This window comes from Chryseobacterium sp. MHB01 (assembly GCF_034651565.1).
Classification (GTDB): domain Bacteria; phylum Bacteroidota; class Bacteroidia; order Flavobacteriales; family Weeksellaceae; genus Chryseobacterium; species Chryseobacterium nepalense.
The window spans coordinates 346,029-461,371 of record NZ_JAYEDA010000002.1; the positions used below are offsets into that span (position 1 = coordinate 346,029).

At 36.4% G+C, this 115,343-nt stretch carries 104 protein-coding genes, 1 tRNA gene and 3 pseudogenes (2 of these 108 cut by a window edge); 43 read left to right on the forward strand and 65 right to left on the reverse strand.

Annotated elements, in window-relative coordinates:
- Window positions 1-1,233: the 3' portion of a BspA family leucine-rich repeat surface protein gene (locus U9K52_RS05185; RefSeq protein WP_322925597.1), read on the forward strand. The gene continues 267 nt to the left of window position 1, outside the view; the window shows 1,233 of its 1,500 coding nt (coding positions 268-1,500); its start codon lies beyond the left edge, outside the window; it ends in the stop codon at window positions 1,231-1,233.
- 52 nt (window positions 1,234-1,285) lie between these two features.
- Here the strand turns inward: U9K52_RS05185 and purE are convergent, their stop codons facing one another.
- Complete coding sequence (gene purE, locus U9K52_RS05190) at window positions 1,286-1,789, reverse strand: 5-(carboxyamino)imidazole ribonucleotide mutase (protein WP_248394300.1); 504 nt, start codon at window positions 1,787-1,789, stop codon at window positions 1,286-1,288.
- A gap of 146 nt (window positions 1,790-1,935) precedes the next feature.
- Between purE and U9K52_RS05195 the strand changes: the two genes are divergently transcribed.
- From U9K52_RS05195 to U9K52_RS05205, 3 genes are all read left to right on the forward strand, one after another.
- On the forward strand, window positions 1,936-2,844 hold the full coding sequence (locus tag U9K52_RS05195) for a DMT family transporter (RefSeq protein ID WP_322925598.1): 909 nt from the start codon (window positions 1,936-1,938) through the stop codon (window positions 2,842-2,844).
- Between the two features lie 94 nt (window positions 2,845-2,938).
- Window positions 2,939-3,502 (forward strand): hypothetical protein, encoded by a 564-nt coding sequence (locus U9K52_RS05200; protein WP_248394302.1) that lies wholly within the window; start codon window positions 2,939-2,941, stop codon window positions 3,500-3,502.
- 6 nt (window positions 3,503-3,508) lie between these two features.
- Complete coding sequence (locus tag U9K52_RS05205; protein WP_322925599.1) at window positions 3,509-5,632, forward strand: cation:proton antiporter; 2,124 nt, start codon at window positions 3,509-3,511, stop codon at window positions 5,630-5,632.
- A gap of 53 nt (window positions 5,633-5,685) precedes the next feature.
- Here U9K52_RS05205 and U9K52_RS05210 read toward each other — a convergent pair whose 3' ends face one another.
- Entirely contained in the window at window positions 5,686-6,798 is a 1,113-nt protein-coding gene (locus U9K52_RS05210; protein WP_322925600.1) for a 5-(carboxyamino)imidazole ribonucleotide synthase, read from the reverse strand.
- 85 nt (window positions 6,799-6,883) lie between these two features.
- The gene (locus U9K52_RS05215) at window positions 6,884-7,435 is read right to left on the reverse strand and encodes a DUF1543 domain-containing protein (RefSeq protein ID WP_322925601.1); all 552 of its coding nucleotides are present in this window, start codon (window positions 7,433-7,435) and stop codon (window positions 6,884-6,886) included.
- Between the two features lie 87 nt (window positions 7,436-7,522).
- Between U9K52_RS05215 and U9K52_RS05220 the strand changes: the two genes are divergently transcribed.
- Together U9K52_RS05220 and U9K52_RS05225 are read left to right on the forward strand one after the other, a co-directional pair.
- Window positions 7,523-8,353, forward strand: coding sequence for a sulfite exporter TauE/SafE family protein (locus U9K52_RS05220; protein WP_248394309.1), 831 nt, complete (start codon window positions 7,523-7,525; stop codon window positions 8,351-8,353).
- Window positions 8,353-8,736 carry a DUF1634 domain-containing protein gene (locus U9K52_RS05225; RefSeq protein ID WP_248394311.1) on the forward strand — a complete coding sequence of 128 codons (384 nt, stop codon included), beginning with the start codon at window positions 8,353-8,355 and terminating at the stop codon, window positions 8,734-8,736. Before U9K52_RS05220 ends, U9K52_RS05225 begins: the two co-directional genes overlap by 1 nt.
- Here U9K52_RS05225 and bla read toward each other — a convergent pair.
- From bla to U9K52_RS05240, 3 genes are read right to left on the reverse strand one after another with little or no spacing between them, the layout of a single operon-like run.
- Window positions 8,717-9,595, reverse strand: coding sequence for a subclass B3 metallo-beta-lactamase (bla, locus tag U9K52_RS05230; RefSeq protein ID WP_322925602.1), 879 nt, complete (start codon window positions 9,593-9,595; stop codon window positions 8,717-8,719). The genes U9K52_RS05225 and bla overlap by 20 nt on opposite strands.
- A gap of 9 nt (window positions 9,596-9,604) precedes the next feature.
- On the reverse strand, window positions 9,605-9,982 hold the full coding sequence (locus tag U9K52_RS05235; protein ID WP_312172595.1) for a VOC family protein: 378 nt from the start codon (window positions 9,980-9,982) through the stop codon (window positions 9,605-9,607).
- Between the two features lie 8 nt (window positions 9,983-9,990).
- Window positions 9,991-10,428 carry a nuclear transport factor 2 family protein gene (locus U9K52_RS05240; protein WP_248394317.1) on the reverse strand — a complete coding sequence of 146 codons (438 nt, stop codon included), beginning with the start codon at window positions 10,426-10,428 and terminating at the stop codon, window positions 9,991-9,993.
- Between the two features lie 109 nt (window positions 10,429-10,537).
- On the opposite strand from U9K52_RS05240, the gene U9K52_RS05245 reads away from it, so the two are divergent.
- Window positions 10,538-11,626 carry an endonuclease/exonuclease/phosphatase family protein gene (locus U9K52_RS05245; RefSeq protein WP_263602552.1) on the forward strand — a complete coding sequence of 363 codons (1,089 nt, stop codon included), beginning with the start codon at window positions 10,538-10,540 and terminating at the stop codon, window positions 11,624-11,626.
- A gap of 22 nt (window positions 11,627-11,648) precedes the next feature.
- On the opposite strand, the gene mutY is transcribed toward U9K52_RS05245, so the two are convergent.
- The 7 genes from mutY to U9K52_RS05280 all read right to left on the reverse strand — a co-directional run bounded on the left by mutY (window position 11,649) and on the right by U9K52_RS05280 (window position 21,025).
- A complete protein-coding gene (mutY, locus tag U9K52_RS05250; protein WP_322925603.1) occupies window positions 11,649-12,692 on the reverse strand; it encodes an A/G-specific adenine glycosylase in 1,044 nt (347 codons plus the stop codon).
- A gap of 57 nt (window positions 12,693-12,749) precedes the next feature.
- Window positions 12,750-13,199 (reverse strand): hypothetical protein, encoded by a 450-nt coding sequence (locus U9K52_RS05255; RefSeq protein ID WP_322925604.1) that lies wholly within the window; start codon window positions 13,197-13,199, stop codon window positions 12,750-12,752.
- Between the two features lie 68 nt (window positions 13,200-13,267).
- Window positions 13,268-14,629 (reverse strand): DUF5458 family protein, encoded by a 1,362-nt coding sequence (locus tag U9K52_RS05260; RefSeq protein WP_248394325.1) that lies wholly within the window; start codon window positions 14,627-14,629, stop codon window positions 13,268-13,270.
- A 21-nt stretch (window positions 14,630-14,650) separates the two neighbouring features.
- Window positions 14,651-15,097, reverse strand: a complete 447-nt coding sequence (locus tag U9K52_RS05265) for a type VI secretion system contractile sheath small subunit (RefSeq protein ID WP_072884871.1) — start codon at window positions 15,095-15,097, stop codon at window positions 14,651-14,653.
- Between the two features lie 257 nt (window positions 15,098-15,354).
- The gene (locus U9K52_RS05270) at window positions 15,355-17,454 is read right to left on the reverse strand and encodes a M13 family metallopeptidase (RefSeq protein WP_322925605.1); all 2,100 of its coding nucleotides are present in this window, start codon (window positions 17,452-17,454) and stop codon (window positions 15,355-15,357) included.
- A gap of 195 nt (window positions 17,455-17,649) precedes the next feature.
- The gene (locus tag U9K52_RS05275; protein WP_322925606.1) at window positions 17,650-19,677 is read right to left on the reverse strand and encodes a M13 family metallopeptidase; all 2,028 of its coding nucleotides are present in this window, start codon (window positions 19,675-19,677) and stop codon (window positions 17,650-17,652) included.
- Between the two features lie 94 nt (window positions 19,678-19,771).
- Entirely contained in the window at window positions 19,772-21,025 is a 1,254-nt protein-coding gene (locus U9K52_RS05280) for a CinA family nicotinamide mononucleotide deamidase-related protein (RefSeq protein WP_322925607.1), read from the reverse strand.
- Window positions 21,026-21,139: 114 nt separating this feature from the next.
- On the opposite strand from U9K52_RS05280, the gene U9K52_RS05285 reads away from it, so the two are divergent.
- Window positions 21,140-21,616 carry a hypothetical protein gene (locus tag U9K52_RS05285; protein ID WP_263602547.1) on the forward strand — a complete coding sequence of 159 codons (477 nt, stop codon included), beginning with the start codon at window positions 21,140-21,142 and terminating at the stop codon, window positions 21,614-21,616.
- 55 nt (window positions 21,617-21,671) lie between these two features.
- Here U9K52_RS05285 and U9K52_RS05290 read toward each other — a convergent pair whose 3' ends face one another.
- The 3 genes from U9K52_RS05290 to U9K52_RS05300 form a co-directional block, all read right to left on the reverse strand.
- Complete coding sequence (locus U9K52_RS05290; RefSeq protein WP_322925608.1) at window positions 21,672-22,211, reverse strand: lipocalin family protein; 540 nt, start codon at window positions 22,209-22,211, stop codon at window positions 21,672-21,674.
- 169 nt (window positions 22,212-22,380) lie between these two features.
- Window positions 22,381-23,115, reverse strand: a complete 735-nt coding sequence (locus tag U9K52_RS05295; protein WP_322925609.1) for a LytTR family DNA-binding domain-containing protein — start codon at window positions 23,113-23,115, stop codon at window positions 22,381-22,383.
- A complete protein-coding gene (locus tag U9K52_RS05300; RefSeq protein ID WP_322925610.1) occupies window positions 23,112-24,893 on the reverse strand; it encodes a histidine kinase in 1,782 nt (593 codons plus the stop codon). Before U9K52_RS05300 ends, U9K52_RS05295 begins: the two co-directional genes overlap by 4 nt.
- A 130-nt stretch (window positions 24,894-25,023) precedes the next feature.
- Here U9K52_RS05300 and U9K52_RS05305 point away from each other — a divergent pair, with 130 nt between their 5' ends.
- The 5 genes from U9K52_RS05305 to U9K52_RS05325 all read left to right on the forward strand — a co-directional run bounded on the left by U9K52_RS05305 (window position 25,024) and on the right by U9K52_RS05325 (window position 29,693).
- Entirely contained in the window at window positions 25,024-26,409 is a 1,386-nt protein-coding gene (locus tag U9K52_RS05305) for a vWA domain-containing protein (protein WP_322925611.1), read from the forward strand.
- A gap of 123 nt (window positions 26,410-26,532) precedes the next feature.
- Window positions 26,533-26,886 (forward strand): hypothetical protein, encoded by a 354-nt coding sequence (locus U9K52_RS05310; RefSeq protein WP_322925612.1) that lies wholly within the window; start codon window positions 26,533-26,535, stop codon window positions 26,884-26,886.
- A 255-nt stretch (window positions 26,887-27,141) separates the two neighbouring features.
- A complete protein-coding gene (locus tag U9K52_RS05315; protein WP_322925613.1) occupies window positions 27,142-27,816 on the forward strand; it encodes an SIMPL domain-containing protein in 675 nt (224 codons plus the stop codon).
- Window positions 27,817-27,828: 12 nt separating this feature from the next.
- The gene (locus U9K52_RS05320; protein ID WP_322925614.1) at window positions 27,829-29,025 is read left to right on the forward strand and encodes a VWA domain-containing protein; all 1,197 of its coding nucleotides are present in this window, start codon (window positions 27,829-27,831) and stop codon (window positions 29,023-29,025) included.
- Between the two features lie 287 nt (window positions 29,026-29,312).
- Window positions 29,313-29,693 (forward strand): STAS/SEC14 domain-containing protein, encoded by a 381-nt coding sequence (locus U9K52_RS05325; RefSeq protein ID WP_029296622.1) that lies wholly within the window; start codon window positions 29,313-29,315, stop codon window positions 29,691-29,693.
- Between the two features lie 57 nt (window positions 29,694-29,750).
- Here the strand turns inward: U9K52_RS05325 and U9K52_RS05330 are convergent, their stop codons facing one another.
- Window positions 29,751-30,944, reverse strand: coding sequence for an MFS transporter (locus tag U9K52_RS05330; RefSeq protein ID WP_322925615.1), 1,194 nt, complete (start codon window positions 30,942-30,944; stop codon window positions 29,751-29,753).
- 287 nt (window positions 30,945-31,231) lie between these two features.
- Window positions 31,232-32,098: a lipoyl synthase gene (gene lipA, locus U9K52_RS05335; protein ID WP_248394344.1), complete on the reverse strand. Its 867-nt coding sequence runs from the start codon at window positions 32,096-32,098 to the stop codon at window positions 31,232-31,234.
- A gap of 109 nt (window positions 32,099-32,207) precedes the next feature.
- Between lipA and U9K52_RS05340 the strand changes: the two genes are divergently transcribed.
- Window positions 32,208-32,840: a hypothetical protein gene (locus U9K52_RS05340; RefSeq protein WP_322925616.1), complete on the forward strand. Its 633-nt coding sequence runs from the start codon at window positions 32,208-32,210 to the stop codon at window positions 32,838-32,840.
- An 84-nt stretch (window positions 32,841-32,924) separates the two neighbouring features.
- Here the strand turns inward: U9K52_RS05340 and U9K52_RS05345 are convergent, their stop codons facing one another.
- Window positions 32,925-33,485 carry an RNA polymerase sigma factor gene (locus U9K52_RS05345; RefSeq protein WP_263602538.1) on the reverse strand — a complete coding sequence of 187 codons (561 nt, stop codon included), beginning with the start codon at window positions 33,483-33,485 and terminating at the stop codon, window positions 32,925-32,927.
- Window positions 33,486-33,788: 303 nt separating this feature from the next.
- Here U9K52_RS05345 and tyrS point away from each other — a divergent pair, with 303 nt between their 5' ends.
- Window positions 33,789-35,069, forward strand: coding sequence for a tyrosine--tRNA ligase (gene tyrS, locus U9K52_RS05350; protein ID WP_322925617.1), 1,281 nt, complete (start codon window positions 33,789-33,791; stop codon window positions 35,067-35,069).
- 139 nt (window positions 35,070-35,208) lie between these two features.
- Here the strand turns inward: tyrS and U9K52_RS05355 are convergent, their stop codons facing one another.
- Window positions 35,209-35,661 carry a hypothetical protein gene (locus tag U9K52_RS05355; protein WP_248394352.1) on the reverse strand — a complete coding sequence of 151 codons (453 nt, stop codon included), beginning with the start codon at window positions 35,659-35,661 and terminating at the stop codon, window positions 35,209-35,211.
- A 210-nt stretch (window positions 35,662-35,871) separates the two neighbouring features.
- On the opposite strand from U9K52_RS05355, the gene U9K52_RS05360 reads away from it, so the two are divergent.
- From U9K52_RS05360 to U9K52_RS05370, 3 genes are all read left to right on the forward strand, one after another.
- The gene (locus U9K52_RS05360; RefSeq protein ID WP_248394354.1) at window positions 35,872-36,510 is read left to right on the forward strand and encodes an alpha/beta hydrolase; all 639 of its coding nucleotides are present in this window, start codon (window positions 35,872-35,874) and stop codon (window positions 36,508-36,510) included.
- A gap of 110 nt (window positions 36,511-36,620) precedes the next feature.
- Window positions 36,621-37,946, forward strand: a complete 1,326-nt coding sequence (locus U9K52_RS05365; RefSeq protein WP_322925618.1) for a PDZ domain-containing protein — start codon at window positions 36,621-36,623, stop codon at window positions 37,944-37,946.
- Window position 37,947: 1 nt separating this feature from the next.
- The gene (locus tag U9K52_RS05370; protein WP_263602535.1) at window positions 37,948-38,472 is read left to right on the forward strand and encodes a hypothetical protein; all 525 of its coding nucleotides are present in this window, start codon (window positions 37,948-37,950) and stop codon (window positions 38,470-38,472) included.
- Window positions 38,473-38,685: 213 nt separating this feature from the next.
- On the opposite strand, the gene U9K52_RS05375 is transcribed toward U9K52_RS05370, so the two are convergent.
- Window positions 38,686-39,711, reverse strand: a complete 1,026-nt coding sequence (locus tag U9K52_RS05375; RefSeq protein WP_322925619.1) for a L,D-transpeptidase — start codon at window positions 39,709-39,711, stop codon at window positions 38,686-38,688.
- Window positions 39,712-40,018: 307 nt separating this feature from the next.
- Window positions 40,019-40,092: transfer RNA gene (locus U9K52_RS05380), tRNA-Asp, on the reverse strand.
- 672 nt (window positions 40,093-40,764) lie between these two features.
- Here U9K52_RS05380 and U9K52_RS05385 point away from each other — a divergent pair.
- Genes U9K52_RS05385 through U9K52_RS05395 form a run of 3 tightly spaced genes read left to right on the forward strand, consistent with a single transcriptional unit; the run spans window position 40,765 to window position 43,633 of the window.
- The gene (locus tag U9K52_RS05385; RefSeq protein WP_072410600.1) at window positions 40,765-41,967 is read left to right on the forward strand and encodes a di-heme oxidoredictase family protein; all 1,203 of its coding nucleotides are present in this window, start codon (window positions 40,765-40,767) and stop codon (window positions 41,965-41,967) included.
- A gap of 2 nt (window positions 41,968-41,969) precedes the next feature.
- Window positions 41,970-42,416 (forward strand): ubiquinol-cytochrome c reductase iron-sulfur subunit, encoded by a 447-nt coding sequence (locus U9K52_RS05390; protein WP_051879933.1) that lies wholly within the window; start codon window positions 41,970-41,972, stop codon window positions 42,414-42,416.
- Complete coding sequence (locus U9K52_RS05395; protein WP_034975904.1) at window positions 42,413-43,633, forward strand: hypothetical protein; 1,221 nt, start codon at window positions 42,413-42,415, stop codon at window positions 43,631-43,633. Before U9K52_RS05390 ends, U9K52_RS05395 begins: the two co-directional genes overlap by 4 nt.
- A 285-nt stretch (window positions 43,634-43,918) precedes the next feature.
- Here the strand turns inward: U9K52_RS05395 and U9K52_RS05400 are convergent, their stop codons facing one another.
- The 40 genes and pseudogenes from U9K52_RS05400 to U9K52_RS21270 form a co-directional block, all read right to left on the reverse strand.
- Window positions 43,919-44,113 (reverse strand): hypothetical protein, encoded by a 195-nt coding sequence (locus U9K52_RS05400; RefSeq protein WP_034975906.1) that lies wholly within the window; start codon window positions 44,111-44,113, stop codon window positions 43,919-43,921.
- Between the two features lie 444 nt (window positions 44,114-44,557).
- The gene (locus tag U9K52_RS05405) at window positions 44,558-45,349 is read right to left on the reverse strand and encodes a phosphatase PAP2 family protein (RefSeq protein WP_034975909.1); all 792 of its coding nucleotides are present in this window, start codon (window positions 45,347-45,349) and stop codon (window positions 44,558-44,560) included.
- 210 nt (window positions 45,350-45,559) lie between these two features.
- Window positions 45,560-47,608 (reverse strand): heavy metal translocating P-type ATPase, encoded by a 2,049-nt coding sequence (locus U9K52_RS05410; protein ID WP_040995614.1) that lies wholly within the window; start codon window positions 47,606-47,608, stop codon window positions 45,560-45,562.
- A gap of 27 nt (window positions 47,609-47,635) precedes the next feature.
- Entirely contained in the window at window positions 47,636-48,097 is a 462-nt protein-coding gene (locus U9K52_RS05415) for an MgtC/SapB family protein (protein ID WP_034975913.1), read from the reverse strand.
- Window positions 48,098-48,108: 11 nt separating this feature from the next.
- The gene (locus tag U9K52_RS05420) at window positions 48,109-49,839 is read right to left on the reverse strand and encodes an LTA synthase family protein (RefSeq protein WP_228400877.1); all 1,731 of its coding nucleotides are present in this window, start codon (window positions 49,837-49,839) and stop codon (window positions 48,109-48,111) included.
- Window positions 49,840-50,213: 374 nt separating this feature from the next.
- Entirely contained in the window at window positions 50,214-51,110 is an 897-nt protein-coding gene (locus U9K52_RS05425) for a cation diffusion facilitator family transporter (protein ID WP_322925620.1), read from the reverse strand.
- Window positions 51,111-51,136: 26 nt separating this feature from the next.
- Window positions 51,137-52,015 carry a bestrophin family protein gene (locus U9K52_RS05430; RefSeq protein ID WP_322925621.1) on the reverse strand — a complete coding sequence of 293 codons (879 nt, stop codon included), beginning with the start codon at window positions 52,013-52,015 and terminating at the stop codon, window positions 51,137-51,139.
- A 125-nt stretch (window positions 52,016-52,140) separates the two neighbouring features.
- The gene (locus tag U9K52_RS05435) at window positions 52,141-53,415 is read right to left on the reverse strand and encodes an efflux RND transporter periplasmic adaptor subunit (protein WP_028123472.1); all 1,275 of its coding nucleotides are present in this window, start codon (window positions 53,413-53,415) and stop codon (window positions 52,141-52,143) included.
- Between the two features lies 1 nt (window position 53,416).
- Window positions 53,417-57,781: a CusA/CzcA family heavy metal efflux RND transporter gene (locus U9K52_RS05440; RefSeq protein WP_072410604.1), complete on the reverse strand. Its 4,365-nt coding sequence runs from the start codon at window positions 57,779-57,781 to the stop codon at window positions 53,417-53,419.
- A 159-nt stretch (window positions 57,782-57,940) separates the two neighbouring features.
- Window positions 57,941-58,270, reverse strand: a complete 330-nt coding sequence (locus tag U9K52_RS21265; protein WP_072410597.1) for a DUF6660 family protein — start codon at window positions 58,268-58,270, stop codon at window positions 57,941-57,943.
- Window positions 58,271-58,463: 193 nt separating this feature from the next.
- Window positions 58,464-63,623 (reverse strand): helicase-related protein, encoded by a 5,160-nt coding sequence (locus U9K52_RS05445; RefSeq protein ID WP_042279187.1) that lies wholly within the window; start codon window positions 63,621-63,623, stop codon window positions 58,464-58,466.
- Entirely contained in the window at window positions 63,620-64,300 is a 681-nt protein-coding gene (locus U9K52_RS05450; protein WP_034975921.1) for a hypothetical protein, read from the reverse strand. Before U9K52_RS05450 ends, U9K52_RS05445 begins: the two co-directional genes overlap by 4 nt.
- Window positions 64,301-64,379: 79 nt before the next feature.
- Window positions 64,380-66,362, reverse strand: coding sequence for a hypothetical protein (locus U9K52_RS05455; RefSeq protein ID WP_051879934.1), 1,983 nt, complete (start codon window positions 66,360-66,362; stop codon window positions 64,380-64,382).
- Between the two features lie 17 nt (window positions 66,363-66,379).
- Window positions 66,380-67,087 carry a hypothetical protein gene (locus U9K52_RS05460; RefSeq protein ID WP_034975922.1) on the reverse strand — a complete coding sequence of 236 codons (708 nt, stop codon included), beginning with the start codon at window positions 67,085-67,087 and terminating at the stop codon, window positions 66,380-66,382.
- Window positions 67,080-67,952, reverse strand: coding sequence for a M23 family metallopeptidase (locus U9K52_RS05465; RefSeq protein WP_051879935.1), 873 nt, complete (start codon window positions 67,950-67,952; stop codon window positions 67,080-67,082). The genes U9K52_RS05460 and U9K52_RS05465 overlap by 8 nt, the downstream gene beginning before the upstream one ends.
- 1 nt (window position 67,953) lies before the next feature.
- Window positions 67,954-69,945: a type IV secretory system conjugative DNA transfer family protein gene (locus U9K52_RS05470; RefSeq protein WP_034975924.1), complete on the reverse strand. Its 1,992-nt coding sequence runs from the start codon at window positions 69,943-69,945 to the stop codon at window positions 67,954-67,956.
- The gene (locus U9K52_RS05475) at window positions 69,945-70,301 is read right to left on the reverse strand and encodes a hypothetical protein (RefSeq protein WP_028123307.1); all 357 of its coding nucleotides are present in this window, start codon (window positions 70,299-70,301) and stop codon (window positions 69,945-69,947) included. Before U9K52_RS05475 ends, U9K52_RS05470 begins: the two co-directional genes overlap by 1 nt.
- 10 nt (window positions 70,302-70,311) lie before the next feature.
- Complete coding sequence (locus U9K52_RS05480) at window positions 70,312-71,181, reverse strand: DUF4138 domain-containing protein (RefSeq protein ID WP_028123306.1); 870 nt, start codon at window positions 71,179-71,181, stop codon at window positions 70,312-70,314.
- A 4-nt stretch (window positions 71,182-71,185) separates the two neighbouring features.
- Window positions 71,186-72,394 (reverse strand): conjugative transposon protein TraM, encoded by a 1,209-nt coding sequence (gene traM, locus U9K52_RS05485; RefSeq protein ID WP_028123305.1) that lies wholly within the window; start codon window positions 72,392-72,394, stop codon window positions 71,186-71,188.
- Window positions 72,390-72,743, reverse strand: a complete 354-nt coding sequence (locus U9K52_RS05490; protein WP_028123304.1) for a hypothetical protein — start codon at window positions 72,741-72,743, stop codon at window positions 72,390-72,392. Before U9K52_RS05490 ends, traM begins: the two co-directional genes overlap by 5 nt.
- A gap of 1 nt (window position 72,744) precedes the next feature.
- Window positions 72,745-73,359 (reverse strand): conjugative transposon protein TraK, encoded by a 615-nt coding sequence (traK, locus tag U9K52_RS05495; protein WP_034975926.1) that lies wholly within the window; start codon window positions 73,357-73,359, stop codon window positions 72,745-72,747.
- Window positions 73,360-73,413: 54 nt separating this feature from the next.
- Complete coding sequence (locus U9K52_RS05500) at window positions 73,414-74,649, reverse strand: membrane protein (RefSeq protein WP_034975928.1); 1,236 nt, start codon at window positions 74,647-74,649, stop codon at window positions 73,414-73,416.
- A 2-nt stretch (window positions 74,650-74,651) separates the two neighbouring features.
- On the reverse strand, window positions 74,652-75,482 hold the full coding sequence (locus tag U9K52_RS05505) for a hypothetical protein (RefSeq protein WP_322925623.1): 831 nt from the start codon (window positions 75,480-75,482) through the stop codon (window positions 74,652-74,654).
- A 6-nt stretch (window positions 75,483-75,488) separates the two neighbouring features.
- Window positions 75,489-76,154 (reverse strand): hypothetical protein, encoded by a 666-nt coding sequence (locus tag U9K52_RS05510; RefSeq protein ID WP_072410593.1) that lies wholly within the window; start codon window positions 76,152-76,154, stop codon window positions 75,489-75,491.
- A 1-nt stretch (window position 76,155) separates the two neighbouring features.
- On the reverse strand, window positions 76,156-76,842 hold the full coding sequence (locus U9K52_RS05515; RefSeq protein WP_322925624.1) for a hypothetical protein: 687 nt from the start codon (window positions 76,840-76,842) through the stop codon (window positions 76,156-76,158).
- Between the two features lie 11 nt (window positions 76,843-76,853).
- Window positions 76,854-77,579: a hypothetical protein gene (locus U9K52_RS05520; RefSeq protein ID WP_228374833.1), complete on the reverse strand. Its 726-nt coding sequence runs from the start codon at window positions 77,577-77,579 to the stop codon at window positions 76,854-76,856.
- On the reverse strand, window positions 77,566-80,640 hold the full coding sequence (locus U9K52_RS05525; RefSeq protein ID WP_322925625.1) for a TraG family conjugative transposon ATPase: 3,075 nt from the start codon (window positions 80,638-80,640) through the stop codon (window positions 77,566-77,568). Before U9K52_RS05525 ends, U9K52_RS05520 begins: the two co-directional genes overlap by 14 nt.
- Window positions 80,612-80,926, reverse strand: a complete 315-nt coding sequence (locus tag U9K52_RS05530; RefSeq protein ID WP_257621516.1) for a DUF4133 domain-containing protein — start codon at window positions 80,924-80,926, stop codon at window positions 80,612-80,614. The genes U9K52_RS05525 and U9K52_RS05530 overlap by 29 nt, the downstream gene beginning before the upstream one ends.
- A gap of 1 nt (window position 80,927) precedes the next feature.
- The gene (locus tag U9K52_RS05535) at window positions 80,928-81,248 is read right to left on the reverse strand and encodes a DUF4134 domain-containing protein (RefSeq protein WP_371462110.1); all 321 of its coding nucleotides are present in this window, start codon (window positions 81,246-81,248) and stop codon (window positions 80,928-80,930) included.
- 135 nt (window positions 81,249-81,383) lie between these two features.
- Window positions 81,384-81,977, reverse strand: coding sequence for a hypothetical protein (locus U9K52_RS05540; protein WP_123902439.1), 594 nt, complete (start codon window positions 81,975-81,977; stop codon window positions 81,384-81,386).
- A 34-nt stretch (window positions 81,978-82,011) separates the two neighbouring features.
- A complete protein-coding gene (locus tag U9K52_RS05545; protein WP_051259641.1) occupies window positions 82,012-82,707 on the reverse strand; it encodes a ParA family protein in 696 nt (231 codons plus the stop codon).
- 48 nt (window positions 82,708-82,755) lie between these two features.
- A complete protein-coding gene (locus U9K52_RS05550) occupies window positions 82,756-84,243 on the reverse strand; it encodes a relaxase/mobilization nuclease domain-containing protein (RefSeq protein WP_168638723.1) in 1,488 nt (495 codons plus the stop codon).
- Window positions 84,240-84,602, reverse strand: a complete 363-nt coding sequence (locus U9K52_RS05555) for a hypothetical protein (RefSeq protein WP_028122617.1) — start codon at window positions 84,600-84,602, stop codon at window positions 84,240-84,242. The genes U9K52_RS05550 and U9K52_RS05555 overlap by 4 nt, the downstream gene beginning before the upstream one ends.
- Window positions 84,603-84,639: 37 nt before the next feature.
- Complete coding sequence (locus U9K52_RS05560) at window positions 84,640-84,963, reverse strand: bacteriophage spanin2 family protein (RefSeq protein ID WP_322925626.1); 324 nt, start codon at window positions 84,961-84,963, stop codon at window positions 84,640-84,642.
- Between the two features lie 10 nt (window positions 84,964-84,973).
- Window positions 84,974-86,065, reverse strand: coding sequence for a hypothetical protein (locus tag U9K52_RS05565; RefSeq protein ID WP_322925627.1), 1,092 nt, complete (start codon window positions 86,063-86,065; stop codon window positions 84,974-84,976).
- A gap of 83 nt (window positions 86,066-86,148) precedes the next feature.
- Window positions 86,149-86,943 carry a hypothetical protein gene (locus U9K52_RS05570; RefSeq protein WP_185157123.1) on the reverse strand — a complete coding sequence of 265 codons (795 nt, stop codon included), beginning with the start codon at window positions 86,941-86,943 and terminating at the stop codon, window positions 86,149-86,151.
- Window positions 86,944-87,396: 453 nt separating this feature from the next.
- Window positions 87,397-89,442, reverse strand: a pseudogene (locus U9K52_RS05580) (heavy metal translocating P-type ATPase).
- Between the two features lie 18 nt (window positions 89,443-89,460).
- Complete coding sequence (locus tag U9K52_RS05585; RefSeq protein WP_027379089.1) at window positions 89,461-90,717, reverse strand: efflux RND transporter periplasmic adaptor subunit; 1,257 nt, start codon at window positions 90,715-90,717, stop codon at window positions 89,461-89,463.
- A 1-nt stretch (window position 90,718) separates the two neighbouring features.
- Entirely contained in the window at window positions 90,719-95,083 is a 4,365-nt protein-coding gene (locus U9K52_RS05590; RefSeq protein ID WP_322925630.1) for a CusA/CzcA family heavy metal efflux RND transporter, read from the reverse strand.
- 128 nt (window positions 95,084-95,211) lie between these two features.
- Entirely contained in the window at window positions 95,212-95,538 is a 327-nt protein-coding gene (locus tag U9K52_RS21270; protein ID WP_323673782.1) for a DUF6660 family protein, read from the reverse strand.
- 132 nt (window positions 95,539-95,670) lie between these two features.
- Here U9K52_RS21270 and U9K52_RS05600 point away from each other — a divergent pair, with 132 nt between their 5' ends.
- From U9K52_RS05600 to U9K52_RS05700, 22 genes and pseudogenes are all read left to right on the forward strand, one after another.
- Window positions 95,671-95,997 (forward strand): ArsR/SmtB family transcription factor, encoded by a 327-nt coding sequence (locus U9K52_RS05600; protein WP_168638729.1) that lies wholly within the window; start codon window positions 95,671-95,673, stop codon window positions 95,995-95,997.
- A gap of 55 nt (window positions 95,998-96,052) precedes the next feature.
- On the forward strand, window positions 96,053-96,526 hold the full coding sequence (locus U9K52_RS05605; protein ID WP_116035074.1) for a DUF6428 family protein: 474 nt from the start codon (window positions 96,053-96,055) through the stop codon (window positions 96,524-96,526).
- A gap of 28 nt (window positions 96,527-96,554) precedes the next feature.
- Entirely contained in the window at window positions 96,555-97,328 is a 774-nt protein-coding gene (locus U9K52_RS05610) for a metallophosphoesterase family protein (protein ID WP_116035075.1), read from the forward strand.
- Window positions 97,329-97,348: 20 nt separating this feature from the next.
- Window positions 97,349-97,726, forward strand: a pseudogene (gcvH, locus tag U9K52_RS05615) (glycine cleavage system protein GcvH).
- Window positions 97,727-97,729: 3 nt separating this feature from the next.
- Window positions 97,730-98,761, forward strand: a complete 1,032-nt coding sequence (arsB, locus tag U9K52_RS05620; RefSeq protein ID WP_116035077.1) for an ACR3 family arsenite efflux transporter — start codon at window positions 97,730-97,732, stop codon at window positions 98,759-98,761.
- 925 nt (window positions 98,762-99,686) lie between these two features.
- A complete protein-coding gene (locus U9K52_RS05625; RefSeq protein WP_028122609.1) occupies window positions 99,687-100,016 on the forward strand; it encodes an ArsR/SmtB family transcription factor in 330 nt (109 codons plus the stop codon).
- Window positions 100,017-100,075: 59 nt separating this feature from the next.
- On the forward strand, window positions 100,076-100,540 hold the full coding sequence (locus tag U9K52_RS05630; protein ID WP_028122608.1) for a DUF6428 family protein: 465 nt from the start codon (window positions 100,076-100,078) through the stop codon (window positions 100,538-100,540).
- Between the two features lie 19 nt (window positions 100,541-100,559).
- Entirely contained in the window at window positions 100,560-101,174 is a 615-nt protein-coding gene (locus U9K52_RS05635; RefSeq protein WP_034741354.1) for a low molecular weight phosphatase family protein, read from the forward strand.
- A gap of 3 nt (window positions 101,175-101,177) precedes the next feature.
- Window positions 101,178-102,221, forward strand: a complete 1,044-nt coding sequence (gene arsB, locus U9K52_RS05640) for an ACR3 family arsenite efflux transporter (protein WP_034741357.1) — start codon at window positions 101,178-101,180, stop codon at window positions 102,219-102,221.
- Window positions 102,222-102,436: 215 nt separating this feature from the next.
- Window positions 102,437-103,000, forward strand: coding sequence for a helix-turn-helix domain-containing protein (locus U9K52_RS05645; protein ID WP_028122606.1), 564 nt, complete (start codon window positions 102,437-102,439; stop codon window positions 102,998-103,000).
- Between the two features lie 83 nt (window positions 103,001-103,083).
- Window positions 103,084-105,624, forward strand: coding sequence for a heavy metal translocating P-type ATPase (locus tag U9K52_RS05650; protein WP_034741361.1), 2,541 nt, complete (start codon window positions 103,084-103,086; stop codon window positions 105,622-105,624).
- 21 nt (window positions 105,625-105,645) lie between these two features.
- A pseudogene (locus tag U9K52_RS21275) lies at window positions 105,646-105,908 on the forward strand (heavy-metal-associated domain-containing protein).
- A gap of 241 nt (window positions 105,909-106,149) precedes the next feature.
- Window positions 106,150-106,332 carry a hypothetical protein gene (locus U9K52_RS05655; protein ID WP_028122604.1) on the forward strand — a complete coding sequence of 61 codons (183 nt, stop codon included), beginning with the start codon at window positions 106,150-106,152 and terminating at the stop codon, window positions 106,330-106,332.
- A gap of 226 nt (window positions 106,333-106,558) precedes the next feature.
- Window positions 106,559-107,443, forward strand: coding sequence for a DUF3347 domain-containing protein (locus tag U9K52_RS05660; protein WP_034741366.1), 885 nt, complete (start codon window positions 106,559-106,561; stop codon window positions 107,441-107,443).
- A 12-nt stretch (window positions 107,444-107,455) separates the two neighbouring features.
- Window positions 107,456-107,977: a DUF305 domain-containing protein gene (locus U9K52_RS05665; RefSeq protein ID WP_034741369.1), complete on the forward strand. Its 522-nt coding sequence runs from the start codon at window positions 107,456-107,458 to the stop codon at window positions 107,975-107,977.
- A gap of 39 nt (window positions 107,978-108,016) precedes the next feature.
- Window positions 108,017-108,676: a DUF3347 domain-containing protein gene (locus tag U9K52_RS05670; RefSeq protein WP_034741371.1), complete on the forward strand. Its 660-nt coding sequence runs from the start codon at window positions 108,017-108,019 to the stop codon at window positions 108,674-108,676.
- A 2-nt stretch (window positions 108,677-108,678) separates the two neighbouring features.
- Complete coding sequence (locus tag U9K52_RS05675; RefSeq protein WP_034741374.1) at window positions 108,679-109,128, forward strand: heme-binding domain-containing protein; 450 nt, start codon at window positions 108,679-108,681, stop codon at window positions 109,126-109,128.
- A 23-nt stretch (window positions 109,129-109,151) separates the two neighbouring features.
- On the forward strand, window positions 109,152-111,422 hold the full coding sequence (locus U9K52_RS05680) for a multicopper oxidase family protein (RefSeq protein WP_034742681.1): 2,271 nt from the start codon (window positions 109,152-109,154) through the stop codon (window positions 111,420-111,422).
- Window positions 111,423-111,528: 106 nt separating this feature from the next.
- Window positions 111,529-111,942 (forward strand): bleomycin resistance protein, encoded by a 414-nt coding sequence (locus U9K52_RS05685; protein WP_198417452.1) that lies wholly within the window; start codon window positions 111,529-111,531, stop codon window positions 111,940-111,942.
- 59 nt (window positions 111,943-112,001) lie between these two features.
- Window positions 112,002-112,376, forward strand: coding sequence for an ArsR/SmtB family transcription factor (locus U9K52_RS05690; protein WP_027381139.1), 375 nt, complete (start codon window positions 112,002-112,004; stop codon window positions 112,374-112,376).
- Complete coding sequence (gene merTP, locus U9K52_RS05695) at window positions 112,373-112,975, forward strand: mercuric transport protein MerTP (RefSeq protein ID WP_028122596.1); 603 nt, start codon at window positions 112,373-112,375, stop codon at window positions 112,973-112,975. The genes U9K52_RS05690 and merTP overlap by 4 nt, the downstream gene beginning before the upstream one ends.
- Window positions 112,975-113,184, forward strand: coding sequence for a GDCCVxC domain-containing (seleno)protein (locus tag U9K52_RS05700; RefSeq protein ID WP_072410579.1), 210 nt, complete (start codon window positions 112,975-112,977; stop codon window positions 113,182-113,184). Before merTP ends, U9K52_RS05700 begins: the two co-directional genes overlap by 1 nt.
- Before the next feature lie 382 nt (window positions 113,185-113,566).
- Here the strand turns inward: U9K52_RS05700 and U9K52_RS05705 are convergent, their stop codons facing one another.
- The 3 genes in view from U9K52_RS05705 to U9K52_RS05715 are tightly spaced (at most 44 nt apart) and all read right to left on the reverse strand, a layout consistent with a single transcriptional unit that may run on beyond the window.
- Window positions 113,567-114,373, reverse strand: a complete 807-nt coding sequence (locus U9K52_RS05705; protein ID WP_028122595.1) for a PRTRC system ThiF family protein — start codon at window positions 114,371-114,373, stop codon at window positions 113,567-113,569.
- A 2-nt stretch (window positions 114,374-114,375) separates the two neighbouring features.
- Complete coding sequence (locus U9K52_RS05710; RefSeq protein ID WP_051259640.1) at window positions 114,376-115,122, reverse strand: PRTRC system protein B; 747 nt, start codon at window positions 115,120-115,122, stop codon at window positions 114,376-114,378.
- A 44-nt stretch (window positions 115,123-115,166) separates the two neighbouring features.
- Window positions 115,167-115,343: the 3' portion of a hypothetical protein gene (locus U9K52_RS05715; protein WP_034741379.1), read on the reverse strand. Its footprint extends 999 nt past the window's final position; the window shows 177 of its 1,176 coding nt (coding positions 1,000-1,176); its start codon lies beyond the right edge, outside the window; its stop codon occupies window positions 115,167-115,169.

Consider the following 115,343-nt stretch of genomic DNA (forward strand, 5'->3'; position numbering starts at 1 on the left):
CCATTAAATCCTAATCCGGCTAATGCAACCTACAGGTTAAAGGTAACAGGAAGCTACAGCAATATCAGATTTGCCGATACAGATTTATTTCCCCAGACACCTGCAGTTGTAGGCGACACTCAAAAAATCATTAGCGTAGAACAGTGGGGAAATAATCAATGGACAACAATGAAGGAAGCCTTCACTGTGTGTAGCAACCTGGATGTTCCGGCAACTGACATCCCGGATTTGTCGAATGTTAACAGTATGGCTAAAATGTTTTCTCAATGTTTTAATTTACTGTTAAATCCAACCATCAATAACTGGAATATATCTCATGTTACGGATATTTCAAATGCATTTTTCGCCTGTTATATATTCAACCGCTCCGTTGAAAACTGGGATACTTCCAATGTCACCAAAATGGAAGGTACTTTTGGGTTTTGCAATCTTTTCAATCAGCCTCTTGCAAACTGGGATACCTCTAAAGTAACAACCACATCAAGCATGTTTCAGCATGCAACAAACTTCAATCAGCCCATCGGAAACTGGGATATGTCAAAAAATACGGATATGGAATTTATGTTTTTTATGGCTGACTCCTTCAACCAGCCTATCGGAAACTGGGATACTTCCAATGTAATTACCTGTCATTTCATGTTCTTTAGTGCGATAAATTTTAATCAGGACATCGGAAACTGGGATATGGGCAAGATAATACGTACGGAATCGATGTTTCAAAATGCAACCAGCTTTAACCAGGATCTTGGAAACTGGAACCTTCAGGCTTTGGTGATGGCATCTTCCATGCTCAACAATTCCGGTTTAAACTGTGTCAATTACAGCAAGACATTAAAAGGCTGGGGAATGAACAACAACACGGCAAATAATGTAAATATAGGCTCTGTTGCACCTCTGTCCTACTCTTCAGATATAATTAGTTATAGAAGCGCTCTTATTGCCAAAGGATGGCAAATTACCGGAGATAATCTCGGAGAATGCAGAATTCTGGCAACTTCAGAAGCATCTCTTAACAATACTTTTTCTATTTATCCGAATCCGACAAAAGATATTATTTACCTTAAGAATATCAAAGGGATTAAGTGTATCATTTTCGATGCATCAGGAAGAATTGTTCTCCGGCAAGAGTTAAATGACAATAAAATTGATGTTAAATATTTAGCAACAGGAAATTACACAATACAAATTATCACTAAAGATAAAAGGCATCATTTCAAATTTATCAAGCAATAACCATTTGGGGCTCACGATAATCGTGAGCCCCAAATGATTTATCTACCGTATTTTACTGGTCAAAATGATTAGGATGCTTTGCTTTAATATCATCAACTGTTCCCAAAACTTTATCTTTAAGTGCGTCCTGATATTTCTGAAGATTTTCAGCCACCAGATGGTCTGAAGCCGCAATAATTTTTGCTGCTAAGATTCCTGCGTTCAAAGCACCATTCAAAGCAACAGTTGCCACAGGAATTCCTCCGGGCATCTGAAGAATTGACAAGACAGAATCCCATCCGTCGATAGAATTACTTGATAAAATAGGAACTCCAATCACGGGTAATGTTGTACAGCTTGCAACCATTCCCGGAAGATGTGCTGCACCGCCTGCTCCGGCTACAATTACTTTCAGGCCTCTTTCCCTGGCTGTTTTAGCATAATCGAACATCCTTTCCGGCGTTCTGTGTGCGGAAACTACCGTCAGCTCATACGGAATATCCAAAGATTTTAAAAAATTTGCAGCCTGTTCCATGATCGGCAAGTCGCTCTGACTTCCCATAATAATTCCTACCATTCTTCTGTTTATTAGATCCTCAAAGATAAAAAATTAATAAGCTCCATGCAAAAAGGCGCAAAAGTTGTTCCTATCAACGGCATGCGCTGTCTTTAGACGACATTCAATTTTAAATTAAGTATTTTTGCTAACCATACAACCACATTTTGAAAGATTATAAACTTACGCTCGCAATCCTGACTGTTGCTATTGTCTGGGGAACTACTTTTTTATCCATCCGGGTCGCTGTTGAAACTATCCCTGCCTGGTTTGTAGCGGGAATCCGTCAGTTTCTGGCTTCCATCATCATGCTTATGATTCTTTTATACAGAAGACAATTTCAGTGGATTGGCTGGAAAAACCTGGGCTATCAGCTTATTTTTTCATCATTGATGCTGATTGTTGCCAACGGATTAACAACGGTTGCAGAAGAAACACTTACCAGCAGCCTTACATCTTTAATCAGTGCAACATCACCCATTATCGTATTTCTTGGAAGCGTGGCATTAGGTTTACAGAAGTTTACTTTCAGAGCACTTATCGGCGTATCATTATGTTTCGGAGGAATAACATTTATTTTCTGGGACGGCATCCATGATCTTGCGATTCCGGAGTATAGATTCGGGATTTTCCTTCTGTTTTGTGGCATTCTGGGTTGGGCCTCCGGAACTATTTTCACAAAAAAGATGAATATTCAGAGTAAAAATATTTCATTAAACCTTTTTTACCAGTTTGCTTTTGCCGGAATTATTCAGATCATCTTCGCATTTTTATTCACCAAAGATTATAACTTCGGGAACTGGTCGCTGAAAAGTGTTTCGGCCATGTTATATTTATCCCTATTCGGTTCCGTAGCAGCTTTTTTTGCTTATCATTATGCCTTAACAAGAGTTTCACCGGTTCAGGTTTCCATCCTGGCGTATGTGAATACTATTATTTCCATATTCTTAAGCTGGTTGCTTCTTAAAGAAGACATTTCTGCTAAATTTATCATTGCTGCAGGTCTGATCATCCTTGGAGTGTTCGTCATCAATTACAACCGGGAAATGTTTAAAAGGCACAAATTGGTTAAATAAAGACTAATGATAAAGATCCCGACGAGTATTTTGAACCTTTAGAATTTCTTATTATCATCATTTTTTATTATATTGTTTAATCCAAAATTACAATATGCTTAAAAACGTACTATTTATTATCATTACGATTTCATTTCTTTTAGTTGCCTGTGACGATAAAAAAAAGGAAACTGATCTTATGATGAGAGAAAAACAGCTGCTGGAAAAAGAGAAGATATTTGCTCAAAAAGAATCTGAATATCAATCTCTTTTAAAGATGAGAGACAGTATTTTCTCAAAGAAAGATTCCATAAAAATTACAGTCTGGCCAAAAGAGGTTGCCGGTGCATGGACAGGAAAAGTAATCTGCACAGAATCCAACTGTAACGATTATGTGGTTGGAGACCAGCGTACCGATACTTGGGAATTCGACAGCGATTCTTTACAGCTTTCAACGAAAATTATCAATAATAACAATCTGGTGAGGGTATACTCCGGGAAATTTGAAAACAACGAGATCAAACTCAATTACAAAACAGATTCCACATCAAAAAAACGGGTGGAAATGAATGTCTTGCTGAATGAAATTTCACCAAACAAAATCAGAGGTACAAGAACAATAGCTGTAGATAACTGTATGGCAAAATTCTCTGTAGAACTTATCCGTTCAACCAAATAAACACTTATGAACTTACTGAGCATACATAATCTGAGTTTCCCCATCGAAGATCCGGTGCTGAAGTTTCTTCTTGTGCTGATTATCATTCTGGCAGCTCCCCTTCTTCTGAATAAAATAAAAGTTCCTCATCTTCTGGGCCTCATTATTGCCGGCGCCGTAATTGGCCCGAATGGTTTCAATATTCTGGCAAGAGACAGCAGCATTGTGGTTACCGGAACTACCGGACTTTTATACATTATGTTTCTGGCAGGCCTGGAAATTGATATGGGAGATTTCAAAAAAAACAAGTGGAAAAGCCTTACATTCGGCATTTATACCTTTACGGTTCCTTTTGTATTAGGATATTTAGGTGCTTTCTATATTCTTGGTTTTTCCATGCTCACCTCAATACTTTTTGCCAGCTTGTTTTCATCACATACACTTATTGCCTATCCTCTAGTGAGCAAACTGGGAATTGCAAAAAACCCTGCCGTAAACATTACCGTTGGCGGGACCATGATTACAGATATTCTTGCCTTATTGGTCCTTGCTGTTATCGTTGGCATGTCGCAGGGTGAGGTAGGAACTGAATTCTGGGTAAAACTTTCGGTTTCATTTATTATTTTCGGACTGATTGTATTGTTTGTTTTCCCAATAATCGGACGATGGTTTTTCAAAAAGGTTGATGATAAAATTTCACAGTATATTTTTGTACTGGTTATGATATATCTTGCAGCCTTACTTGCTGAATTAGCAGGTGTTGAAGCCATTATCGGTGCTTTTTTTGCAGGTCTAGCCTTAAACAGATTAATCCCGCACACTTCTTCTCTTATGAACCGAGTAGAATTTGTAGGAAATGCCATTTTTATTCCTTTCTTTTTGATAAGTGTAGGTATGCTGATTGATTTTAAAGTCTTTTTTAAAAGTTGGGAAACGCTGGAAGTTGCAGGAATTATGCTCGTTGCATCCATAGGTGGAAAATATCTTTCGGCAGTTGCTACCCAAAAAACTTTCAGACTTTCCGGTGAAGAAGGGAAACTCATTTTTGGTTTAAGCTCAGCCTCCGCAGCGGCAACATTAGCTTCTGTTATGGTGGGATATAATATTATTCTCTCCGAAACTGAAACCGGTGAACCTGTTCGTTTACTCAATGAACATGTTTTGAACGGAAGTATTCTGCTCATCCTTATTTCCTGTACGATTTCCTCCTTTATTTCAATGTCCAGTGCACAAAAAATTGCAGAGCAGGATAATGAAGATACTGTTTCCGGAAACAGTCATGAAGAAGAAAATATTCTTTTAGCTTTAAATTATGAAACTACTGTGGAAAGAATGGTGAATTTGGGAATTCTGATTAAAGCCCATTCCAATACAGAAGATTTATTTGCTTTAAATGTCATTAATGAAGATAAAAATGAATCTTCGGTAAAGAATGCAGAAAAGCTTCTTCACCAGGCGGCAGATACGGCAGCGGCTTCAGACGTGAAAATGCAGACACTAAAGAGATATGATAATGATGTGGTAAACGGAATCAATAATGTTATAAAGGAACAGAATATCACGGATCTTATTATCGGGTTGGAGGATGAAAAAGGCTTCTCCCCCGCTTTTGTGTATAACCTTTATAATGGCTATCTTCAAAACGACGATGTTAATGTGCTTGTTTACCACGCGGCACAACCTTTGTCAACCATTAAGAAATACGCCGTAATGATTCCAGAAAATGCTCACAAGGAAGCCGGATTTTTTCATGCGCTTTTAAGAGTCTGGAATATTGCCAGAAATTCAGGGGCAACTGTTGTTTTTTATGCTGCCGAAAATATTCTGAACATCCTTCAGAGAATTCTTAAAAAAGCCAATATTGAGGCCGAATTTATCATTATGAAAACCTGGAAAGACGGCGAAGAAACCGCTTCACAGCTGAAGGAAGATGAGGCATTAATACTTTTTATGGCAAAACGCGGAATGCATTCTTATATTCCGAGAATGAGATTAATTCCGGAGCTGCTGAACAAAAACCTGCCGGATAAAAATTATTTGCTGATTTTCCCTTATTGCGAATTTAATGAAAATAACTCTGAAAAAAGATCGGTAGGGAATCATGATGATTTTATGGAAATCGGGAATATTATTAAAAAGATTTTTAAGTAGATGCTGCAAAGCCCTGACAGAGTTTGGAACTCTGTCAGGGCTCTAGCATAGCATTATTCTGCAATCACCCTTACCATTCCTTTTACCATTACCAGCTTTTCCATCAGCTCTTCTCGGGACTCTGCCAGAACATTGATGTGCCCCATTTTTCTTCCGGGTTTGGTTTCGGTTTTTCCGTACAGGTGAACGTAGGTTTCAGGCAATCTCAAGACTTCTTCCATTCCTTCATAGATTACTTTTCCGGAATAACCTTCCGCACCAACAAGATTCAGCATTCCGCTGTAGATGATGGCGTCGGTATCTGCCAAAGGCAAATTTTTCACAACACGATACATCTGCTCAAACTGCGAATTGGCATTTCCTTCCTGGCTTTGATGACCCGAATTATGTAATCTGGGAGCCGTTTCATTTACCCATACTTTTCCTTCTTTATCCAAAAATAACTCAATAGCGAAAAGCCCCGGAGAATTGATGGCATTTAAAAATTTTTCTGTGATGGAATTGATCTGCTCTTCAATATCATCTGATAAAACAACAGGACAAATATTGAAATCAAGAAGATTCAGTTTGGGATCTGCCACCATTTCCGTTACAGGAAAAGTTTTGGTTTCGCCGTTTTCATTTCTGGCTACAATAACGGAAAGTTCTTTATCGATATCCACCAGCTTTTCAATTACTGAATCCTGTGTCCACAGATTTTTCATATCTTCTGCAGTGCGGATTACCTGTACTCCCTTCCCGTCGTAGCCGCCTGTATTCATTTTCTGTACGAAAGGCAGCGGCATTTTTATTTCGTCGGAACTTCCGTCCATCACTTCAAATTCCGGGCTCGGAATATCGTGGGCTTTATAGAATTGTTTCTGAAGAATTTTCTGCTGAATGGTTTTAATGATATTGGAATTCGGAACTACTTTTATTCCCTGGTTTTCCAGTTCGGACAGTGCATCTGCATTCACATGCTCGATTTCAATAGTCACCACGTCTTTATCCTTACCAAAATTCAGAACCGTTTCATAATCGTTGAAATTCCCTTGTGTAAAGTAAGAAATATTGTGGCATGGCGCATCGGGAGCCGGATCAAGTGTATAAAATTCATCGTCGTATTTTAACGCTTCCTGAATCAGCATTCTTCCAAGCTGTCCGCCACCTAAAATTCCTATTTTCATTTTTACCTTTTATTTTTTCTGTTAGATTTTATTTTATTGAATATTTTAAATAAAGCCCGAAAACTTTCATTTAAAAATATATTATTTACTGGATTTTATCGATCTTCAGATAGCCCAGACTTACGAAATTTTCCTGATTTTCAGCATCTGATCTTACCAGGGAAATTGCATATTTCTGCTTCATTTCCGAAGGAAGAATTTCTTTTACCGGGAAAATATCATCGATATCCACCCCGAGTTTTTCATCAATATGGCTGGTTGCTCCTTTGAAACCCATAGTTTTGTAAAACTCCGTTGCTTTTGCTCTTTTTACAGCTTCTGCCATTGACGTTCCCACTACAAGATGCTGCTCATGAAACTCTTCAAAAAATCCTCTTTTATATCCTCCGAGATTGATGAAATAGAGCTGCTCTTCGGAAGTTTCCTGCCCTCTTTCAACAATCTTCACTTCATATCCGTCTACAAATTTCACTTCCTGATAACAGTCGATATGAATTTTTCCTTTTGCTTCTTTCCAGAAAGCTTTCATATCTTCCACAAGATCTTTCAGGTTCTCTGCGATTCCGAAAAACACATCGTGCTGCTCAATATTTCTTCCGGGTGGTGTCGCTCCGAGAATGATATAAAAAAGTTTCATATTTCAATTTTTGTTTAGGCAAAAATACGTCAAATTTATCTTTTTTAAACGTTTGGCAGACTAACGCAATAGTTTTATATTTGTAGCATGTCAGAAATCATTATTCTCTTCCTTGGAGCAATTTCGGCAGGACTTCTTGGGTCACTGACCGGCTTGGGAGGAGGAGTTATTATTATTCCTTTGTTAACACTGGGTTTTGGTGTTCCTATGCATTATGCTATCGGTGCTTCTCTTATTTCTGTGATCGGAACTTCCTCCGGTGCTGCAGTTGCTTTTGTGAAAGAAGGTTTCACCAATATGCGGATCGGGATGTTTCTGGAAATTGCCACAACGGCGGGAGCAATCGTTGGAGCACTGGTTTCCGGAATGCTGAATCCCAATACCATCGGAATCATTTTCGCAAGCATCCTTCTTTTAACGGTTATTTTAAATTTAAAAGGCAAGCCTGACCATCAGGAACCCGTAATTAAGGGAAGCCTTGAAGAAAAACTGAAACTGTACGGAACGTTTCCTGATAAAGGTATTTTGAAAAGCTATTCTGCAAGAAATACGGTTCCGGGATTTTTTATGATGATGTTTGCCGGTGCCATGTCCGGACTTTTGGGAATAGGATCCGGAGCATTGAAAGTTCTGGCGATGGATAATATGATGAAACTGCCTTTTAAAGTTTCAACCACCACAAGTAATTTTATGATTGGTGTGACTGCGGTGGCAAGTGCACTGATCTATTTCCAGAGAGGAGAAATTGTTCCTGTGATTGTAGCTCCGGTTTTGATCGGGGTTGTGGTAGGCAGCTTTATCGGTTCTAAAACACTGATGGTTTCAAAAACAAAAAAGCTAAAGGTATTTTTTGCGATTGTGATTACAATCCTTTCTGTATATATGATGTATAACGGTATCAATAAAAGCTTCAGATAATGAAAAAGAACTTCACAGATGTTGATCTGAACCGTTCGGTGGGAAATTTGCTGAGATTAGGCGTTATTCTTTCTGTTATTACATCATTGATCGGTTTTGTAAAGCTTTTTACAGAGGGTTTTAAAATGCCTAAAAAATACACTTCACTCGATATGGGAAGTTCCTCGGAAAAAGTCTGGGGACATTTTTGGAATTCGCTTTGCAAAGGCGAAGGAATGGCCATCATTCAGCTGGGGATTTTGCTTCTGATCTTCACCCCTTTAATGAGGATTATTTTTGCACTGATCGGGTATTTAAAAGAAAAAGACTACGTCTATGTAGTCATTTCTTCCATCGTTCTAGCTATCATGGCGATCAGCTTCTTTACAGGTTATGCCCATTAAGCTCTTCTGATTTTTTTTCAAGATAATCTTTCTCCAGCTCATCAAGCTGATCAAAATATTCTTTTTTGTTCATAAATGCGCCCGGATTGTAAGGATCTTTCGGCTTACGTTTTTCATGAAGGTCAAACTGGCTTGCGTGGGAAGCTACCCAAATATCGAAATTCAGCTTTCTCATTTGCTGTAAAGTGTATTGATAATCTTTTTCAATAGAAGGATAAGCAGCAACTTCCGAGAATTTTTTATCAATAATAATGGTCGGCATATTGGCAATTAAAACCTTATAACTTCTTTTGTTATCTTTAGTTTCAAATATAAAACTGCAGGAACCTTTTGTATGTCCGGGATGATGAAGCATGGTGAGGGTGGTGTTTCCAAGCTTTACAATGTCTTTATTTTTTAAAATATAATCCGGGGTAACCGGTTTAAACGTTACGCCATATTTTCCCATTTCATAATCCGTTTTCCCTCCGCTTTTTAAGACTCCAGCATCTGCGGCATCAACATATAATCTTGCTCCTGTTTCTTTTTTAATAGCTGCCATTGCTCCTAAATGATCGTAATGCGCCTGTGTAAGCAGCAATACCTTGATATCATTATATGTAAAACCCAGCTTTTTAATATTGTTCTTAATTACCGGAAGTGAATCTGTCAATCCTGTGTTAATAAGGATATTTCCTTTATCCGTTACAATGAGATAAGAGGCTAAATCATACGTTCCTACATAATAAAGATTTCCGGCAATCCGGAAGGGCTCATAAGATTGCGACCATTCTTTAGGATGGTTTTTGGGTTCATGGACAATCTGTGCACTATACTGAACTATCATTAGCAGTCCTAAAATGATTACATGTTTTTTCATGGTAAATTTTTAAACTTCATAGAATTCAAGCGGCAATTGGTCCGGATCCTGGGTAAAGAAGAATGCTTTCTCCGTAAATTCATCAATCCTGATTTCTTCACAATGTAGTCCTTTTTGAATTAATTCTTCCCTTTTTTCATTAACATTTTCTACCGAAAAAGCCAAATGTCTCAGCCCACATGCTTCAGGTCTGGAAGGCCTTGCCGGAGGATCGGGAAATGAAAAAAGTTCAATCATATAATGGTCTCCTATGGCAAGATCCAGCTTGAAAGACTGTCTTTCTTCACGGTATACTTCACGGATGATATTTAATCCTAAAACTTCAGTATAGAATTTTTTTGAAATTTCATAATCTGAACAGATGATGGCGATATGGTGGATTTTCATTTAAAAGTTTATTTTATTTCCTTACAGTTGTCTTTTCTTCTTGTATCAATTAAATACTGGATTTTCCACTCCCCGCTCTGTTGTTTTACCAGTTGAAAGCTGTTTGCTCCGCAATGGGAAAATTTGCCTTTAAAATAAAAAGAATAGGGCGTAAAAACACTCGCCAGGTTTCCGTCGGTATGGATAGCTTCAATAATGATTCTTTCATCAAGATCATTTTTCTGCATCTTTGAAACGGAGGCTATAAAATCATTGATGTCTTCATTTTTCACACCGTCTTTGGTGATGGTCTGCAGAACAGCTGTTTCAGAAAAAACGGATTTCAGCAGCTCGGCATCTGCATTTTTCATCGCAGTAAATAAAGTCCTTACAGGCTGTTCAATTTCCTGACTTTGCCCGAAACATAAACTTCCTGAAAGAAAGAGGAATGCAAAAATTTTGTTCATGGTAAAATGTATTTCGAAAGCTTTAATTGTTGTTAAGAATATGCTTTAAAGATAATTTGATTTGAGCAATAATAAAAAATAAATTAAATTTATAGAATTATTTTAATATATGTGGACAGCTTATCTGATTCTGACTGTATTGTTGTTAATTGTAACCATACTGCCAAAAATTCAACATTCTCACTGGATATTCCGGGTTCCGGAATTTGGTAAAATACAGATCACGGTATTTATACTTTTGACTATTATTCTCGGTTTCGCCGCTCCCGGTAAATCTGAATATTTCTGGTATTATCAGGGACTTTTATTAGTCATGCTCATCCATCACAGCATCATTCTCATTAAATATACTCCGCTGTACCCTGTTAAAAAGTACACGCAAAAATATCAGTCTTCTAATAAACTGCATTTTATCTCTGCCAATGTTTATCAGTTTAATAAAGAATATGAACGCTTTATTCAATTGGTTAAAAAATATAAGCCTGATATGTTTCTTACGATGGAAAGTAACGGCGACTGGGAACAGGCGTTGAAACCTTTGGAAAAAGACTATCCGTACCATCATAAAGTAACGCTGGAAAACACCTACGGAATGCATTTTTATTCGAAAATTAAAATTGAAAGTTCCAGAACGCATTATTTTGTGGCAGATGATATTCCCAGCATTGAAGCGCATTTAAAAACCGAAGACGGATTTTCTTTTGTATTTTTCGGAGTTCATCCTCCACCTCCAAGTCCAACCGAAGAAGAAACCTCGAAAGAACGTGACGGCGACCTGCTAAGTACCGCAAAAAGAGTAAGGGAAATAAAAAAACCTCTTATTGTTGTCGGTGATTTTAATAATGTAGCATGGTCCAAATCCTCCATATTATTTAGAAAAACCAGTCACCTCATCGATCCCAGAATTGGACGCTCATTTGTCTCAACTTTTCACGCAAAATACCGTCTGCTGAGATTCCCGATTGACCTGATGTTCCACAGTGAAGAAATCTTTATTGAAGACCTGAAAACCCTTGAAAATTTTGGTTCCGACCATCTTCCGGTATACTGTGAATTTTTTATTGATCACGAGCAGGATAAAAAGCAGGAAGAACGCATCGACCATGCTACAAAAGAAGAAAAAGAAGAAGCCGAAGAAATGATTGAAGAAGGAAAAGAGGAAGACGGAAACAGAGATGCCATAGTTACGGAAGGGTAACGAATACAGGATTTAATTTTACTTATAAAATCCTGTAAGCTGTGTGATAATTTCCGATATAATTTTCCAGTGGTTTCGGGAAAGATTTTTGGTGAGAGCTTTCATAATCACTGATCATATAATCATTTTCGGCGATAAAATTATTCCAGGCCTCTTCCGAATCCACTTCGACATTGTAAATTTCAATGCTGAGGTTTTTATGCGTCAGTTTATGATGCACTGTTTTTACACTTTTAATAAAAGGTAATAGTTCATCGGAAATCTGAGGAGGAAATTCAAACAGTTTTTTCCATATAAAATCGTCTTTTCTCTGCTGAATTAAAAATTCTCCGTTCCGGTGTACGAAGTAATATTTCAACTCGAGACCTTCTGCTTTTACTTTTTTTGTTTTAACAGGAAAATTATAGATTTTATTGGTTAAAAAAGCGATACAATCCTGATTTAAAGGACATTGTCCGCAAAGAGGATTTTTAGGCTTACAGACTTCCGAACCCAAATCCATCATGGCTTGATTAAAATCTCCCACATTGTCAGGTAAGATTAAATGAGCCAGATCGGAGAAATAATTAAACGCCTTGGAACTGGAAACATCAAAATCATCCGCAAAAACACGGCTTAAAACCCGGTAAAAATTACCGTCAACTGCAGGAATCTTTCCATTGAAACAGATGCTTGAAACTGCCGCCGCCGTATATTTCCCCACTCCTTTCAGCTTTAGGATTTCTTCATATTCGTCAGGAAATATTCCATCATAATCATTCATGATCTGCTGTGCCGCCTTGTGAACGTTGATTGCTCTTGAATAATACCCCAATCCTTTCCAGTAAAGTAAAACTTCATTTTCATCGGCTTCTGCGAGTGTTTTTACGTCGGGAAACCGTTCAGTAAAATTGGTATAATGACCGAGCCCCTGACTGATTCGTGTCTGCTGAAAAACAATTTCGCAGATCCATATTTTATACGGATCTTTTGTCTGTCGGAAAGGAAGATCTCTGGCGTTTTTTCCATACCAGGTCAGAAGTTTGCGACCAATGTGTTTGAAGTCTGGAGTGACCGTATTTTTCAAACTTTTATTATTTATTTTAATTAAACCTTCAGAATTGTATATTTGGCAAAGGTAAAATTATTTATCCGCTTTTACAGAATAAACCGGCGCCGCTTTCAGCCATTGATATTTTAACTTCATATCCTTTGCGATAAAACGGTAACCTTCCAGTTTTTTAAGATAAATATATGACAAAGAATCTTTCTTAAATGCAAGCTGTTGGTCAGAAACAAACTGAAAAGGGAAATTCACTATTGAATCTCTTGTTGTCTTCAGCACTTCACCTGAAGTAACCCTGTAAATAAAAATAGATTTTCCGCGTCCTGACGACTGATCTATCAGTTTTACATTTCCGGAAGCAACTACCATATCACTTTCATCAAAACATTCCTGAGGATTCATGACATACGCTTTTCCTTCCTGTCTTTCATCTGCGAAAAGATCAACTGCCTGCTTACCCTTAATCTGTTTTTCTTCACAGCTTAAAACCAAAAAAATCAATGGCAAAAATAATAATCTGCCTTTCATAATAAATATTTTACTGATTTTGATAAAAAAAACCGATGAACAAGCACCGGTTTTATCTTAATATTTTTTTACTCCTGGGCGTATTCTGCATCCCACTCATTTCCGTCGTCTCCTTTATGACCGTCCAATTTGATTACAAAACTTTTCGTAGGGAAATACGGTGTTAGGCGGATGTCCAGCCAAACCCGGTCTTTATTAACCCTGTCCTGTTCAAAACGAACGATTTTAAATTTTTCAATCAACTTATCCGGGCCTTTAATATTATCCAGGAACTGAACAATTTGTCTTCTCAGATCATCTTCATTCTTGGCATTCCAGTTTTCAAAAGCTCTTCTGTTGAGGAAGTCCAATAAAACTTTGGTTACATAGTCGAATACACGAACTACAGAATACGTCTGTAATCCGATATTGTCTCCAGTGAAAAGGGTTTTTGCGGAGAATGCCATGATCTTTCCATATTCATTGACCATCGGAACAAGCCCCATTTTTTCAAGCTGTGAAATCTCGCTTTTCTTCAATTCAAATTTTACGGCATCCACTTCGTTGATATTTCCGTGTTTTTTTCCTGCTGCCACCTGAGACATGAGGGTTTTGTGGATCTTTCCTGCGAGTGAAGTGGACGGTGGAAGTTCTACATTTTCTTCCTCTCCCACTTCTTCAGCTTTGCCACGGCCAACCAACCAGTTACACGTCATAATGACATTACTTCTGTGCAGTTCTCCACCGGTAAGATTTGCGGAATGAAAAAGATCTACCACATCATCCGGTTTGTCGAGGTTGGCGAAATCGGTAACCATCATGACTTTGTTTTCATTACATATTTTCGCCCATTTTTCGATTACTTTATTGGATCCCAGATATCCTGGAATTGCCAAAATCGAGTAGTTGTCGCGAAGATCCAGACGGTCATAATAATTCTTGAACTCTTCTGCAATAGCATCGATGAATAAAGGATTATCAAGATCTGAAACCTGGTCTAAACTGGCATTAACAATACTTACATTGTCTACTTTATCAAGTTCCGTATTTTTATAAAACTGAGCGACTGTTCTGTAGTTCGTTTCCAGCTGGCGTACGGCATCCAGTGTATTTTTCAGGTTTGATTTTAAACTCTGATCCGCAGACTGCGCTTTTGATTTGCAGGTTTCAGCCATTTTATCAGCTGAATCGTTGCTTTCAAGAAGATTCACCCATAGGTTTATTTTCTGAAGAAGCTCTTTTCGTTCTTCTTCTTTGTTGCTGTCATTAAGGAATATTTCTTTCCTTGCTTTTCTTGTAGGGTTCATGTTGGCAATACCGTCTACAACGGATTCTACAAAACCGAAACCTCCTATTTTATTAAGTTCGGCAAGCGGATTACCTTTCGGCTGACCTGCATGTTGCTGCTGCCCCTGGTGTTGGTTTTCAGCTGGCTGTAATTTACTATCCATGATACGTGTAAAGTCTTTAGATTATTTTTCAAGTTCTTGTGCCACTTCCTTCAATACCTCGATAAACGCAGCTCTGGTCTGATCGTTTTCCAGCATATTGCGCAGAATTTTATTGGTTTTCAGCTGGCGTACAATTTTGTTGTATTGCTCCTGCTCCATGCTTAGTTGCTGGAGGTATGCTGATTTCTGGGTAAGGTTTTTGGGGGTAAAATCTGCAAGATTCTGAAAACGGAATTCTTCTTCTACTACAGTGCCATCTTCTGTCTCGTGCTGTACGTTTACAGAAGGCTGGAAATGCCTGAAGACGTCTTCCACCGTTTTTAATCCTGTTACAATTTCAGGAACATAAGACTCTTCTGAAGTAAGCTGGCTCACAATCAATGACTTATTCTCCTGTATGTTCTGGATAGCTTCATTGGCATCCACTTTCACTTCGTTTCCGCCAACGCCATAATTAAACATTGCCATATTATTGTTATTTTGAGATTTTTTATTTTGGTGTGAATCGTATTTATTAGCATCAAATAGCTGACCAATCCAATGTTTAAATTTAAAAAAAAACTGTAACATACAAAATTTTGTTAAGAATTTTCTTTAATATTTGACTTAAACAATTAAATATTAATCAAAAATCAACATTTTACGATATCACTAAGCTATGAAAAAATAAATAAAAAAACGCATCATTTCTGATGCGTTTCTCTTTTCTAACAATTTTTGGCTATTTACCAAATTTTTATTCTTTCTTCCGGAGCTTTATACATTTTGTCGCCCGGTTTGATATCAAAAGCTTTAATGAATGCATCCTGATTTACCAACGGACCAAAAGCCCTGAAAACACCCGGAGAATGCGGATCCGTTTTTACCTGATTGATCATATACTGATCAGTAGATTTTGTTCTCCATACTGTTGCCCAGCTCATAAAAAACCGCTGATCCTGTGTGAAACCGCTGATCAGTCCCGGATTTCCATGATCTTTAAGGTACATCTGAAGCGCATCATAAGCAACTGCCACGCCTCCAAGATCTCCGATATTTTCGCCGCTTGTAAATTTACCGTTTACAAAACTTCCTTTCACCGGTTCGTAGGCACTGTACTGTGCACCAAGCTGTGCCACTTTCGCATCAAAGTTTTTACGGTCTTCATCTGTCCACCAGTTATTAAGATTCCCGTCACCGTCAAATCTTGAACCGCTGTCATCGAATCCGTGGGAAATCTCATGACCGATTACGGCTCCGATTCCGCCGAAGTTTACTGCCGGATCGGCCTTCGGGTTATAGAAAGGAGGCTGAAGAATTGCTGCCGGGAAAACAATTTCGTTATTAGAACCGCTGTAATAGGCATTTACCGTTTGCGGAGTCATTCCCCATTCTGTTTTATCAACTGGTTTCCCGATTTTATCAAGACTTCTCTGATATTGCCATGCAGAAACATTCTGAAGATTAGAATATAGTGTAGCACCGGCTTTCGGAGATTCTACTTTCATTTGAGAATAATCTTTCCATTTATCCGGATAAGCAATTTTCACTGTGAATTTAGACAGTTTTTCCTGTGCTTTTACTTTTGTAGCCGGAGACATCCAGTCCATATCATTGATGTGTTGCTTAAAGGATTTCAGGATATAATCAATGTATGTTTCCATCTGAGCTTTGGATTCCGGGGTGAAATATTTTTCAACATACAATTTTCCAAAGGCTTCGCCTAAAACACCATTCACTAGGGAAAGGCCGCGCTTATTCATCGGGCGCTGTTCTTTTTGCCCCTGAAGATATTTTGAATAAAAATCAAATCTGATCTGTTCCAGATTTTCATCCAAATTGCTTGCATTTCCATTAATCAGATGATATTTCAGATAATCTTTTAACAGTGGAAGATTTTTCTGGGTAAGAAAAGAATCCATATTTTGATAATATTTCAGCTCTCCGATGATGACTCTGTCTGTGTTGACACCTGCATTCTTAAGATAAGTCTGAAGATTTACGTTTTTAACAAGAGCCGGAAGCTCGGAAACATTTTTCGGATTGTATCTTAGATTGGCATCTCTGTTCTGTTCCAGGGTTAATAAATAATTAGCCAGCTGTTTTTCAAAATCAACTACATTTTTTGCAGCTCCCTCAGAATTTTTATAACCTAAAACTCCGAACAATTTACCTACATAAGATTGATATTCTGCAAGTGTTTTGGTGTTGGCCTCATTTACTTTTTGATAATAATCTCTTCCCAGCCCAAGATCCGGACCGCCAAGATACACGGCATTCATTTTAGAATTTTTCAGATCTGCACCTACTCTCCAGCCATAAAATGAGTTATCACCCAACTTTGTGGCTTCAAGAAGATATTTCTGAAGGTCATTCAGGTTTTTAATGGCATCAATTTTAGCCAGATCCCCTTTTATGGGAGCCAGCCCTTCTGCATTTCTTTTATCCGTATCCATAAAAGAAGCATATAGATTCTGGATTTTTTCACCTTCAGAACCTGCAGAATATGATTCTGATAAGATTTTATTTAAAATATCTAAAGAAGCATCATCTACATTTTCTCTCAGTGCATTGAAAGATCCCCAGCTCGCTTTATCTGAAGGAATCTGAGTGGTTTTCACCCAGTTTCCGTTTACGTAGCTAAAAAAATCATCCTGCGGACGCACCGATTTATCCATGTATGCTAAATTGATTCCTTCTTCTTTCATCTCCTCTTTTTTCACCGGTTCTGCAGCAACCTCTCTCACTGTTTCGGGTTTCTGAGTATCTGCTGTTTTAGCCGTACCACACGAATTTAAAAATACAAACCCAGAAAAGGCAAGTATTCCGATATTTAGCTTTTTCATTAAAAATATTTTTTGATTGTACACAAACTTACCAAATATACATAATTTATTCATAAATGTTTATGGTTTGAAATGCAAAGTTGGTGAGAAGTAAAAATGTAAGAAGTGAGAAGTGAGAAGTAAGAGGTGAGAAGAGAGATCTTTAATAAAAAAACCGCTCATTGCTGAGCGGTTTCTATTTGAATAAAATATTTATTACCAGATTTTGATTCTTTCTTCCGGCCTTTTGTAAAGCTTGTCGCCTTCTTTCACGTCGAATGCTTTGTAGAATGCATCAACATTGGTAAGAGGTCCGAAACTTCTGAAATATCCAGGAGAGTGCGGGTCTGTTTTCACCTGATTGATCATGTATTTCTCGCTTGATAATGTTCTCCAAACGGTTGCCCAGCTCAGGAAGAATCTCTGATCCTGTGTGTAACCACTGATAGATCCAGGATTTCCTTTGTCTTTCAGATACATTTGTAATGCATCATAAGCAATATTTACCCCACCTAAGTCGGCGATGTTTTCACCATTGGTAAAGGTTCCGTTTACGAACGTTCCTTTTACCGGCTCATATTTATCGTATTGTGCAGCAAGAGCTTTTGTTGCTTTTTCAAAATTAGCTTTATCCTCCGGAGTCCACCAGTCTACAAGATTTCCGTCTGCATCGAACTGTGCTCCCGAGTCATCAAATCCGTGGCTCATTTCGTGACCGATCACAGCTCCGATTCCACCAAAATTAACAGCTGCATCTGCATTAGGATTAAAGAAAGGTGGCTGAAGAATGGCTGCCGGGAATACAATCTCGTTGTTTACAGGGTTGTAATAAGCATTCACCGTCTGCGGAGTCATTCCCCATTCTGATTTGTCAACAGGTTTTCCGATTTTAGCTAAATCTTTATTGTACTGCCATTCTGTAATATTCTGAAGGTTTGAATATAGATTTCCTCCTTTAGATTCCGGAATGATTGTTAACTTAGAATAATCTTTCCATTTATCCGGATAAGCAACTTTTACCGTGAATTTGTTTAATTTCTGCATTGCCTTTTCCTTTGTAGTAGAAGACATCCATGCTAAATTATTGATGTGTACGGCAAAACTTTTCTTCAGATAATCGATCAGTTCCACCATCTGGGCTTTAGCTTCTGCAGGGAAATATTTCTCAACATATAATTTCCCGAAAGCTTCTCCTAAAGTTCCGTTAATCAACTCATATCCTCTTTTGTTTAAAGCTCTCTGCTCCTGCTGACCTCTTAAGTATTTACCATAGAAAGCAAACCTCATGTCTCCCAGTTTTTCACTTAAATAAGAAGCGCTTCCGTTGATCATGTGGAATTTAAGATAATCTTTTATTACAGGAAGATTTTTCTCATTTACCAATTTATCGAAATCTTTACAATAACCGATTTCTCCGATGATTACTTTATCCGTATTTACGCCCACCGCTTTAAGATAAGCAGGAAGATCAACCCCTTTTACCAATGTCTTCAATTCAGCCATTGTTCTTGGGTTGTACTGTAGCGTATTGTCACGGCTCTGCTCATTGGTAAGATAGGTTTTAGCAATGCTTTTTTCGTATTCTACAATACTTTTTGCAGCTGCATCAGCATTTTTATATCCTAATTCTTTCAACATAGAAGCTACATATTTTGTGTATTCTGTAATAGCTTCCGTGTTTTTGTCATTCACTTTCTGATAGTAGTCTCTACCTAATCCAAGTGATGCATTTCCTAAATAAACGGCATTCATTTTAGAATCTTTCAGATCTGCATCCACTCCCCAACCGTACATAGTATTTTCACCTTCTTTCGTTACGGAAGTTAAATAATTTTGAAGATCTTTAAGATTTTTAATCGCGTCGATTTTGTTAATATTAGCCTGGATTGGCTTGATTCCGTCTGCATTTCTTTTCTGGATATTCATATAAGTTGCATACAGATCCTGGATTTTTCTACCTTCTGTTCCATCTGCAAATTTATCTTTCAAAAGAGAATTCAGAATAGTCATTGAATTATTGTCGGTATCTTCCGCCAGCTTGTTGAAACTTCCCCAAGTCGGCTTATCGGAAGGAATTTTAGCGGTTTTCATCCATGTTCCGCTCACATAGCTGTAAAAATCGTCCTGAGGACGTACTGATTTATCCATCAGGCTAAGGTCTAAGCCTTTATCTGTCGCCTGAGCGTTCACCATCTGTGAACATATTCCTCCTAATAAAAGCAGAGAAAGCGTTAATTTTTTCATTATAATTACAATTTATACAATAGGTATATTTTATTTACAATTTGTTACTTAAAAATTTACTATTTTTTAATAGTCCCGATTTATTTTTTAGAGCTTATTTTTCTGAAATTAAGATTGCTACCACATCCTGAATAACTTTCTGTGAAACGAAATGCATAAAATCAAATCTTTCCAGATGCGGCATGTATAATTTTGAAGTAACCGCCTGATTTCCTACTCTAATGGTGTAAAAAACTGTTCCCACTTCTTTTCCGTCCTCGCCTTTTCCAGGCCCGGCCACACCGGTTGTTGATAAAGCAATATCCGTATTAAATAATTTCTGACAACCTGCCGCCATTTCACCGGCAACCTGCTCGCTTACCACTGTAAATTCTTCTACCGTTTCTGATTTAACTTTCAAAATATCAATCTTTTTCTCCGTTGCATAAGAAACAATTCCACCCGGAAAATACGCTGAACTTCCCGAAACAGAAGTAATCATTTTGGCCAATTCTCCACCGGTGCAGCTTTCTGCTGTTGAAATTGTCAGTTTTCGTTCCGTTAAAATTTCCGCAAGAATTTTTTCAATTTTATCTTCGGAAGTTGCAATAACATGATCTTTAATCAAAGGCAACAATTTCTGTATTTCATCTTCCAACTGCTGCTGAAGGAATGTCTCATTTTCTCCGGTTGCAGTCAGCCTCAACTTTACCCTAGTCCCGACAGGGAGATAAGATAATGCTAAATTTCCAGGTAAAGCCAGTTCCCAGTCTTCTATCATATCTGCTAAGATACTTTCGGGAATTCCAACTACAGAAACAATTCTTGTGGTGATATAATTCAGGCTGAATTTTTCATGCAGATACGGTACAATCTGGTCTTTGATCAATGGTTTTACTTCATAAGGAACTCCGGGAAGACTGAAAAGCAGTTTGCCGTTTTCTTCCATCATCATACAGGGCGCAGTTCCGTAATGGTTCTGAAAAACTTTTGATTTGGTGGGAACAAATGCCTGCTCTCGATTTCTTTCAAGAATTTCCAGCCGGCCCCGCCTTTCCATATATGCTTTCAGATGATTAAATGTCACCTCATCCAGCGCAATTTCGTCATTAAAAAATTCTGCAATAGCCTTTTTGGTTTTATCATCCCGGGTTGGTCCCAAACCTCCTGTGGTAATGATAAGATCCCCGATTTGAAAAGCAGAATCAATGGCCTTTTTAATGGTTTCAATCTCATCTGAAATGGTAAGAATCTGAGAGGCTTTAATCCCTATATTTTTAAGTTCGGTTGCTATGAAATTAGAATTGGTGTCTACGGTGTTTCCGGATAGGATTTCGTCACCAATGGTAATCAGAACGGCATTTTTCATAAAATAATTGTCGAAAAAATTTCTACGCAAATGACGGAAAATTCTCTCTTCCGGGCAATATAAATTGATTTTTTCTATTTTTGACTGAAATTGTTTAAAACTATAATTATAAATATGTCTAAATACGACGATGCTTCATGGCATTACGGCAGCGATTTCCCTGAAGGGCTTCCTGAGAAAAACGGAGCCACCCACACCGGAATGTTCCTGAACTGGTGTATTCACAAGGATGTTATTTCTGATGAACTGAAAGAAGGCGCTGCTGAAGAAATTAAAAAATTGAAACGCCGAGAAATTACGGGAGCAGAATTTCTTATGGAGGTAATGGATGGAAAATTCTCAGAATATGACCTGAATGCTATGGGAAATGCTTTTGCACAGGACTATTATAAAGATGAAACTGATTTTGGCAACCGTTTCAGCTCATTTGCTGATGATTATGTTAATCTTTTTGACACCAAAGCAGAAGAAAATGATTATGAATATGAAACATTCTATCATATTGAAGATACTTACGAAAACTATGATCTGATGAAACAGATTGTTGATTACCGCTTTGATGAATGGAAGGAATATAAAAATCTGAATTAATAAAAACCTCGCAGGTTTGAAACCTGTGAGGTTTATATTTTAAAATTTATCATAATTAATTGTGCTTAACCCAGATTAATTCATCGGTCTTATAGCCTACTCTTTTTGCTTTTTCCAGGAATCGCTGTCTTATACTTTCCGGAAGTTCTTTGGTGCGGGAAAGAATCCAGAGATATTTTAAATTGTTCCCCATGACTAAGGCATACTGGTAATTATCATCAATATCTACCACGTTGTAACCTGCCCAAATGGGTTTAAAGAAAGAAACTTTTAAACGGGCTTCCGTTTCTTTATTCACGAATCGGGCTTCTCCTACAGACTGTTTCCATTCTTTTTTCACGTAATTGTAGCCTTTATTGTCTACTTTAATCGTTCCGTCCTGATTTTTGGAATAGGTTGCGGTAACATTATCCATATCTTTTTCAAATTTATAATCGAAACGTGCAATTTCGTACCAGGTTCCAAGATATCTGTCGGCGTTGAAATTCTGAACTGCTGTGGCGCCTTTCGGAATTCCCACAGAGCATGAACTTAAAACAAGAAGTCCTAAAACACCTAAAGAAAAGGGGATTGCAATTTTCTGAAAAGTCTTCATAATAGATTTTTTTGTGGTATCCTAAATTCTTCAAAAATGATGCCTGAACGAGATTAATTTCCTCCCGGAAATTGTACTTATGCCATAGATTGTTGCAGCCCGACTTGAGCGGAGCTCTTTTTGTGAAACAAAAAAGCGGGAGCGGAAGGCGGAAAAAGCTGCCCAAAAATTAAGAAAAAACTTTCAGGAAATTATCTTTAAAACTTCCGGAAATTTCAATTTCGGTATTGTCGGAAAGTGTTGCTGTACCGCTTTTGTGATAAGATTTCACAAAATTAATATTGATAATATGGGAACGGTGAACCCTTACAAAAGGATGTTCCAGCAGATCATCGAAATGCTTCAGAAACCGGCACACCATTTTTTTGGAGCCATCCGTAAGAAACACCTGCGTAAAATTTCCATCTGCCTGAAGCCTTAGAATATCCTCCGTTTTCACCACATCAAATCCCTGCAATGTCGGGAGAATCAGCTGTTGCTTTTCGGGTTTTAACTTTAAGTTTTCAAGGAGAATTTTATTCCGGTTGAAATCTTCTTTCTTCTCAATGCTTTCTGCCACTTTGTTGACTGCCAGAATTAACTCCTGAATATCGATCGGTTTTAAAATATAATAACTCGCCGATTTATTAAGTGCCTGCAGCGAGTATTGTGAAAAAGCTGTGATGAAAATTGTCTCGTAGGAAAAATCTTTCGTTGCTTCCAACACATCAAAAGCATTTCCGAAAGGCATTTCCACATCCAGAAAAACCAGTTGTGGCTGCTTTTCGGCAATGAGCGGAACCGCTTGCTTAATATTTTCCGCTTCACCCAAAATCTCTACCTGCGGACAATATTTGTTGAGGTAATTCCTCAAAACTTCTCTTGCGATCACTTCATCGTCTACGATGACGGCTTTTATTTTCATTTGTTCACCAATTTATATCTGATTTCCACAAGAACGCCCTGTGTATTTTGTTTATCTGTAATATTGCACTGAATTTCCTGATGATAGAGATCATTCAGCAGAGCAATTCTTTCCAGAGTATTTTTCATTCCGCGGCCTTTTCTTGCTTTCTGATGTTCTGTTTTTTGTTTTTTGCTTTCTTCAATCCCGATGCCATTGTCTTCAACAGTAATTTTTAAATATTGATTGTCTTTTTCAAAATTCAGCTTTAAAAATCCTTTTGTGGTTCTGTAACGAAGTCCGTGCCAGATGGCGTTCTCAAGAAACGGCTGCACCAGCATTCCGGGAACTTTCAGGCTTTGGGTATTGAGGCTTTCATCCACTTCAATTTCATAATCGAATTTATCTGAAAAACGTGTTTTTTCTAACGCAAGATAGTTCTGAAGCAGATCCAGTTCCTGCTGAAACGGGATAAAATCTTCGGTGGAATTTTCCATCACGCCGCGCATCAGCTTCGAGAATTTGGTTAAATATTGATTGGCTTCCAGTTCATTGTTCGTGGCAATGAAATGATTAACCGAATTTAAGCTGTTAAAGATAAAATGCGGATTCATCTCACGGCGCAGCGACTGCAATGCAATTTTCTTATTTTTTATCTGAACTTTTTTTAGGGTCCTGAAAATAAAGATGATGAGTGCGGATAAAACCAGTAAAACTCCGATTAAACTGTAATTGAATACATTTTTCTTGCGAATAAGTTCATCTTTCAGCTGTTTTTCTTTTTCCAGCTGGGCAATCCGCTGTTCTGTGTCTTCCAGGATTTTCTCATCAGCAAGGCTTTTATCTTTTGACACCAGATCCGGCAGTTTTCCTAAAAAATCTCTGTAGAGCCGTACAGAAGCATCGGTATTTTCAGACATATTGTAGAGGCTGTCGAGTTTTTTCACACTTTTCTGTGCTTCAAGCGTATGCCCTTTTTCCAAAGCGATTCCGTACGATTTTTTTAACAGATTGATGGCTTCCCCGATATCATCTTTTTTAATATAAATATCTGCCAGCTCCTGAATCTGCTCTACTTCCTTTTTAGAATTATCTTTAACAAAATCCTCTTTTAAAACGGTTTTTTTGGCTTCGATGGCTTTGTCGTAGTTTTTATTTTCAACATAAAAGTCCGTTAATTTCTGATTAATTTCCAATGCCTGTTGCGGCGCTTCCTTTTTAGAAATTTTATAAGCATTCTTGAGGTTTGCTTCCGCTTTAGGAATATCATTCTGTTGAATATTCACATCTGCCATCTGGCTGTAACTTGCAGCCAGATCTCCTTTATCATTATCTTTTTCATTAAGCTGAATATTGTTCTGAATCGCCTCTTCCTTCGCTTCGGGAGAATTGACGGAAAGCCTGGTAACATCATTGGTATTAAGTGCCCGGTTTTTTTGAGGAGCAACTTCTGCAGCGCGGCTGTAATTGCTGATTGCCGGTGTTATTTTATTCTGCTTTTCCTGGGACTGGGCCAGTTTCCGGCTGGCTTTTTCAATATTCGGTTTATCATTCAGTTTTTCGTAGATGTTTTTTGCTTTGGTGTAATATTCTTCGCTTTTCCTGAAGTTTCCGTCATTAAAAAAAGTCTCACCGATATTGTAATAAGAATCTGCCTGCGCGGATTCATCTTTTGTATCCACCGCTTTTTTTAGCCTTTTGCTCTGCACCTGAACATCTTCCACAACCCTGCTCTGGGAATATGCCGTATTCCCGAAAGCCATTACAAAAAAAAGTACAAAAAGCTTTATCATTTTCATAAAACAAAGATATACATATATATAGTCCGGCAAAAACTATTCACCAAGTGAAATTCGCTATTCACCAAGTTTAGTATTTTCTGCAGAATTTACAGGATTAAGTTTGCAGTATAATTCAAATATAAACATCATGAAAAATTTATCCATCTTCAACAAAAGCACCCTAATTTGCCTTTTCTCTTCGATATTTATCTTTAATATCTCAAAAGCGCAGTTCGGAGTTTCGTCAGGTTCTGTTTCACATACCGTAAGCAACGGACTTTCGAGTGCAAATGAGCGTGGATTTCTTAATGAAAACACGATAATCGTGGAAGATTTTATGAACTACCACAAACATCAGATTAAAATTCCAAAGAAAAATGAAGTGGCATTGAGCATTGATTATGACAATACCATTCTTAACTCAGACGACAGTTTTTTACTTCAAATCGGTCTTGCAACACAAAATGTTTCAGACAGGCAACATTCAAACAAAGTAAATGTTTCTCTGGTTATCGACAATAGCGGCTCTATGGGTGGCGGTAAACTTGATAAAGTAAAAAATGCACTTAAAGTTTTTGTAAAAGGATTAAAACCTGAAGATATCATTTCAATTATAAAATTTGATGATACGGCCAATCTGGTTTTAAAATCATCAAAAATAAAAGATGTTGCCGGAAATCTGGATCCGATTATCGAAAGTATTTATCCGGCAGGCTCCACCAATATTCATTCGGGGATGATGATGGGATATTCGGAAGCACAAAAACACAATACTAAAGACTACAACAGTAAAGTAATTCTTCTTACCGACGGAATGACGAATTCAGGAATCACAGATCCTGAGACGATTTTAAGACAATCAAAAGAATTCAACGATAAAGGCATTGACATCAGCACCATCGGAGTCGGACAGCAGCTGGATTTTGATTTATTACGGAGAATTGCAACGTACGGAAGAGGTTCCAATTATTTTATAGGAGATGCTGAAAAAGATATTCAAAAAACATTTAAGGACGAATTAGAAAGCCTTTTATATAATATTGGGAAAAAGCCGAAACTAACGATCAACCTTCCTGAAGGCATGAGAATCAATAAATTTTACGGATATCAGCCTACTTATATTTCCAATCATCAGATTGAAGTAGAACTTGAAAATCTGGATTGCGGACAAACCCAAATTTTCCTGATGGAAGTTGAAAAAAATGACTTGGAAAGCTCTTTAATTTCAGCTTCATTGGTTTATGAAAAGAATGATAAAATAAAAAATATTTCGTCAAAAAAAGAATATGATGCAATGACGGAAACAACGCAACAGGAGTTAAAGAAAAATTTTCAGATTGCTAAAATGGCTACGGAACTCAAAAAAGCAGCGAAGGATTTTTCACAGACGAATATCGGAAATACCAGAAAATCCATGCAGGGCATCATCAATTATTATCAGTCGTTCTGCGATAAAAAAGACGAAGACCTGAGGAGAATTTATGATATTGCATTAAAATATTCACCTAGACAAAATACAAGGTCTTATGAGTAAACCTTTCAGGCTATATCAATTCTTTATCACATTTTATATGAAAAAATGGTAACATGAAAATTGAAATTCCGTTAACAGTCAACCATTTAGCATTTATTACATTTGTTAAAACCAAACATAACTATGAAAAAACAGCTTTACATTTTTCTTTTGCCTGTATTATTCCTGCAGAGTTGTTCGTTTCTTGAACAAAACAACTTCATTGAAACCAAGATCATTTCCAGCGATCTCAATGAAAAAATTGTTTACAAGTTTTATCAGACCGGGCTTCATGATTACAAAGTAGATTTTTACTCGGTGGATAAGTCCGGTTCTACCAAACTTTTTGAACATGATCTCGACGATGCGTTTACAACTTTCGAAACGTATACTATTTCAGAAAATGACGATGAACTCATTATCCGCACCAAACTTTTTTGTGAAGTAAAAAAACTCGTCACCCGAAACGGAAAATCAATTGTTCTTACCAACAGATAAACAGTTCTTCTCAGGACTGTTTTTTTATTTGAAGCTAATCCCGCTTTTCACTGTATCTTTTTGGTTACGGCTTCCGCTTCGCTCCAGCCGCAACCAAAAAGGATGTCGTTGCAATCGGGGCTAGAGTTACAGTCATTCATTTTAAACAATTCCCCAACTCACCAAGTCAAACCTTCATTTCACCAAGTCTCGCGATTTTCAGTTTTAAATCTGGGTAATTTTACTTCAGAAGTTTAAAATTAAAAAAAAGAAATTATGAAACTGAGACATTTTTTACTGATCGGATTATTCTTTATAACAGGACTGATCAACGCACAGGAAACAAAGAAAAATTTCATTGAAGTAACCGGAATTGCAGAAATGGAAGTGGAGCCGGATGAAATTATTTTCAATGTAGGAATTAAAGGTGATAACAAAAACCAGCTTGCCGACAATGAAAAACAGTTGTTTGAAATTCTTAAAAGCAACGGGGTAAAAAACGAAGACATCAAATTCAAATCGATGTACCAGAATATCTATTCCAAAACGAAAATTTTCACCAAAAATCTTCAGTTTAAAGTAACCAAGAAAACCGATATGGCAAATCTTTTTGAAAACCTCAACCAAAAATGGATTACCAGCATCAATATCGATGAGATCAGGAATACAAAAATTGCAGATTACAGAAAAACCGTTAAAATAAACGCTTTAAAAGCTGCGAAAGAAAAAGCAGACTACCTGTTGGAGAGCATGGCAAAAAAAACAGGAAATCCTCTTGAGATCGTGGAAATCGAAGACTATACCAGCGATACGGTATTGCCGATGAATTTCAGAGCGAAAACGGCAAATATCCAGCTGGAAGCTGCCGATGCCAATGTTGATTATTCATTCGACAATATTGATAATATCAAGCTGAAATACAGCATTAAAACAAAATACGAAATTCTTTAAAAACAGAAAATCATGACAACTTTCAAAATTTTAACACTGACGATAGGAACTTTAGCTCTTTTGAGTGCACAGAATTCCGGGGAATACTTAATGTGCAGCAAAGGCAGACGGGTTGCTCCTACTGAAAAAAGATTGGCTGTAATTAAGCCTTCAAAAATTGCAGCTAAGGAAAATAAAATTCAGGTAGCTCTTCTTCTGGACACTTCCAACAGTATGGACGGACTGATTGACCAGGCAAAATCAAGGCTCTGGAATATCGTGAATACATTAACGACTTTAAAGTACAATGGAAAAGCGCCGGAAGTGGAAATCGCATTGTACGAATACGGAAATGACGGAATTACTGATGAAAATTACATCCGTCAGGTCACTCCTCTCACCCAGGACCTGGATCTGGTTTCTGAAAAGCTTTTTGCCTTGAGAACCAACGGCGGAAATGAATTTTGCGGAGCGGTAATCCGGGATGCTTCGATGAACCTGAGATGGGACAGCAATGAAAAAAGCATGAAGCTGATCTATATCGCCGGAAACGAACCGTTCGATCAGGGAAAAGTCAGCTATAAAAATGTAATTCCGGATGCAAAAAGGAAAAATATTTACACCAACACTATTTTTTGTGGAAACCGGGATGAAGGAATCCGTACTTTCTGGCAAAACGGAGCATCACTGGGAGATGGCAGATATTTCAATATCGACAGCAATCAGAAGGTCATTTATATTGAAACTCCTTATGACGTAAGAATTTCTGAGTGTAATGCAAAACTGAATGATACCTATATCTATTACGGAAGCCACGGTTCAGAATTCAAGAGCAAACAGATGCTTCAGGATAAAAATGCGGAAATACAGTCCGCTTCAAATGCAGTAGAAAGAACAGTTGCCAAGTCTAAGAAAAACGCTTACAAAAATGATCATTGGGATTTGGTAGACCGCGTGGAAAAAGACAAAGATTTTATATCAGAAGTAAAAGAATCTGAGCTCCCGGCAGAACTGAAAGGAAAAAGTAAGGAAGAAGTTAAAAAAGCAGTTGTTCAAAAGTCCGCTGAACGGGAAAAAATTCAGAAAGAGATTGAAGAACTTTCAAAAAAACGTCAGGAATATATTGACAAAGAAATGAAAAAACGTGGAAATGCTGATGCCGACGATTTAGGGAAAGCAATTGAAAGTTCCGTTATAGCACTGGCAAAGAAAAACGGATATCGCATTTAATGAATTTTATTTTCCTGTAAAAATTCCAAAGATCTTAATATCCAAAGTGATAATCAACAATATGAATCATAGTTCGTAAGATGTGACGAATGAAAGTCGCTGTATATTTTGTGTTAGGCCGCGGCTGATAGCCGCGGCCTTTTGTTTTTCCGGCGGCTTCGCCGCCGGAAAAACATCTTAAGATGTAAATTAAACTTTAAACAATTAAATGCTTTATTAACCCAATATTAAATATTGGTTTACTTTTTGTTATCAACCTAAAACTAAACCACAATAAATATTACAATATGATAACGATTATTCCAGAAGCTCCGGAGAATGTTGCGGCTTTCAATGCAACGGGAGAAGTAACAAAAGAAGATTTTGAAAACCTGGTAATCCCAAGAGTAAAGCAAAAGGTCGATCAATTTAATGAACTGAATTACCTATTGTACCTGGATACAGATCTGGATAATTTTACCATGGGGGCCTGGCTGCAGGATGCGCTTTTAGGATTAAAAAACTTAACAAAGTGGAACAGAACCGCTATTGTTACGGACAAAGAAGGAGTGCAGAATTTCACGGACATTTTCAGTGTATTGATGCCGGGAGAGTTTAAATCTTTCCCTAAAGGAAACCTTTACAATGCCCTTTACTGGTGTAAAAACGGTAATGAAGTCGAAGCGTAATAAGCTTATTATAAAAACAACAGAAAGACCATCTTTTTAAGATGGTCTTTTTATTTATTATTTTTCACATGAAACACAATCCGCTATTGTTTGCTGATTTTCTGATGCATAAAGATATTTGTACCGTACACTAATGATAAGCCCTATCAGCGTCATCCCAACTCCCACCAGTGAAGGATAATTGAAGGCATAGCCTTTTTCCAAAGGAATCCCTCCAAGAAATGCTCCCATGGCATTGGCAATATTGAAGGCCGCCTGCATAAATGCAGCTGCCATCATTTCACTTTTCGGTGCGGCTTTCATCATCATGATATTAATCGGTGCGGCTACAGACATAGACAATGCTCCGCATATAAAAGTAAGAGTAAGCGAAACGTTACGGTATTCCGATAAGAAAAATACACCGGCCAAAGAAATCATCATTAAAAACAACAGCAAAGAACATGTTTTTTCGGGACTTAGCCTATCGGATAAATATCCTCCGGCCAGATTTCCGACCACCATCCCGGCTCCGGCCAAAATCATTACGTAAGCCATATAACCTTCCGGTATTCCTGAAACAATCGTCATAAGCGGCGTAATATAGCTGAACCAGGTAAACAGTCCGCCAAAACCAATCGCCGTAATCATTAAAACCAGCCAGGCTTGTCTTTTTTTAAGGAACTTTAATTCTTCCATAAAATGGGTCTCCTTATCAGACTTTACGTCCGGAAGCCATAGTTTCAGAAACAAAAGAGCCAGCAAACCAATTACCGACACAATGGCAAAATACCATCTCCAGTGAAAGCTATGGCCAATATAGGTTACAAAGGGCACCATAGCAAGATTGGCAATGGTGAGTCCTGTAAACATCAATGAAATATTGAATGCCTCTTTTCCTTTGGCAGCCATTCTTGCCGCAACTACGGTTCCCACTCCGAAAAACGCACCATGGGGAAGCCCCGAAAGAAAACGGATCATCATCATGGTAGTATAGTCTGGTGCTATAGCTGAGAGTGCATTAAATAATGTGAAAATTACCATTAATGCCATCAGTACTTTTTTAGGAGAAAATTTAACCGAATATCCAATGAGAATTGGTGCTCCCACCACTACTCCAAATGCATAAGCAGAAATGAGATGCCCTGCTTCAGGAATACTGATCTGTAAGCTTTTTGCCATATCCGGAAGCAGTCCCATAATCGTAAACTCCGTTGTCCCGATTCCCAATCCTCCAATGGCGAGAGGTATTATTTTTTTATCTAATTTCATTATCTTTTCTTTAAACGTGCAAAATTCGGCACAAATAATCATTTATGCATTAACCAAAATGACATAAAGTTCTTCTATATTAACCTATTGATATCAAATACTAAATATGATTTTTTTATAAGAATAAAGTTGATTCCGAATTAATTTTAATTATGCCGGGGAATCCTTTTTAATTGTACACCGTTTAAGCTTAGTTATTGAAGATATATGTATTGCTGAAGAATTGAATTATAAGCAGGAATAATAAATGGTCAAAAAAATCGCTTCAAAACTGAAGCGATATATGTTTAATGAATGTGTTTTTCTGCGTGATAAGAACTTCTCACCAACGGTGAACTTTCCACATGCCTGAATCCCAAGCTTCTTGCAAAATCTCCAAATTCATCAAACTCTTCAGGAGTAATGAATTTTTTTACAGGAAGATGTTTCTTGGTCGGCTGCAGATATTGTCCTAATGTAATGACATCTACATTTGCATTTCTGATGTCTTCAATGGTCTGAAAAACCTCATCTTTAGTCTCTCCTAAGCCGAGCATTACCCCGGTTTTGGTTCTTCGCTGGCCGGCTTCTTTCAGATATCTCAGGACATCAAGACTTCTTTCATATTTTGCCTGAATTCTTACTTCTCTGGTAAGACGCTTTACCGTTTCCATATTATGGGAAATTACTTCAGGAGCAACATCAACCAGGCGGTCAATATGTTTTGTGATCCCCTGAAAATCCGGAATCAGTGTTTCCATAGTAGTTCCCGGAGAAATTCTTCTTACGGCATTTACGGTTTCCGCCCAAAGAATGGACCCCATATCTTTCAGATCATCACGGTCTACCGAAGTAAGTACAGCATGTTTGATCTTCATTAATTTGATGGAGCGGGCAACTTTTTCAGGTTCGTCCCAATTTACATCAAGCGGTTTTCCGGTTTTCACTCCGCAAAATCCGCAGCTTCTCGTACAGATATTCCCGAGGATCATGAAGGTTGCCGTACCTTCGCCCCAACATTCACCCATATTCGGGCAGCTTCCGCTCTGACAAATTGTATTTAATTTATATTTATCAACCAAAGTTCTCAGCTCTCTGTAATTCTTACCGGTAGGAAGTTTTACACGGATCCATTTTGGTTTCTGAACGGTTGTATTTTGAATTAAATCCTCCATGTATATCTCAAATTGAAGGTTCAAAGTTAGTGATTTTTTTATCGAAACAATCAAAGACAGAGATTGATGAAACATATAATTTTGTAATTTTAAATATAATTATCATCTCATGAAATCTATCTTATGCTTTTTAACGGTAACATTAAATATATTGTGTTTTGCTCAAAAAGAATTTCAGCCGCAAGGTGCTACAGTTATTGAAACGGTTAACGGAGACCTTGATGGTGACCATATTCCTGAAAAAGTGATTGTTTACAATACAAAAGATACCACTGATTTTGGCAACTTCCGTGAAATCCAGATATTAAAGAGAGTAAATCAAAAATGGACAATCCTAGAAAAGTCAAGGAATGCTATTCTAAAAAGTAAGGATGGCGGTATGATGGGCGATCCCTATCAGAGCACCGAAATTAAAAATGGAATTTTAATGATTACCCAGGCCGGAGGAAGCAGCTGGAAATGGGGCTATACGGACAAGTATCGATTCCAGAACGGGCACTTTGAGCTGATCGGATATTCATCCGACAGTGGAAAGCCTGAAGAATACTGGATCGACGTTGACTTTAACCTGTCCACAGGACAACTTATTTTTGAAAAAGAAGTTGAAAATACTGAAGAATATGGAAATTCAAAAAGTGAAATTTTCATTAAAAAAGGGATGAAAATTAATCTGCAAAACAGGAATCAGGAAAAACGAAGAGAAATTTTACTTCCAAAGACAAAAGAGAAAGTTTATTTGTGATTATGAAAAGGGAATTATTCGATTTTGAGATTAAGCATTATTTAGATTCTACAGATGACAGTCTGAACGAATAATTTTATACCGTTAATTATCTTCAAATTCATTGTTTTTTAACAATTCGGCCAATACTTTTTTCGCGCGCATTACCCGGACCTTGGTATTGGCAACAGATATACCGAGTTCCTCTGCTATTTCTTTAATGCTTTTTTCCTCAAAAAACCGTAGCTTGATGATATCCTGGTAATTGGCATCCAGCGATTCAATAGTCTTAATGATTTTTTTCTGTTCTTCTTCAGAGATCATCAACTCTTCCGGAGATTTTGCATATTGATTTTTTACTTCTTCAAGATTTTCGGTAGGATCCTGATTTTCCCTGCTTTTTCTTCTCCAGAAATCGATGATGGTATTCTGAGCAATGGTAAGCACCCATGTTTTAAACTGAAAGTGAGGATCATACATATCAAGCTTTGACAATACTTTTGAAAAAACATTGACTGTTATTTCGTCTGCATCGTTTTCATCATGAACTTTTTTCATTATAAAAGAAAAAACATCAACCCAGAAAATGTTGATGAGCCTGGTCTGCGCCTTCTGGTCTTTTTCCTTTGCTTTTGTAATAAGCTGGAATAATTGTTCTTCGTTCATTATAAACAAATATACCGATTTTGGCTAAAAATACAAAGCACGGCATCCATGAATTTCGTTCCAGTAATTGTATTTCCGACTGGAGTCTAGCCCTGATCGCAGCAATTGTCTGAGCTCATTTTTTTCTTTCGGCGCGGCAGCTTCGCTGCCGCGCCGAAAGAAAAAAATAGCGAGTGCGGAGAGCAGGAAAAAGCTCCTAAAAAAGAAATTAAAAGTTTAGATAATTATAAATGACAAATTCTTCCCTTCGCCTTATTTCCCTGAAATGATTATCTTTGCACCTAAATTTTAAAGTTAAAAATAATGAACTCTTTTATTGAAGAATTGAAATGGCGCGGTCTTTTTGCAGACATGATGCCCGGAACGGATGAACAACTGAATAAGGAAATGACAACAGCCTATATCGGTTTTGATCCTACTGCGGATTCTTTACATATTGGAAGTCTTATTCAGATAAAAATTCTTGCCCACTTTCAACAGCACGGTCATAAGCCCATTGCTTTGGTAGGAGGTGCTACAGGAATGATTGGAGATCCTTCGGGAAAATCTTCAGAAAGAAATCTTTTGGATGAGGAAACACTTCTTCATTATGTAGACTGCCTGAAAAATCAGCTGTCAAGATTTCTTGACTTCTCAGGAAGTGAGCCTAATAAAGCTGAGCTTGTCAATAATTATGACTGGATGAAGAATATTTCTTTCCTTGATTTTGCAAAAAATGTGGGAAAAAATATTACCGTCAATTATATGATGGCCAAAGATTCCGTGAAAAAAAGATTTTCGGGGGAAGCCGGAGCAGAAGGAATGAGTTTTACGGAATTTACGTACCAGCTGATCCAGGGGTATGATTTTCTGCATTTGTACCAGAATAACAATGTGAAACTTCAGATGGGAGGTTCCGACCAGTGGGGAAATATCACTACCGGAACGGAACTGATCCGCAGAAAAGCACAGGGCGAAGCGTTTGCATTAACGGTTCCTTTGATCACCAAAGCCGACGGTTCCAAATTCGGTAAATCCGAAAGCGGAGAAAACTACTGGCTGGATAAAAAGAAAACTTCTCCTTACAAATTCTACCAGTTCTGGCTGAATGCGACGGATGATGATGCTGAACGATTCATTAAATTCTATACATTCCTGGGACAAGAGGAAATAGAATCCCTAATTGAGGAACATAAAACTGTAGAACATGAGAAAAAGCTTCAGAAAAAGCTTGCAGAAGAAGTTACGGTATGGGTTCATGGAAGAGAAGAATATGAAAAAGCTTTGAGAGCTTCTGAAATTTTATTCAGTAAAGGAATGGATGATATGAATGAGGAAATTTTTGAGGAAATTTTTGATGGAATTCCTAACGCTGAAATGCAAAAAGCTAATATTATAGGTTTAAATATAGTTGATTTGCTTTCTGAATCAAAATTTTTAAAATCTAAAAGCGAAGCCCAAAGAGAATTAAAAGGAAATGCAATCTCTGTAAATAAACAAAAAGTAAATGCATCTTTTGCTATTAGTGAAAACGACTTTGTTGATGGTAAATTCCTTCTCTTGCAAAAAGGTAAAAGAAATCAGTTTATTGTAAAAGCGATTTAATTTATTTCTTATAAAAAAGATTCGGGCGCGGGATTTTCAATCCCGCGCCCGAATCTTTTTTATGTCAAGCTTGATATTTCAGATTTACTCATAAAAAAAGACCGCCTAAGCAGTCTTATATATTATTAATATTATATTCTTATAATTCTAAAAAGCTGTAATATGTAGAAGCATTTTTCTCTCCAGATCCTACTACTTTTTTCGTTTTTGCAAGTTCTCCGTCAACGTAAATATTTACGATCAATTCTGAATCTGCATAAGGAAGAACTGCATTAGCTGCAATGCTTACCTGAGACTGACTTGAGCTTACAAATTGGTCTCCTGATGACCAGACTAATCCTGTTGGGTTAAAAGTTGTCTGAGGACTTGTTCCTATCTGGGTAACAACCGCTTTAAAATTCACAGTAGGAGGTGTTGTAGGAGGAGGAGTTGGTCCTTTTACATTTATTTTTGCCTCAAGCTGAATAATATGATCCGTGAACTCGTCTTCGTCATCATCTTTACAAGAGTTAAGAACAGAAATTACCGAAAATAGTACGGCGAATAAAAAAGAAAGCTTTAGTAAACTTTTTGATTTGTAAAATTGCTTCATTTTTTCCAAATAGATTTTTAATGTTTCAAATATAGGTTTTTTATCAATATAAAAATAGGTTTCGTGAAAATTTTCCAATAAAAATTTCTAAAAAATATCGATTTAATAAATCTTATTTGTAATATAAAGACAGTTTGTCATTCCATTTAAGATGGTCTCATTTTTACTTTATGAAATGATCATTAAACCTTTATTAATTATCTTTGCCCAATGAATTTAGATTATATTGTAAGAGAGCCGGAACATATCACTTCAGAAACAACGATCCTTTTTATGCTTCACGGATACGGAAGCAATGAACAGGATCTCTTCAGCTTTCGGGAAACCCTTCCAGCAGACTGGATTATCGTAAGCTTCAGAGCTCCTAAACCAACACAGTTTGAGGGATATTCATGGTATGATATCGATTTTAATAATCCTGAACACTTTGTAGATGTTCAACAGGCAACAGAATCCCTAAACAGTATTTTGGAAAGCATTCTGAATATCATCAACCGTTACGGCATTACGAACGGAAAAACACACCTCTGCGGTTTTAGTCAGGGTGGGATTCTATGCTATGCACTTGCCCTGAAATATCCTGAAATGTTTAATCTGATTGCATGCTTAAGCAGTTATCCTGAAGAAAAACTGCTGGATAATATTGTGAAAGACAAGAAAAAACTTGAAAAACTTCGCTTCTTTATTTCTCATGGAACAGACGATGCTATCATTCCGCTGGATTGGGGAAGAAAGGCTGCCGATCTACTGTATGACCTCGGATGCTACTTTTCGTTCAGGGAATATATGAGCGGTCACGGAGTAAACCAGAAAAACTATATGGATCTTATGGACTTTTTCTCGAAATAATTTTACAATTATTCATCCTTTTTTTTAATTGTTTAAAAATATTCAGGCGTTCTCTTCTATTGAGAATGCTTTTTTTATTAAAATTCAGATAAAATGATTAAATTCAATACATGAAACTGATTTACTTTTTCTGGATTTTTTTCTTAAGTATTTTTATTAATGCCCAGAATTCTTTTGAACTCAGGGATGCAAAAAAAACAGTTATTCCATTTAAATTTATCAACAATCTGATATTCATCCCGGTTAATATTAACGGTGCAGAGCTTACATTTTTGCTTGATACAGGAGTCGCTGAAACATCCATTTTCAGTCTGGAAAATAAAGAGCTAAAACTTATAAACGTTGAAAAAATAAAGTTTTCGGGATTAGGGGGTGAAAGAAGTATTGACGGATTCCGGTCGGAGAATAATTTTGGGAAAATCGGAAAAAATTTCGTGAATGATTCCATGACCGTATATATCATCACAGATCAGGATTTCAATATTTCTTCCCATGTAGGAATTCCTGTGAACGGAATCATCGGTTATCATTTTTTTAAGAATCATCCGGTGGTTATTGACTATATGTCTAAAAAGCTTACCATTTATAATGATACAGATCTGTTCAGAAAAAAGATAAAAAGTTTCAGTGAATCAGATATAAGTATTGAAAAAAATAAACCTTACATTTTTGCTGATGTGGAAATGACCAGGGAAAAGAAAAGTTCAAAACTTCTTATTGATCTGGGGAACAGTGATCCGATATGGCTTTTCCCCAAACTCATAAAAGATTTTGTGTATAACAGACCCAATATTGACGATTTTTTGGGAAGAGGTTTTAATGGTGACATCTATGGAAAAAGAAGCCGTATTCATAATCTCTATTTAGGCAAATTTAAATTTGAAAAACCGCTTACGGCAATGCCCGACGAATATTCCATACAACACGTAAGCCTTGTTGAAAACAGGAAAGGTTCTGTAGGTGGAGATATTATGAGACGTTTTACCGTAGCCCTGGACTATGCCCATGAGAAAATATACCTCAAAAAAAACCGCAATTTTTATGATCCTTTTCATTTCAATATGAGCGGCCTTGATTTTAAACAGGATGGAATGGAATGGACAAAAGATATTGTAAATCTTCCCACGAAAAGCCAAAGCAAATCTTCAGGTGGCACAGAAATATTCAGCAGCAGCGTGCAGTATAATTTTATTCTTAAACCCATCTTCTCAATTGCGGGGGTGCGGAAAGATTCTCCCGGAGCAAAAGCAGGATTGCAGAAAGATGACCGGCTCATTACTATAAATGGCAAGAAAACTGCAGATATGACTTTACAAAAGATTTTAGAACTCATGAAGTCTGAAGAAGGCCGTACCATAGAAATGGTTATTGAACGAAAAAACAGAAAAATGTCTCTTCGTTTTACTTTGGAAGACCCTATACCTTATCAGGAATAATATGAAAACAGAAGAAACAACCATAGACAAAATAAGAACCAGACCGCGTTTTAAGATGTTTACCGATCTTACTAAAGAGGAATATGCAGAAAATCTTAAAAAATATCTGGCAGAACATACAGACGAATTTTCCGGGAATATCAACAAAGAAGTAGCGACAATTTGTGTAAAAACCGAAGATGAAGGCTATTGGAAACCCAGATTATCGTTACGGATAGAAATTGAGGAAGATGAGACGACAATACGAGGTATCTTTGGCCCAAGTTCGGCCGTCTGGACGTTTTTTATGTTCCTCTATTTTTCTTTTTCGATTCTTTGGATGGTCTTTTTTTCCATGTACTATGTAGAAAAGCAAATTAACAGCCATGATTTTCCATGGGCACTTAACGCTTCATTTGTAATGCTGATATTTATTGCTATTACGTATGCCGCAGCAAGGTTCGGGCAACATAAAGCTAAAGATGAAATGCTGAAACTCAGAAGATTTGCCGAAGAATCTACTTTACAATTTGAAAAAATAAATTAAAAGCAAAACCGAAAATCAGAAACAAAGTTAAACCTTATAAAAACACTGTTTCCGGCATCCTTTAAAAAAGCTGCGCAGGTTTAATGTGAAAGGTGCTTAGCTTTTGATTAAAAGGTGCGCAGGTTTTACATTAAACCTGCGCACCTTTTGTAATACTTCAAAGCATCAGCTTCTTGCATTGAAAATATTGAGTAAAAATTTAATCCGAGTTATCTAAGGTTCAACAGTTTTTGTGGTTTGTGGCATTTGCTCCAAAACCGCTTTCGCCGCTTTTATTGAATCTACTACCCTTTCCCTGTTATCCTGTTCTTTGAGTATTTTTTCAATATTGGGTTCGATCATTTTTGTCATTTCTTCAACAGAAATATTATTGGAATTTGGGTCATTAAGCAATTTTCTCCATGGCTTACGTTTTCCCCACGGGTAATCTCCATACACAAGAACTGCCGTTCCCTTTGCTTTGGTTGTTGCTCCTCCCGGATTGAGAACCCAGGTATCTGCATAATTGTATAGCCATTTTGCATCATTCATCAATAATCGTAAACAGGAGTGTGACGCAGGATATCCTGGCAGATCATACTGATGCCACCCGATTCCGTCCAAATTAAAGATATTAAAATTATAAGGAAGTTTCCATTCGCTGCTTACGGTGGAAATAGCCAATTTTTTCTTCCAGTTGGCAAACGTAAGTCCCGTTTTTGTTTTAGCTGCCTTTTTTCCCATACTTGTCGGACCCCATTTTACCAGGCTTCCGTTGGAATAAACACCGTATGCCTGAATCGGGTACGAGAAGACAACAAATTTTTTCACCGGACTTAAAACATCCAGCTGCATGGGAAACGGAGAATATTCCATTAACGTAGTATCAATCTTAGCAGGGACTACCAATGTATCTGCATTCCACTTATTTTTTGAATCAAGTCTGTTTAAAGCGAGAATCGCGTAACGTTCTTTTTCCGTAAATTTTTTATTAAATAAAGCAAAAAGAGAGTCTCTTACTTTTTTATCTTTAGGAAAAATATAGGCATTATAAAAACCATATTCCTGCATTGCAGGGGGTAATGACTGTTTCTGTACAACAGAATCTTTTTTTGCTGTCGATGAATCTTCTTTTTTAGAATCTTCACTGATGGATGAAGATGCATCATTGACTTTGTCGTTAATTTTTTCGATTTCCTTTTTACAGGAAACTACCGTTAAAGCTATAAGTAATGTGAAAAGAAATGATTTTTTTTTCAATATGTTTTTCATAAATAAGTACCCGAATCGTTTTGCAATTCAGTACAAATATCAGACCTAAATCCGAATAATAAAAATCAGAATTTAAAATACCGTAAAAATACGGGGCAGCTGTAAGACATTTTTAAATTCTTGATGATTCAAGAAAAGATATTTCTTCAGAAGGAATTTGATGCATCACAGAACAACCTGTTCCGATATAGAGATAACAAACTATATTGCTTTAAAATACTTCATTTTCATTATGTGGGAATCCAGTTTAAAATAAAAAAGTCATCAAAATTAATTGATGACTTTATAATTGCTGCGATCCGGACGGGACTCGAACCCGCGACCTCCGCCGTGACAGGGCGGCATTCTAACCAGCTGAACTACCGGATCAATTTTTTAAAGAAACTGATAAAACTTCTGCGATCCGGACGGGACTTGTTCTTATTTGAAAAACTCCCTATCCATAAGCTTTATGTCGTTCTCTTATTTTTAGGTCACCGAATAGGTCACTTTAATAAACAAAAATAGAGTGCGTCGTTTTTACTGGTGCAAAGATATGTTTTTTTTTATTTTTCACAAATAAATGTAGATCTTTTTTCTATCTCTTCCATAATCCACAGATTTTCAAATAACAAATATACCCTGCCCTAATCATTTTTCGCTTTTGATATAAATCCCCAAACCAAAAATCATTAATGAACTATCATCCTTTTTATCTTTGGTAAGTTTAGATGGTAAAATTGTATAATTTACAAAAAATAATTACCTACTACTATTAAGACGGTCAACCTTAGCACTTGGCAACCAACTGTTTCGTCTGGCTATTAAAATTTGTACACTAGGACTGTTCAATATCCACATTAATTTACTATGCGATAAAGGTTATTGTTTTTCAAGAAAAATATCCTAACAGCACATATCCTGAGATTAAATTCCGTTTCAAATTATCTAATCTTTATTTATAGTGTTTGCTATAAATGCACAGCAGTCATAAAAATAATTAGACATAGCGAAATAAAAAGTTAGATTAATCTAACTTTTTATTATATTTGAAAAAAAAACGTGAGCAAGAGATATATACCTATTATTATAATTTTCTATCTTCTTTTTCTGATCGTACAAGCTTGTGATAAACTTCAGCCTGAAGCGATAGATGAGAGTGAATTACTTGATGGCTCCATTGTGGGGTTATCATATGCTGAAAACCAACAATTTTTGCGAGGGGATATCGCCTTTAACGATGAAACCTTCACGGTCGGGAAAGGTCTTGGTCCAACCTTCGTGGCAACAAGTTGTGGAAGCTGTCATGCTGGTGATGGAAAAGGGACTCCCTTTACTACTCTTATACGTTTTGGACAGACTGACGAAACAGGAAATTTATTTTTGCTTTTAGGTGGTCCTCAATTGCAAAATAGGGCGATACCAGGTTATACTCCGGAAGCAATTCCTCCCGGAGCAACATTTTCTAAATTTACTCCGCCTGCCAATACCGGATTAGGTTTTATTGAATTGGTTTCTGATATGGATATTTTGGCAATGGCTGACCCTTTTGATACAAATAATGATGGCATCTCAGGAGTCCCCAATTATATTGATCTTCCGGCATATCAAGCACCATTCTTCTTTGCTGTAACAAAAGGAGGGAAGTATATCGGAAGATTTGGTAAAAAGGCATCCACATACAGTTTACTACAACAAACCGTTAATGCTTACAATCAAGATATGGGCATTACTTCAACTTTTAATCCTCACGATGTTTATTCAGGAATGAATGTTGATCCCGAAGTTTCTGATAAGACCATCGCAGATGTTGTATTTTATCTTCGTACATTGAAAACACCTATTCAGCGAGACGCAGAAAATAGTATCATTAAACAAGGTCAGACTATATTTTCTCAGATAAGTTGTAATAAATGTCATGTCCCGGAACTGAAAACTTCATCCTCCTCAATTTCACCATTATCCAATAAAAAGTTTTATCCGTACACAGACTTATTACTTCATGATATGGGTGCTTCTTTGGATGACAACTATACGGAAGGCACTGCGAAAACTTATGAATGGCGTACGCCTGCACTGTGGGGGTTAGGTTTATCTCCAAAATCACAAGGCGGTCAATACTTCTTAATGCATGATGGCAGGGCAAAAAGTATAGAAGAAGCAATACAGCTTCACGGGGGAGAGGCTGCAACCAGCAGAACCAATTACACTCAATTACCAGTCCAAGAAAAAGAAGCTATTATTAAATTTTTGAAATCCTTATAATTATGGACAGACTTGAATTTCTCAAAAAATGCAGTTTGGTCTGTTTAGGCTTTACTGCAATTCCTCCCATTCTTTCAGGGTGTATAAGCAATAAAATGATTTCAGGAGCGATTAAAGACGATTATATCATATTGCCTTTGGAGGATTTTATGGATACAAAATATCCTGACAAAAAATTATCCTATGTAATTATTCAAAATGAATCTCTCAAATATCCCATTTGTGTATTTCGTTTTTCGGAAACTGAGTATGAAGCATTATGGATGCAATGTACCCATCAGGGTAGCCAGTTACAAGTATTTGGAGATAAGCTACAGTGTCCTGCACATGGTAGTGAATTTTCCAACCAAGGTTTAGTACAAAACGGTCCTGCTGATCAGACCTTAAGAAAATTTCCAGTATACATAGAATCGGATTTTTTGAAAATTTCTTTAAAAAAACCGGTATGAAAAAAATTATCTATCTAATTATAATTTTAATTTTTCAGGAAGCCACAGCACAGATAGATTCTGAATTACTAAAAAGAATACCTGTAGACAGTTCTCGCTCTTTGAACATGGATGCCGTTTACAAGCGTCCCTTCTTAGGATTAGGGAAAGTGCCTGTCTCTATTGGTGGCTATGCGGAAGCCAATTGGCAGCATATCAGCACTGATGGTATATCTGATGGACATCAATTTCAATTACGTAGGATGACACTTTTTGTATCTTCTACAATTTCCTCAAAAATTAAATTTCTGAGTGAAATAGAATTAGAAGAAGGAGGTAAAGAGATTAATATTGAATTTGCTGCCATTGATGTAGAGTTTAATCCCTTGCTTAATTTGAGAGGAGGAATTATTATGAATCCAATTGGTGCTTTCAACCAAAATCATGACGGTCCGAAATGGGAGTTTACCGATCGTCCTATATCTGCTACAGAAATGTTGCCTGCTACATTCAGTAATGCTGGTTTCGGATTTTATGGAAAAATGTATAAAGCCGAGTGGATGTTCGGATACGAGGTATATCTATCAGGAAATTTTGATAATTCAATTATTGACAATAATCAAAACAAAACGTACTTACCTGCTGCCAAAAGTAATCCTGAACGTTTTGAAGAAATTAACAGCGGTGTTCCTCTTTTAACAGCAAAAATTGCCACAAGACATGAAAAAGCAGGAGAATTTGGAGTCTCTTATATGGGAGGAATCTATAATAAATTTCAGGATGAAGGTCTTCAGGTTGACGATAAAAGAAGGGTTCGGGTATTTGCATTGGATTATAATAATACACTTCCAAACCTTGGAACTTTAATTACTGCAGAATGGGCTTGGGTTAAAGTAGATGTCCCGGAAACTTATACACAACAATATGGAGACAGGCAGCATGGAGGATTTATAGACATTGTTCAGCCAATAATTAAAAGAAAAATTTTGGATTGGGAAAGAGCAACCGTTAATCTTGCATGCCGTTTAGAGTATGTAGATTGGAACGTAGGTCATTTCAGAGAAGACAACAGCAAAATTGGAGAAGATTTATGGAGTATTATGCCTGCAATCAGTTTTAGACCCAATGCACAAACTGTTTTTAGACTTAATTATAGATTTCAGAAACAGAAAGACATTTTTGCGAACCCTGCGGCAAAAACTGTAGGCTTCAGCTTTGGTATTTCAACGTATTTCTAATAATTTGCCTCCGCAGATCTTAGGATTGAGCAAAAAGTCATTCTTGAGTTAATACTCCGTGGATATTCTTTATGTTTTTGTTAAGGGACAAAAAGCAAGAAAGACTGTTTCGTAGGATTACTGGAATTAGCGAATTCAATCTAGATTTTATACATAACGACTCAATTAAATATTAATATTTGAAAATGCTCACTTATGAAGAAAGATTAAAATACGGTACATTATATTATTAAAAATATACTGAATTCCAGTATTGAAATTCAGTATTTATAAGAACTATGCTATTTACTTCTTATTCTCATCATGATGTTCTTTCTCATCGTGATGTTCTTTTTCTTGATGATGCTCGGCCTCATCGTGATGCTCCGGCTCATCTGCATGTTCAGGACCCTCGTGATGTTCCTTGTGCGGATGATGTTCTTTGTGTTCGTGATGTTCTGGATGGTCGTGTGTCTCTTTTTTTTGATCTTCGCTGTTCATAACATTTTAATTTAAAGGTGAATATTAATTTATATATGTTGTTATTTGTGAAAGGCAAATAAGATGCCAAAACAAAGCTATAATCTACTGATTTTAAATACTTTCCATTGTTTTAAACAATATTGCTTCAAACATCTAAATAATTTTAAATGTCCTTTAAAAACGTGATATGTTAAAACATTACTCTAAAAAAATATTATTTCTATCTGTCCATAGTTAACTATTGATCGTTTTAGGAAGTAGATTGATTAGTTTTTACTTTGATGATATTTAAAATGATGGTCTTTGACAGGATGAAAATATTTCTTAAATCCATATGTTATAAGAGATAGTATCAGGATACTAAAAACTATCAAATAGAATATATCTTCTGACGCAAGCCGATGCTTTCCCCTCCTGATTATTCGTCTCCTAAATCGTCTTTTAAATCCCATAATTTCTCATTTAAAAAAATAGCTGGTAATTCAAACCCAAACTTTTCTGCTGATAACTCTTCTGGAAATAAGGAGAAATCATAGATAATGTTTTTTCATTCTTACTTTTAAATAAAGTTTTGATCTTTGGATATAACCAATATGCTATCTCAGTAGAAAAAATTCCGATACCAGCACCAGACAGGACATCTGTAACCCAATGCTTATTATTGATGATTCTGTACACACTAGTAAAAATGGCAAACGGATATCCTGACAGACTGATCCAATAATTGCTGTCCCTATATTCTCTGAACATAAACTGTGCAGTTGAAAATGCGATCGCTGCATGACCTGAGGGAAATGACATATAATTTGATTGATCAGGCCGCTCCCTGCCGATCAATGATTTTGAAGGAATAACTATTGCCAATAAGATAGCTTGTGATGTTGCTAAAATGATCGTTCGATCTTTTAAGTTATGTTTCCCTCGAACACCCGCTATGTTTAAACCATAAACGAGCGCAGCTGGTACAAATAAGGTATAGTTGTCTAATTTTGAATTGTTTAATGTATGATCGTTTACCTCCCTTCTCACATCATAATCAAACTTTTTGATTTCAGGAATTGTAAAACCAATTGCACCTGCCGATATCAAGCTAACCGGAACAATAAGTTTTTTATAATCCAAAGTATCATCTCTTATTATTAAAGAATCTTGTTGAGCAGTTTTTTGCAATGACAAACTATCCTGAGCATAAATACTTAGAGAGAATTTCAGTAAAAGGATTAGTATTGAGTTTTTTTTTACATAAGTCCACATAAAAATTATATTTCTGATTTTTATTGTTCGGATCTAACATTAATAGTATTCAATTTTATATCGTAAAATTGGATGTAACTTCCCTGTTCCCATCTTTTATGGGAACTCAATCTTAATAATATGAGTGGAGGCAAATTTTCCTTAGAATTGTAATATCCTAAGGAAACAGGATACTAGAATTTGCTCTATTTTTATCTGTGATAATCTCTTTTAAAATTTCATTCTTTGAATCCTGACTGCATTGAGTATTGCAATCAAAGCAACTCCCACATCAGCAAATACAGCTTCCCACATCGTAGCCAGTCCACCAGCTCCAAGTACGAGCACGATGGCTTTTACAACAAAGGCAAGAATGATATTCTGCCAGACGATCCTTTTGGTCTTCTTTCCAATATTGATCGCCATAGGTATTTTTGATGGTTTATCATCCTGGATCACAACATCGGCAGTTTCGATGGTCGCATCGCTGCCAAGTCCACCCATTGCTATTCCAACATCACTTAATGCTACTACAGGCGCATCATTTACACCATCACCAACAAAAGCCACACTTTCATTTCTTGCTTTGATTTCTTTGACCTTGTTGACCTTATCTTCCGGAAGCAGGTCTCCAAAAGCATTGTCAATACCGATCTGCTCAGCCACATATTTTACTACAGTTGTCTTGTCACCACTTAGCATAGTCGCTTTTACATTCAAGCTATGAAGTTTTTCAACTGCTTGCTTTGCATCGTCCTTGATTCGGTCGGCAATCGTAATGAATCCTGCAAATTTTCCATCATATGCGATAGCTATCACCGTATATACGATTTTGGATGGGTCTACATCATAACCGATCTTAAATTTATCCAATAGTTTAAAATTACCCACCAGGATTTCCTTCCCATTAGCTCTCGCTTTAAGCCCATGCCCTGCAATTTCTTCAGTATCCTCTAAATTGATCGAATTGTTGATCTCTCCTACAAACTCGTGAACAGCAGTAGCCACAGGATGGGTACTTTTACTTTCAACAACATTGACCAATTGGAGAATCTCATCTTTGTCAAATCCTTCTTTAATGGTAACGTCCTGAACTTTGAAAACACCTTCTGTCATAGTTCCGGTCTTATCCATTACCACATTCTGAATCTCAGCGATCTTATCCAAAAAGTTGCTTCCTTTAAATAATATACCATTGCGGCTCGCTGCTCCGATACCTCCAAAATAGCCAAGCGGGATAGAGATCACCAATGCACACGGACAAGATATAACTAAGAAAATCAATGCTCTGTACAACCAATCTCTGAAAACATAATCATCAACAAAGAAATAAGGTACTAAGCAGATCAAAACAGCTAATGCAACCACAATTGGGGTGTAAATTCTTGCAAATTTTCTGATAAAAAGTTCAGTCGGAGCTTTTTGAGCTGTTGCATTTTGTACCAGTTCAAGGATCTTACTGAGTTTGCTATCCTCATAAGCTGTATTAACCTTAATCAAAGCTACGCTGTTCATATTGATCATTCCGGCTAAAACTGTTTCACCTTTATTTTTAGAATCAGGTTTGCTCTCTCCTGTTAACGCTGCGGTATTGAAAGACGCAGAATCGGAGATCAGTTCTCCGTCCAATGCCAGTTTTTCTCCTGATTTTAACTGAATCGTATCCCCGATTTTGGCTTCGGCAGCTTTGATTTTTTTAGGCTGATTATTTTCAATAATCGTTACCTCATCAGGACGTTGATCTAAAAGAGCCTTAATATTGGTTTTAGCTCTCGACACAGCCAGAGTCTGAAAAACCTCTCCTACTGCATAGAACAACATAACCGCTACTCCTTCAGGAAATTCTCCGATAATGAAAGCCCCTATCGTTGCAATGCTCATAAGGAAAAATTCTGAAAACACATCACCTTGTTTGATACTTTCAAATGCCTCTTTTAAAACCGGTAGGCCTACCGGTAGATAAGCAACACCGTACCAGACAATACGTACCCAGTCTTTAAACCATTCAGGCTTAATGTAATTGTCCAATGCAATGCCTGCTAATAACAATACCAAAGAAATAATCGCAGGCAAGAACATCTGAAACGCTGTTTTATCAGTTTCTGCATGATCATGTCCATCATCATCTGTATGTTGATGATCTTCCGTTTTCTTCTTTGGAGCGCAGCATCCGTCTTCTTCAACTAATTTTTTGGCTCCAGCATCTTTATAGATTTTGCCTTCCTGTGGAGTACAGCAGAGCTGCTTTCCATTTTCGTCGTAGATGTGTTTATGTTCCATAATAATATTATTTTTATGATTTTTAGGTTACTTTATATATATATCCTGGTCTGATTGTCTTCCGGTTTTTAGAATTTTTTTATACCAGCCAAATTTGTTAATACTTAAGATGAACAAGGTAAGAACAGTTGCTAAAAAAGATAACAAAAACATGTTCAGTGCAAGGGCAGATCCTATTGCCGATGCAGCCCATAAAGCAGTGGATGTTGTAAGCCCCTGCATGCTTTTGGAACTATCTTTAAATGCCAGTCCAGCTCCGATAAATCCTAAACCGGCAGGTATCGCCGCCAACATTCTCGCTATTGCAGATTTATCATCTGTAAGATGCGAGGCAACTGCCACAAATAAGCAAGAAGCCATACAGAGAACGCCAAAAGTGCGAACCCCTGCATCTTTATGGGCAGTTTCTCTTTCGAAACCTATTATCGCGCCAAAAAACAGTGCTAATAATAATTTTCCGGCAAGTAAAAGTTCAAATTTTAGATCCATTTTATATCACTTTATCTAGTTGTGGTTATATTTCCCTTTTTAATCCGCTTCTGTTTTAATCCTTCATTCTTGAAAAGATAGTAGGCCGACTGATAATTTGCTATCGCTTTTTTTACATACTGTTCAGACAGCATCTCTGGATTTTGTTTATTTTTCTCCTTGTCATACAAATACGTCTCTGTTTTTTGCTGTGGACCTAGAATAACCAATTTGTTGTTTTCCATATATCCAAGTTTCTGATAGGTACTTACAAATATTCTTGGAATATAGCTTTCGCCTAAAACATTTTTACCATAAAGATTACTCTGATATGTCCAACCTAAAAGTGCGAAAAGTGTTGGATACAAATCGATCTGAGAGCACATTTTTTCAATTCTGAATGGTTCGTTGTCGTTCAGGTTGACAATCATTGCAGGGATATGGTATTTTGCGACATCGATATCGTTCTTGCCCGCACTGCTGGCACAATGATCTGCAACAATTATAACAATGGTATTTTTGTACCAGGATTTATTCTTTATCTTTTTAAAAAACTGACCGATCGCATAATCTGTGTATTTCACGGCGCCTTCCCTTCCCGATCCCGAGGGAATATCAATCTTTCCTTCAGGATATGTATAAGGACGATGATTGGAAGTGTTCATTACAAAATCGTAAAAAGGTTTCCCCGCTGCAAATTTTTGATCTGCTTGCTTTATCACCTGATCATAAAGATTTTCATCACTAATACCCCAGGCATTTTCAAAAGTGACCTCATTGTCTTCTATTGGTATTCTTGGAGACTGATAATCTTCCCCTACAAAAGAATTTCTTTTCCTGTCAACAATTGTGTATCCATTATTACCGAAATAATTATTCATATTATCAAAATATCCATCACCACCATATAAGAATGAAGTATCATATCCCTTTTGACCGAAGATAGATCCTACAGTGGTCAGATTATCGTTGTCTTTCCTACGAACAATACTATTCCCCGGTGTAGGCGGAACGGCAAGTGAAAGTGCCTCCATTCCTCGCACGGTTCTTGTTCCGGTAGCATACATATTGGTAAATAAAATGCTTCGATTCGCCAATGAGTCCAACGTAGGTGTCAGATTCTGATTGTTGCCAAATGTTTTCATAAAGTCTGCACTGAAACTTTCCAATGTGATCATAATAACATTGGGCTTCTCAGAGGAGTCATCTCCCTTAATGTTACGTACAATTGAGAAATCTTTTGATACATAATGTGAGTCAGTTTCCTGCAGATCAGTTCTCACAATATTAAACGCCTCTCTATTATCGATGAGTGTGTAGAAGTGCTCATAATTGATCTCGTTATTTTTATAAGCTGAAAAAAAAGAATAGATTCCTGATTTTGACAACTCATTCCTATACCTGTTCTCACTGCTCTCTGCTAAACTGTTGTCAATAAAAAATGTGTAGAAGACTGAAATAAAAAGCAATCCTAAAAAAATAGTGAATCGCTGTATAAAAGGTGTACTGCCTTCAAAATTATCTGTGAAATAATGCCTCTTATAGAAAAGTAAAAATACCAAAGAGGTCATTAGTAACATGGCTGTAATGAGCAATGGCAAAGGATATGATTCATTAATATTATTGATTACTTCATAGGTATAAACCAAATAATCAACTGCAATAAAATTAAACCGACTTTCAAATTCCTGCCAGAATGTTACTTCAGCAAAAAATGAAAACAACAATATAAGCACAGCTACAGTAAAACAAAAAAAAGTCATAGCTCTATTGAAAAGCGAATTATTATATTTCTGGGGAAACAAAAGCAGATATAGGCTGTATGGTAGCACAAAAAATACCCCTACACCAATATCAAACAAAAATCCCATAGCAAATACTTTCAACAATGAAATAAAACTAAGATCAGCTTTTTGAATGCTGGCCACAGAAAGCCCTATCCTAAGAAAAAAGGACAAGATCATGTATAATAAGAAAAAATTAGTGAGCAGGCTATAAGTGCTTCTCTTAATTTTAATTAGTCTCATAAACAAGTTTTATAAGTGATTAAAACATTATTATCCTTTGAAATCAATTTTATGTGATAGAGAACTAACCATTAGATTTTATTTATTATCAATCTATTTTTACCGTTCATCTATAAGTGTATTACACTTTCATCATAGCCTTCATATTCGATTTGAAAAGTGGTGTGGGTTATTTTAAAATCTGTTGTCACTTTGTCTGTTACTATTTTCAGGATTTCGTTGCGATTTTTATTTTCATCTGCAATCACATGAGCACTCATGGCATTAACGCCTGACGTAAGAGACCAAACATGAAGATCGTGGAGTCCCTTGATTTCCGGGAGTTCTTCCAGTGATGCTCTAAGCTTGCTGATATCTACATCTTTCGGTGTACCTTCCAATAAGACATTAACCGCTTCCATAAGCAACTTTAAGGTTCTGGGAATGATTAATAGACCTATTGCCGCAGAAATGATCGGATCTGCGTAATACCATTGTGTTGTCAGCATTATCACACCTGCGATCATTACTCCTACGGATGTCAGCATATCCGACAAGACCTCAAAATAAGCACCTTTCATATTAAGACTTTCATTGGAGTCCTTTCTTATGATAAGGATACCGATGATATTGACCACAAAACCAATTCCTGCAACGATCATCATGGAGCCACTTTGCACTTCAGGAGGATTTTTAAATCTTTGAAATGCCTCATATAAAACAAATAATGAGATACCCAATAGCACAACAGCATTAATCACAGCAGCCAAAATCTCTGTGCGATAGTACCCAAATGTTTTTTCAGGACTAGCCTTTCTCTCACCAATTTTGATTGCAATAAATGCTAGGAGTAAACCGACAACATCTGTTAGCATGTGAGCAGCATCCGCAAGCAATGCAAGACTTTTTGTTGCAATTCCTCCAATGACTTCAGCAATAAGATAAGTACCACTTAGTGCTAGGACGATGAGTAAATTTTTCTTATGTCTGCTTGATGCAGATCCAGTCTGTTTATTTGTGTCGCTCATAATTTTATGTATTTACTAGATTGACTCTACATTTCGAAGTAAGTATTATTTTCTTTTTTAACAGGAATATCATTTTCTTTGATCATCTGTAAAATATTGATTTCTATAGTTTGTGCAATAGATGTCATTGGCGTATCCACAGGAGTATTCTCGAAAGGATCCTGCATGATGATTGCTGTTTTCTCAATGGCTATAAATAGCAGAGGAATAGTGATCGTTGTAATAATTTCCAAGGTGAGCTGGGAATCATCCAATCCGAAAGGGAGTATAAAAGCAAAAACATATATAAGAGTATGCAGTAAAATACTATAGGCACGTGGAAATACCGTATTTTTCAATCTTTCACATTTTCCCATATTGTCACACAGCCTCATGAGAACTTCGTTAAGCTGAACCTCCTTGAAATCTGATACCAATCCTTTTTCGGCTATTTGTCTTAAGTGATAAGAATGTTCATCCAAAATTGCATTGGGTATATTAACAGCGTTAATCTGATGCATATTCAAATACTCCCCTACTTTACCGGAAAAAGGCTGTTTTCTTAATGCTTCGCCTAACGCATAGACCCATACGATTTGTCTTTCTGCAAATATTTTAACGTCCGCACTATCCTGAGGAATGAACTGAATAATTAATCGGATAAGAGACCTGGAATCATTAACAATAGCACCCCAAACGGTTCTTGCTTCCCACCATCTCTCGTATGACTGCGCCGTCCTAAATGCAAGTAGCAGTGATACAGCAGTTCCTAAAATTGCGGGAATGCTTAATGGAATTGATATTTTTTTGAAAATAGGATGCAGATCCAACAAACCTATACCTACAGCAAGTATAACAATCAGTAATATTTGGCTTTTAATTTGATCAATAAAATACCAGATTGAAATTTTCTTGTTTAGTAACATAACTTTTGTTTATAGATTTGATATAACATTATGATACGTAGTTCACGATTTAATTCGATTCGTAGCATAATGTTATTTTTTATTACAGCTGAAACTTTTATATAAAGGCTTTCGTAATAATAAATCTAATCTTCATGCCCTCCTGAATTAGATAATTTAGCATTGACGAAGAATGCACCTTTTACCACAATGTTTGTATCAGGTGCAATTTTGGTCACTGGAGTGATTGCAGTATAACCTAGATCTGAAGAACCTTTAACAATTTCTATTTTCTCAAAATTCAATGTTTTTCCTTGATTCTTGGTATGCGCTGCCTCTTTTGTACCTTCCTCTTTCTCACCCCCTTCTTCCTCTTCAGCATGTTCTTCAGGCTTTTTAGAAGTCTGTATGAAAACATAGAATTTACCGTCAGCTTCCACGATTGCTTCATCAGGAACGGCAGCGGTGCTTGAGTTTCCAAGGCTTACCATTCCGGTAACATTCATCCCATCGATCAACCCCACTTTATTTCCTGTAACACTCGCATGTACAGAGATCGTTTTACTCTCATTTTCGAATGACGACCCGATACTAAATACGGTAGCGTTATACAAAGTTTCCGGATTATTGGTCAGCTTAAACTGTACAGTTTGTCCAACTTTCATTTTAGGTAGATCCTTTTCAAAAACCTGAAGATCTAAATGGATAGAACTATTATCAATAATATCAAGAACTGGTGATGCCACATCAACATAACTTCCAATCTGCGCATTGATACTGCTTACGGTTCCACTGATCGGTGAAGTTATAACCAACCCAGATCGTAGATTACCATTGCTTACTTTACCCGGGCTGATCCCCATAAGCTGGAGCTGTCTCTGTAGTGATGATCTTTGGGTTCTTAAACTTTTTAATTCAGCATCAGAGCTTTGCAGATTCTTTTTTGCTCCGGCATCATTATCAAATAGTTCACGTTGCCTTCTATATTCCTGTTCAGCAAACGCGATCCTGCTGTTCACTGTAAGATATTGCTCCTGAAGCTGAATATACTCGGGATTATTGATTGATGCAATTACCTGCCCTTTCCTCACATGATCTCCTATCTGTACATTTAATGTCTTAATCACCCCACCATACAGAGAGGTAACGGTAGCTTTTCTATTGTTGGGAACACTCAATACACCATTGGCTTTAACAAGTGAGGTCAGATCTTTCATCTCAATTTTACCTAAGGAGATTCCGACTGCTTTCATTTGTTCTTCTGTTAATGCCGCGATCGTTTGCGGTGCCTCTTCATGAGCCTCCTCTACCTGTTCGGTTTTTGCTTTTACTTCCGTTTCCTCAGAGGCTTCTTTTTTTCCACAGCTTAAGACTAAAAAAGAAATTAACAGCGTAGATACTATATTATATTTAATTTTCATTTTATTTGTTTATGATAGAATTAATGGTAATAACAGATTGATTAACCTGTTGAATCGATTCGAGATACTTTAATTGAATATTGGTAGAAGTCTGAAGCGCAAAAAGATATTCAACGTAGGAAATTTCTCCTGTTTTATATCCCAATTGTCCGGCTTTAGCTATTTTCTCAGCATTGGGTATAGCCTGATTAATATAATAATTATATTGCTCTACATCCTGCTGATATTGATTCAAAGCGTTTTCCAGTTGCGCTTCCAGCTGTTTTTGCTGTAATTTTGCATTAGATTCCGCTACTTGCTTTTGGAACTCCCAAGATTGCATTCTCGCTTTTGTAGCACCGAAAGTCAGGGGAATCGTAACGCCAATAGTTGCTGCGTGAAATCTATTTCCCGCATTAAAATTCCGATCCATACCATTGATCGTCTGGGTACCGATTAAAGACTGATTGGTGTAACCTATACTGAAATCAGGTAGGCCCAGAGACCTTTCAACGTTTTTATTTTTTTCTGCTATGGTCATCTCCTGATAGTAAGACCTTACTGTTGGATGATTCGCTATTGACGCGCTGTCAAATACATAATTAGCTTTCAGGGGCTCATAATTTGTGTTATAAGGAACCGAGATGTCTCCCGAAGTATTCAATAAGGTTTTTAAGTTTTTGTATGCATTATTCAAATAAACTTCATTTTGCTTCAACAACAAATTGATCTCCCCTTTCTGAGTTTCTGCAGTATTGATCTCTATCTTTTTAATATCTCCTGATTTAAATCTGACCGTAGCAATTCTTATAAAATCCTGATATAAACTATCCAGATTTTTTAATTTTGACTGGTTAAATTGCAGATATTCGATCTGATAGTAATAGGTCCTAACCTGTCTTGCAAGTTCGTTGACCGAAATCTCCTTATTGATCTGCTTTCCTTTGATCTGTTCAGCGATAAGTTCTCTTCTTGCTTTAAACAATGTTGGAAACGGAATACTTTGAGATATAGAAAAAGATTGATCGAATTTTTTACTGTTGTATTGGCCTAACTGAGCATCTAAACTCATTTTTGGAAGTTCTTTAGCAGTAGGTTTCAGTGCCTCTGTTACTTTAATATCCAAATCTTTCGACCGCATTAAATTATTGTTGGTCAATGCGATGCTCGTAGCTTCCTCAACTGTAACAGGGGTACCTTGTTGTGCGTTAAAGGTCTGTCCAATGAATAAAAAACCTAAAACTAAAACCGCTGTCAGTGGCTTATTACCTGAAGGCTTTTTGATTTTTAGTTTAGTACTGAAGATAATGTATAACATCGGTAAAACAAAAAGAGTCAAGAAAGTTGCTGTAACCAGTCCCCCGATTACAACGGTCGCCAAAGGTTTCTGAACTTCTGCCCCGGCTCCGGTTGAAATTGCCATAGGTAAAAATCCTAATGATGCGACTGTGGCTGTCATTAAAACAGGTCTCAGACGAGTTTTAGTTCCTTCCATCACACGTTTTAAAATATTGGTTTCACCTTCCTTCTCTAACTCGTTAAATGTTCCGATCAACACAATACCATTAAGTACCGCTACACCAAATAATGCAATAAACCCAATTCCCGCGCTGATACTAAAAGGCATACCGCGAAGCATTAACGCGAATATACCGCCGATAGCACTCATTGGAATTGCCGTAAAGATCAAGGCAGCCTGCTTTAGCGAACCAAAAGTAAAATATAACAGCATAAAGATCAAAAATAATGATACAGGTACAGCAATGGTCAGTCGTTTACTGGCAGCTTTAAGATTCTCAAATTGTCCGCCATATGTATAATAATATCCTGATGGTAATTTTTCTTTATTAAGCTTCTGCTGGATTTCTTCTACTACACTTTCTACATCTCGGCCTTTTACGTTAAAACCAATGACGATTCTCCTTTTACCTGCCTCACGACTAATCTGTGCGGGGCCAAGTTTATAATTGATATTGGACACCTGTGAAAGCGGGATCTGTATTCCTGTCTTCGTAGACACCATCAGATTGTTGACATCATCAATACTGGTTCTATGTAAACTATCCAAACGAACCACCAGATCAAACCTTCTTTCATTCTCAAATACCTGACCTGCAGCCTGACCTGCAAAAGCAGTACTTACAGCAGTATTTACGTCTTCAATATTCAGCCCGTAATTAGCCATTCTTGTGCGGTCATATTCAACATTAATTTGCGGAAGACCACTAACACGTTCGATCTGTGGAGCACTCGCACCATTAACAGACTGAATAATTTTTGCTGTTTTATCCGCATATATCGCTAAAGAATCTAAATTTTCACCGAAAATTTTAACCGCTACATCTTGTCTGATTCCTGTCATCAACTCATTGAAACGCATCTGGATCGGTTGATTTTTTTCGAAAAATACCCCGGGAATAGCTTCAAGCTTTTCAGAGATCTCATCTGCTAATTCATCATATGATTTTTTTGTTTTCCATTCACTTTGCGGTTTTAAGATCACCATCATATCAGTAGCTTCAGGAGGCATTGGATCAGTAGGCACTTCAGCAGCACCGGTCTTCCCTACAACCATTTTAACTTCGTCAAACTGCTTGATCAGCCTGGAGGCCTGCATAGAGGTTTCAATACTCTGACTTAATGAACTTCCCTGTGGAAGAATACAGTGAAAAGCAAAATCACCTTCTTGGAGTTGAGGGATAAACTCGCCCCCCATTCTTCCAAATATAAATAATGAAACTGCAAATAATGCAACAGTAACACTTACTAACCAATATTTTACTTTTAAAGCTTTCTCTAGTAGAGGTTGATAGATTTTTTGGAGTCGGTTCATCATTTTATCTGAGAAATTTTCTTTATGCGAGATTTTCTTCGATAAAAAAAGTGCACTCATCATTGGAATATAGGTCAATGATAATATCAATGCACCAAAGATTGCAAAACCTACAGTTTTAGCCATCGGAGTAAACATCTTACCCTCAACACCTACTAACGTTAAAATAGGAATGTAGACAATCAAAATAATAATCTCCCCAAATGCTGCGCTGCTTCTGATTTTAGAAGCTGAAAGAAATACCTCTTCATCCATCTCAGACTGGGTAAGAAGACGTGTTGTTTTCCGCAATCCTAAGTGATGAAGAGTCGCTTCAACAATAATAACAGCTCCGTCGACAATTAATCCAAAATCAATCGCCCCTAAACTCATTAAGTTGGCACTTACTCCGAAAACGTTCATCATTCCCAAAGCAAAGAGTAAGGACAACGGAATGGCAGATGCCACAATAAGACCGGCTCGTAAATTACCGAGAAATACTACCAGCACAAAAATCACTATCAACGCTCCTTCGATAAGATTTTTCTCGACAGTATCAATAGCTCTGCCAACTAGATTAGTTCTGTCTAAATAAGGCTCAATAATCACATCAGTAGGTAAAGATTTTTGAATAGTTGGTATTTTTTCTTTGATTAATTGCACTACCTCATTACTATTAGCACCTTTAAGCATCATCACCACTCCACCTACAGCATCCACCTCACCATTAAATGTCATGGCACCATATCGAACCGCACTTCCCAAACGAACCTCAGCAACATCTTTAATGAATATAGGCACACTCCCTGTTTCATTTTTAACTACAACATTCCCAACATCTTCAAGAGAGGTCACAAGTCCAATTCCACGGATAAAATAAGCATTAGGCTTTTTGTCAATGTAGGCTCCGCCTGTGTTCTGATTATTTTTTTCAAGAGCTGCAAAAATATCAGAAATACTAACTCCCATCGCTCGTAGACGATCAGGGTTAACAGCGACCTCATATTGTTTTAGCTGTCCTCCGAAGCTGTTAATCTCTGCAACTCCGGGAGTACCATTAAGCTGTCTTCGAACGATCCAGTCCTGCATTGTACGAAGTTCTTTGGAATCGTATTTTTTCTCACTTCCTTTCTTTGGATGAAGGATGTATTGATATACTTCCCCAAGTCCTGTACTTACCGGAGCCAACTCTGGTGTGCCAATTCCTTTTGGAATTTCTTCAGCAGCCTGCTTCAGCTTTTCACTGATCAATTGGCGGGCAAAATAAACGTCAACCTCTTCTTTAAATACAACAGTGATTACAGACAAACCGAATCGTGAAATACTTCTGGTCTCCTCAATATCAGGAACATTAGCAATACTCTGTTCTATAGGGAATGTCACCAACTGTTCAACTTCCTGACCGGCCAAAGTAGGACATACCGTGATTATTTGAACCTGATTGTTGGTGATGTCGGGTGTGGCATCGATCGGAAGTTTGGTTGCGCTCCAAACTCCCCAAATAATCAACAACAAGGTCATTATACCAATGACAATCTTGTTCTTGATGCTAAATCTTATGATTTTATCTAACATGAGAATATAATTTTTATTGAATGTCACAACTACCTTTTGGAACAACTATTTGTTCTAAAAATCGAGCGACAAAAATGAGTAAGAATACAACGCAATGCTATTGCAATGTTTCCATAACTGTTTTGACGAAAGACAATTCTTCCGTCTGATTAACAAAAATTATATTTTAGGAGGTTGCCATATCTGATCGTACACCAAATATGCAAAGTCATTCTTTATGAAAAGAATTTTTTTAGAATAGTACTCTTTTATCTGTTTACGATATTCTAAAACAGGATTTATTTTGAGCGAAGTAACGCTGATTCTGCAGCAATTACAATAACAAAAAGGAGAACAAGAATCTGTTTTTGAATGAGCATCGTTTTGCTCAGATTTTATATAGGAATATGATACATTTTCATTTTTTGATTGCGCTTTTGCAACATCCATGCATGGCATTAATGATAATGCCATGAAGTAGACTGTAAAAAGCAATCTTAGAAAATTCATGCGACAAAGTTAATTATTTTACATTTATAAATATATATTAAATTTTATCTATTTTTTTAAAATTTATTACTAACAAGACTTTTAAAAAAAATTATTTATACTACAGTATCTTACAAAGCACAAATCTCTTTTAATAATCCGTACTAAACAATCAATATAAATATATCTTACTAAGCTATATACAAATAAATAACTACCTTCTTCGGACAACATTCTGAAAATTATCTAAGTAAATATTCTCTTTTTGGTTTAATACTTTATCTATAAAATCTACTGTTGTTAAATTGTTATATAAAACTGTATTTTCCCTCGCTCTTTCTCTCACATAATTTCTATTTTCATTCGCTTTAAGCTGTTCCTCTTTTTCTATTCTGTATTGAACTACTAAATTTTCTCTAACTGCTGGAAGCTCTTCCAGCTTTTTATCCAGTTCCGCAATTTTATCTTCAGTCATTTTGGTTTGATATTCAATTTGAGTAACATCTATTCCTTTCTGAGCTAAATTTTCAATTACTTCTTGTACTTGAACTTTATGAAGTTCAATTGTTTTTTGATATGATGGTAATTGGGTTGCCCAATATTCAGCATTTGCATCGCCATTTTTCGAATAGCCTTCAATTCTATTATATGAATGCTCGGCTTGGGTTACCAATTCTTTTACTTTCAAAACATCTTCATATTTTCTCAGAACAAATGCACTATCGGCCAAATGTTTATTTTTTTCACTTTCAATCTTCTTTTTAATGAGTTCGATTTCGATATTGGCTCTGGTTTCGGGATTGGTAATGATGGAGGTTTTTAATTCTTGAGTCCTGATGTCTGAAATATCCAAAACATCGGCTCCTTTTTTCATTGCTTCTAAATATCTTGCCTGTTTGGATTGCAGTTTTTGAAGCATAAACACATCAATACTGTCATTGGTCAGCATAAAATTAACCCGCACATTTTCGTTCTTGTTTCCTTGCCTCCAGGCTCGTCCTTCCACTTGTCGGAGTGACGTAAAATTATATGGCAACGTAAGCATATAAACATCGGTTGTGTTTTCCTGAAGGTTCATTCCTTCCTGAATGGCTTCACTTCCAATAACTACTTTTATTTTTCCTTCATTAAAATCATTTTGAATAGAAATTCTTTGGTTTTTATTGGTCGCCCCGGTAATGATTCCGATTTCTTCGGGTTTGTAACCAATTTCTGTTATGAGATATTCTTTTATTTTTGGAAACTGAGCAACTGCTAATTCAGAATACACAATTTGTCCTGAGTCAGGAAGATCTTTTTTGTTCTGCCTTATCAAATCCATCGTGTCTTTTAACTTCGGAGAATTTTCTATGAATTTTTTTATTGAAGGTTCTTCGCCATCATAAAATGGCGATAAATACGGTGAAATAGCAATCAATCTGGCATTGAGAATATGTGTTAAAATTGCTCCTTTTTCAGTCTCACTGAAATTTTCATTGAGCAGCTCATACTGTTCTCTTGTGAGATCATTCTGTTCAATTTTATATTCTTTGTTAATTTTGTTGGGACGAATTAATTCAGGATTGTCTTCTTCTCCTTTTATATCAATGAATTCCGAAAGTAATTGTTGAAACAGCGAATTATTTTTAAATCTCCGAACGTTGGCTTTAAATTTCACATCACCCTTTGCATCAATTTCCATATCATTATCCGCTTCCATAAAGGTCTCGAAGAAAGTATTGACGTTGAAATATCCCGATTCTTCTAATCTTTTATTTGCTATTAAAGAAAGAATGGAATAATATTCCAAAGGCTTGTTGGTAAAAGGCGTTGCGGAAAGCAAGGTCACATTTCTTCCGTCGTTTTTGTCTTGAATGTACTGAGCTGCCATCCAGGTATTGATTCCCAGTTTGGAAGTCTGTTGGTTTTGACTTCTAAAATCGGACGCAAATCTTCGGTCCTCAATTTTTACTTTTCCTACAATATGATTGGCATTGTGAACTTCGTCGTAAGTCAAATGGTCGAATCCAAAATCTTCCCAGTCATAGATTTTACCACGCTTCATTTTTCCCTCAATCTCCTTTTCTTTCTGAAACTCAATTTGGAGGTCTCTTTCGGTATTGGTAACGCCCTTCATTTCACTTGCAGAGATGTAACTGAATTTTGACGAAAGTTCTTCGGTTATTTCTGATGAAAATCCAATATTGTTAAAACCTTCATAAGTAACGATGGTTATTTCTCCGTCTTTATTATCAAATTTTGAAAGGTCATAATCTTTCCCCAAATTCCCTAAAACATTAACTTTCGCGTTGGGAATCGTTTCAAAAATCGTTTCCACCCATTGTTTCATAATGCTGTCATTCGGAACTACGATGATTGGTCTTTTCGCATTTCCTCTTTCCATTGCTTCGTGCATTGAAAGGATTCCGGACAATGTTTTTCCATAACCCACTTCGTGCGCTAAAAGTCCTACGCCTTTTGTGGTCTGTCTTCCGATTCCCGCCTTCTGAACCTCTGCTAATCTAAATTCCTTTCCTTTGAAATTCTTATGAATCTTTGAAAACAATGGGAATTTAGAATAATCCGGAACGTGGATGTTATTGTAATTGCGGTTAAAATCTTTTACAAAACGAGTTCTAATGTCATCTGATAATTCTTCACGTACAAATTTGTAAAACAAATCATTCGCAGCAGCTTTTCGTCTTTCTCTGACTAACGCATTTCGCTCTTTATCGCTTCCTGTAACCGTTTCATTATCTACAAAGCTTCGCACTTCCCAAGCTGAAGAACCCGCAAAGGCTTCACTTGACAAAGTGCCTACAAAGTCTTTGAATCTTTCCGCAAGATTGTAATCTACAATGACTGATTCGGTACGTTTTGTAATATGATTATATTGGTCTTTTTCTATTTGGCCTAACTCAAATTTGTGCACGAACTCGTGGTTCGGACTGATATAAATTTCATCTAAAGATTTCGCTTTTGGTAGAACATTTTCTAATAATGCTTTTTGTTTTTCGTACTGATTTTCCGTTCCACCAACAGCATTTTTATCTGCAAAATCTTTTTCGAGCTGCTCTAACTTCGCATAAATATTTCCTTCTGCATAATAAAAATCGTGAATCCAAACTCCATCAGAATAATTTGAAAATTTGGAATGTTTTTCGTGATTGTTGAGCGTTCCATCGTAAGATGTATCTCTGAATGCTTCAATTTGTTCTTTCGTAATGTTTGAACTATTTTGCAAGGAAGTATTTACAATTTCATCCTGTTTGGAGAATTGATATTTTAAAATTCCTTTCTTTATGGAAGGCTCCGTTTGGACTTTATATTCCTTCTCAGTTCTCGTATTGTGAATAGAAATTATTCTATCACTTTTTTCTATCAATTCTTTTAATTTTTCTTCTGAAAACGATGCTGGTTTTGTGATTAAATCTTCGCGCAGTTTTTCATACTTTCTTATTTCAGTCGTAATGGTGGGAGATTTAAACTTGATGTTATTGAGTTTAGAAAGTACCAATTCAATTTTTTCTTGAGTTTCTGTTAAATTCAACTCATCTATTTTCTCCGCAATAATTTCTTTTTTTACAGGAACTTTTGTAACAGAATTGGACTCAGTATTTTCTAAAAACAAATCTTCAAAAAGATTTCCGATTCTCTCGGTTTCTTTTTTATTTTTAAATTGTTCAATCTTAAAGAGAGCTTCATCCAAATTTCCGTGGATATAATTTTCCAAACGCCCAAAACGATTGGTTTTCTCACGGTTTTCCCCGAGAACTCTTGTGTGATTATTTTCAAAATATTTGGAAATATCCGCAGAAATCTGGTGATTGTTTTTTTTGAGAATGATAATATCCGTTCCGATTTGTGTTCCTGCAAAAGCGCCATTGGGTAAACGGAAACCTTCCAAAACACTAGCATTCTGTAAATTCTTTTGTCGGTTGAGCCAACCTGATGGAAGAACCATCGCCAAAACGCCGTTGGGTTTCAAAGAATCTAATGACCGTTTAACAAAATAATCTTCGTATTTTGAAATTTTAGGTTCTTCGCCTAATCCTTTGTAAAGCCCACGATGTTCGCCATAAGGCGGATTTCCGATGACCAAATCATATCTTTCTGAAAAATCTTTTGAGTCTTTTTTATTACCTCTGTCATCAATAAATTCAGTTTCAAACGAACGAAGGTTGATCTCGACTTCGGGATGTAGAATTTTTGCAATTTTCGCCGTGGTTTCGTTGATTTCAAAGCCTGTAATTTTAGAATTTACAGATAATTCGCGAGTGGCATAGATAAAATTTCCTGTACCAACGCTGGGTTCTAAAACAGAAATTTCTTTTTGAGTTTTGAAATGGTCTTTGATTAAATTGCGGACTGCATCGACAATTTTATCTTGTGTGTAATATTCATCTAAAATCCCTCTGCCTTCTTTTGCGGTTCCGCCACTTTGGAATTGATTGCAGATTTCTTTTAAATCATCCGTGACTTTCAGATTTTCTTTGAGAAGAATTCTGTTGTCATTAGAAACAAAACAAGCTGCAGAAACTACTTCCGCAACTTGTTCATTATTAAGTTTTCGCCCTTTATATTTTGAAATGAGAACATCTAGCTCTACCTTATTTGTTGAATTTTCACTTACCTCGGAAGGTCTTCTATCGGATCTTCTTCTATCGGATATAGCTCTCCCGGATACGATTCCGCCCAAGGAATATTCTCTTCCCTCATTTTTTTCATCATTTTGCGGTTGTGTTCCTCCATTGGATCCTCTTCCTCGGTTTCGGTTTCCCAAATCGCTCCGTTCTGTGCCTGCAAGTCCATTTCCAGCATTGTTGCTGCCCACTGCTTGTCCGCTTTCGTAACTTCCGTTTTGCTCGGATTGGATTTTTGAGCCAAGTTCTCCAGTGTTTTGTTCAGGTGTTCCGTTTCCCACTTGCTGAGGATCGGATGTTGTTCCGGATTCAATTGCATTGCTTTCATTTTCAGAAATTTTTGGTTCAACTAAATTAGTATTTTTATCTTGAAAATTGAGTTTATTCTCTAAATATTCGGTCAGGTCTTGATTCCCATTTTCAGAAATTTCATACAACGGACGAACGTCTTTGATATTTTTGCCATTAAATTCTGTAAGAATTTTTCTGGTTATTGCATTTCCTGTTCTGTCCCCGCTCAGACATAAAAACATTTTGCCATCATAATTCTGGTATCTATTGAGGAACTTTTTGCTATTGGAACCGGAATTTAAGGTAATAATTGTTCTATTATTGACTTGCTTGTTCAATTGAAGAAGCTCCAAGAATGAAAGCATATCCTTACTGTTTGTGAAAACAATAAGTTCCTTTTTATTTCCTTCAACTACAGAAATGTCATCATTTATCTCATTAAAAAAATCTTCATCTTTCACTTTTTTCTGTTTTTTATGAAGTGGTTAAATTCAAAAATTTCTTTGGCTTCACTGTCCCAGTTTTTTCTTGATATTAATTGAAGCGTCACGAATATGTCCGTCTTTTTATTGTAAGAATCAATCCTTTCGAGCCTTCCGTGGTAGTCCTTTTCCGCGTGTTTGTAAATAGAGTACGGTAAAATAGTATCCGTTGGATAAATGTAAAACCGGGTGTACATCCAAGGTGAGTTGATTTCAAATCGTTTGTATTTTTTCTTAAACAAAACCGTATCATTCAGATTTTTTCTGTTTCTGTAATTGGGGATTTTTTCCTGAGAAAACAATGTTCCTCCTTTTTTCTTTTCAACCGAAAGCGGCTTTTGTTTCTTTATGATGTCTGACAGAATAATTTTGCCGGGATTTTCATTTTCAATAGTATAGCACAATGAATCTTTAATGAAATAAATCTGTTGGGTTATTTCGGGAGCATCAACATCCGGAATCCTTTCTATTATGGAATCTCCTGAATAATTAAGGCTTGACAAATGAAAACTTTGGATATTGTTCAGATTTTTGGAAACATCAAAATATACATTGGAGACAACATCGATTCCTCCTTTTTCGGATTTGATTTCTTTGTGGCAGGAAGTGCTTACAAAAAGAAAAAACAAGCTGGGTAGTATTAAAAGTTTTTTCATAGATATAGGGTTTAAAAAAGCGGCAGCCTAATTAATTTGACTTACCGCTGGGAAATAAATGATTGGTTGTAAGTGTTATCTATCGTTTAATACTTTGTTCTTTCACGTTATTTTTTTCGTGCTTGTTGTCTTGTTCCAAACCTTCTAAAGGCTTGTTGGTATTGATTCTGTTCATATCAGAATCATACAGATTCAGATTTTTGTATTGCGGATTCAGCACCGCTTTGCCTTCTATTACTTTATCATCCAATTCAAATTTTACCTTCACGATATTTCCTTTTTCCAAAGATTTTATGGTACTTTCCTTCCATTCCGGCTTATCGAAGATCAGTTTGGATTTTTCTACGATCTGAGCCGTATCAACTCCATAATTTTTGTAAAAATTCTGGAAATTGTAATTTCCTTTTTCGGTTTTGGGTTCGTTAAAATTCAGTTTGGCAAATGCAGGTTCTATTTTTTCTGTTTTCGGATTGTGAAATTGTATTTTTACCGTACGCCCTTCCAAAAGGTTGACTGCTTCTTTAGCAGTAAATGTATTCACCCTGTTAACAGGAAAATTGTGGGAGATAACGTCGCCATTTGCTTTAGTGAGTTTAGCATTATAAAAATTCATAAAGACACTTCCATTTTCTATCTTATTGAATTTTAACGTGAATTCCATTTCATTTCCGGGCATCGTTTTGTCGGAAGTGGTTTTAATTTCGAACTCTTTTTCGGGAGCATTAATTCCGTTTTCTAAATCTTTGTGCAGTTGTTCTCCTTCTCCGAAACCAAGATATTTTAATTGAAATTTCGGATACTGAGATGGTTCATATTCGTTCTGTGTTTCCATAATGTTTGGGGTTTGATTGTTAAATTTTATATCATTCATTGTTAATATTCTGTTTCTTGAAAAAACATTTTCATCCAGATAATTTTTTAGAATTTCACCGCTATCCAATAATTCGTAGGATTCCCCATATAGCTGTTTTTCCAATAGGCCGAAAGCCAATTCGTATTTGTCATTTTTTGACAACGTATGACCATCAATAACATTTGGGATTGTGTCCATTTGTGCCTTTGTAAGAGAATAATCTCCATCTGTTGTTCCGAATTCCATTTTCTCTGAATAAGCTTTTCTTTGGCTCGCTGTGATCTGCAAGTTCTCCAGTATGAATTCGTTTTCTTTCATAAAGATCCTGTATTTGAGAATATCATTTTTTTCCTCTTCGGAAAGTTTCGGATAAAGATTATTTTGCACCGCTTTTGCTTTTAAGTCGTTTTCGACATAGCTTTTGAATTCGTTCAAACTTTTTGGAGCATCATAAAAATCTCTCATACCTGTCCATTCTCGCCGACCGTACGGTAATGTATATTCCTGAGTTTGCAGATCATAGCTGTAATACCTATGACCGCTTGGACTCTTCAGCGAGCCACTCCCATCATCGTAATCGTTCCAGGTCCAGCCGTCCGGAAGGTCAGATGCAGGGGTTAAATTTTCTTCAAAGCCTTCATCTGAAAAAAAGTCTGCATTTTCTTCCAGATCAGTCATTTCAATTTGATGAACCCCTTCTAATGATAACTTTACAGCTTCAACTTCATAATTTCGATAATGATGAGCTTGCTTTTCATCAATTTGCGTATAGGTCAATCCGGAACTTAAATCAGTTTTTTTCTCCAATTCCTGAGCCCAGAGATCAGAGAGAAATTTCTGTTTTATGGACTCATTACTTATAGCAATTTCAGTAGACTCCCTGTTATTTTGCAAAATCAAATGTTTATTGGCTAGTTGCTGCTTTTCAATAAATCTGACTAATTCAGCGGTAGTATTAAATTTATCCTCAATAGGGAAACCCTGATTTGAATTGAAAAATGTTTTCAATGTAAAATTTGAACCTTGAATAAATTCTTTTCCCTTAGATTGATGAATTGCCATAAACTTTTTCTCTCTATCGGTAAACAGCCTCTCTCCGTCCCGAAAAAACTGTTCAGGTGAAGTGTTTTCAATTTCCTTCACAAAATTTTTATAAGCCTTCGTTCTGGGAACTATATTCTTATCAAACCAGGTTAGATTGTCTTCCATTTTTTCCACCTATTAAGCTATCTTCTAAAACCTCTTGACTTTGGTATTTCCTCGTCCTGCTCTTGGCTTTCCTCATCTCTCATTCGATTGGCATCCTGATAGACATCAGGGTCGTTCACATTTAGTTGTAAATCTGATTTTTCCTGCTTTTGAGAGTGATTTTGCTTTTCAGAGATTCCAGCAACTGTATTAAATTCTTTGGATACAATATTCAAATCATTCGTAATTTCTTTTGCCATTTCTGGGAACTGAACAATTTTATCTTGCAGAAAAGATTTAAGTTTTAGAAGTTCTGCTATGTAACGGTTAAGTTCTTCTGTATTTTTTTTATCTGCAATAATTGCGGTCAATTCTCTTGCATTTTTAATGAAATCAAATTCAACTACTTTTTCGGTCTCTTTGTCAAAAATGAAAGCTTTTTTTTCGAAACTCAGTTCATTTTCAGATTTAGAAACATTCTTGACATCAGTATATTGAATATTATTTTTACTGTTTTCGAGGATGTCAGAAATACTTTTATCTCTTTCCAAAAAGATGACCTTCAGTTTAGTATTATTATCAGTCAGCTGAAAAGTCGCCCTGTTTTTGTCGTGGTCTGCAACGATGGTATATCCTTGCAGAAATTTCTGAACATCCTCTATATTTAGCTTTTTAGAGAAAGAATTATCCTCATTAATAATTCCGTATTTTTTCAGTTCATCGGTAGGTAAGGTTATGTTATTCATTGTATGTTGCTATTAAATTGTTTACTTTTATGAGGTCATTTAAAAAATGAGAAGGATTGATGTTTTGTCCGAATTCTTTCACCGAAAAATGCAGATGTGGTCCTGTGGAGTTTCCGGTATTCCCGCTTTTTCCGATGACAAATCCAGCTTTTACTATTTCTCCAGCTCGATAATACATTTCTGAAAGATGTAGATAGGAAGTTTCGAAACGGTTAAAATGTTTTACCTTTATGAAATTCCCTCCGCCTTTAGAATCCCAACCGGTTGCTGTAACAATTCCATCCATTACAGAATAGACATTCTCATAACTGGCTTTAAGGTCGATGCCGTTGTGCGTTTTTTTTGTTCCGAAAATAGGATGAGTTCTTGTCCCATAAGAAGATGTAATGGTGATCTTGTTTTTAAGAGGCATTACAATTTTTGAAAAAGATGCTGCAGGTTCGTCTACAAAATCATACGTTGTAAAAAAGTTTTGTTTTTTTGATGCTTTCTTTGTTTCTTCTACTCTATTTTGTGCTTGCAGCATCAAAGAATCTTTCAGTTTTTCAAACTCATTTTTTCGTATTTCTTTTACACTGCTATACTCTTTAATCAGTGTTTTCAGTGAATCTATTTGACTCGTTAACCACTTCGTCGAACCTTTGGTTTCATTTTTTAAATCTGATTTTGTGGTGATATTTAAAACTTGCTTCCAAGATTTCTTAGCCTTCTTTTGTTTTACCGGATCTTCAATATTAGATTTTTCGGATACCTTTGGATTTTCAGATTTTTTCGGTATTGTTGGTGTAATCGTATTGAATTGGGCAAAGCATAAGCAGCTGTAAAACAGCGCCATCAATGTAAATGTGTATTTTAGTTTTTTCATTTTACGCAGCTTTAATATTTTCATTCACAATGAGTTCCACTTCTTTGTTGATCTTTCTAAAGTTGGTCATCAGCACTTCTTCTTTGCGGTTAACCCCTTTTTTATCTACAAAAGAGTAATAAGATGGCATTTTAACATAGTTTTTTTCTTCTTCTTGAATCGCTTTCATATCCAGGTTAATTTTACCACTAATTGCAGACGTTTTATATTCCTCAGCATCATTTTCTTCTCCCTGTGCGATCATTCCAACCATTTCTCCGGTTTTCAGAGCCGCAATTTTTCCGGCAGGAATCATATTGTCCATCTTTTCATTAATACTGGTGGTCGTCCCTTGCTGTGAAATTGATTGTGAGTATGATTTCTGTTTAATTTTCCCAAATAGTTTTTCCAACCAATCCAATGTATTTTTGTCTCTGGCAGAACCGGAAATAATATTTCCAACAATCGCAGAAATAGTATCTGCAACTTCTTTTTTGTAGAACTGTCTGAGCTGCGGAATTTCTTGTAATCCAAGCATTACAGCAACTTTATTGCTTCTTGCAGTGGCCACGATGTTATCAATTTTATGAATATAAATCGTCGGAAATTCGTCTGCGATAATTCCTCCCGGTAAATTGTGCTTGGAATTGATCAATCTTAAAGTCCTGTTTAACACCGAGGAATAAAGGGCTGAGTTAATATCCTGTGTTCCCGGATCTGATGCTAATATGATAATGGATGGATTTTCACGATCAGTAATCTTCAATTCCACTTCATCTCCCGAAAACACCCAAAAGCTTTCTTTAGTTGCCAATCGGGAAAGGAATATTTTCAAAGTTCCAATTTGTCCTTCCAGCTGATCAAACGCTTTGTTGTCATACGCCGTTTTGAAAGGCGAAAGCAAAGAGAAAATTTCTTCGTTGGTAAAAAGTGTGTCAAAAATTTCTTTATAACTGCGGTTCATAAAGGAAAGAATATGAGGCAGATCAGAATATTTTCCATTTTCAAATGTTGCAAAAAAATAAATACAGGAAGACAGAAAATTGATGGCGGATTGGGTAAAGAAAGCTTCAGAACCACCTCCGGAACTCGAACCTCCCTTCTGTAGAGATGAAACCATTGATTCTGCCATTTCCTGGGCTTCTGCTAAAGTTTGGATGTACTTTTTGTGAAATGGATTGACTCGTTTTGATTTTTCAACCTCTTTCAGATTAATGACGTGGAAATTGTAATCGTAGTCTGCTTCCTTACTTTTTTTCAACAAATAATGGTAGTATGCAATCTGTGCTAGATCAGGAAATTTAAAATCGTAGATGCAGAGACAGAAACCTTTTGCAATCATTTGTCTTATGGCAGGATTGATCACACCAAAAGATTTACCAGAACCTGGTGTTCCAATGACCATCGTTCCTCTAAAAGGATTGATGTTCATCCAACCTTTATTGCTTTTGTTTTTGTAACGGAACAAGTATGGAATATTGATTGTGACATCCGATGTTACCAATTCCTGATTTTGGTCGAAAGATTCTTCTTCAACATTCCATCGGTCTTTTCCCATTTTCTGCTGCATCAGTTTTGAAATACTATCTGCACCCATTTGAAGAATAACTGCCCCTAAAAAAGAAAGAACTGCATAGATTCCCTGATAGAGATTAAATCCGGGAAACACTCTTGGAAGTTTTTCATTTCCTGCCTCATTCTGCCAAACCAGTGAAGAAAAAATCATCAGCAATCCCAAAATCATAGGAGCAATAATCTCTTTACTAATATTAAGGTCTTTCTTTTTCTTGGCTTTTGTTCCGACAGCCACTAATCCAATCAGAATCAATGTTGCAAATTTGGCATTGATAGGAGGGTAGATAAAACTCAACTTTGAAAAATTTTTCAACAAGTTTGATACTACCGGAACATTGGCATTAAGGTAGAAAAGCGAAGCACAATCGAGTGCTACGACTGCGTACACCGCTTTTTGTAGAAAGCCATAGATCTTTATTTGGTGTTGTTGCTCTTGCATTAAGAATAATTTTCGAAATATTGATTCAGTAATTTGTGTTCTTCCAGTAAACTATCGTGTAGCTTCTGTTGCCGTTCCTGCAAATTTTTATGATGTTCCTGTATTTTAACAAGTTTGGCATTCAACAGATTCAATTTATTTATTAATTCATTTCCTCTTTTTTCGACACTCTCGATAATGTATGAGTGACCTGGCTCTTCAGATATTTTATCACACCAATCTTTAAGGTTTAACACCCTTTTATAGGCAATGATAAATTCTTTTCGTTTTTTATAAATAATAATTATAGCAACAGAATGGTAGGTAAATAGTAATATCACCAGTGCAAAACACAGCATAACTGTAAAATTTTCCATAGTCTTAATATTAAAAGGTATCTGCTTTCAGAATATCTGAATAGTTGACTTTCATTTCTATGGTGCGCCCCGAGAGCTGTTCTTCAATCAAGCGAATCATCATCACTTTACTGTTTGGATAAGTGAATTTTTTGAAAACATAAATATTCCTGAAATTTTTTCTGAAGTGTTTCTGCGGATTGAGCTGTAAAATGGGTGTTAGATCTACACTTTGGTTATTGGTGGCTTTGTGTATTTTTTTGTCTTCCAAGGAGAATTTCAAATCCTCAATATCATAGTTCAGATTAGAATTATTCTTGATGGTCATATCTAAAAAAATATAAGCACTCATCACATAGACATTATTGAGCTGGAAGCTGAGTTTTAGATTTTTTTCTTCTCTAATCGGATTTTTTTCAGATTTTTTTCGAATAATATCCATCGAAAATTTTCTCAGTTCAAGATTAGAGAACACCATTTTATCAAATTCTACAGGCTGCATCGCTTCGGGCTGTATATGAATATTGGTAATCGTATTGAGGTTATCCTGATTTCTATGCACCACTTTATACTGTGCAATGAATGATTGTGCGACAACGGTAATGATCCCAATAGTATTTCCATTAACAAAAACGGAAGGTATATTGATTTTTCCTTTCTCGTCAGAATCAGGATGGTCTGTGATCTTTATTCTGGCAATGTTTGTAGAAGGCAAATCTCCAGTCAGTTTTTCTGTTGACAAATCCACGTACTGAATGGGCTCAGGCGAGATAATATGCAGGTTGATGCCTTCGGTAATTTCAATCTCAGGTAAATCGGAAACAATCTGTTCTTTGGTTGCAGTTTGAGCCGTGAAAAATTGAGCTGTGAATATTAAAAGGGTGTATAATAAAGTTCTCATTGTTTTATTTTTTTTGTTGGTTTTGTGAATCTTTCAATTGATTTTCGTCGATCAAAAAGACATATGAGTTGTATTTCAGTTTTGCTTTATTTTCTTTGATCAGGTTGGCAATAGATTTAGATGTTGATGTAAACAGGCTGGATCCAATGCTTGAGAAAAATCCTTTTCCGCCCATATCCATCTGAGTTCCTTGTACTGAGTTACTTCCCATTTCCCGCATCATATCTCTGAAAACGCTTTGCGGAACGTACAATCCCTTCATCCCGTCAACATCATAAATCGAAAGATTGACAGGATAGATTTCTCCTTTTGTGAATACAGATACAATGTTGAGATTGACTCTCTGCATTGAAAATCCTGAGATTTGTCCGTATAATATCGAACCTTTGATTATTTTTTTGTTCCCGACAAAGATGTCTTCCAACAATCGGAACCTAATCCTGCTTCCAAGAAAGCCTTTGTTATTTTCGTCAATGACCGCTTTGATAAAGCTGTTTTCTTTCTCCTTATAGAAAGCATTGAAACCACTGTTGATTCCGGATTTGCTCACATTGAAAGTTGAATTAAGAAAATCTTCCATTTTCTCTTTATTGGACTTCAGTTTTTGTTCTGCTGCGAGTTTACTTTGGTACTCAGGATCACGGGATTTTTCTAAAGAATCCATCACGAGCATTTGTTCTTTCAGATATTTTACAGGGTCTGGTTGGACACTTTGTGTCTTTTCTTTTGGTGTATCTGCGTATTTATCTTCTTGGTTCCCGTAAGATTTGTCATTCAGCATTTTAATGATTTCTGAAGACCTGTTGTAATCTTTGTCATCCCTCTGTGATTGATTTGGTTTGTAATACGAGGATTGATTTTCTTTTGCCTGGTATCTGTTTTGTCTTCCGTTTTCTGCTTTTAAGGAGTCAATTTTTCTTTTTTGGTCCAGTGACAATTGGTCATCATAGTTCAATAAACTATCTTCTTCTTTATCCAAACCACCAAGCATCGTTCTGTTATCCTCTTTTTTGAAAAAAGCATCATACGCATCATTTTTGGTCATAATGGAATCTTGCGTATCGCCGAGTGATAGTGACAATTCTTTTGGTTTATTTTTTTCAGAAGTATCTTCTTTGAGAAACTGTGCTCCTACGTAGCCGAAAAGAAAAAGAAATGGCAGAGCCAAAAGAGGCAGAACATATTTTTTTTCTTTAAAATTTATTTTTTTAATGTCCATTTTTTAATTTTTGGTATTGGTTGAACAAGTAGTCAATTCGTAAACTGTCTTCTTTTTTCAGTGCGTTTTTGTCTCTTTTCACTTTTAAAGTTTTCAGTTCTTGTACTATTTTTTCCATCTCTTTATCATTGTTGACAGATAGATTTTGACTCGACTTATTTTTAGAATAGAGAACCGGAGGTCTTATTTTAAATGCTGTTTCGGAAGGGAAAAAGATACCTTGAATTAGAGACCCTATAAATGAAACCGACAGTAGAATCATTGAATACGTGAAGAATTTCTTTGGATTTTGAACTGCCCACTGCAGCCATTTCTGACCCTTTTGTTTTAATGTAGTTTCCATTTTAGTAAGAATTTTTATTTTGATTGGACAGTTCCTCGTTATTGATGATTCGCCAGTTTTTAAGAATCACACCGTGAGGATTATTGGGACTTCTGATGATGTCTTCAAAGAAACCTTCGGTGATGAGCTTCCTCGTAATGACAGAAGATTTTCTTGTGATCATCTGCTTACCGAAAAAGCTAAATTTCTTTTGTTCCATACTAAGCGTAATTGAATCGGTATGGATACTGACCATCGAACTGGAAGCTATTATTTGATTGTAAAATCCTTTTTCCCTTAGGTTCGTATATTCCTTTTTTCCGCTGTCATCAATAAGATACAATGACTTTTGAATATTATCCTTGATATAGGTATCATCGGGAGCGAGTGTGAAAAACAATCTGTGGAATAATTCAATTTGAGCTTTATATTCAACAGGTCGGTTCAGCAGGACATCAGTCTGCTTGGCAAGAACCGGAACGCCATTGTCTAAAATGTAAATTGATTTTCTGGAATCCTCGATCATTCTGTATGCAAAGAAAAATCCGGCAATGACAATGAAAACAGCAAAAGCAATGGTGGATAAAGAAATGACCTTGTTGATCTTGATTCTTTGTTCTATATTTTTGATAAGCATCTTTATTTTAGTTGTTGGTTGATAATGTTTGGTTGTTGGTCATTCGTACAACATTTATTTTCCTTTTTTCATCGCTCTTTGAACTCTGCCTGATGCTGAACCTGCTGCTGCACTTGCTGCTACAGAAGCTCCTCCTGTTTTGGCAGCCAATATTGCTGTTTTAGCACTGCTTGCCATTTTTCCTGCTGCACTTTTCATTTTCGTCATTGCTCCCGCCCCTCCTGCAGAAACAATACTGTCTGCAATGGTTGGGGTCATTAGTACTCCGATTCCCGTAACAACATAGGCAACACAGGTGAAAAGCTGATTGTAGATCATTCCGGAGTTGCTCACATAGACCATCAAAGCGTCTAAGTTGGTAATGGTTCCATTGGATAATAAGGTATCATACCTTTCGATCTCCATTGTATAACCGGAAGCGATCAATTGCTGACCGATGTTGATGATCGTATAGGCAACAAAAGTGTAAAGATTAATGTTGATGAATTTTGATACCCAACTGTATAATGAATTTTCAAATCCGGGAATAAGAGCCATTCCAACAGCTATCGGCCCCAAAATAATTAAAATGTAAGACCATATTTTTTGAATGAAGAAAATGAGATATACACAAATCCGAAGAATGGAAAGACAACAAAATTCAATGAGTTCTGCTACTAATTTTTGCATTTGGAACTCCATTCTTATCGACCATTCCTTGATGGGCTGAATGAGTTTATCCAATCCTTCGCTGATGTCATACCACGAATCATCCGCATCTTCAGTAGTATTCTCAATGACTTCCTGTTTGGCATCTTCTTCCGCCTTTAATTTGATGACAGCATCCAGTAATTGTTGCTGCTTTTTAAATCTCTCGACCCGTAAATCATTGACTTCCGATTCTATATCGTTGAAAATTGAGATTCCGGGTTCGGCAATGGCCTCAAATGGCGCTTGAATCATACTGACAAATCCACTCCAGTAAACAAGGGTAAATCCGATAAGAATTGGTTTCAACATCGGTGTGATTTCCCATTCTCTATCTCCGGCTGCCATTTGCCAACCCATGTACCCGAGGTACATCAGAGCGCCTAAACCGCCTATTGCTTTTCCTACCAAAGCTGAACCGGCGGCGCTATCCTGCACACTGTTGTCCAGTTTTGTAAAAACTTCCATAAACCACTTTTCAAAGGCACCATCTCCCTTTAAAAATTGGAGTAGATTGCTGTAATCACCGTCTGTCTGGGCGAAACCCATAACAGGTAAAAGAATTGTTAATAAGCAAAAAGTTAATGTTATCGTTTTATTCATTTTTAAAATCGGTGTTTATAATGATTCATCAAATTTTGAACAATTTGCTGGTCTGAAGCGGGTGTCCAACCAGGTGGCAAAGCATAATTTGAATGGTTCTTTAAAATATTTTTGTAATCTGTAAGAAGTGTTGTCTTGTTATTGTAATCCCTTAACTCTCGCACAAATTTTCTCCATTTAATAAGGGTTTCGTGGTACATAATGAACCGTTTTCCTCTTGGCATATCCATACTTCTGGACATTGCGTATTTTTCTTTGATGAGATCCAGCTCTTCCTGAAGTCTTTTTAATGCTCCTGTTGAGCTGAGTGTTTCAAACGTTTGCAGGTCTTTCAGTCGCCACTCGATAAAATTTTGAGGTGTATCGGGAAATTCAGTAATAGGTTTTAGCATTCGTTTGTAATACAATAGCCAAAGAGGATCGGCATCGACAGTAGCGGACGTCCAATGGGCAAAATCCTGAACGCTCCTTTTATGAATGGTATCTGAAGCTGCTTTTATCTTTTTTGCTTCTTCCTCTTGAAACTTTAGCTGGGCAAACCTTTGATTTTGAACTCCTGTCGGTTTTAATGGACGAATGTCTTCCCCATCCTTATAATCCCTGTTGATTTTTGGAGCCCAAATTCCCCACACCGTTGCGTAGGCAAAATTGGTTTGGATTCCTAAAAAGTATTTTGGATATGGTCTCCAATCTCCCCAATCTTGAAAGACCATTCTTTTATGCTGGGCAACAATGGAAGGATCATTTAATCTCTTGACGCTGACTTGTCCAAACACACTGCCTGTAATCAAGATGAACTGAAATAGGCTGATTTTTTTTAGTAGATTTTCCATAATTTTTTAATTAAAGAGGTAATGGTATTTGGTGATGATGTCGCCAACAATGGCTTTGTCTATATTGATGTAATTACGAAGCACCGGAACCTGATACAGATAAGGGATTTTCTTGGCATTCTCTAATCGTAAATTGATGTACAGAATATTTCCGTTGATATTTCTGACCCTTGTAAAAATCTTTTCAATCAGCATTTCCCTATCCATTGCGTCCATTAGAAAATCTTTTTCCTCATTTAGAATGTCCTGCGTAACTTCCTGCTGAAGTTTCGTCGTCTGCTTCCCGATTTCAACATAATATTTTGAAATGAGTACCGAATATTCAGGATGCTGTGCTGATAGATCCAGCATTTTATTGGAGTTCGTTACTATTTTACCCAAATATTGATAGAGATAAATGAGTTTTTTGCTCTGGGTCAAGGCTGAATTCACATTTTTCAGTTGTTGATAGATGTATTCCTGAATCGCAATGATCTGCGTGATTTTATTGTTGATATCATCATACAATTCTTTTTGCTTTTCATAGGAATCCAGAAAAGCCTGTTCGCTTCCTAATCGAACACCGTGGTTTACGGTGATCTGTGACAGAAGTTTGTCGTTAATCACTATTTGCTGGCTTTTTACAGATGCAACAGAGAAGAAAAAAACTCCGGAAAAAAATATTTTTTTCATTTTAGAAAGATTTAATGTTATCCATGATGCTTTCAACTACTTGCTTATCCCTGTTGACATAATATTGAAAGGCTCTTTTGTTACGTTTTACCTTGGCTTTAATATCCCTTATCTTTAAAAGCATATGGGTAGAATTTCTGCTTATCGCCTTTACTTCACCCAAAGCATAGTCTAATAATACTTTACGTTCTGATTTTTCCATTTGGTTGATGGCTCCGTAAGACAAAATGATCCCGGTTACCAGCCGTGTTACCATTTGCAGATCATCAACAAACTGAACCTGAGAAGGCAAAACAGCGATAATGGAATAGGGAGCATCGTTTATTTCATTGATAATAGCAGTCTGATTGTTTGTTATTTTGGTTATTTCCCTGCTCATTGCTATTCCGGTGGGTATCGCTTGAATGGCAAATGAAACAATTCGCAATCTGTCCTGAACTTTGGTGATTTTTTCTTTAAAATTGTTCCATTGGTTTCTATTGGCCGTTTCTACGGTGGCATTCGCAATTTGTTTTTGTCGCATTTCTTTTTGCCTGTCGTGTTCTTTCATCGTGGCATTGATTTCTATATCCATCATCGGAAATGATACATTTTCCTGTTGCCATGCTGGTGTAGAACCACCACCGGAGGATGTCAACACAAGATAAACAGCCGGAATAGATAGGCTAAGAAGAATCTTCTTTAACATTTTGTAATTTTTTAAAAATTCCGTTTGTACCTGTTCATTATATTTTCAACAATAGCTTTGTCTGTATTGATGTAGCCTGCAAATGGATTAATGGAATTCCAGAATCCTAGTCGATTGGCTTTTTCCAGTCTTAATTTAATCGCCAAAAGCCAAAGCTTCAGATTTTTGACGTTCCCGGAAATATTATGCAAGATTTTATATCGATCTCCTGCAGTAGCCAGATTCAGCTCTCCGGATGCGAGAATATCAGATACATCTGTCACGATCTTTAGACTTTGCTCATAGGTCTTTTGTGAAGCTTTCACCCCAAAAATGGCATACTCAGGATGTTCTGATGCTAGTTGTACCACTTGTGATGAATAACTATAACATTTATTGAGATCTGAGTAGATCTCCTGTGCCTGAATTCCGTTTTGTAATGTTCCTGAAACTTCTTTCAAGCCTTTCAGAATTTTATTCTGAATGTCATTGGCTGCCACCATCTGTGTTCCTACCCAGATCTGAGCATCTTTTAACTTTGAGGTCTCTTCGATTACTTCATTTTGTTTGGCTTTTAGATTTTCAGAATACAGAATCATTGCCGCCGTTACGGTAGGGTCGATGTAAGTGTTTTGAGCGAATCCAATTGTCCCCCATAGGGAGAAAATGAGTAGAAAAACCTTCAATCTAATGTGGTTCGCCAGAGATGAAACGTAACGAAATCCTCTTGGAAAATTTATAGCTTTAAAGGTTTTCATAAGCGTAATTTTGTTTACTGATTAATTCTGAAAAAGTGATTTGGCGGTCTTCTAATTCCTGTGAGATGACTTTGAAAACACTGTTCCCTTTGTGTTCTTTTTTCATCATTCTGTAGAAAGAGTTGATTTTTTGATCTAAAGGATTTTGATATAAGTTCACGAGTGACACTAAGTTTTCCAGACTGTCTCCGAAGGTTTTGAAATCACCAACTATTTTGCGCAATGCTTCATCATAGTCGCCATATTGATGCACATAATATTCAACAGCAGATTTCTCCGGTTTCTCTGTAGTATAGGTGAGATATTGCTCCAATGAAACTTCATTTCCATATACTTCGCCTTTCGAACCTCTTTTTAGATAAAATTCTTTAAAACGGCTTCTACCGAATTTGTTGTTGAGATTGTTGATGGTGAAAATCTTATTTTGCTCTACTTTATTGAGTGAAAGCAATGATGCGATTTTGTCAAAATTATCTTTGAACTTGGTTTGATCAAGCAAAATGAATGTATCTGAGTTGTTGATGATACTGTCTTTTACCACTGCATTTCCAATAATGTCATCGAGTTCCTGAGTTACCACGACAGCTTCTCCCCAAAACTTCCTTACCGTTTTATATAAATAAAGGATGTAGCCTCCCATCAGTTTACTTGCGATAGCCTTCCAAGCTTCTTCAATTATTAAGGCTTTTCTACGGTCTTTTCTAAGGCGCATTTTCTGAATAAAAGTGTCCATAATAATGAGCGTTACTATCGGAAACAGTTTGGGATTGTCCTTTACATTATCAATTTCAAAAACGATGAAAGATTCATCGAACAGCGTATTATCTGCACTTTCATTGAGCGTTGTTCCGTACCTTCCGCCTTTGTAAAAATCTTTCAGTACAAATAAAAAGGTGCGCAGATTAAACTCTTTTTCTATAATATTATGTTTCTTATTATTCAGGTAAATAGGAAGAAATTGATCGCAATAATCATAAAACCCATTGAACGAAAGTTCTGTTACGACCAGCTTTTCTTCCAGTTCTTGTATTTTTCTGATAATGGCTTTTCTAAAGGATTTATTCCATTCATCAGCTGATCTGTGTTGCCTGATGATGTCATTCGATTTGATTAAAATCAACTGCGTTTCATTGTATACTTTCCTTCTTTCTTCATCGTTCAGCGTATCATACGCTTCATACACTTTATAGAAATTTTCGCTTTCATATTCCGGGTTATTGATATTCTTGTCGGGATGATAAAATTTCAACAATTTTCTTCCCGCTTCCTTTATTTCATCGGAACTGGCATCGAAAGTAATTCCCAAAATGTCATAGTAAGTATGCTGTCCTTTGGCTTCGTTTTCATATTCATAAAATAGATCATCTTCGTGAATGTTATATTTACTCAGATAGAGAATGAGTTCTTCAGAAGTTTTATTTTCATACCACTGTGTTCCTGAGTTGAAATACTGATGGTAATACGACATCAAAACATTGTCTAAAATGGATTTTTGTGCTGATGACATCGAAGAATCCGGACCTTGCCAAATCAGAAAGATCAGGTTGGTCAAAAATTCGATTTTTTCGATATTAAATTCTTTCTTATCCATTAGAAAAGGATTCATAGTAATCGGTTTTTCTTCGGTGTACTGGATGTATCTGCCTCCTTTGTATTTACAAGTCCCCGAATAGGAATCTCCAGTGTCAACAATAACTACGTCATAGTTATACGTGAGATATTGCTCTATAATATTGTTCATCAAAAATGACTTTCCGGAACCTGACGGTCCTAATACAAATTTGTTTCTGTTATTGATTCTTCCTGTTTTCATTGGTAAATCCGAAGGATCTACTTTCAGCGGAACGCCTTGCCGGTCTGTAAATCTTAAATAGAAATTCGATTCTTCATTGACGGGGTAACTTTCCTTAAAAAAAAAACACAAGGCCGCTTCGCTTGTCGTCATAAATAGATCGTATTCCCTGAGTTCGGTGCCATTACCCGGAATGGCTGATCGCCAGAGTTCCAATTGGTTGTAGGCATTTTTAGAAACAATAATTCCTTTCGTGAAAAGCTTGTTTTCAATCATCGACTGAATGTTTTCCATTTTCTCCAATGTGTGTGCTGAAAAAAGGATGGAAAAATGGGCATTCACAACGAGCTGTCCGTCAATGGCTATGTTATGAAGCAGGGTCTGAATTTCATCTGCTATAATCGCATTGGATGGAGAGTTGTTGGCTGCTCCTTCGTGCTTTTTCTTTTTTTTGTCGAGTTCCCTCTGCTGTTGTGCCTGAAGCGGAATGGTAATAATTTGATTATAGACAATCGTTTCGTAGTCTTCCAGTTCATTGATAAAACTAAAATTATCTACTGCTGTTTCAGCTGCTGCACCGTTTCCTCCGAGAACAGAGTAAGGTTCAATTTCTGAAGGCAAATCAATATTTTCTACATCCACGTAAGAAATGTTCTTCACGAATCGGTTCCCAATCTGTAAAAATTCGTGGGTGCTTTTGATATTATCAAATGTTGGAAATTTGGAAAACTGCATCGACAAAACACCAGAAATGTAATATTCAAAATCTTTCTCAAACAAAAACTGCGGTTCACAGTCATTCTGCTTCAAAAGCATCAATACTTTCTGACATTTATCCCGTAGTTCTTTATAGCTTTTATCAGAGAAATTGTAATGCTTATTTTTCTTTTTCAGCTTATCATCGATGATATCTGTAAAAAAAAGCACCGTTTCAATGGTTTTGAAAAGCCTGCCGTCAAAATGTTCCGAATATTTTTGTTGTAGAAATTGGTTGGATTGCTCTGCAGTATATTTTTTCTTAGAAAAAATATCGAGCTTCTGAACAATTCTTCCCTCTCCAATAATTGATACCACCTGATTTAAAACCGTGTGGAAATTAAGATAGCTATCCGGGTCTGCAGAGTACTGTTCGACAATATTTTTTATTTTGATCCCGATGATAGGGTTCCCATATTGTCCAAAAAGAACATCAAAATCCCAATTAAAGTCCTTTCCATAATCATAGCCGATAAATGGAATGCTAAATGCGTGTTTTTTTGTTGTTGCCATTCTTTAAAAGTTTATTACTGTCTAACCTTTTTGGAAAAATTAAGATATGATCGAAGTTTTTGGTTTTGTCATACAATCCATATTTGTCCTGTCTTCTGAAAATGAGATAAACCCCGCCTGCGGTGACTGCAAGACCAAGTAAAGAGCCTAAGAGACCGAACTTCGAGAGCACCAATGCTGAAATGACCCCGCCTCCGATGACCCCGACTGCGTAAAAGATGTATTTTCCTTTGAGCCCGAAGAATACAAGGGGCTTTTTCAGCCCCTTATAAAGGTAGAATCCCATACTAGGCAAAGAATGCGGTTACGAATTCCGGAACTACAATCAAGAAGATCATTGCTCCCCCATAACCAAGGATCTCTTTGTTGACGTCCTGGTCACCATTCGTCCATTTATTATACACTCGGAGACCTCCGATAAAACCGACCAATCCTCCTACTGCTTTCAAAATCAGCTTGACCGGATCCCAATAATCAGTGATATCACTTGCGGCATTTGAAATAGCGGTTGCACCACCTTGTGCAAATGCTGGAGTTATCGCCATAATTGCCAAGGCTAGGGTTAGAACTTTCTTTGTTGTCACGTTTTTTGTGAAAAAATTTTTCATCATAATTCAAAAAATTTATAAAGGGTTAATAATCAATTGAGTGTTAAATTTTGGGCATAGAAGTCCCGGACAACGGATGGAAATCCGCTGTTAAGTCTAATAATCAGTACGTTAGATTTTGTTTAAGTTGACTAACTACATAATGGATTGATAAACCTTATATCCATCGTGATTTGCAACCAATTGAACCAGGGTTTCAGAAAGATTCAGCATCGCCTTCCAATCTTTAATTCTGGAAGTTTTCTGGTCTGCACTAACCGTGATCGGGTTTTCGCTAATCACTTCATTAGGTTTCTGATTTTCCTTTTCGGTTGATATTTTTTCCTTTTGTTCAAAATACTCTTCGCTTGATTCAGCATTTTCAGGATGTGATTGGTTTTCAATTTCGGTAAAATCCTTTTTTGATGGATTATCGAATTCATCCAGATCTTGTTCAGATTCAAATTGTTTTCTTAAATACTCCAGATCTTGTCGTTCTTCATTTCCTTCAGTGATATCAGAATGGATTACATTTTTATTAAAGGACTTGGGAGTGTTGAGATTTTCTACATCTTCAATCCCTATAGTTGCAGTAAGATCTTCGTACTGTTCGGAAATTTCGGACAAAGAAAATTCCTCCGTCTCTTCTTTATAGGTTTCTCTTTCTTTTTTCAGAAACAGATCGTATAAGATATTACCTGCATAATACATCAGATAAACAGCCAGAATGGTAAGTGAGATTTTTATCATTTTTTATTGATTTAGTTGTCAGTCGATCGTTGTTTTATGTTGGTATTGAATCTTTTATTTTTTCCTTCTTTTTAATCACTTGTATTTTGATTTTTGAGGTTTCATTGATGTATTTTATAAGTTCATCGAATGTATGTTCTACTGCATATTTTTGTTTGCTTATCAGGCTTCTGGTATTAATAGTTTGTAGGCAGTTTCTTTTGAATACCGGACTTGGCAGCAGCATTCCATATTTTGCGAGCTCAATGTCCATTGCTTCCTGATTCAGATACTTGTAGCCTTTATCATATTTGGAACGGATAAATACTCTTTCAGCCTCACTTTCCAATAGTCCCAGCATATTGATAAAGACCAAAGTCGATTTTACAGAAACATCGGAATACTCAAAAGGTGTTACGATAAAATCACTGTATATGAGCAAATCACTGTATTTTGCATCGAGCGTTCCGGCCAAATCAAAGAGGTTAATCTCATCGCTTTCTTTTAAATTAATGAGAGTTTCAAAGTCTGAAAAAGGCTGCTCTTCTTCCTCGCCAATAATTTCTACATCGTACAATTTTGGAATGTCCAATAGCTCATCATCTTTCCATTTGTAGTAAAATGATTTCTGATAATCAAAATCGAAAACATTGATTTTCCTTTCTGAAATAGCGGTAATGTAATTGGCAAAAGCTATGGCTAATGTCGTTTTTCCGGTTCCTCCTTTTTGGGTAGCAAATGTGATGATCATAGGTTTTAGTTGATTTTTACTGGACTGAAGACGATTTTTCCATCAACTTTATCGTCTCTTTTTTCGTCTTTTTTTGAGTTCATTTTCGGCAGGGTCTTTTGCAGTTCCCGAACTTTTCATCAACTCAAAAAGAAGTTCGTTGACGGCTTTGTTTAATTCTGTTTTTTCATTATTTTCAGTCCGGTTTTCTGTTTGCACTTCATTTACGCTTATGGGATTCAGAAATTTTTGATATTCCTTTTCTCCGATTAATGGCTGAAGTTCACCCACGTAATGGAACTTGGTATGAACAGCATACAGCTTTCCGTCTTCAGCAGTCGTTATAGAAATATCTTTTTTTTCATCATTTGTGTTTTTGTTATTTCTAATAAAGTCCTTTACTTCAAACTGGACTTTTCGATAGGTTTCCAGATCTTTTTTACCCCGGTTTTCAAAAAGCATAAAGTCCTTGATTTCTGCTTCCGGATTATTCTTCTTAAAAAATTCAAGCAGGATCTTTTTTGTTTCCTGGCTGCGAATATTATAATCCTTCAGGATTTCAAAAGTCTTCTTATCCAGCTTTTCAGAAGTAAATTCAAATACTTCATTCATTTTCAGTAGATCACTACCTTTATATACTTTTTGTGTTTTATGGTCGATTACAGTGTAGCCAAAAGGATTTTTTTCTTTATGATGAAAAACCATATCGATCCCGAAAACATCTCTCAACTTTTTTTGAAGTTCACTTTCAAAAGTGATTTTTACTTTTAAATCATTTTCTTCTAATTTTTCTTTTGGGAGCATCGATTTCAGTTGCCTATCATCTTCTACTTTAAAAACCTTGGTGGAATACAATTCTTTGTATTTGCTTAATATACCTTTGATCTGCTTTGCCCTTTTATCATTTTTGCTGTTATCAAAAACAATCTGACTTCCTGAAAGTGTTTGCTGTATTACCCCGTTTTTTAAAATTTTAAAAGAATTTTCATCATTTGTGTTTTTGCCTATCTTATATCCATTTCTATTGAGTAGAGTTTCCAACTGATTAAGCGAACTTATTTTGTAGTTCAGCAGTTTTTCCAGTTCTTCTTCCGGTTTCTGACCATACAATTTTTCCATTGTAACGCTTAATGCTTTTTGGGCTTTAAGCCTTTCATAACTGTCATTGATCTTTTTCCCTGTCTGTTTATCAACTCGGGTAGAAACTATGTGTACGTGATTATTATCTGTATCCTTATGAAACACCACAATGAAAGGCTGTTCGCCATATTTCATTTCATCCATAAAATTCGCCGCGATCTTAGTCAGCTCTTCTTTCGAATGTCCTTGAAATTTCGTAGAGATCATTGCGTGAAATTGAGGTTTCTGCACTTTTTTGTTCCCAATCGAAATAGCTCTCAAATAGTTTCTTACTTCTTCCTTGCTGCTTGATTCGTTAATGAAGGAAGGAAAATTTTTCATCAGCTTTAATTCTCCGGTTCCATTATCAATTTTCTTATCGTTATAATGAACTCCTGGAAAACTCGGACCTGCCGGATCCATGATCTTAACAATCATTTTGATAGCTTTGCATAGATTTTCATAAATATTTCGTTCTGTTCTTTTTTCAGAATTAAGATCTCTGCTAACTTATCCGAAAAATTTCTGAGCTCTTTTTCGCTGATGAACTTTTGACCATTTGCTATTTTTGCTACCTGATTGATGTTGGTTTCAATTTTCCCGAAAATGTTATCCTGTTTTTCAATGAACGCCAATATTTTTCTCCTCTCATCATTTAAAATCCTGTTCTCAACAGAGTCGATGATTAAGCTTGTCAGAGAAATTTGCTTTTTGGAACAAAGATTTTTCCAGTCTTTCTTTTTTTGACCCTTGATCCTGATCAAAATCACCTCATCTTTTGCTTCATCAGTATTCATCTTTCAAATTCAAATTTGATTTTCTAAATGTTGTTTTCTATATTGGAACAAGGATGACCGTTGCAATTGCCATAATGCCTACAACGATAGAACTCACGACCTTTACTTTTTTCACTTCCCTGATTTGTTTTTTATCGATTGAGATAGTCTCTCCTTTTTTGGAAATGCCATAAATACTTTTATTATCAATTAATGTGATTTTTATTTTGTGGATTTTTGCAGTGAAATCCTGAACTTCATATTTCTGATTTATTTCTAGAGAATTATCTTTTAATGGTTTGCACGGATTCGAAATAATAGCTCTACAAGATGTTAGCGAAACGATAATTATTAGCGATAAAGATTTAAAAAAAATTTTCATAGTTTTATGATTATGGCGTTACCCAACTTGTTACGCCGTTAACACTTTTCAGAATATATGTTCCGGTAGACGGAGGGTTAGGAACCGTTTCTGTTGCGAAACCAAATGATCCATCAGCTTTGGCAACCACTTTTTTTGTATAGGATAAATCTCCGTCTGCATTGGGCATTTGGGAAGGTGTTACGCTGAGCTTGCCATTGATATTTAACCATCTTTCAGAAAAATCCCCCGAAATCAAAGCAAATTTGTAATCAGTATAATTGTTCGTGATACTATCCCAAAAGCTGGTTGAACTTGTTGTGACGGGGGTTGAATGTATAGCTAGTTTATTACTTACGCTTCTGTTTCCGGTGGCCGGGCTACCAGCGCCAATACCAATGAAAATATTGTTAGATCCTGTTCTGTTTCCTGTTCCTGACAGATAGCCAATCGATATGTTATCATTTCCTGAAGTAATGTAGGACATAGCTCCTGGACCAATTCCAATATTTCTACTTCCTGAAATCACACCGTTTGAAATACCATTCAATGCCGAAACTCCCGCGCCATAATTGAGCTTGCCAGTAATTTCGCCTTGAGACATTGCGTAAGCACTGGCTGAATTTCCTTTTCCTGACGTTATATTAGAATCGGTGGCAAAAATAGAATTGTAGTCACCGGTGATTGGACTTCTGGAAATGCCCAGTATGTAATTTTCTTTCTCATCAAAATTAAGATGCAGACTGTTCTTGACAATAAGTTCAACCGTAGAAGTGTTGCCCTTGAGTGCAACTGTATTTAGTGGGTCTTCTTGTATAAATGACTTCCATAGATCACCGTCAAAATAATACAATCCGGACTTTGTGATATGAATGACCTGACCGGATAAATTAGTAGCTGGAGATGTTACAAACACGACAGCTCCTTTTTTCGTAGATGAATATGTTTTTGCTGCGAGTTGGTTTCCTGTAATCCGTGGAGGAATAATCCCGTCATAATGATTGGTGTCATTTGGTTTCCCTACAACTTCTAAAGTCGCCTCCGGCGTCTGGGTGTTAATTCCAATCTGTCCCTGTATTGTTATTGCTATGAAAGGCAGAAAAAAATAAATTAATGTTTTCATTCTATTTTTTATTAAAATTCATTTGGTCTTAAGAATCGTATTAATTGTGTATAATTTGTATTAATTGCTATAATTTTAGCATCCTATTGTAGATAGGGTCTGATCCAATTTGAGTAGCCCTGAACTTCTCCATAAGTATAATATGATGTTGATATTGCGCCTAAAGAAGCTTGAGGAATTTTTATGGTAAAATTTTCAAGCAAGGCAGGAATAAGCATTGTTGAATTCTCAGGATGTAAAAAAACAATCTGGTTAGGAATATACCCTATGTCACTAAAGATATCCGGAATATTTATAAGTGCGTCTGAAGTAATTGGTTCTGAATCAGTCGACCTGAATATTTGAAATTTTACATTGACGATACCATTAACTTTTCTGAATGATACGGATCCTTTTAAGCCTCCATAATTTTTTGTCCCAATGGTATAGTATTTAGAAGCGGTTAAATGATTATTTGTATTTCCATTATAATTAACCGGAGCGGACCAGGTAGAAGTTGCACTAAGAGTCGCAGTGCTGGTATGATCAAATGTCAATAGAATTCTATATTCAGTGGGTTGCTTTTCTTTTGAAAATGTTTGCCACAAATTGCCATCAAAATAATATAATCCGGGTTCAGTTATTTGAATGACCTGTCCTGATAAATTGGTAGCCGGAGATGTAACAAAGACGACAGTTCCTTTTTTTGTAGATGAATATGTCTTTGCCGCGAGTTGGTTTCCTGTAATTCGTGGAGGAATAATTCCGTCATAATGATTGACATCATTTGGTTTTCCTACCACTTCTAAAGTCGCCTCTGGATTTTGGGTATTGATGCCGACCTGACCTTGGATTGATACTACTATTAATGCCAGTAGAAGATGACTCAATTTTTTCATTAGTATTTTGATTAAAAATTCTGTGACAAAATTGGGCGTTAAAACCTTCTAAAACAATAGTATTCAAAGGGTTTTGGCTAAATAAGAATAATCTGGATTAGTTTGGAAACTTAAGAAGATTAAAAAAGAATAAAAAAGATTAATCTGGAATATTCGCTCAAGATAAGAACAATGTAAAAAATGTTGATTAAAAATTCTTCCTTTATAAGAGTAATTTAATAATTCTTTATTAAACAATAAACTACTTAAATTTTGGAAGTATGGAACTAATAGAAATAATATAGTTAAGCAAATTAAATAAAGGATTGCACTATCAATGATTTATACTTAAAGCGAAAGGACGTTAGTTTTAACCTAACGTCCTTTTTGCCTGTAAAAAAATATTTCTGCAACTTACAATTTACTCGCAGTTACATCTAATCTCTCTGGATATAATTTCGAAGAAAATATTTACTAAAATTTCATCCTCTGGATTCTGACAGCATTTAATATAGCTAATAAAGCAACGCCTACGTCTGCAAAAACTGCTTCCCACATTGTGGCTAATCCACCAGCTCCCAAAACCAATACAATAGCTTTCACAGCAAAAGCAAGAAAAATATTTTGCCAAACAATCTTCCGGGTTTGCTTTCCAATATTGATTGCCATCGGTATTTTGCTTGGCTTATCGTCTTGAATGACTACATCTGCGGTCTCAATGGTTGCATCACTTCCTAATCCGCCCATTGCAATACCTACGTCGCTCAGGGCAACAACCGGAGCGTCATTGACGCCGTCTCCAACAAAGGCAACTGTTTCGTTGTGTGATTTGATCTCTTTAACTTTGTTGACTTTATCTTCCGGTAGCAAGTCGCCAAAGGCGTTAGTTATTCCCAGTTGATCTGCAACAAATTGTACAACAGTGCTCTTGTCTCCGCTTAACATCGTTGTTTTTACACCCAAGGCTTTAAGTTTATCAATGCTCAGCTGTGCATCGGCTTTTATACTGTCTGCAATAGTAATGTAGCCTGCAAATTTTCCGTCATATGCGATTGCAATTATTGTATAAACGATCTGCTTAGGGTCAAGATCATATTTGATATTGAATTTATCCATCAATTTAAAATTTCCCACAAGCAAATCTTTTCCGTTGATACTGGCTTTCAATCCGTGCCCAGCAATTTCTTATGTATTTTCTAATTGTATAGAATGGTCGATTTCGCCGACATATTGATGGATTGCCGTAGCGACCGGATGGGTACTTTTGCTTTCTAAAGCATTTACCATCTTCAGAATTTCATCTTTATTAAATTCAGATTTTAAAGTAACTTCCTGAACTTTAAAGACGCCCTCGGTCATTGTTCCGGTCTTGTCCATTACCACATTTTTAATATTGGCGATAATGTCTAAAAAATTACTTCCTTTAAACAGTATACCGTTCTTTGAAGCTGCGCCAATTCCGCCGAAATAACCTAGAGGAATGCTAATAACCAAAGCGCAAGGACAAGAGATAACTAAGAACACTAATGCTCTATAAAGCCAGTCACGGAAAACATAATTTTCCACGAACAGATATGGTAGTAGGCATATCAGTACTGCGAGTCCGACGACAATGGGTGTATAAATCCTTGCGAATTTTCGGATAAAAAGTTCGGTAGGTGCCTTCTGAGCCGTCGCATTTTGTACCAATTCCAGAATTTTGCTCAACTTACTGTCTTCGTAAGCAGTTGTCACTTTTACCTGAGCAATAGTCTGTAGATTGATCATTCCGGCAAGCACGCTCTCACCTTTGTTTTTGGTATCAGGCTTACTCTCACCCGTTAATGCAGCAGTATTGAACGATGCGGATTCACTTACCAATTCTCCGTCCAGAGCCAGCTTCTCTCCTGATTTTAGCTGTACAATATCCCCAATTTTCGCCTGTTTAGCAGGGATGGTCTTTGGTTGGTTACCTTCCAGAATGGTCACTTCATCAGGACGCTGATCCAACAATGCTTTGATATTATTCTTTGCTCTCGAAACAGCAAGTGTCTGGAAAACCTCTCCGACACTGTAGAATAACATAACAGCAACCCCTTCCGGATATTCTCCGATTGCAAATGCGCCTATAGTAGCAATGCCCATTAGAAAAAATTCCGAAAAAACGTCACCTTTGGCAATGCTTTCATACGCTTCTTTTAGGACGGGTAGACCCACAGGCAAATAAGCCACCGCATACCATACGATCCGTACCCAGCCTTTAAACCACTCCTGCGGAAAAAAGTTATCCAGTACGATCCCTATCAAAAGTATAACCAGAGAAACAATTGCTGGTAAAAACATTTGAAATGTATTTTTCTCACCATCGTTATGGTCGTGTCCATCATCGTCACTGTGCGTTTCAGATTTATTATTCTCTGTAGAGCAGCAGCTATCATTATTAAGCAATTTTTTGGCACCTGCGTCTTTGTAAATTTTGCCTTCCTGCGCTGTACAACAAAGCTGGTTTCCTTCCTCGTCGTAAATATGTTTGTGTTCCATTACAGTTATTTTAAAAATTTAATCTTCGTGTTCACCTGAATTACTCAGTTTAGCATTGACAAAAAATGCGCCTTTTACTACTATTTCAGCATTTGCAGGAATTTCATTGACAGCTGTAATCGCCGTGTAACCCATATCAGAAGAACCTTTCACAACTTCTATCTTTTCGAAATTAGTCATTTTTTCTTCTTTGTTAGATATTTTCTTTTCATTTAAATGTTCATCTTCTCCCTCTTCTTGATGCTCTTCAGCCTTTTTGTCTGTTTTGATAAAAATGAAATATTTGCTGTCCGCTTCTACAATGGCTTCATTGGGAACCGCAGGCGTGGTACTTTTATCGAGACTTACGATTCCTGTGATATTCATTCCGTCGATCAATCCTGATTTGTTTCCCGTTACAGAACAGTGAACCGAGATTGTTTTGCTGTCGTTTTCAAAGGATGAACCAATGCTGTAGATTTTGGCATCGTACTCGGTTTCAGGATTATTTGTTAATTTAAAATGAACGATTTGTCCCACTTTCATTTTTGGCAGATCCTTTTCAAAAACCTGCAAATCAAGATGCAGGGAACCATTATCTATAATTTCCGCAACGGGCGATGAGATGTCAACGTAACTTCCAATTTGTGCAGAAATAGTACTTATCGTTCCACTGATTGGTGACGTGATCACTAAACCGGATCGCAAATTTCCATTATTGACATTTGCGGGATTGATGCCCATAATTTGAAGCTGTCTCTGCAAAGATGATCTTTGTGTTCTCAGGGTTTTCAGTTCAGCATCTGAACTCTGAAGGTTCTTCTTTGCGCCGGCATCATTATCAAATAATTCCTTTTGTCTCCTGTATTCCTGTTCTGCAAATGCAATCCTGCTTTTCACGGTCAGGTATTGCTCTTGCAACTGAATGTATTCCGGATTTGAAATGGAGGCAATTACCTGTCCTCTTCTTACAAAATCCCCGATCTGTACATTCAAAGTTTTAATAATCCCACCATACATTGATGTGACGGTCGCTTTATTATTGTTCGGAACTCTAAGTGCTCCATTGGCTTTGATGGTAGAAGTCAATTCCTTCATCTCAATCTTTCCTAGATTGATGCCAACCGCTTTAATCTGTTCTTCAGACAGGCTTGCTATGGTCTGTGGAACCTCATCACCGTGTTCTTCTGCCTGCTCAGTTTTGATTTCGCTTTCCGATTCTGTGTTGGCCTCCTTCTTTCCACAGCTCATAAGAATAACAAAAACGAAAGCAGTATAGATGATATTTTTTTTCATATTATTTATTGATTAAAGAGTTAATGATGACTACAGACTGATTGACCTGTTGAATGGATTCCAGATACTTTAGCTGAATATTGGTTGCAGTCTGCAGAGCGAAAAGATATTCGACGTAGGAGATTTCTCCGGTTTTGTAACCGAGCTGACCTGCTTTTACAATTTTTTCTGCATTTGGAATAGCCTGACCTACATAATATTCATATTGCTGCACATCCTGCTTATATTGCTCTAAGGCATTCTCAAGTTGAACTGTCAATTGCCTTTGCTGGAGTTTTGCGTTCGATTCTGCCATTTGCCTCTGATAATCCAAAGACTGGATTCTCGCTTTCGTCGCTCGAAAAGTCAAAGGAATTGAAATTCCAAGATTGGCAATGTGAAATCGGTTTCCTGCATCAAAATATTTTTCCTGCCCATTGAGTGTATGAAAACCTATGATCGACTGGTTCGTGTAACCCAAACTGAACTCAGGTAAGCCCTGCGATCGCTCTACGTTTTTATTTTTCTCGGCAATTTCCATTTCCTGGTAGAATGCTTTGACGGTTGGATGATTGGCAATTGTAGTGCTGTCCAGAACATACTCCGCTTTCATAGGCTCATAATTTTCTTTAAACAAAACCTTTATATCATCGTCTGTATTTAATAGTGCTTTCAGATTTTTGTATGCATTATCAAGATAAATTTTATTCTGATTTAGCAATAGACCGATCTCCCCTTTCTGAGTTTCTGCTGTACTGATTTCAATTTTTTTGATGTCACCTGCATTGAATCTGACAGTGGCTATCCTGATAAAATCTTGATAAAGGCTGTCGAGCTTCATCAGTTTGGTCTGGTTGTAGTGCAGATATTCAATCTGGTAAAAATAAGTTCTGACCTGCCGTGCAACTTCGTTGGCAGTGATGTCTTTACTGATCTGTTTAGCTTTAATCTCTTCTGCAATCAGGTCTTTTCTGGCTTTGAACAAAGTCGGAAATGGTATGCTCTGTGAAATGGAAAACGACTGGTCGAACTTCGGACTGTTGTATTGACCTAACTGTGCATTGAAATTCATTTTTGGAAGTTCATTAGCGGTCGGTTTCAAGGCCTCGGAAACTTTAATATCCAAATCTTTCGTTTTTATTGAATAACTATTGCTCAATGCCATTTCTGTAGCCTGTTCCACAGAAAGTGTTTTTGTTGTTTGAGCATTCAATGTTTGTCCGACAAGTAGCAATCCTAACACGATAATTGTTGTCAAAGATTTCATCTTCATATTTTTAATTCTGAAGTTACTGTTGAAAATAATGTAAAGAATCGGTAGAACAAATAGCGTTAGAAACGTCGCAGTGATCAAGCCACCTATTACCACCGTTGCCAAAGGTTTCTGAACTTCTGCTCCGGCTCCTGTTGAAATTGCCATTGGAAGAAATCCTAATGAAGCCACTGTTGCGGTCATCAGAACTGGCCGAAGTCTAGTTTTAGTACCTTCTACGACACGTTTCATAAGATTTGTTTCGCCATCTTTTTCCAGCTGATTAAATGTTCCTATGAGCACAATTCCGTTGAGAACAGCAACGCCAAACAATGCGATAAAACCTATTCCGGCACTGATACTGAATGGCATATCTCTGATCAATAAGGCGAAGATCCCGCCGATGGCACTCATTGGAATGGCCGTGAAAATCAATGCAGCCTGTTTAAATGAGCGGAATGTAAAATAGAGTAAGAAAAAAATCAGAAGTAAAGACACAGGAACAGCAATCAGCAGTCTCTTGCTTGCAGCCTGCAGATTCTCAAACTGTCCGCCGTAGGTGAAATAATATCCTGAGGGCAGCTTTATTTGTTGTTCAAGTCTGCTTTGAATATCATCGACTACACTTTCTACATCCCGACCTTTGACATTAAAACCTACAACTATTCTTCGTTTCCCTTCTTCACGACTGATCTGTGCCGGGCCGAGTTTATAGCCGATATTAGCCACTTGAGAAAGTGGAATCTGGTTTCCTGTATTGGTGGATATCATCAGATTATTGACATCATCAATATTAGCTCTGTGCAGGCTGTCCAAACGAATCACCAGATCAAACCGTCTTTCGTTTTCAAAAACCTGACCTGCAGCTTTACCCGCAAATGCAGTGCTTAAAGTATTATTGACATCCTCAATATTTAGTCCGTAATTTGCCATTCTTGTGCGGTCATACTCCACATTGATCTGTGGAAGTCCGCTGATACGCTCGATCTGAGGCGCTGTTGTTCCGTCAATAGTCTGAATTACTTTTCCAACTTTATCCGCATAAATAGCGAGAGAATCCAAATTTTCACCGAAAATTTTCACGGCCACATCCTGGCGAATTCCCGTCATCAGTTCATTAAAGCGCATCTGTATCGGCTGGTTTTTCTCGAAAAATACACCGGGAATCAATTCTAGTTGTTCTGAAATTTCGTCCGCTAATTCATCATAAGATTTATCACTTTTCCATTCATTTTGTGGCTTTAAAACAATGATCAGATCTGTAGCTTCAAAAGGCATTGGGTCGGTAGGTACTTCGGCAGCCCCTGTTTTTCCCACCACCATTTTTACCTCATCAAATTTCTTGATAATTCTAGAAGCCTGCATTGAAGTCTCAATGCTTTGCGACAGGGAGCTTCCCTGAGGCAAGATGCAATGAAAAGCAAAATCGCCTTCCTGTAACTGTGGGATAAATTCGCCACCCATTCGACTGAATAAAAATAGGCTCACTGCAAATAAAAGTACCGTAACGGAAACAATTATACCCTTGATTTTGATAGCTCTTTTTAGTAATGGCTGATAGACACCCTGTAGTTTATTCATCAGCTTATCTGAAAAAGTTTCCTTTCGTGATATTTTTTTTGATAAAAATAATGCGCTCATCATCGGGATATAAGTCAGCGATAAGATCAAAGCTCCCAAAATAGCAAACCCTACTGTTTTTGCCATCGGCGTAAACATTTTCCCTTCAACACCGACCAAAGTTAAAATAGGAATGTAAACGATCAGAATGATGATCTCGCCAAATGCCGCACTATTTCTGATTTTTGAAGCAGAAAGAAAAACTTCTTCATCCATTTCAGTTTGCGTCAGTTTTTGAGTAGATTTCCGTAATCCTAAATGGTGAAGTGTTGCTTCCACAATGATGACAGCTCCATCGACAATCAATCCGAAGTCGATTGCGCCTAAACTCATCAAATTGGCACTGACCCCAAAAACATTCATCATCCCTAATGCAAAAAGGAGCGATAACGGAATCGCTGATGCAACGATCAATCCCGCTCTTAGATTTCCTAAAAATACGACCAAAACAAAAATAACAATCAATGCACCTTCAATCAGGTTCTTTTCCACTGTGCTGATTGCTCTTCCAACAAGATCTGTCCTATCCAAAAATGGTTCTATTACAATATCATCCGGCAAAGATTTTTGGATCGTAGGAATTTTATCCTTAATCAGGTTTACAACTTCATTGCTGTTGGAGCCTTTTAGCATCATTACAATGCCGCCAACAGCATCTACATTACCATTGTATGTCATAGCTCCGTAACGAACTGCACTTCCAATACGAACATCAGCTACATCCTTAATGAAAATAGGGACATTTCCTTTGTCATTCTTGACTGCTATATTTTTAATATCCTCGAGAGAAGTTACGACACCTATGCCACGGATAAAATAAGCATTCGGTTTTTTGTCTATGAAAGCACCTCCTGTGTTCTGATTATTTTTCTCCAATGCAGTAAAAAGGTCTGTGATGCTGACCCCCATTGCTCGGAGCCGATTGGGATCGACAGCCACTTCATATTGTTTCAGTTCCCCTCCAAAACTGTTGACCTCCGCAACTCCCGGCGTTCCGTTCAGTTGTCTTCTGACGATCCAGTCCTGCATCGTTCTGAGCTCCTTAGATGAATATTTTTTTTCACTTCCTTTCTTCGGATGCAAAATATACTGATACACATCTCCTAAGCCCGTACTCACAGGAGCAAGTTCTGGCGTGCCAACACCTTTTGGAATTTCTTCTGAAGCTTCTTTTAATTTTTCACTGATCAGTTGGCGTGCAAAATATATATCGACATCTTCTTTAAATACCACGGTAATGACAGAAAGACCGAATCTTGAGATACTTCGAGTCTCTTCAATATCTGGTATATTGGCGATGCTTTGCTCAATGGGGAAAGTGACCAGCTGTTCCACTTCCTGACCCGCAAGTGTTGGACAGACAGTTATGATCTGCACTTGATTGTTGGTGATATCGGGCACAGCATCAATGGGCAATCGGTTTGCGCTCCATACACCCCATAGTATCAGTAACAAGGTCATTATTCCTATGACGATCTTGTTGTTGATGCTAAATTTTATGATTTTATCTAACATTTAATTTTAATTTTATTGAAATTGCTTACGAATTCAACATAGCCACAAAATCCTGTAAAAAGTACAGTAATCGTAACCATTAAAGACACTGCTTTACGGCAAAATCTTTAAAAAACTGTCAAAAAAAATTAAATCTTAGGGGGTTGCCAGATATGGTCATAAACCTGATAGGCAATGTTATTCTTATGAAAAAGAATTTTTTTGGAAAAATAGAATTGAACCTGCAAAGGAATTTCCAGCAAAGGCTCTGCCTTAAATGCAATGACACTTACGTGGCTACAGTTGCACATGCAAAAAGGAGAACAAGTACCATCATTACTACCCGGCTGGGAATTTTCGGCACTTATGGAAATCTCACTATGATGACCTACAACAAGCTGCGTTTCAACATCACTGCAAGGAATGATAAGCAGTGCTATGAAATAGAATGTCAATATGAGTCTTAAAACTTTCACTTTACAAAAGTATTAAATTTTAATTTATGTTTTACTTTTAGTAATAACTATCTTACAAGCGAGTGAAGAAAAAAAATGATTTTTTGTAATCAAAATATAATCGTAATATTGCGATATAATATTTTTGGAATTATGGGAGCTACTAAGACAGAACATTTTACAGATCAACAAAATCAAATTGCAACAATCGCAAAAGCATTAGGACATCCCGCACGAATAGCAATTATTGAGTATTTAATGAAAGTCAATGAGTGCATCTGTGGTGATATTGTGAACGAATTGCCATTAGCTCAACCAACCGTTTCTCAGCATTTGAAAGAACTGAAAAATGCAAGGATTATAAAAGGAAACATTTCCGGAAACGCTATCTGCTATTGCATAGACGAAAAGACTATCGAAATTTTAAACACTTATTTTTCCGCAATAGTACAAAGTGTTACCAAATTAAAATGCTGTTAGCATTTTTTTATCAAAATATATCGCAATATTGCATTTAAACTATAAAGATTCAATTATGAAATTATCAGAAGTAAAACAAATTTTACCAACATTAGAAAATGTTGAATTCCAATTAGAGAATGGTGCTTTTGTTCCTGAACATTTTCACGTTACAGAAGTAGGAATGATTAACAAAAATTTTATTGATTGTGGCGGTGTCATCCGTTCAGAGAAGGTTGTGAATTTTCAGCTATGGAATGCGGACGATTTTGAACATCGTTTGAAGCCTAACAAGTTGCTCACCATTATCAAACTTTCTGAAGATAAATTAGGAATCGAGGATTTTGATATTGAAGTTGAATATCAAAGTGATACTATCGGGAAATATGATTTAGAATTTAACGGAGAAACATTTGTTTTAAAAAGCAAGACAACAGCTTGTTTAGCTCAGGACGCTTGCGGAATTCCGACAGAAAAAGAAAAGAAAAACTTATCTAACCTTAGCGCAAATAATGGCAATTCTTGCACACCAGGTGGCGGATGTTGTTAAAATAATATCAATAAAAAAATCAATAAAAATGAAAATTGCATTATTCAGTGACATTCACGCTAATCTCCCTGCATTAGAAGCATTCTTTGCAGATGTTGAAAAAAGAAATCCCGATAGCATTTATTGTTTGGGAGATTTAGTAGGTTACAATATTTGGCCAAACGAAGTGGTCAATGAAATCCGTAAAAGAAAAATACCAACTATTGCAGGCAACTACGATTTTGGCATTGGGAGAATGAGTAATGAATGTGGTTGTGCCTACAAAACAGACGCTGAGAAGGACAACGGAAATATTTCCATTTCTTTTACCAATTCTTTGATGAAAGATGAAGAACGTGCTTACTTGCGTACACTCCCCGCACATATAAAAGTAGAATTTCAATTGAACGAAGACAAACTAAACCTGCTTTTAGTACACGGTAGTCCAAGAAAAATTAACGAATATCTTTTTGAAGACCGTGAAGAAAAAAGTATGCTTCGTATTATGGAACAGGCCGATGCCGACATTATGTGTTTCGGACATACCCACAAGCCATATCACAGGGTTTTAAATTCGGGTATTGACGGACAAGATCATTTTCGTCACGCAGTAAATATCGGTTCCGTTGGGAAGCCGAAAGACAATGATATCAGAGGCGGTTACGTGATGTTGACAATTAATGAGAACAGTTCTGTTTTAGACAAAGAAAGCATCAGTGTGGAATTTATCCGCTTCGATTATGACTTTGAAAAGGCAGCAAAAGCAGTAGAAGACAGTCCGCTTCCGAATGAGTACGCAGAAAATCTAAGACGTGGTTATTAATCTTTAAAATCTAAAAAAAAATGGAACTTCCAAAAGATCTACATTATTCTAAAGAACACACTTGGGTGCGAATCGACAATAAAACTGCAACTGTCGGTATTACAGCATTTGCTCAAAAGGAATTGGGAGAAATCGTATATGTTGACTTACCGAATGTTAATCATAATTTCAAACAAGACGAAGTATTTGGTTCTGTAGAAGCAATTAAAACCGTCAGCGACCTATTTATGCCTCTTTCATGAAAAATTATTGAAACTAATGAGCAACTTTTAAAAGAGCCAACGCTTGTAAATTCTAATCCATTTGATAATGGCTGGATGGTGAAAATTGAAATTGAAGACCTAAGAGAAACTGAAAATTTATTAACAGCGGAAAAGTACGCTCAACTCAATAATTAGACGATGCAACCAAAACTAAAATTCCTCGACCGCTTTCTTACCCTATGGATTTTTTTAGCAATGCTTTTGGGCGTTGGGTTAGGATATTTCTTTCCTGATATTTCTACTGTCACAAATTCTTTGTCTGTTGGCACGACTAATATTCCCTTAGCAATAGGCTTGATTTTGATGATGTATCCACCTTTGGCAAAAGTGGATTATACTCTATTACCAATGGCTTTTAAAGACAAAAAAGTAATGTCGGTATCATTACTACTAAATTGGATTATCAGCCCGATTTTAATGTTTGTATTAGCTATCATTTTTCTACGGGATGAGCCAGACTATATGATTGGTCTAATTTTGATCGGTCTAGCAAGATGTATTGCAATGGTAATTGTATGGAACGATTTAGCAAAAGGTAATCGGGAGTACGCAGCTCTGCTGATCGCATTAAACAGTATTTTCCAATTGGTGTTTTATAGTTTTTATGTTTGGCTTTTCATAAATGTACTACCACAAAAACTAGGCTTAGGAAATTTTAACATTGCGGTACCAATGAAAGATGTTGCCGAGAGTGTATTCATTTATTTAGGAATTCCATTTATTGCAGGATTTTTGAGCCGTTACTTCCTGATTAAATTTAAAGGAAAAGAATGGTTCAATAGAAAATTCATTCCGGCTATTTCACCTGTAACATTGTACGCTTTGCTGTTTACTATAGTATTGATGTTCAGTTTGAAGGGAGATAAGATTTTAGAGTTACCAATGGACGTTGTTAAAGTAGCCATCCCGTTAGTTATTTACTTTGTTCTCACATTCTTCATCAGTTTTTTCATTAGTAAGGCCTTGAAAGTGCCTTATGACAAAAATGCATCTATCGCATTTACGGCAACAGGAAACAATTTTGAATTATCTATTGCTGTTTCTATAGCAGTTTTTGGAATCCATTCTTCACAAGCATTTGTAGGTGTAATCGGACCATTGGTGGAAGTCCCGGTATTAATTTTATTGGTTAGGGTTAGTATATGGTTAAAAAGAAAATATTATTCTTAAACAAAATATTAGCTGAAACATTAAAAAACAAGTTCCGCAGTTTTTTCCCCTTTTTGCAAAAAAGGCAAGATCGTCTTTGGATATAAAACTTGGAAAGTTTGTATATACAAAGACACATCTTGCTCAAAAAAAGCCGCTTATTTTTCGGAGTTCTGAAAAACGATTAATAGTATTGATAATCAGCAGTTTTGATTCTTTTATTGTTTTTATTGGAAATGTGTGGAAGTGAAGTCTGAGCATACGAAAGTAAATAATAAATCCTTTCAAAGTGATAATTTATCTATCGTATTGTAGATCAAATCGTAAGGATTTTGACCTGTACTTATCTTAAGCAGGTGACCTGTATATGATTTACGCAGGTATGAACTCCAGCTGTATGTGTATTACGCAGGTTTGATGATCGGCATGATTCTATTTTATGATGATGATCTGTATCTTATTTACACAGGTATGAATTTAAAGCTGTATTTATTTTATGCAGGTTGATGACTAGTATAATCCTTTTTATACAGTTTGCAGGGAAAGCTACAGCAGAGTTCACAATACATTCCGTCAAATTAAAAAAGGGAAGAGAACCTGACATCCCCTCAAAGCTTTTTTGTTCGGAAAAACGTAGGACTTTAGACTTTGGAATTGCGTTTTGCAAAAAAGCGAAGTGGCTTTGAAAGGACATCCAACAAAACCAACCCTAAAAGCAACCGCCATCATTGCCCGGAAATCAACAACAGGATATCTTTACTGAATTACCGCCAGATAAAAATAAACATTGTAAATATTATTGAAAATGAAAAAGAGCGGATAAAAAAAATGATCCGAATTTGCAACATTTGGTGCAACAGGGGTAAACTTCACTAAATATTTTTTTAAACAATTTTGGTAGTTAAAATATTAATCGTAATATTGCGATGTATAATTTTTGATAAAAATGGGAGTTACAAAAACTGAAATATACACGGAACAGCAGAACCGTTTAGCAACTTCGCTAAAGGCATTGGCTCATCCTGCACGCATAGCTATCCTGCAATATATCATTAAACAAAATGCCTGTATTTGTAATGACTTGGTAGAGGAATTGGGATTGGCACAAGCTACCATTTCGCAGCATTTGAAAGAACTAAAAAACATTGGTATTATCAAAGGAAATATAGAGGGAACCAGTGTATGCTACTGCATTGATGAAAATGTCTGGCAGCAGATTAAGAAGGAACTCAATACTTTCTTTGTTGACGATATAGGTATTGATAAATGTTGCTAAGCATTTATTTTAACCAAATCAATCGTAATAATGCAATATAACAATTAAATAATGAAATTATGAAACTATCAAAAATCAAAGAAATCTTACCAACATTAGAGCATGTTGAATTTCAATTAGAGAACGGAACGTTTGTTCCCGAACATTTCCACGTTACCGAAGTTGGGCAAATCAATAAAATTTTTATTGATTGTGGTGGTGTAATCCGCAATGAAAAAGTTGTCAATTTCCAATTATGGAATGCTGACGATTACGAACATAGATTGAAGCCAACCAAACTATTAAATATCATCAAACTATCCGAAGAAAAATTAGGTATGGAAGATGCCGAAATTGAAGTAGAATATCAAATTGATACTATCGGGAAATATGATTTGGATTTCAACGGAAAAACATTCGTACTGAAAAGTAAAACAACAGCTTGTCTTGCTCAGGATGCTTGCGGTATTCCTGTCGAAAAGCAAAAAATAAAATTATCAGCGTTGAATAATGCTTCCTGCACACCTAATTCAGGATGTTGTTAAACCCTTTAAATCAATCAAAATGTATAAGAATTTAGTTGAAACAATAAACAATGTTACTACTTTTCAAAACATCAGTGAAGAACGCAAAAATATATTACGACCACTGATAGATTTTGTACAGCAAAAAGTAAACAATAGTCAGGAAATAAGTATCAACTTCATTTGTACCCACAATTCCCGAAGAAGCCATTTATCGCAGGTTTGGGCACAGGTAGCAGCAGCACACTATGTTATCCCAAAGGTACATTGTTATTCGGGTGGTACAGAAGAAACGGCATTATTCCCGAAAGTGGCAGAAGCATTGACACATCAGGGATTAAGTATTTTCAAAATAGCAGATACCGACAATCCTGTATATGCCATAAAGTATAGTGATAATTCTTTGCCGATTGTTGGTTTCTCCAAAAAATATGATAGCCCTTTCAATCCTGTATCAGCGTTTGCAGCTATTATGACCTGTTCACAGGCAGACGGCGGATGCCCTTTTATTGCAGGAGCAGAAAAGAGAATACCTATCACATTTGAAGACCCTAAAATTTCAGACAATACACCGGAACAATCAAAGGTCTATGCTGATAGAAGTTTACAGATAGCAACGGAAATGTTCTATGTTTTTTCAATGATTAAAATGTAGCCGATGCAACCAAAACTAAAATTCTTAGACAGATACCTTACCTTATGGATATTCCTTGCAATGGCAGTAGGTATAGGATTGGGATATATTTTTCCCGGTATTTCAAAAATTACAAATGCGCTATCCGTAGGCACTACAAATATTCCGTTGGCAATAGGTTTAATATTGATGATGTATCCGCCATTAGCAAAGGTTGATTATTCATTATTGCCTATGGCGTTTAAGGATAAAAAAGTAATTGGTATATCCTTATTGCTGAATTGGGTTATCGGTACAGTGCTAATGTTCGGGTTAGCCGTTTTATTTTTAAGGAATGAACCCGATTATATGACAGGTTTGATACTGATAGGTTTGGCAAGATGTATCGCAATGGTAATCGTTTGGAGTGATTTAGCTAAAGCAAACAGAGAATATACAGCTATGTTAGTTGCATTAAACAGTATCTTCCAGATATTTACTTACAGTTTTTTAGTATGGTTATTCATCAACGTATTACCTGCAAAATTAGTATTAGCCAATTTCAATGTAAGCGTATCAATGAAAGATGTTACCGAAAGCGTATTGATATATTTAGGTATTCCTTTCTTGGCAGGTTTTTTAAGCCGATACATCCTTGTAAAATCAAAAGGTATAGAATGGTATAACCGGAAATTTGTACCCAAAATATCGCCCATTACATTGTATGCTTTACTGTTTACTATAGTATTGATGTTCAGTCTGAAAGGCGATAAAATAGTAGAGTTGCCAATGGATGTAGTAAAAGTAGCAATACCGTTAATCATCTATTTTATACTTATGTTTTTCGTGAGCTTCTTTATCAATAAATCTCTTAAAGTTCCTTACGATAAAAACGCATCCATCGCATTTACAGCCACAGGAAACAATTTTGAATTGGCAATAGCCGTAGCAATATCGGTTTTCGGTATTCATTCGCCACAGGCATTTGTGGGCGTTATCGGCCCATTGGTGGAAGTTCCTGTACTGATATTATTGGTACGTGCAAGTTTGTGGCTAAAGAAGAAATATTATGACCAAAATGCTCATTGATGCTTTGAATAAAGAAATGATATAAAGAAAGTCAGCAAACTACTTGACCAGTTTTCCATTTGGCAGATATAAATTTAAGCAATATTAAAAATGAAGAATTGGACAACGCAGTGGATAAATACATCAATTGACAACTGTTCTACAATTACAAGAAAATATTAATTGTAATTTTATAGAGCTTATTTTAAGCTAATTTCAAATAAAGCACAAAATATATGACAACACTCTTTATAAAAAATATGGTTTGCAACCGTTGTATTATGGTAGTGCAGAATGAATTGGAGAAGCTTGGATTGACTGTGAAAAATATAAAGCTGGGAGAAGTTACCTTGGATAAAGAATTAGCTGAAAACGTTAAAACCAATTTAGTGCAAGCACTGACTGTATTAGGTTTTGAATTAATAGATGATAAAAAAAGCCGAATTATAGAAAAAATAAAAAATATTATTATTGACCTCGTTCATCATCAGGATGGCGAAACAAAATACAATTTGTCGGATGTTTTAAATAGCAAGATACACCACGACTATAATTATCTCTCTAATTTATTTTCAGAAATTGAAGGCACTACTATCGAAAAATATTTTATTGCCCAAAAAATAGAGAAGGTAAAAGAATTATTGGTATATGATGAACTATCTTTGAGTGAAATTGCTTTCCGTTTAAATTACTCAAGTGTAGCCTATTTAAGCAACCAATTCAAAAAGGTAACAGGACTTACCCCAAGTTATTTCAAGCGAATACGAGAGGATAAAAGAAAACCTTTGGATAAGGTCTAAGTAAATCTTACAAATCATTCCCAAAATTCCACAACGAAAAAATGGAAACAATACGGAACTTTGTATCATAAAACTCATACAAAATGGTACACAAATATCAAGTAACAGGTATGACCTGTGGAGGTTGCGAAGCAAAGGTGAAATCAGCTTTATTAAAGGTTGAAAATGTGACAAATGTTGAAGTTTCAAAAGATGAAAACTCAGCTACCCTGACAATGGATAAACACATTCCAACTACACAATTGCAAAAAGCATTAACCGCTGTTGGAAAATATACCATAGAAATGAGCAATAACAAAAGCCCACAACATACCACGACAAATGAACCAGTGGCAAAATCCTGCTGCTCTGCTCATTCTCACGATGATAAAAAAACAATCGAAGTGACTAGCAATATAAAAGGCAAATACTATTGTCCAATGCATTGTGAAGGCGATAAAACTTATGATAAAGCTGGCGATTGCCCTGTTTGTGGAATGCATTTGGTAAAAGAAGCAGAATTGAATGTAAAGAAAACGATGTACACCTGCCCAATGCATCCCGAAGTTATTCAAGATAGTCCGGGTTCATGTCCTATATGCGGAATGGATTTAGTACCCATGGAACCAAGCGATTCCGAAGAAAAAAAAACCTATCTGGATTTGCTTAAAAAAATGAAAATTGCAACCCTCTTTACGGTGCCAATTTTTATTATTGCCATGATGGAAATGGTACATAACAATCCGTTATTTCAAATAATGGACAGCAACATGTGGAACTGGGTGCAATTTCTGTTTTCAATTCCTGTTGTTTTCTATGCTGGTTGGATGTTTTTTGTACGAGCTTGGAAATCCATAATCACTTGGAATCTAAATATGTTTACCCTTATCGGAATAGGAACTGGAGTTGCATTTTTGTTTAGTATTGTAGGAATGCTGATTCCGAATATCTTTCCGGAAGAATTTAAAACCGAACACGGAACCATTCATCTTTATTTTGAAGCAGCAACAGTAATCATTACACTGGTCTTGTTGGGACAATTGTTAGAAGCAAGAGCACATAGCCAAACCAGTGGAGCTATAAAAGCGTTATTACAATTAGCACCAACCGAAGCTACTTTGATTGGTGAAGGGGGCGATAAAGTGATTTCCATTCATGATATTAAGAAAGGTGATTTATTACGCGTAAAACCAGGAGATAAAATTCCAGTTGACGGAAAAATAACCGATGGTGAAAGCAGTATTGATGAAGCAATGATTACAGGAGAACCAATTCCCGTTGACAAAAAGAAAGACGATAATGTAATTTCGGGAACAATCAACGGGAACAAATCATTTGTAATGATGGCCGAAAAAGTAGGTTCTGAAACATTACTTTCTCAAATTGTACAAATGGTTAACGATGCTTCTCGTTCAAGAGCACCCATTCAAAAATTAGCCGATAGTATTTCTAAATATTTTGTACCCATTGTAGTAATCATTTCAGTAATTACCTTTTTTGTTTGGGCACTATTTGGTCCAGAACCAGCGAAGGTTTATGGATTTATAAATGCCATTGCAGTTTTAATCATAGCTTGTCCTTGTGCTTTAGGTTTAGCCACGCCGATGTCTGTGATGGTGGGTGTGGGCAAAGGAGCACAATCTGGAGTATTAATTAAAAATGCCGAAGCCTTAGAAAATATGAATAAGGTGGATGTTTTAATAACAGATAAAACAGGAACGCTAACTGAGGGAAAACCTTCTGTAGAAAAAATTTACGCATCAACTAATAACGAGGATGATTTATTGCAAAATATAGCTTCCTTAAACCAATACAGTGAACATCCATTGGCACAAGCAGTAGTCAATTATGCCAAAACAAAATCTATTTCATTAATTGGAGTCAAAGATTTTGAAAATGTTACAGGAAAAGGAGTTACAGGAACGGTTACCAATAGAAAAGTAGCATTAGGCAATAAAAAACTAATGGAACAGGTTAAGGCAACTATTTCTAACGATTTAGAAACCAAAATTATTGCAGAACAAAAACTTGGTAAAACGGTTTCTTACATTGCTGTTGATGATGTTACAGTTGGTTTTGTTTCAATTACCGATGCGATAAAAACTTCGAGTGCAGCAGCGATAAAAGAACTAATGCTCCAAGGTGTAGAAGTAATTATGCTTACTGGCGACAATGTTAATACAGCCAAAGCAGTAGCGGATGAATTAGGTTTATCTTCCTATAAAGCAGGATGCTTACCCGAAGATAAACTCAACGAAATTAAACGTTTACAAGCAGAAGGGAAAATTGTAGCTATGGCTGGTGATGGTATAAATGATGCTCCGGCATTAGCACAAGCCAATATCGGAATAGCTATGGGAACTGGAACTGATGTAGCCATAGAAAGTGCCAAAATAACTTTAGTAAAAGGCGATTTATTAGGTATCGTTAAAGCAAAAAATTTGAGCCATGCTGTTATGAAAAACATCAAGCAAAATTTATTCTTTGCCTTTTTCTACAATGTGCTTGGTGTTCCAATTGCAGCAGGTATTTTATATCCGTTTTTCGGAATTTTATTATCTCCAATGATTGCAGCTTTAGCAATGTCTTTAAGTTCTGTATCGGTAATCGTAAATGCATTGCGATTACGCAGTTTTAAACTTTAAATGAATTATTCAATAAACAAAATGGAAAAGAATAATCAAGACTTACGATTCAAAACAAATATTAACTGTGGTGGATGTGTAGCATCTGTAAAACCTCATTTGGATAATACCATGGTATAATATGCCATTGGGAAGTAGATACAACTAAAGACAAGGTGCTTACCGTAAAATCAGAAGGAATTACACAAGAACAGGTAATTGAAACTGTACAGAAAGCAGGTTTTAAGATAGAACCATTAAACAAAGATAATTTCCTTATCCTAATAACCTGTTTAGTTATTTAACTTATAACAAACACTTTAGGTAATTAACTGTATATTTATTTTAATAAGCATAAAAAGGACTATGCAGACTAGTGATTTAGATATTTTATCTATAATTCTGTGTTTGCAGTTCACGAAAGTGCAAAATATAGCAATTAAAAGAAATAATTTCATAATTTTGTAGTGTTGAAAAATTTGAGTAAACATATCAGCTTTGTCATCTTACTATGTTTGGGCTTTTTCCTAATGCCAAGCATAAGCTATGCTTGTGCAAAAAAAACAACTAAGACAGAGCAAAAGTCCTGCTCAAAAGATCAATCTGCAAAAGCAGAACATAAAAGCAGTTGCAAGGACAAGTCCTGTAAAAAATGCAAAAATGGTCACGACTGCGACGGCAATTGTAAGCACAGTTCATGTGGATGTAGCACTTCTTCATCTTCTGTAAGCTTACCAATACCAATAGATTTAAAAACAGCTAACCCTTTTGCTGAAATTAAAAAGCAAAAATTCGGTTTCAAAGAAGCCTACTATTCTTCAGGCTACTCTTCCATTTGGCAACCACCTAAAATAAGCTAAAACGATGGCTTGTTAGCCATACGTGTGCCTTGTCGAAAGCTGAATCCAGTTTTCGCAAACTCTTCGTATATCTTATTAAATTAAAAAAAATAAAAATGAAATCAATATCAAAAATATTGATGGTAATCATCGTATTACTATCAGCCGTAAACAGTTTTGCACAAATCAAAAATGCAAAAACAGAAACTGTAAAAATATATGGCAACTGCGAAATGTGTAAAACAACCATCGAAAAAGCAGGAAATTTAAAAAATGTAGCCACGGTAGATTGGAATAAAGATACCAAGATTGCTACACTCAACTATGATGGTAAAAAAACAAATCAGGACGAAATATTGAAACGCATTGCCTTAGCAGGTTATGACAGTGAGAAATTTTTGGCTCCAGATGATGTATATGCAAAATTATCCGACTGTTGCCAGTATAAAAGGGAACTAAAACCAGTTGCAAAAACCAGAGATGCAGGTATGGATATGAAAAATGAACACGCCAACCATAACCAAAGCGATATGGCTCAAAAAAATACCACTGAAACACAAAATGTACCGCAATTAAAAGCCGTTTTCAATAACTATTTTTCAGTGAAAGATGCGTTGGTAAAAACTGATGCAGGTACTTCTTCCGCAAAAGCTACCGAATTGGTAAAAGCCATTAAAGCAGTAGAAATGACAAAACTTTCCAACGAAGAACATACCGTTTGGATGAAAGTAATGAAAGATTTAACTGCTAATGCAGAAAAAATTGCTATAGCAAAAGATGTTACCAAACAAAGAGAAATTTTCGCTTTACTGGCTAATAATATGTACGAATTAGCCAAAGTTTCAAAACAAGAAACACCTGTTTATTATCAACATTGCCCAATGTACAATAATGGTAAAGGAGCAAATTGGCTAAGCAAAGAAGAAGCAATTAAAAACCCGTATTACGGCTCCAAAATGCTTACTTGCGGTAGCGTACAGGAAACTATTAATAACAAATAAAACGCTATTGTTATGGAAAGTATGGAAAACCAACACGAAATGCAACATAACCATAAGAATGAAAAGCATAATACTAATCACTCTTTAGCAATGTACAAACGCTTTGCTGTAATGGCTGTTGCTATGTTCATAGCTATGTACTTCATTATGTATGCTATGATTGACGGCTTACAGAACCTTATCCTGAACATCAATAATTTGTATATGACTTTGCTGATGGTTTCTGCAATGTTGATTATAGAACTATTGATAATGAAAGGAATGTATGAAAGCAAAAAAATCAACTGGGCAATCATAACGGTTTCCCTTGCGATTGGTATCTTTTCTTGGTTTGGTATTCGGGAGCAATTATTTGTGGGAAATAAAGAGTTTGTAAAAGGTATGATACCGCATCACGCAGCAGCAGTATTGATGTCTGAAAAAGCTAAGCTTACCGACCCCGAATTGATACAGTTACAAAAAAACATACTGGAAACACAGGCACAAGAAATCGAATTTATGAAGCGTAAGCTAAATGAATTTGAAAACAAATAAATAAGACAAATTTCTTCAATAATATCAAAAATAAATAAAATGAAAAATATAATTTTCTCAATCATTACATTAGTAACAGTTGCAGCGGTAACAATTTCCTGCAATCAATCTTCAAATAAAAATAGCGACCAGCAAGCTAATGATAGCACAACAATTGCTGCAACTCCGGAGTTACAATCACCTACACACAATGATACGGTAGCAACTGTTACTTCAACGGATACATCTTCTCAAGAGGCAGAAAAGTCCGATGTGAAGCAAGCTCAAAAGTTTACTGTCGCACCTATAATTAAGGATTATTTGGCTTTAAAAAATGCACTTGTTGCAGATAATGACAAAGCAGCGGCTAATGCAGGAAAGCAATTGTTTACTACCTTAAAAAATGTGGATATGAACGCTATCCCAGCGAATAAACATAAAGAATATATGGAAATAGCGGAAAATGCCAAAGAAAATGCAGAGCATATTAGTGACAATGCTGGTAAAATAGACCACCAGAGAGAGCATTTAGCATCGCTAAGTAAAGACGTTTCTGACCTTATCACATTATTTGGAACTACCCAAAAATTATATCAGGACTACTGCCCAATGTACAATGATGGTAAAGGTGCGGTTTGGATTAACGAAGCTAAGACTATCAAAAATCCTTATTATGGCAGCAAGATGCTTACCTGTGGCTCTGTAAAAAAAGAGTTCTAAAAATGAAGAGAGTATTAAAGATAATGTTGACAATAGTGCTGTTTATTTTTATTGCTATTCAATTTTATCAGCCTGCCCTTAATGTAGATAAAGGGCAGGTTTACACAACCGATTTTACCCAAGCGTATAAAATGCCTGTTGAAGTAAAAGCGATGCTTCAAACCTCTTGCTACGATTGTCATAGTAACAATACTAATTATGTTTGGTACGACTATGTGCAACCTATGAGAGCATTAGTAGAAAACCACATAAAAAACGCAAAAGAGGATTTGAATTTCAACGAATGGGGTACATACTCAAATAGGAAGCAGGACAGATTATTAAACTCAATTAAAGAACAAATCGAAACTAAACAAATGCCCTTAGCATCATATACAATGATGCATAAAAACACAAAACTGAATGATGAGCAAATCAAAGTTTTAACCAATTGGCTAAAAGAGCAGGATTAAGTTTCAAGAAAAAAAATATCAAAATGAATATACCTAAAAATGTTACGATCAGGTTGCTGCAAGCAGTTTTTATACTGTTATGTTCGCAATCTCTCTTTGCACAAAAAGTAGTTCGTTACGAGTTGTATGTAAAAGATACGCTTGTAAACTACGCAGGCAAAGAAAAAAGAGCCATTTCCGTAAATGGTCAAATACCAATGCCAACGCTCACTTTTACCGAAGGCGATACAGCCGAAATCGTTGTACATAACCAATTAAAAGAAAGTACCTCATTGCATTGGCACGGAGTGTTCCTGCCCAACAAAGAAGATGGTGTGCCCTGGCTTACACAAAAACCTATTAAGGCAGGCACAACCTATACCTATCGCTTCCCAATTATCCAACACGGAACGCATTGGTATCACTCACATTCTGGTTTGCAGGAGCAAATTGGGATGTATGGCAGTTTTATAATGAAGAAAAAGGATGATGATAAAACCTTTAGAAAAGGAATTGACGATTTGCCGACTGTACCCATCATTTTAAGCGAGTGGACAAATCTTAATCCCGACAACATCAACAGGATGCTGCATAATGCCAACGATTGGGCAGCTATTAAAAAAAATGCAACACAGTCTTATGCAGAAGCTATTAGAGAAGGACATTTCAAAACAAAACTAACCAACGAATGGAAACGGATGTTGGCAATGGATGTAAGCGATGTGTATTATGACAAAATTTTAATCAATGGAAACCATACGACCGATTTAAAAAAGGTGGACGGCAAAACGCTAAAAGCGGGCGATAAAGTACGATTGCGAGTTTCAAACGGTGGTGCTTCGTCCTATTTTTGGTTGCGGTATGCAGGCGGTAAAATTACCGTAGTTGCAAATGACGGTAATGATGTAGAACCTGTGGAAGTAGATAGATTAATCATTGCGGTTTCTGAAACTTACGATATTGTAGTAACAATTCCTGAAGATGGTGTTGCTTATCAGTTTCTAGCTACTACTGAAGACAGAACACAATCCGCAAGTTATTTTGTGGGCAATGGCATCAAACAATTAATATCACCACTTCCTAAATTAAAATATTTTGAAGGGATGAAGATGATGAACGATATGATGAAGATGAATGGAGATTTGGACGATATGGGAATGAAAATGAGCCTGAACCAAATGGATATGAACGTGGTAATGTATCCTGAAATTACTGGAGAGGCAAAACCAAAAGAAGACCATAGTCAACACAATATGAATATGGAAAATGATCCCAACCGTTACAATGCAAATGCTTTGGGAGAAATCAAAACGCTGAATTATGCAATGCTACAATCTCCTTCCAATACGGAACTTCCTAAAGATGCGCCAGTAAAAGAATTGAAATTTACCCTTACCGGAAATATGAACCGTTATGTGTGGAGTATGGATAATAAAATACTTTCAGAAGTTGATAAAATACCTGTGAAAAAAGGAGAAATTCTACGAATTACCATTCATAATAACTCAATGATGCGCCATCCAATGCACTTGCACGGTTTTGATTTCAGGGTAATCAATGGCAAAGGCGAAAAATCACCACTAAAAAATGTTATAGATATAATGCCAATGGAAACTGATACCATTGAGTTTTTAGCAAACGAAGAAGGAGATTGGTTTTTCCACTGTCATATCCTTTATCATATGATGTCAGGAATGAACAGGGTATTTGCAGTTGACGATTATCAAAATCCGAATTTACCTAACAAAAAACAAGCATATAATATGTTGCAAAGAGAAAGCAATATGCCACACTTAATGGCTCAGAATGATTTTGCTAGCAATGGAAATGATGGTGATGCGATGCTTCAGAATTCAAGATGGAGTTTAGGGACAGAATGGCGATTAGGCTATAACGATATGCACGGTTATGAAGTAGAAACACATTTAGGAAGGTACATTGGAAAAATGCAATGGTTTATGCCGTTTATAGGTTTTGATTGGAGGTATCGTAAAATGGGTATGGATGAACACGAAACCAATTTATTCGGACAGAAAAATGAAAAAGATACACGTAGAGCTATTAGCTTGGGCTTTATGTACACATTACCAATGTTAGTAAACTTTCAGGCAGAGGTATATCACGATGGAATTGTACGTCTTTCTTTAATGCGTGAAGATATTCCCATCACAAAGAGATTGAGGGCTGGTTTTATGGTCAACACCGATATGGAATATATGACAGAGCTAAAATATATTATCAATAAAAATGTGGGTATTCGTACACATTATGATAGCGATATGGGCTGGGGTATTGGGTTATCTTTAAATTATTAAAACAAAGGATAAACAGCTAAGCCAGGAAACCGAAAACGTTTTTTCAATCCGTTTGAGCTGTCTCAACTATTTACCACAATATTACAATTTAAAATTGCACATGACAATGATAGAACTGATAAAGGCAACACCCGCATTTCCTGTCAGGGAAATTGACAAAGCAGTTCAATTTTACAAAGACAAATTTGGTTTTGATTGTCGGCACAAGGAAGACACTTTTGCAATTTTGGTTCGGGGCAACATAGAACTGCATTTGTGGGCTTCCTGCAATTATAGTTGGAAATGGAAAAGCATTTTTCTATTTCTAAAACCGATTAGTAGTGGGGCAGAAAGCTTTTTAGCAGGAACACACAGTTGCAGAATTGAAGTAAAAGGAGTTGAAGAGCTGTATAAAGAGCTAAAAGAAAAAGAGGTGCTTCACAATGAAAAAACAGAGATAGAAAGTACCTATTATGGCACAAGAGAATTTGCAGCATTAGACTTATACGGAAATCTTTTATCCTTTTATGAAAATGTATAAAAAGATGTTTTTGTATTTTAGTATTTGCTTAAATAAACAATTTGCTTATCTTTGTACTTATGGATAATCTTTCTTGTATAAGGCAGCAGGCGGACGTTAAGCAGATAATGCGTTGCAAAGACCGGATTAGTGAAATCAAAGGGACAGTTGATTATTTATCCAGCGGACTTGAGTTAGCGGGTAACAATGTAAGACTGAAAATACTTTTTCTTCTTTATGAAGAAAAGAAACTTTGTGTTTGCGACCTAAGCGATATTCTCAGTATGACCATTTCGGCAGTTTCTCAGCACTTGCGAAAACTCAAAGACAGAAAACTCATTGAAACGGAAAGACAAGCGCAAACTATTTTCTATTCGTTGGCAAAAGAGTATGAAAAAATGCTCAAACCTTTTTTCAAAATCCTTAACGAAAACAAAATTTTGGAAGCAATATGAAAACAGAAAAAAAATTAATCGGTGCAGGACTTTTGACAGCAATTGCTTCGTCCTTGTGCTGTATTACGCCAATTTTGGCTATAGTTGCGGGTTCAAGCGGAATTGCTTCTACCTTTTCGTGGCTCGAACCTTTTCGACCTTATTTTATTGGTATGACTGTTTTAGTTCTTGGCTTTGCTTGGTATCAAAAACTGAAACCTCAACAACAAATTGACTGTAATTGTGAAACAAATCAAAAACAAAATTTTATGCAAACGAAATCATTGTTAGGAAGTATTACCGTAATATCAGTTTTACTTCTATCATTTCCGAGTTATGCTCACATCTTTGTTCCGAAGACAAAAATCACGGCAATTGTTACTTCGACTTCTAAAATTCAGAAAGTTGAATTTACTATTAAAGGAATGACTTGTTCAGGATGTGAACATCATGTAAAGACAGAAATTAGCAAACTAAAAGGCATTGTTGAAGTTATTGTTTCTTACGAAAAAGGCAACGCAATTGTAAAGTTCGACAACAAACAAACCAGCATCGAGCAAATCGAAAAAGCTATCAACTCTACTGGTTACAAATCACTAAAAAGCAAAATTATTTCATAATGGACATCATTTTAATATCCGAAATAACTTGTCCAACCTGCGGACATAAGAAATCCGAAGAAATGCCAACTGATGCTTGTCAATTTTTCTATCAGTGTGAGAGTTGCAAAACAACTCTAAAACCTATAAAGGGAGATTGTTGCGTGTTTTGTAGTTACGGTACAGTAAAGTGCCCACCTATTCAAGAGGGAAATGCTTGTTGTAAATAACTAAACCACTATGGACTTTCAGTCCATAGATTTGAACAACGAATGAAATTCGTTTAAAAAACTCCACAGATGCACAGATAATAAAATATTAAAAAATTCATTTTATTATCTGTGCATCTGTGTCGAATAAAAAATTTATAGAAACTGAAATTCTTGCACTGAAAGTGCATAGTTTCAACTAACTATTTTAATGCTTAATTGAAACTATGCACAACGAGTTTTCTATAGTCAGTTAATACTTACAACCTTTTTTCTAAAACAAACCAAAGCCAAAGTCCGGAATTGTTTTAGAAATGGGGTTGTTCCGCTTTCCGCAAAAATACGTTTCCGACCGCAGGGAGGAATTGCATTTTTGCCGCCCAACTTTTGGTCAGGCGGTTTTTTATATTTTTATCAGTTGAGAATGGAAATTTTTTAGATTAAGGAAAAAACCTCTGTTTTCAGTCAGTCCGTTGCGAAACAAGTTCCACAATAGAGAACATCCCATTTGTGCTAATGTAGAATTAATAAACAAATCCTGCTTTTCTAATGCTTCTGCTAAACTGCAACTTGGTGTATCATCTTGCGTTTCAGACTGCAAAAGCAGTTCTCCAAATTCTTCCGTCACATAAGGAAGATTCGACGTTGTTTGATATTTTTCGGAATCAGGTTGTTTTATATTCTCAACTGTAGAAAGCAAAACCTGTCCAGAATATCGGTTGTTGCCAAAATCCATCCAATATTTAGCCTGGTTTCTGTATAATCTCCTACCCTCTTTCAATTCATTCAGAATATCAGCAATTTCAAATCGTGATTTGACATTATCAACACACGACATATAAATTGCGGACTGCATATTCTCTTGGATTCTTCCTAAAGAATCTCTTTCAAACTTTCTGACTTCGGCTTTCCAATTCGTTCCAGACCATCGGTTTGCCCGATTTATCAGTGCAACTGCCTTTGGTAATCCTACTTCACATTCTGCAAAACGCTGTCTGCCTTGATTCGCTTCTGTGACAATATCATCATCCCACAACCGCACCTGTAATCCTGCGTGTCCCAATTCAATCAATGAATGGTTCATTTCGATCAAGGCGGTCAATACTTTAGAACCTGTACCACCTGCACCTATGAGGTTTACCATTACAGGATTGGTAGGATTTAAAAGGCTATCATCGGTAAAATGGACTTTTGTTTTTTCAGATTGTATCATTAGAGTAGATTTTTTAAAGTTAGATTTGAATTGATTAGAATATCTGTCGGAAACGGCTCTTTTGAATCAATAAGGCTTTTCCAAAGGATTACCAAGTTTCCTTTAATCGGATTATGGCTGTTGACCAAATGGCTGAAATAAGAATTGAAAAAATAGTTTTCCCATTTCTTAGTAAACTCTTCGAGTGATGCGGAACTTTTAATGTTTACGTCGACCGTTCCCATACAAACACTTCCGCTTTCGTAAACATTAAAGAACGGAGCGTGAAATAGTGGTGTATCTGTATTGGGGCGTTGGTCTGTCTCCAATGCGAATATTTTCATTCCCTGCTTATTGGCACACCATAGCAAAGGTGGCACATTCGCTAAACCATTTGGAATGGAAAGCTTTTCGGTAAATAGTAACTGTCGTTCCTGTGCTTTTGTGTACCAGACCACTTTTCCATTTTCCGATGTATCTATAAATAGTACAGTTTCAGAAATAATACCACTTGGTCTTAGAAAATCTTTTTCTTTCTTATTTTGAATATTTAAAGATTTGGAGAGTCGTTGTGCCTCCCTTACAGTCAAAGGGTGGGCATTGACAGGGTTTCCATTAGGGTCAATATCAAAATGTTCAACATAACCATCGCGATTATAATCTTCTGTCTCATAAAAGACCAGTGCTGATTTAGGATAGTAAAGTGTTCCAAAATTATTGGTTATGTCGGTTTCTTCGTTCTTAATTGTATTGGCTGTATTTCTCATAGCTTGTTTTTATAATTGAATTATTTGCGCCGTGTATGCACAGATTAGTTGAGCAATCGGCACAATTCGTTTAAGACCTTAAACAACTGATTTTCAAAATCAAGGTTTTTATCCAATATATCACTTCCGTCAAAGGTTTTAAAAATCATTGGTTGCTGTGTTTCAGCATATTCGTTGAACTCATTATTGACCATACTCGTTAGATTATCATAAATCAATCC

Excerpts from the sequence above, each read along its gene's own strand:
- purE (WP_248394300.1), bottom strand. The coding sequence starts at position 1,789 with ATGGTAGGAATTATTATGGGAAGTCAGAGCGACTTGCCGATCATGGAA.
- U9K52_RS05200 (WP_248394302.1), top strand. The coding sequence starts at position 2,939 with ATGCTTAAAAACGTACTATTTATTATCATTACGATTTCATTTCTTTTA.
- U9K52_RS05205 (WP_322925599.1), top strand. The coding sequence starts at position 3,509 with ATGAACTTACTGAGCATACATAATCTGAGTTTCCCCATCGAAGATCCG.
- U9K52_RS05210 (WP_322925600.1), bottom strand. The coding sequence starts at position 6,798 with ATGAAAATAGGAATTTTAGGTGGCGGACAGCTTGGAAGAATGCTGATT.
- U9K52_RS05215 (WP_322925601.1), bottom strand. The coding sequence starts at position 7,435 with ATGAAACTTTTTTATATCATTCTCGGAGCGACACCACCCGGAAGAAAT.
- U9K52_RS05220 (WP_248394309.1), top strand. The coding sequence starts at position 7,523 with ATGTCAGAAATCATTATTCTCTTCCTTGGAGCAATTTCGGCAGGACTT.
- U9K52_RS05225 (WP_248394311.1), top strand. The coding sequence starts at position 8,353 with ATGAAAAAGAACTTCACAGATGTTGATCTGAACCGTTCGGTGGGAAAT.
- bla (WP_322925602.1), bottom strand. The coding sequence starts at position 9,595 with ATGAAAAAACATGTAATCATTTTAGGACTGCTAATGATAGTTCAGTAT.
- U9K52_RS05235 (WP_312172595.1), bottom strand. The coding sequence starts at position 9,982 with ATGAAAATCCACCATATCGCCATCATCTGTTCAGATTATGAAATTTCA.
- U9K52_RS05240 (WP_248394317.1), bottom strand. The coding sequence starts at position 10,428 with ATGAACAAAATTTTTGCATTCCTCTTTCTTTCAGGAAGTTTATGTTTC.
- U9K52_RS05245 (WP_263602552.1), top strand. The coding sequence starts at position 10,538 with ATGTGGACAGCTTATCTGATTCTGACTGTATTGTTGTTAATTGTAACC.
- U9K52_RS05255 (WP_322925604.1), bottom strand. The coding sequence starts at position 13,199 with ATGAAAGGCAGATTATTATTTTTGCCATTGATTTTTTTGGTTTTAAGC.
- U9K52_RS05260 (WP_248394325.1), bottom strand. The coding sequence starts at position 14,629 with ATGGATAGTAAATTACAGCCAGCTGAAAACCAACACCAGGGGCAGCAG.
- U9K52_RS05265 (WP_072884871.1), bottom strand. The coding sequence starts at position 15,097 with ATGGCAATGTTTAATTATGGCGTTGGCGGAAACGAAGTGAAAGTGGAT.
- U9K52_RS05270 (WP_322925605.1), bottom strand. The coding sequence starts at position 17,454 with ATGAAAAAGCTAAATATCGGAATACTTGCCTTTTCTGGGTTTGTATTT.
- U9K52_RS05275 (WP_322925606.1), bottom strand. The coding sequence starts at position 19,677 with ATGAAAAAATTAACGCTTTCTCTGCTTTTATTAGGAGGAATATGTTCA.
- U9K52_RS05280 (WP_322925607.1), bottom strand. The coding sequence starts at position 21,025 with ATGAAAAATGCCGTTCTGATTACCATTGGTGACGAAATCCTATCCGGA.
- U9K52_RS05285 (WP_263602547.1), top strand. The coding sequence starts at position 21,140 with ATGTCTAAATACGACGATGCTTCATGGCATTACGGCAGCGATTTCCCT.
- U9K52_RS05290 (WP_322925608.1), bottom strand. The coding sequence starts at position 22,211 with ATGAAGACTTTTCAGAAAATTGCAATCCCCTTTTCTTTAGGTGTTTTA.
- U9K52_RS05295 (WP_322925609.1), bottom strand. The coding sequence starts at position 23,115 with ATGAAAATAAAAGCCGTCATCGTAGACGATGAAGTGATCGCAAGAGAA.
- U9K52_RS05300 (WP_322925610.1), bottom strand. The coding sequence starts at position 24,893 with ATGAAAATGATAAAGCTTTTTGTACTTTTTTTTGTAATGGCTTTCGGG.
- U9K52_RS05305 (WP_322925611.1), top strand. The coding sequence starts at position 25,024 with ATGAAAAATTTATCCATCTTCAACAAAAGCACCCTAATTTGCCTTTTC.
- U9K52_RS05310 (WP_322925612.1), top strand. The coding sequence starts at position 26,533 with ATGAAAAAACAGCTTTACATTTTTCTTTTGCCTGTATTATTCCTGCAG.
- U9K52_RS05315 (WP_322925613.1), top strand. The coding sequence starts at position 27,142 with ATGAAACTGAGACATTTTTTACTGATCGGATTATTCTTTATAACAGGA.
- U9K52_RS05320 (WP_322925614.1), top strand. The coding sequence starts at position 27,829 with ATGACAACTTTCAAAATTTTAACACTGACGATAGGAACTTTAGCTCTT.
- U9K52_RS05325 (WP_029296622.1), top strand. The coding sequence starts at position 29,313 with ATGATAACGATTATTCCAGAAGCTCCGGAGAATGTTGCGGCTTTCAAT.
- U9K52_RS05330 (WP_322925615.1), bottom strand. The coding sequence starts at position 30,944 with ATGAAATTAGATAAAAAAATAATACCTCTCGCCATTGGAGGATTGGGA.
- lipA (WP_248394344.1), bottom strand. The coding sequence starts at position 32,098 with ATGGAGGATTTAATTCAAAATACAACCGTTCAGAAACCAAAATGGATC.
- U9K52_RS05340 (WP_322925616.1), top strand. The coding sequence starts at position 32,208 with ATGAAATCTATCTTATGCTTTTTAACGGTAACATTAAATATATTGTGT.
- U9K52_RS05345 (WP_263602538.1), bottom strand. The coding sequence starts at position 33,485 with ATGAACGAAGAACAATTATTCCAGCTTATTACAAAAGCAAAGGAAAAA.
- tyrS (WP_322925617.1), top strand. The coding sequence starts at position 33,789 with ATGAACTCTTTTATTGAAGAATTGAAATGGCGCGGTCTTTTTGCAGAC.
- U9K52_RS05355 (WP_248394352.1), bottom strand. The coding sequence starts at position 35,661 with ATGAAGCAATTTTACAAATCAAAAAGTTTACTAAAGCTTTCTTTTTTA.
- U9K52_RS05360 (WP_248394354.1), top strand. The coding sequence starts at position 35,872 with ATGAATTTAGATTATATTGTAAGAGAGCCGGAACATATCACTTCAGAA.
- U9K52_RS05365 (WP_322925618.1), top strand. The coding sequence starts at position 36,621 with ATGAAACTGATTTACTTTTTCTGGATTTTTTTCTTAAGTATTTTTATT.
- U9K52_RS05370 (WP_263602535.1), top strand. The coding sequence starts at position 37,948 with ATGAAAACAGAAGAAACAACCATAGACAAAATAAGAACCAGACCGCGT.
- U9K52_RS05390 (WP_051879933.1), top strand. The coding sequence starts at position 41,970 with ATGGACAGACTTGAATTTCTCAAAAAATGCAGTTTGGTCTGTTTAGGC.
- U9K52_RS05395 (WP_034975904.1), top strand. The coding sequence starts at position 42,413 with ATGAAAAAAATTATCTATCTAATTATAATTTTAATTTTTCAGGAAGCC.
- U9K52_RS05400 (WP_034975906.1), bottom strand. The coding sequence starts at position 44,113 with ATGAACAGCGAAGATCAAAAAAAAGAGACACACGACCATCCAGAACAT.
- U9K52_RS05405 (WP_034975909.1), bottom strand. The coding sequence starts at position 45,349 with ATGTGGACTTATGTAAAAAAAAACTCAATACTAATCCTTTTACTGAAA.
- U9K52_RS05410 (WP_040995614.1), bottom strand. The coding sequence starts at position 47,608 with ATGGAACATAAACACATCTACGACGAAAATGGAAAGCAGCTCTGCTGT.
- U9K52_RS05415 (WP_034975913.1), bottom strand. The coding sequence starts at position 48,097 with ATGGATCTAAAATTTGAACTTTTACTTGCCGGAAAATTATTATTAGCA.
- U9K52_RS05420 (WP_228400877.1), bottom strand. The coding sequence starts at position 49,839 with ATGACTTTTTTTTGTTTTACTGTAGCTGTGCTTATATTGTTGTTTTCA.
- U9K52_RS05425 (WP_322925620.1), bottom strand. The coding sequence starts at position 51,110 with ATGAGCGACACAAATAAACAGACTGGATCTGCATCAAGCAGACATAAG.
- U9K52_RS05430 (WP_322925621.1), bottom strand. The coding sequence starts at position 52,015 with ATGTTACTAAACAAGAAAATTTCAATCTGGTATTTTATTGATCAAATT.
- U9K52_RS05435 (WP_028123472.1), bottom strand. The coding sequence starts at position 53,415 with ATGAAAATTAAATATAATATAGTATCTACGCTGTTAATTTCTTTTTTA.
- U9K52_RS05440 (WP_072410604.1), bottom strand. The coding sequence starts at position 57,781 with ATGTTAGATAAAATCATAAGATTTAGCATCAAGAACAAGATTGTCATT.
- U9K52_RS21265 (WP_072410597.1), bottom strand. The coding sequence starts at position 58,270 with ATGAATTTTCTAAGATTGCTTTTTACAGTCTACTTCATGGCATTATCA.
- U9K52_RS05450 (WP_034975921.1), bottom strand. The coding sequence starts at position 64,300 with ATGAAAAAACTTTTAATACTACCCAGCTTGTTTTTTCTTTTTGTAAGC.
- U9K52_RS05455 (WP_051879934.1), bottom strand. The coding sequence starts at position 66,362 with ATGGAAGACAATCTAACCTGGTTTGATAAGAATATAGTTCCCAGAACG.
- U9K52_RS05460 (WP_034975922.1), bottom strand. The coding sequence starts at position 67,087 with ATGAATAACATAACCTTACCTACCGATGAACTGAAAAAATACGGAATT.
- U9K52_RS05465 (WP_051879935.1), bottom strand. The coding sequence starts at position 67,952 with ATGAAAAAACTAAAATACACATTTACATTGATGGCGCTGTTTTACAGC.
- U9K52_RS05470 (WP_034975924.1), bottom strand. The coding sequence starts at position 69,945 with ATGCAAGAGCAACAACACCAAATAAAGATCTATGGCTTTCTACAAAAA.
- U9K52_RS05475 (WP_028123307.1), bottom strand. The coding sequence starts at position 70,301 with ATGGAAAATTTTACAGTTATGCTGTGTTTTGCACTGGTGATATTACTA.
- U9K52_RS05480 (WP_028123306.1), bottom strand. The coding sequence starts at position 71,181 with ATGAGAACTTTATTATACACCCTTTTAATATTCACAGCTCAATTTTTC.
- U9K52_RS05490 (WP_028123304.1), bottom strand. The coding sequence starts at position 72,743 with ATGGAAACTACATTAAAACAAAAGGGTCAGAAATGGCTGCAGTGGGCA.
- traK (WP_034975926.1), bottom strand. The coding sequence starts at position 73,359 with ATGCTTATCAAAAATATAGAACAAAGAATCAAGATCAACAAGGTCATT.
- U9K52_RS05500 (WP_034975928.1), bottom strand. The coding sequence starts at position 74,649 with ATGAATAAAACGATAACATTAACTTTTTGCTTATTAACAATTCTTTTA.
- U9K52_RS05505 (WP_322925623.1), bottom strand. The coding sequence starts at position 75,482 with ATGGAAAATCTACTAAAAAAAATCAGCCTATTTCAGTTCATCTTGATT.
- U9K52_RS05510 (WP_072410593.1), bottom strand. The coding sequence starts at position 76,154 with ATGAAAAAAATATTTTTTTCCGGAGTTTTTTTCTTCTCTGTTGCATCT.
- U9K52_RS05515 (WP_322925624.1), bottom strand. The coding sequence starts at position 76,842 with ATGTTAAAGAAGATTCTTCTTAGCCTATCTATTCCGGCTGTTTATCTT.
- U9K52_RS05520 (WP_228374833.1), bottom strand. The coding sequence starts at position 77,579 with ATGAAAACCTTTAAAGCTATAAATTTTCCAAGAGGATTTCGTTACGTT.
- U9K52_RS05525 (WP_322925625.1), bottom strand. The coding sequence starts at position 80,640 with ATGGCAACAACAAAAAAACACGCATTTAGCATTCCATTTATCGGCTAT.
- U9K52_RS05530 (WP_257621516.1), bottom strand. The coding sequence starts at position 80,926 with ATGGGATTCTACCTTTATAAGGGGCTGAAAAAGCCCCTTGTATTCTTC.
- U9K52_RS05535 (WP_371462110.1), bottom strand. The coding sequence starts at position 81,248 with ATGAAAAATTTTTTCACAAAAAACGTGACAACAAAGAAAGTTCTAACC.
- U9K52_RS05540 (WP_123902439.1), bottom strand. The coding sequence starts at position 81,977 with ATGATAAAAATCTCACTTACCATTCTGGCTGTTTATCTGATGTATTAT.
- U9K52_RS05545 (WP_051259641.1), bottom strand. The coding sequence starts at position 82,707 with ATGATCATCACATTTGCTACCCAAAAAGGAGGAACCGGAAAAACGACA.
- U9K52_RS05550 (WP_168638723.1), bottom strand. The coding sequence starts at position 84,243 with ATGATTGTTAAGATCATGGATCCGGCAGGTCCGAGTTTTCCAGGAGTT.
- U9K52_RS05555 (WP_028122617.1), bottom strand. The coding sequence starts at position 84,602 with ATGAATACTGATGAAGCAAAAGATGAGGTGATTTTGATCAGGATCAAG.
- U9K52_RS05560 (WP_322925626.1), bottom strand. The coding sequence starts at position 84,963 with ATGAAAATTTTTTTTAAATCTTTATCGCTAATAATTATCGTTTCGCTA.
- U9K52_RS05565 (WP_322925627.1), bottom strand. The coding sequence starts at position 86,065 with ATGAAAACATTAATTTATTTTTTTCTGCCTTTCATAGCAATAACAATA.
- U9K52_RS05570 (WP_185157123.1), bottom strand. The coding sequence starts at position 86,943 with ATGAAAAAATTGAGTCATCTTCTACTGGCATTAATAGTAGTATCAATC.
- U9K52_RS05585 (WP_027379089.1), bottom strand. The coding sequence starts at position 90,717 with ATGAAAAAAAATATCATCTATACTGCTTTCGTTTTTGTTATTCTTATG.
- U9K52_RS05590 (WP_322925630.1), bottom strand. The coding sequence starts at position 95,083 with ATGTTAGATAAAATCATAAAATTTAGCATCAACAACAAGATCGTCATA.
- U9K52_RS05600 (WP_168638729.1), top strand. The coding sequence starts at position 95,671 with ATGGGAGCTACTAAGACAGAACATTTTACAGATCAACAAAATCAAATT.
- U9K52_RS05605 (WP_116035074.1), top strand. The coding sequence starts at position 96,053 with ATGAAATTATCAGAAGTAAAACAAATTTTACCAACATTAGAAAATGTT.
- U9K52_RS05610 (WP_116035075.1), top strand. The coding sequence starts at position 96,555 with ATGAAAATTGCATTATTCAGTGACATTCACGCTAATCTCCCTGCATTA.
- arsB (WP_116035077.1), top strand. The coding sequence starts at position 97,730 with ATGCAACCAAAACTAAAATTCCTCGACCGCTTTCTTACCCTATGGATT.
- U9K52_RS05625 (WP_028122609.1), top strand. The coding sequence starts at position 99,687 with ATGGGAGTTACAAAAACTGAAATATACACGGAACAGCAGAACCGTTTA.
- U9K52_RS05630 (WP_028122608.1), top strand. The coding sequence starts at position 100,076 with ATGAAACTATCAAAAATCAAAGAAATCTTACCAACATTAGAGCATGTT.
- U9K52_RS05635 (WP_034741354.1), top strand. The coding sequence starts at position 100,560 with ATGTATAAGAATTTAGTTGAAACAATAAACAATGTTACTACTTTTCAA.
- arsB (WP_034741357.1), top strand. The coding sequence starts at position 101,178 with ATGCAACCAAAACTAAAATTCTTAGACAGATACCTTACCTTATGGATA.
- U9K52_RS05645 (WP_028122606.1), top strand. The coding sequence starts at position 102,437 with ATGACAACACTCTTTATAAAAAATATGGTTTGCAACCGTTGTATTATG.
- U9K52_RS05650 (WP_034741361.1), top strand. The coding sequence starts at position 103,084 with ATGGTACACAAATATCAAGTAACAGGTATGACCTGTGGAGGTTGCGAA.
- U9K52_RS05655 (WP_028122604.1), top strand. The coding sequence starts at position 106,150 with ATGCTTGTGCAAAAAAAACAACTAAGACAGAGCAAAAGTCCTGCTCAA.
- U9K52_RS05660 (WP_034741366.1), top strand. The coding sequence starts at position 106,559 with ATGAAATCAATATCAAAAATATTGATGGTAATCATCGTATTACTATCA.
- U9K52_RS05665 (WP_034741369.1), top strand. The coding sequence starts at position 107,456 with ATGGAAAGTATGGAAAACCAACACGAAATGCAACATAACCATAAGAAT.
- U9K52_RS05670 (WP_034741371.1), top strand. The coding sequence starts at position 108,017 with ATGAAAAATATAATTTTCTCAATCATTACATTAGTAACAGTTGCAGCG.
- U9K52_RS05675 (WP_034741374.1), top strand. The coding sequence starts at position 108,679 with ATGAAGAGAGTATTAAAGATAATGTTGACAATAGTGCTGTTTATTTTT.
- U9K52_RS05680 (WP_034742681.1), top strand. The coding sequence starts at position 109,152 with ATGAATATACCTAAAAATGTTACGATCAGGTTGCTGCAAGCAGTTTTT.
- U9K52_RS05685 (WP_198417452.1), top strand. The coding sequence starts at position 111,529 with ATGATAGAACTGATAAAGGCAACACCCGCATTTCCTGTCAGGGAAATT.
- U9K52_RS05690 (WP_027381139.1), top strand. The coding sequence starts at position 112,002 with ATGGATAATCTTTCTTGTATAAGGCAGCAGGCGGACGTTAAGCAGATA.
- merTP (WP_028122596.1), top strand. The coding sequence starts at position 112,373 with ATGAAAACAGAAAAAAAATTAATCGGTGCAGGACTTTTGACAGCAATT.
- U9K52_RS05700 (WP_072410579.1), top strand. The coding sequence starts at position 112,975 with ATGGACATCATTTTAATATCCGAAATAACTTGTCCAACCTGCGGACAT.
- U9K52_RS05710 (WP_051259640.1), bottom strand. The coding sequence starts at position 115,122 with ATGAGAAATACAGCCAATACAATTAAGAACGAAGAAACCGACATAACC.